This is a genomic window from Pseudomonas sp. SDO5522_S412, assembly GCF_054071215.1.
In genome coordinates, this window is the sequence record NZ_JBSVWQ010000002.1 from 57,672 (window position 1) to 173,014 (window position 115,343).

Genomic DNA, 115,343 nt, shown 5'->3' on the forward strand with positions numbered 1-115,343 from the left:
ACCATTCACTTCCAAGGTGAAGTTGTTAACGCGGCTTGCGCCGTCGATACCGGCTCTGCTGACCAGACTGTACAACTGGGCCAGGTAAGAACCGCAGCACTTAGCGCGGCCGGCCAGACCAGCTCCGCCGTTGGCTTTAATATCCAGCTGAATGACTGCGATACCAAAGTTTCAACTCAAGCCTCCGTCGCCTTCACTGGTGTAACTGACCCTACCAACACCGAAGCACTGGCTCTGGAAAGCTCCGCTGCCGGCGCTGCCACCAACGTCGGCGTTCAGGTGCTGGACCGCGTAGGTACTCCTCTGACGTTCGACGGCGCGACGTTCAGCGAGCCGTTGACCCTGAATGATGGCACCAACACCTTGCCGTTCCAGGCACGTTACATCGCCACAGGCGTAGCCACTGCGGGTACTGCGAACGCCAACGCAAACTTCAAAGTGCAGTACCAGTAACGAGCAACTGACAAGGATGTGCGCAGGCCAGGGAGGCCATCTTCGCACAAGGTTCGTGTTCGCCTACAAGATTGACGTGAAAAAATGATGATGACCGCAAAGACAATTAGAACCGTGCTCGCGTTGGCGGTGGTGCTTCTGGCCAATCGCGTGGAAGCGGGCGTGGCCCTGGGTGCGACGCGCGTTATTTACCCGGCCGATCAGAAACAGACGGCGCTGGGTTTAAGCAATAATAATGACAAAGACACCTATCTTATCCAGTCATGGGTCGAGAACAGTGATGGCAAGAAAGATGGCAGGTTTGTCATTACACCGCCATTGTTTGTGATGCAGGGAAAAAAAGACAATACGCTGCGCATTGTCGATGCCACCAACAATAACCTGGTAAAAGATCGCGAAAGTTTATTCTGGATCAACGTAAAGGCAATCCCTTCTGCAGATAAAGCGCAACAAAAAGACAATACGCTGCAACTGGCGATTACCAGCCGGATAAAACTCCTGTATCGACCACGAGACCTCAGGATCTCCCCGGAAGATGCACCGGCAAAGTTGACGTTCAAGCGCAGCGGAAAATCGCTGCTCATTACTAATCCAACCCCTTACTTCCTGACCATCACAGAACTGAACGCCGGCACACAGGCGCTGGCAAATACCATGGTTCCGCCAATGGGTTTTGTGACCGTCGACCTGCTTGGAAGTACAGCCAGTGCGATTAATTATCGAACTATCAACGATTACGGCGCATTGACTGCAGTGCTGAAGGGAACTCTTCAGTAAACATTGCTGTGCTAATCAAGCCTTGATTATGGACCTTGCATCAGGCGGGTCAATCCAGAGCCTGCACGTTTTTTTGCGCGGGAGGGGCTATGTCGTACCTGGGTTATGGAACTGGCGATAACGCAAAATGAAAAATGGAATCCGGGAATTAGCACTTAACCGATTACTGTTGTCACCCTTGGCATTGCTTCTGGCAGGCCCCGTTTTTTCTGCGCGAGCAGACAACTATTTCAATCCTCGCTTCCTGTCCGATGATCCTGCATCAGTCGCGGATCTGTCCGGCTTTGAAAAAGGCCTGGAGGCGCCTCCCGGCACTTACCGTGTCGACATCTATATGAACGATGGGTACATGGCGACCCGGGATGTTGCCTTTGATAAAAGCGCCGATGGGCAGAAACTGGAACCGTGCCTGACGCGTTCTCAATTGTCTTCTTTTGGCGTCAATACGCTCGCATTGCCCGATGTCGTTGCCATGAAGAGCACCGCCTGTGTTCCATTCACCCGGTTTATCAATGATGCGTCCAGCCGATTTGACGTTGGCCTGCAACGCTTGTACCTCAGCGTTCCCCAGGCATTCATGGGTAGCCAGGCCCGTGGGTATATTTCGCCAGATCTATGGGATGACGGCATTACCGCGGGATTGCTCAATTACAACTACACCGGCAGCGAAGTGCGCAGCGAGCAGGGCGGGGTGTCCAACTATTCATACCTCAGCCTGCAAAGCGGCCTCAACCTGGGCGCCTGGCGATTAAGGGACACCACCACGTGGAGCTACAGCCACGGCGCGGGCGTGACGCAGAACCAGTGGCAACACACCAACACCTATGTGGAGCGGGGCATTTCCTCGTGGCACAGCCGATTGACCCTGGGTGACGGTTTCACCGCTGGCGATATTTTCGATGGTATTAACTACCGGGGCGCTCAAATTGCGTCGGACGACAACATGCTCCCGGACAGTCAGCGAGGCTTTGCGCCCGTTGTGCGCGGTATCGCGCGAAGCACAGCCAAGGTTTCGGTGAAACAGAATGGGTATGAAATCTATCAGGCCACCGTGCCCCCCGGTGCTTTCACCATCAACGACATCTATGCACCAGGCACCAGCGGCGATTTACAGGTCACGGTTGTAGAGGCTAACGGTTCAACGCAATCGTTCACGGTGCCTTATTCATCTGTGCCGATGCTGGAGCGTGAAGGCCAACTGAAGTATTCGCTGACGGGGGGGCAGTATCGCAGCGGCAATGCGCAGCAAGACACGCCGGAGTTTCTCCAAGGCACCGCATTTTGGGGTTTGCCTCATGACTGGACAGTCTTCGGAGGCACGCAGGTCTCGAACAACTATCACGCCCTGGACATTGGCTTGGGCAAGAACCTGGGCGACCTCGGCGCGATATCGGCCGACCTGACCGAGGCCCGTGCGATATTGCCTGACGACACCCAACACCAAGGGCAGTCCCTGCGGTTTCTTTACAATAAGTCCATCAACCAGTGGGGGACCAACCTGCAACTGTTGGGCTACCGCTACTCGACGAAAAATTTCTACACCCTGGCTGACACGGCATGGAGCCACATGAGTGGCTTCACGCTGGTCAGCCAGGATCAATCGGTTCAGATAACGCCGCAGATCACGGATGCCTACAATCTGAACTACAGCAAGCGTGGTCGCTTCCAGGCCACGTTGACACAACAGGTGGGCAAGACGTCTACGGTGTATTTAACCGGTAGCCAACAGAGCTATTGGGGAACGCGGCAGTCGGACGAACAACTCCAGCTCGGGTACAACAGTACAATCGGAGACATTAGTTGGGGGGTGAGCTACAGCCTGACAAAGAGCGCCTGGGCGGACAATAAAGATCAGTTGCTGGCGATCAATCTCAGTATTCCGTTTAGCCACTGGATGCGTTCAGACAGTCACTCATCCTTTAAAAACACCAATGCCAGCTTCAATACATCCAGTGATTTAAAAGGTCGGGACACCAGCACGGCAGGGCTCTATGGCACGCTGCTTGATGATCACAACCTCAGTTACAGCGTACAAACCGGATACGCCGGTGGTGGTGTCGAAGACGCTTCGAAAACCGGCAACACCTCTTTGAACTATCGCGGTCCCTACGGCAATTCCAATATCGGGTACAGCACCAGTGAAGACTACAGCCAGGTGTATTACGGCGTCAGCGGTGGCGTATTGGCGCACGCGGATGGCGTGACCTTCAGTCAGCCGCTGAACGACACCATGGTGCTGATAAAAGTACCGGGGGCAGAGCATGTCGCCGTCGAAAACCAGACCGGCATACGCACCGACTGGAGGGGATATGCGGTGCTCCCGTATGCGACGGATTATCGTGAGAACCGGATAGCCCTGAACACTAACTCGCTGGCCAATAACATTGAATTGGAAGACCCGATATTGAGCGTCGTGCCGACGCGTGGGGCAGTTGTGCGTGCTGATTTTAAAGCCCGCGTCGGGATGAAAGTCCTGATGACGCTGACCCACAACGACAAGCCGGTGCCATTCGGCTCGATCGCCTCATACGGCGAGGGCTTGGGGGGGAGCATTGTTGCCGAAGGTGGCCAAGTCTATCTGACCGGGCTGTCGCCGACAGGGCAAATAAGCGTGAAGTGGGGGGACGGTACGAACGATCGCTGTACCGCAACGTACAGCCTGCCGGCCGACAGCCTGGCGCAGGCCTTGAGTTATGCCTCGGCGACGTGCCAGTAATCAAAACAGGATGCTCCAGCCATGAAAAAGTACCTTTGTATCCTGTGCCTGATGCCGTGCCTCGCGAATCAATCTTATGCAGCGGACACCAGCATTTCTATCACCGGTTACCTTAAAGACAATTCCTGTTCGGTGTCGGTCGACTCCAAAGACTTTACTGTGGACTTGATGAGTAATGCGTCCAAACAACTCAATCATGTGGGGACGACGACTGTTCCTGTTCCCTTCACGATAGTCTTTGATAAGTGCGGTGGCTCAACGACTGGCGTCCGGGTTGGCTACAGTGGCACATCAGACAATGACAATATCGCACTGCTTAAAATTGACGATGGCGTTAATGCCGCCAGCGGTATGGGCATACAGATACTGAACAGTGACAAACAGGCAATCCCTTTAAACACCACTGAACAATCCCTCCGCTGGACGCACCTGATCGCGGGCCAATCAAATACCCTGAATTTTTATGCGTGCCTGATGGCGACCCATTCCCCTGTGACGGCGGGAGTTGTGAATGCGACTGCCAATTTCACGCTCGAGTTTCAATAAAGGAGGCTGGGAATGAACGCTATGAAGACAATCCTGTTGGCAGGATTATTACTGATTGCCGGAATCATCAACGCCCATGCGGAAGACGTGACCATTACGGTCAATGGGCGAGTTGTAGCGCAACCTTGTACGGTCTCAACCCCACCGGCAGCCGTTGCTCTGGGAGACCTGTTTGCCGCCAATTTCAGTCAGGCAGGATCAAGTTCAGGCTGGTACTGGGTGACGCTGGGTTTGACTAACTGCCCGGTGGGAACATCAAGCGTAACAGCGACATTTACAGGCGTTGCCGACGACACCGGCTACTACCAGAATCAGGGCGACGCGCTCAATCTTCAGTTGGAGTTGCAGGATACCCACGGCAACAACTTGAATAATGGCAATTCCACTACCGTCCATGTAGATGGGTCGACGCAGTCAGCGAGCCTGTCGCTGCAGGTGCGTGCATTATCCGTCAATGGCAATGCAAAGCAAGGCAGTATTCAAGCCACGATTAACGTTACGTATACATACTCCTAGTAAAGGTGCGACAAATGAAGATGAAAATCAGCGCCGTGCTAGTGCTGTTGCTAACCTTGGGGCTTTCAACCAGTGCCAATGCTTTTTTGTGCTATGTGAACGGCGTTATTACTGTCGATGGCGGTGGCGGCAATAACGTCTATGTCAACCTCGATCCGTCCGTTCAAATAGGCCAAAACATTGTCGTTCACCTGGGCAACAGTATAAGCTGTGTGAACGAGGACCCGGCTCACTTTCTAGACCCTATAAGGATTATTTCCGGCCAATACACCGGACCGCTCAATAATCTTGCTGGCAGCATAAGCTATTACGGGGCGTCGTATGACTTCCCTATTAACACACCCACGATTACGGTCGACCATACATGGGGCACACCCATGCCATGGAATACCATACTGTATTTAAAAGTTATCGGCAGTGGCGCCTCAGGAATTACGGTCAAATCGGGGCAGTTGCTGGCCATTCTCACGATGGAGAAAGTCAACTCCGTTCCGTACCAACTCATTACCTGGAACATTTATGCCAACAACACCGTTGTTGTTCCCACGGGGGGTTGTGATGTTTCGGCGCGCGATGTCACCGTCACCCTTCCTGATTATCCGGGAACCGCGGCAGTCCCGTTGAATGTCCACTGTGCGGAAAATCAAAACCTTTCCTATTTCCTGACTGGCCCGACGACAGACAGCGCCAACACAATCTTCAGCAATACGGCTTCCATCTCCCCCGCAGCAGGAATTGGTGTGCAGCTATCTAACCCCAATGGCGTGATTGCTACCAACAACAGTATCTCAATGGGTTCAGTAGGGGTCAGTCCCGTGGAACTTGGGATGACGGCCTCCTACGCGAGGACCAGTGGGCAGGTAGTCGCAGGAAATGTGCAGTCCGTTATCGGCGTTACGTTCGTTTATCAGTAGGCGCCTTCTACAGGCAGGGCCGTCGACACCAGGTGTCCAGTCCGACGAATAAAAGCCTTCTGCCATACCCTCGGAAATTTCCGTGCGATATGCAGGAAAACGGCTTTCGTAATTCGTCAATAAAGACGGCAGCATGGCCGCAACGAAAACAAGGCCTGTACCGACATGATTTCTTTAAGAATCCTCGTACTTGAGGATCGCCTGCCACGCCGCAAAGCCATTACTCAGATGTTGGCGGAGCTGGGTGTGCGCGCGGTTTTCCATGCGGCCGAATGTGACAAAGCCCTGGACCTCATCACCCGTGCAGAAGGCGTGGACATTGTCATCTGCGACTTGAGCCACGAGAAACGTGGCTATTTCGATTTCATGATAGCCGCAGGACGGGCACGCCTGGTCAATGCGCTGGTTTTAGGCTCGACGCTTGAGCCTCAGTTTTTGCGCGCGGTGGAGTGTATCAATCAGTTTTCACAGCTCAGGCTGATCGGCGTGATGGGGCCTGACGCGCCCCTGCATGACTTGAGCTCGATTCTGCGTGACTACATCAAGCACAAAACCTTCGCACCGTTGCTGGCCCCGGACTCCTTGAAGTTGCCTACCGAGTCCGAGGTTAGAAAGGGCCTGGAAGCGCGAGAGTTCAAGGCGTGGTTCCAGCCCAAGTTCGACTTGCGCACCGGAGCCCTGTGCGGCGTGGAAGCGTTGGCGCGCTGGGAGCACCCGACCCGTGGCTTGTTACTGCCCGGTGAGTTCCTGCCGGCAGTGCTGGCCTACGACCTGATCGACGAGATGTTCAAGCAGGTTTTCGCCCAGGGGCTTGACCTGCTGGTTGCCCTGCGTGGACGTAATATCACGCTGCAGGTTGCGTTCAACCTCCACGCCTCGCAATTGGCCCGTTTCGATTTGGCACTGCACATCGAAAACGCGTTGATCGAGCACGATCTACCCGGCTGCGCACTGATGTTTGAGTTGGCCGAAAACGGCCTGCTGGATATGTCGGTGGCCACCCAGAAAAGTTTGCTGTGTTTGCGGCTACTGGGATGCGGCTTGTCCATCGACGATTTTGGCACAGGATTTTCCTCGTTGACGCTGCTGTGCCAATTGCCTTTCCAGGAGTTGAAACTCGACAGTTCGGTTGTGCAGGATTTGTCCGACCTGCACAGCAGGGCCATGATGCTCAGCACGATTGCGTTGGCCCGGGCGCTGGATATCAACCTGGTGATCGAGGGTGTCAGCAGCCAGGAAATACGTGACCAGGCCTTCGCCATGGGCGGGACCTTTGCACAAGGTTTTCACTTGGCAAAACCCATGAGTGCACGCCGCTTGAAAGAGTGGCTGGACTGACTCAGTCAATCTGAAAATCACAACGCGCGAAGGGCAAAATAACCTGCATTGTTCAGGTGCGGTTGGACTAGACTTTGCCGGTGTAGTCGCTTGCCTCCCTCTACGCCTTCTCGTTTCGTGATCTGTGTCCAGATAAACAGAATAAGTGAGATAGATATGCGCAAGGCGCTGGTAGTGGACGATCACCCGATAGTTCGGGCGACGGTCAAAATGGTCTTGAAACAGGAAGGTTTCGAAACGGTGGTAGAAGCGGGCGACGGTGCCGACGCCGTGCAACAGGCACGTCAGGAGTTGCCGGACCTGGTGGTGCTGGATATTTCGATGCCCAAGCTCGATGGGCTGGAAGTCATCAGGCGCATCGTCGATCTGAATATCGCCACGCGAATCCTGGTACTGACGTCCCTGGAAGCAGGTTTGTATCTCAAGCGTTGCATGAGTGCCGGTGCTGCCGGTTTCATCTCGAAAATCGACGACCTGGACGACTTGCGTCGCGCTGTGAAAGTGCTGATGTCCGGCTACACGCATTTCCCCAACCTGGCGATCGGTTCGGTTCGTCGCAGTGACGTCGAAATGAATGAAGCGCGGGTGATCGAAAACCTGTCGGATCGCGAACTTGTGATCCTCAAGCACCTTGCCCTGGGGCTCAGCAACAAGGAAATCGGCGACTCCATGCTGCTCAGCAATAAAACCATCAGCACGTACAAGACGCGACTGCTGGAGCGCTTTGAAGTGACATCCGTCGTGTCACTTTCGGAAGTGGCCAAGCGCAACAGTATTATCTGATGAAAGCCGCCAAAACGATTGTTGCCGCGTTGCTGATGGCCGGGCTGCCGTTGCTGGTACGCGCCGAACCGCACATAGCAGGGACTTCCGACTTCGAACTCGACATGGTGTTCCGTACCCAGGGTAAATCCACGCTCTATTGGGGCATGGTGCTTGCGGGGGTGGGTTCCATCATCTGTTGGCACCTTGCGGTGATGCTGTGGCGTCGCAGGGCCGATGACCCGCGCCGGGTCCTGGCAACCTTTGTCGCCAACATGCGCCTGATGCTCGATAACGTCCCGCGGCCGGTGTTCATCCGCGATCATGAGGGCCGGCTGGTCGCGTGTAACGACAGTTACCTGGACTTCCTTTCCATGGACCTGGACCAGGTGATTGGCAAGCCAATTACCGAGTTGCAGTTGATGCCGCTGTCCGAGTCCCGGCAGTACCATGAGCATTACCTGCGGGTCGTGCGCGACGGCATCCCGATGATCGGCAGCGGTAGCCTGGTGGCGCCCTACGGTGAAACGCTGGCGCTTTTCTACTGGATTTTCCCGTGTTTCAACTCGCGGGGGCGAGCGGTCGGGGTGATTGCGGGATGGGTCGATGTCAGCGACCGCGAGCAGTTGATGATTCAGTTGAAGGCTTCGCAAAAAGAAGCGGACGACGCCAACAACGCCAAGACCTTGTTCCTGGCGACCATGAGCCATGAAATCCGTACGCCCATGAACGCGGTGCTGGGCATGCTCGAAATGGCCACCAAACGCGCCGAGCAAGGCATTATCGATCGGGTGTCACTGGACATTGCTTCCAGCTCGGCCAACAGCCTGGTGGATTTGCTGGGAGATATCCTCGACATCGTGCGCATCGAATCAGGCCAACTGACGCTGGCCCCGAAAAGAGCGAATTTGCATGACGAGGTACTCAAGGTCGCGCGCATCTTCGACGGTGTGGCACAGCAAAAATTTCTCGAACTGCAGATTGAACTCGACCCCCAGGCCGACTGCGACGTGCTCGTCGACGCCATGCGCGTCAAGCAGGTGTTGTCGAACCTGCTGAGTAACGCGATCAAATTCACGGTTAAAGGCCAGGTGCGTTTTTTCCTGCGCTGCACACCGGTTGTGGCCGGCTCCGAGCTGGACCTGACGATGAGTGTCATCGACACCGGCATTGGCATCTCGCCGGAGGATCAGGCCCTGTTGTTCAGCCCCTTCACCCAAGTCGGCCAACCAGCGGAAGCCATGCGTACGGGCTCCGGGCTGGGCTTGGCCATTTCCCGCAAGTTGTGCGAGATGATGGGCGGGCAGTTGACGTTGTCCAGTGAGTTGGGGCGCGGTACCCGTATTGATGTTGCGTTGCGCTTGCCAGTCCTTGAGAGCCTTGGTCCGCCGATCGCGGATTCGATAGCACCGGTAGTGCGTGCCAAACGCTTGAGCGTACTGGTGGTCGACGATTACCCGGCGAACCGTTTGCTGCTTTCGCAGCAACTGACTTACCTGGGACATGACGTCAGTGATGCGGAGGACGGTGCACATGGCCTGAGAGCGTGGCGCCAGGGTGCGTATGACGTGGTGATCACCGACAGCCATATGCCCATCATGAATGGCTACGACCTGGCCCGCGCCATCCGTGACGAAGAGCAGCGTCAGGGCTCGAAACCCTGCGTGATCGTAGGCTTGACCGCCAATGCCCAGCCGGAAGAGAAACAGCGGTGCCTGAACGCAGGCATGGACGATTGCCTGTTCAAGCCCATCCGGCTCGGAGAACTGAGTGCCCGATTGACTGTCATCGAGCCACTGATACATCCGAATGAAGCGCCAATGGCGATGGTGGGGCAGGGGATCAACCTCGACCTGACCTCGCTGATTCAATTGGCGCGGGGCGACGAGGAGTCGGTGAACACCATCATCAAGAACCTGGCACTCAGCCTGGAAGAGGACATGGGCGTGTTGATGCAATGCTATGCGAACAAGGACGTCGAAGGGCTGGCAACGCTGGCACACCGGATAAAGGGCGGCGGCCGGATTGTCGGTGCGCAGAACGTGCTGATTCGTTGTGCGCAGCTGGAGGCGGCCTGTGAAGAGGCGACGCCTGCCCAACTGACTGCCGCCACCCTGGCCTTGGAGCAAGCCATGATCTCACTGAAAGCGGCCTTGATTGCCCTGGTGTGAAATGGGGTCACGCCCGGTGGGATGGAGGTTCGGAAATTTCCGAATGAGCAGGAAATTTCCATTGAGCGTGTAGGTTTTTTCCAAAGGCCATTAGGAGCAATCCTAAATACACGGCGGGGGCGGGGCGCAATAATTTACCTGTCCCCATCATCTGTGTAAAAGCCGCCATGTCTTTCCTACCGATACGCGTTCTGGTAATCGAAGAACAGCCTTTCAAACGACTTATCGCCACCCGCGTTTTTCAGGATCTCGGTTGTGAAGACGTGACGGCGGTGGCTGACGGGGCTGCCGCGCTGGAGATGCTGGCACGTACAGGACCGGTGGATATCGTGTTGTGCAGCTTGAAACTGCAATGCACCCAGGGCCTGTCTGTGATCGAGGACCTCAGCCGTGGCGGCTTCCTGAAGGCACTGATCATTTGCAGTGTGTACCCGGCGAACTTGCACGGGGCGTTGGGCCGGATGCTGTCGATGCACGGCGTGAAAGTGTTGGGGTATGTCGATACGCCCGTGCGCGCCAGTGAGTTGGGCCCGATGGTCGGTGCTTTCCTGGAGTCGGTTGCCGTGCGCAGGACCGACGTTTCCAACTCGATCAATTTGAAGTGGTTTACTCAGTCCGAATTGAAAAGAGCGATTCTGGATAACGAGTTCAAGGCGTTTTTTCAACCAAAATTCAATCTGGTCACTGGTGCGGTCGACAGCCTGGAAGCCTTGGCGCGGTGGGACAACCCAAGCTATGGCTTGTTGTCGCCTGGCGACTTTTTGCCGTTGTTAAACAGCTTCTATTTGATGGACGATCTGTTTTTCGCGCTCTTTGAACAGGGCTTGATGGTGTGGCAGGAAGTCCTGGCAACCGGGCGCCAATTGAACCTTGCATTCAATCTGCAGGCAGAGCAGTTCAGCAATCCGCAATTGGTCACCGGCATTAGTCTGTTGATTGAACGCTATCAGGTACCGGCGTCCTGCCTGACCTTTGAAATTACCGAAAGCGGTTTGCTCGAAACTTCCCCGGCGGTGCTGGAGAGCCTGATCCGTTTGCGGATGATGGGCGCCGGATTGTCCATCGACGATTTTGGCGTGGGGTTCTCATCGTTGGAGCGCCTGTGCCAGCTGCCCTTTACCGAGATAAAACTCGACGGCGGTTTCGTTCAGGACCTCGATACCAACGCCGCCAATCGCGCCATTGTCAGCAGCACCCTCGCGCTGGGTGAGGCGCTGAACATGTCGGTGGTGGTGGAGGGTGTCGAAACCGAAAAGCAGCGCCAGTCATTGATCAAGCTGGGCTGTGTGCACGCTCAAGGTTATCTCTGTGCGCGGCCCATGAGCGCCAATCGGGTGCTGTTGTGGCTGGACTCGCAGCGCGCGTCGATCAACAACGTCTGAATACAGGCCATCAATGCGGCTGAATGCTTACTGGGTGTTCAGTTTCTCGTGGGCCAGGAAGGGTGTTTCATGGTGAATCCAAAGTTGCGTGTTTTGTTGGTCGACGAAGAACAATCCAGGCTAGTCAGCATAGAAAAGAACCTGTCGGGCCTTGGCTACAGTCGTGTTGCCCCGCTGACATCATTCCGGGATTTATTGGTGATTCTGGATAACGCGTTATGCCCGTTTGACCTGCTGATTATTCACCAGGTCGTGCTGGAAAACGCAGGCGAAGTGCTTGAGCAGTTAGTACGAAGTTCGCCGGCGATCAAACATTTACTGGTTTACCAGGGCAATACGCTGCAGGTGCTTTCCACTGTTGAGTCGTCATCATCGTCGATGCGCTTTGAGTTGCCTTGTCCGCCGGACCGAGAGGCCATCAAACAAGTAATGGGCTTTATCGACAAGGTCGAGTTGCATGAGGTTTATGGCAAGCAGCGGGTGTCTGTTTAGTTACAGGTGTATCAGGAAAAATACTAACGGTGCTGGAAATGTCATTGCTTCAGTCGGAATTTTCCCTAATTGCAAAGGGACCTTTAACGTTGAAGGGGTTGGCCGGGAAAAACATTATTCACTGCATGCAAGGTGCGCAGTCACAGCGAAGCAGTGAACGGTTCGCCGAGCATTTCGATCAATGATGTTTTAACCTTTCGAGGCAACTTATGACGCGCACATACCGCATCTTCGCGCTCGCAGCGCTGACGTCGACCTTCGTGATACCGGCTGCGCAGGCAGGCGATGGCACCGTTAACTTCAAAGGCCAACTGATTGGGCAGACGTGTACCGTCAGTGTGAACGGTGGCAGCAACATGGGCACCGTCACGCTGCCTACACTGGGCACTATGGCCCTCGGCGCCGTAGGCGCCACCGCGGGTAGAACCCAGTTCACCATTGGGCTGAGTGCATGCGGCACTGGGAGTAACATCCAGGATTTCCTGCAAAACTTAACGGGCAATAGTGTGATTGGCAAGACGGCATCCACTTACTTTGAGAGCGGCCCAGGCGTCGATCCCACCACCCGGAACATTATTAACACCGGTGGTGCCACCGGCGTGCAGCTCCAGTTGCTTGATTCCGGCGGCGATGTGATCAAGGCCGGTGATCCGGGACAACCGCGGACCCCGGCCATTACCAATCTCGCCACCAACGGTGGCGTGATGACTTACGGCGTCCAGTACATCGCCAACGATGTTATTGCGCCGGGCAGCGTCGTGGGCTCGGTTACCTATTCCATCGCCTATAACTAAAGCCCAAAAGGAGTTGAGAGCGATATCGCTGATCAAGTCTTTGATATATCCATTTAAACCAAAAAGCCGTATGACTGCACTTATACGAATTAAAAGTTCAAGCCTTCGGAAGAGTCTTAACTCTGGTAGGAAATTTCCGGAGCTTTTGCAGGACCTTTCAATTTGAAGGGTTTCACCAAAAGAAACATCATTCACTCTGTGCACAACGCACCGCCATATTGCAATTGCGAGTGGCCTGCCAGGCATTTATCCAACTAATGATTTTGAGGAAACTTATGAACCGTACTTACCTCGTTCTTGCAGCGGCGACTTCCGCATTCGTGATGTCTGCTGCACAAGCCTCCGATGGCACTATCAACTTCAGTGGCCAACTGACGGCTCAAACCTGCACCACTTCGGTCAATGGCACGAGCAATGTGGGCACCGTAACGCTTCCGACGTTCTCGATTGCGTCGCTGGCAAGCGCGGGGGCGACTGTTGGTGCCACCAACTTCACCATTAACCTGAGCGGCTGCCAGGGCACTATTGCGACCGCCGCTGCGATATTTGAAGCGGGCGCGGGCGTCGACCCGACCACCCAGAACATCCGCAACACCGGTAATGCGACTGGCGTGCAACTGCAGTTGCTCGACTCCAATGGTGCTGTGATCAAGGCCGGTGATACCAGCCAAACCGCTAACACTGCACGTACCGCTGTGACCGGCGCCACTGCCGTGCTGCCGTACGCCGTTCAGTACGTTGCCAGCGCGGCAACCACCGCCGGTACTGTCGTGGGTTCGGTTACCTACTCGATCAACTATCAGTAAAAGCTGCGCGGTCAGCGCATCTTTCAGGACCTGGAAGATGCGCCGACGATGTTGGGAGAGAGTGATATGCAGCGTAAAAAAGCCTGGTGTCGTTATGTCGTGATGATGGCGGCCCTGCTGGGTTGTTCCCAGGCGATGTCTTCGGTCGTCATCACCGGCACTCGTGTGATTTTTCCGGCGGATAAAAAGGAAGTCACCGTCAAGATTAACAACAACGGCACCAAGCCCGTACTGGTTCAGTCGTGGATTGATAGCGGTGATCCCGCGTCCACGCCAAGCAATTCTTCAGCGCCATTTGTGATTTCGCCACCGGTCTCCCGGGTTGATGCTGACAAGGGGCAGAGCCTGCGCCTGATGTTCACAGGTACTGCGCTGGCTTCAGACAAGGAGTCTGTGTTCTGGCTCAATGTGCTGGAAATTCCGGTCAAGGCCACCAGCGATCAAAACATGCTGCAAATGGCCTTTCGCTCGCGAATCAAAGTGTTTTATCGGCCAGCGAATTTACCTGGCACACCGTCAGCGGCCATCGAGGCGCTGCAGTGGAAGGTTGTTGCGCAACCCAATGGTACCTATGGGCTGCAGGCCTATAACCCAACGGCGTTTTACGTTTCACAAAGTGACCTGGTGCTGGTTAACGGCGGCCAGCGGATACTGAGTGAGGCGGGAATGATTGCGCCCGGTGAGACCCATATCTTTGCCTTGCCCGGCCTGAAGTCGATGCCGGCACCCGGCGCCAAAGTTGAATACAGCGCCATCAATGATTACGGCGCTCTGGTTCCTACCCACGAATCCGTCATGCCTTAGGCCTATCAGGCCTTAATCGTTTTTCACCCTCCGTCGTCCGGGTAATTTATGACTACGCTGTCTCTTCTGCGCGCGCGCCGGAAGGAAATCGCTTGCGCCCACGCCAGCGATTTGCCGGTTTGGGGTCGCCGAACTTTACTGATTGTCAGTGCATTGTTGATGCCTTACGCCGTGGCTGAAGACGTGCAGTTCGATAACTCTTTTCTTCCGGCAGGCTCGAGCGGAATTGACCTGACGCTGTTCCAGAGCGGGAACCCGGTGATGTCGGGTACGTACCGTGCCGACATTCTGGTGAACTCGAACCTGAGCATGCGTCAGGATATCCGTATCGTGTCCGACGCCAAGGGCAGGAACCCCAGGGTCTGTGTCGACACTAGGATGCTGGAACTGATGGGCGTAAACGTAGAAGCCCTGTCGCCGACGGCAACTGCCAAGCTGGCGACTGACCCATGCCCGGTCATCAATGAGCTGATCGATGGTGCCACGGCGCTGTTTTCCACCGACACCCAGCTACTGGACTTCAGCATTCCGCAGGCGGCCTTGCGGCGTAACGCACGAGGTTACGTCAGCCCTGAATTATGGGACCGCGGCGTGACCGCAGGGATGCTCAGCTATGACTTCAACGCCAACCACAACAAATCCCTTTCAGGCACTGACGATTCTGCATATCTCGGCTTGAACGCGGGGCTGAACGTGGGTGACTGGCGGTTGCGGCACAATGGATCGTTCAATTGGGACAGCCTGACTGGCAGCAAATACCAGGAAATCAACACCTTTGCCCAACGCGACCTGACAGGCTTGAAGAGCCAGCTGACGGTAGGCGAAGCTAACACCAGCGGCGAGATCTTCGACACCCTGGCCTACCGTGGCGTCGAGGTGGCGACCGATGACCGCATGCTCCCGGATGCGCTGCGCGGTTATGCGCCCGTGGTGCGCGGTATCGCCCGCACCAATGCTCGAGTGACCATCAGCCAGGGCGGCAATGTATTGCTGCAGACCACGGTGGCGCCCGGCGCCTTTGTCATCGATGACCTGTATGCCACCGGCTATGGCGGCGACCTGCAAGTGAACGTGCTGGAAGCCGACGGCACCCAGCAAAGCTTCATAGTGCCTTACGCCTCGGTCAACCAGTTGTTGCGCCCTGGCACCTCACGTTTCAGCGTGACAGCCGGTGAAACCCGCAATAACTACATCAGTAAACAGGTTGAGCTGCTGCAAGGCACTTACCAGTACGGCCTGGCCAACTCGCTGACCGGTTATACCGGTGGCCAGGCCAGCGATGGTTACCTGTCGGTGCTGGGCGGTATTGCATTCGGCACACCCATCGGCGCCTTCGGGGTCGACGTGACCCATGCCCAGACCGAACTGCGCTCCGGTGACCAGCAGGGGCAGAGCCTGCGCGTGTCCTTCAGTGAGAATGTCCAAAGCACCGGGAGCAACTTCTCCCTGGCGGCTTATCGTTTTTCCACCCGCGGTTACTTCGATTTCAACAACGCCGTGCTGTTCAGGGATGCGGAACAGAACGGTACCGACACCAGCCAGTTTGGCCAACCGCGCAGTCGCCTGACCCTGTCCCTCGACCAAAGCCTGGCCAACTGGGGGCATTTGTCGTTGAGCGGGTTTACCGAGAACTACTGGAACCAGCCGGGCCAGGATATCCAGTACCAGATGGGCTACACCACACAGATCGGGCGGGTAAGCCTGGGCTTCAACCTCAGTCGCAGCCGCTCCGGCCTGGCCGAGATGCAAACCACTGAATTGTTTACCGTGAGTATGCCGATCGGGTTCGGGTCCTCAAGCAATACACCGCAGTTCTCCGGCCGTTTGGCGCGCGACAGCCAGGGAAACTACAGCCAGCAGGCGAGCGTGAGCGGCAGTGCCGGTGAAGATCAGCAATACGGCTACAGCCTGACGGCAGACCGTGATGGCGCGAGCCAGTCGACCGACACTTCGGTCAGCGGCCAATACATGGGCTCCAAAGCCCGGGTCAACGGTTCCCTCAGCGAAGGCGATGGCTACAGCAGCCTGTCCCTGGGCGGTGGCGGCACGATTGTGGTCCATCCAAAAGGTGTGACGTTGACGCCTTACACCGGTGAAACCATGGCGGTGATCAGCGCCCCCGGTGCGGCCGGCGCGAAGGTGGTGGGTTATCCAGGCCTGCGGCTCGATGGCAACGGTTCGGCGGTGATCAACTATCTGCAGCCATATCAGTTGAACGAGGTCGCTATCGACCCGGACGGTATATCCCAGGACGTCGAGCTGAGCGAAACCAGCCAGAAGATCGCCCCCCGGGCGGGTGCCGTGGTAGCGGTGGACTTCGCCACGGTGCACGGCACTGCGTTGCTGTTGAACGTGCGCTTGAAGGACCAGAGTCCGTTGCCGTTCGGTGCCACCGTGGTGGATGACGCAGGTAACCCGGTAGGCACTGTAGGGCAGGGCGGGCAACTGTATGCACGTATCAAGGACGGCACACAAAGCCTGCTGGTCAATTGGGGTAAAGAGAGTGGTCAGACCTGCACGCTGAAAGTGCCGGCCCTTAAAGAGCAGGGTCAGATATTGAAGGGCAACGCGCTGTGCCTGAGTGCTGGGTCATGAGGTACGCGGCGAATGCAGCGGTGCCGTCTTCAGTCAACTATTCGTGCAGAGGTAATTCCATGAAGGTGCTTTATTCCCTGATCGCCGCTCTGCTGTTGTGTGGCCTTGCGCAGTCGGCCCAAGCGATCAATTGTGTCTACATCAATGGTAACAAGGGGTTTGTAGGCACGACCGCATTGCAGATCAGCTCCCTCAGTGTGCCGAGGGATGCGCCAGTAGGCACAGTGCTCTATCAGCAGAACTTCAATCAGAGCGGTGCAGGCGCCGACTTCAAGTGCCTCAGTACTGGCGGGGCGGCAACCTTGAACACTCTTTTGACGCTGAAGAGCACGTTGGCCAATACCGGCTACAGCGCGGGCCCTTACGCCAGCTTCGTCTATCAAACAGGCGTAGCCGGCATTGGTGTCGCCTGGGTTAACGGAACATCCGTGCAAACTGCTGCCGTCAGGGCAGCGATTCCAAATGGCTGCGCATTGTCGGGAAGCGCCGACTGTTTCATATCGGGCCTCAAGATTGCGCCAGCAACCGGGATAGTGCTGATAAAGACCGGACCAGTGGGTACGGGCACCATCAGCGGCAGTTCGCTGGGTACGCTGGAACAGGATTTCTCTGTTCCCAATAGCCCTACCTCTGTCGCCAACAAAGTGGGGCTGACCGGCAGCATCAACATCGTCGCCCTGACCTGCATGACCTCGGACGTTAACGTACCCATGGGCACCAACAAGATTGCGTCGTTCAGCGGGATAGGTTCGGCCAGCACCCCGGTGAACTTCATGATCAGCCTGGCGGGTTGCCCAGGGTTTCCAGGCTATTACGGCAACGCCAGTTCGATCCCGACAAGCTCGCAATCGGCGGTCATCAGTGCGGGCACCCTCGTGCCCAATACCCTCAGCCTGCGGTTGGACCCGGTCGACACACCGATTGATGCCACCCATGGTGTGTTGAGCCTGTCGGCGGGTGCAGACCCGGCGACGGGTGTCGGTCTACAGGTGCTTGATGCTTCAGGCGCGCCTTGGGCGCTGTCCCAGAATCAGTTGCTGAGCCTTCCGCTTGCCGCTGGCACCACGGCGTTGAACATCCCGTTGAGCGCACGTTATTTGCAAACGGCCGCCACGGTGACAGCAGGTTCAGCCAACGCCGTGGCGACTTACACCATTATCTATCAGTAACCACGCCTGGCTCCTCATCCTGGCCAGGGACCGGCCGTTCAACCTCCTGATGGTGGGTGGAGCCAATAAACATATACATCGCCGGCACCATGAACAGCGTCAGCACGGTACCGATCGACAACCCGGCGAAGATCACCAGGCCCATGTCATGCCGTCCCGCAGCCCCGGCACCGGAGGCCCACACCAGCGGCACCACGCCCAGCACCATGGCGGCGGTGGTCATCAGGATCGGCCGCAAACGCACGCCGGCGGCTTCTTCTATGGCCTCACGCTTGCTGTGACCGGCGCGCTGCAACTCGTTGGCAAACTGCACGATCAGGATCCCGTGCTTGGTGATCAACCCCAGCAACGTCACCAGCCCCACCTGGGTGTACACGTTGATCGAGGCAAACCCCATGGTGATAAACGCCAACGCTCCGAAGAGTGCAGGGGGCACCGAGAACAGGATCACCACCGGGTCGCGGAAACTCTCGAACTGAAACGCCAGGGCCAGGTACACGATCAGGATCGAAAACATCAGCAAGCCGAAGAACCCGCCGGATTCCTGCATGAACTGGCGAGATTCGCCGGAGAAGTCCGAGGTGTAACCCGACGGCGCAATATTGGTCAGAATGGTGTTCAGTTTCGCCAGCAGTTCGCCCTGGGCCACGCCGCTGACGCCCGACAGGGTCGCCGAGTTGAGTTGCTGGAAGTGGTTGATGGATTCCGGCTGGGTCGAGGTTTCGATATGCGCCACGGTGCGCGCCTGGATCATGCTGCCGGATGGCGTACGAATGTAATAATCGAGAATCTGGTCCGGGTTGAGGCGATCAACCTGCAACACCTGGGGAATGACTTTGTACGAGCGCCCGGCAGTGGAGAAGTAGTTCACGTAGTTGCCGCCCAGTGCCGCGGACAGCGCCGCACCGACGTCGGCCTGGGTCATGCCCAGTGCGGCGATTTTTTCCCGGTCCACCACCAGCTTGGCTTGTGGCTTGTCGAGTTTCAGGTCCATGTCGGAGAAATAGAACAGCTGTTGTTTCTGGGCCTCGGCCACCACGGCCTGGGCGACTTCGTTGAGGTTTTCCACCGAGTCGGTGGTGGTGATCACGAACTGCACCGGCAAGCCCTGGGCGCCCGGCAGCGACGGCAGCGGGAAGGCCGCAATGGTGGCGCCCGGCACCTGGTTCCATTTCTGCTGGAGTTCCAATATCAGTTGGGCCTGGGAGCGCGAGCGGTCGCCCCAGTTTTTCAGCAGCACACCGCCCAGGCCCTGGTTGAGGATAGGCAACCCGGTCAGCTGGAACATCTGCGCGTATTCCGGCTCTTTGTTGGCGATCTGGAAGGCCTGGTCGGCGATGCGCTCCATCTGCTGCGGCGAGGCGGTGGGCGGGCCCTTGATCTGCATGAACACCAGCCCCTGGTCCTCGGTGGGCGACAGTTCGCTTTTGGCGGTCATGCCGCTGGCGGCCACCAGCAGGAACAGCACAAAACCAAACGTCACCAGCACCGGCCATACGCTCAGGCCGCCCGAGAGTACGCGGTGGTAACGGCCCCGCAACCAGTCAAAGTACTGATCGAGCTTGCGGGCGAAACGACCTTCTTCCTGCCCGGTCTTGAACAGCCGGGACGTCATCATCGGCGAAAGCGTCAACGCCACCACGGCCGACACAGTCACGGCACCCGCCAGCGAGAAACAGAACTCCTTGAACAGCGCACCGGTAAGGCCGCTGCGCAGCCCGATGGGCACGTAGGCGGCGATCAGCACCACGGTCATCGCGATGATCGGCCCACCCAGTTCCCGCGCGGCAACCAGCGCAGCCTCCAGCACGCCTTTGCCTTCTTCCTTGATATGCCGGTCGACGTTTTCCACCACGATAATCGCGTCGTCCACCACCAGGCCGATCGCCAATACCAGGGCAAGCAGGGTCAGCAGGTTTATCGAGTACCCCAGCAGGTACATGATGAAGAAGGTCCCGACCAGCGACAGCGGGATCGCCACCAGCGGCACGATCACCGCGCGGAACGAGCCGAGGAACAGGTAGATCACCACCGACACAATGATCATCGCCTCGACCAGGGTCTTCACCACCTCATAGATCGAGGTGTTGATGAACTCCGTGGAGTCATACACGATCTCGCCGCGTACCCCGGTGGGCAACTGGGATTGCAGCTCGGGGAAGGCCTCGCGCACGCTGTCGGCCACCGTCAGGATATTTGCAGTCGGCGCCGTCTTGATGCCGATGAACACCGAGCGCTTGCCGGAAAACGCCACGCTGCTGTCGTAGCTTTCGGCGCCGAGGGTGACGGTGGCCACGTCCTCCAGGTACACCAGTGCATCGCCTTTCTGCTTGACCACCAGCCGCTTGAATTCATCCACCGTGTGCAAGTCGGTCCCGGCCGTCAGGTCGACCGTCACCGTTTGCCCGCGGGTGGAACCGACGGCAGACAGGTAGTTGTTGTTGGCCAGGGCGGTGGATACGTCCTGGGCGGTCACGTTATGCGCCGCCAGTTTGTTCGGGTCCATCCAGGCACGCAGGGCGAACTGGCGCCCGCCGAGGATTTCGGCGGTTTGCACGCCCTGGATCGAGTCCAGCTTGGGCTTGACCACTCGCACCAGGTAATCGGTGATGTTGTTGGTGGGCAAGGTGTCGCTGTAGAAACCCAGGTACATGGCGTCGGTGGTCTGCCCGACCGCCACCGTCAGCACCGGCTCCTGGGACTGCGCCGGCAGTTGGTTCTTGACCGAGTTGACCTGGGTGTTGATCTCGGTGAGGGCCTTGCTCGCGTCGTAATTCAGCCGCAGCGTGGCGGTAATCGTCGAGACACCGGTGATGCTGGTTGAAGACAGGTAGTCAATGCCCTGGGCCTGGGCGATGGCCGATTCAAGCGGCTGGGTGATAAAGCCGGCAACGGTGGAGGCGTCCGCGCCGTAGTAGGCGGTGGTGATGGTGACCACGGTATTTTCGGTGCGTGGCCATTGGTTCACCGGCAATTCGAAGATCGAGCGCAGCCCCAGGATCAGGATGAACAGCGAGACGACAATCGCCCAGACCGGCCGCTGAATAAAGGTATCGGTAAGCTTCATGGGACACCTTTAGTGTTCTTGGGGAGTCGGCGCAGGATCGTTCAGCGGCGCGGCGCTGTTATCGACCTTCACCGGCGAGCCATTCTTGAGCTTCATCTGGCCGCTGGTGATCAGCAGGTCGCCTTCCTTCACGCCCGACAGGATCGCCACCTGATCGCCCCGGGTCGGTCCGGTCTTGATAAAGGTCTGTTGCGCGGTGAGGACTTCCTCCCCCTTGTCGTTTTTGCTCGATGTGGCAATGAATACCGTGGTGCCGTAAGGGTTGTAGGTCACCGATGTCTGCGGGACGGTGAGGTAGCGCTGCGTCGCACCGGAGTTGACCACGGCGCGGGCAAACATCCCGGGCACCAGGTTCTGTTTGGGGTTGTCGACGGTGGCTTCCACGGTGACATTGCGCGTGGTGGCGTCGAACTGGGTGTCGATGGTGCTGATCTTGCCGGTGAAGGTTTGATTGGACAGGCCGTCGGCCGTTACCGAAACCCCTTGGCCGATGGCGATGGCCTCCATTTGAGTCTGGGGCACCGTGAAGTCGATGTAGATCGGATCGAAGGTTTGCAGCGTGGCGATCTTGTCGCCGGGGTTGAGGTATTGGCCAGGGTTGACGCTGGTGATGCCGATGCGCCCGGCAAACGGTGCGCGGATGGTTTTTTTCGCCACCAGCGCGCGCTGTTGTTCGGCGGCGGCGAGCTTGGCTTTGAGGTCGGCGGTGTCAGTGTCCACTTGTGCCTGGGAGATGGCGTTAACCGCCAGTTGCGCTTTGTCACGCTTGAGGACGATCACCGCCAGGTCGGCCGTGGCCTCAAGGGAATGCAGTTGCGCGATGTCCGAGTCGGCATTCAGTTGGACGAGCAGCGCCTGGGCCGCCACTTCTTGCCCGGGCGTGAAGCCGATGGTGCGCACGATGCCGCCCACTTCAGTGGTCACATCCACCCCCCTGACCGCTTTCATTGAGCCCACGGCGCTGACATTCGGTTGCCAATCACTGAACGGCACCTTCATGGCCGTGACCACGGAGGCGGGCAGGGGCATTTTCGACTGGGCGATCAGCGCCGAAATCTGCACGAACTTCACCCCGGCAATGATCGCCACAATCACCAGCACCACCACGATCATGATGATCATCGGCCGCCACAGTCGGCGCTTGCGCGGTGCGCCGGGCTCGGTGGGCAGGGGAGAGGCGGTTATGACGTCAGCCATGGATGTTCTCGCTGTTTCAAGAGTTCAGTTCAGTTGAACCGTGCCGAATCGGCAGGCGCTGCCTCGTTCCTGGCCGGCATGATCTCGTTCCACGAAGGCAGGCCGAACCGATCAGGCCGGCCCTTGGTGGCAGGGTCCACATCGGTACGGTTCCACCATCCGCCACCCAATGCCTGGAAGAGCGCGGTGGTGTCGCTGTAGCGGGAGGCCTGCGCCCTGACCCGGGCCAGCACGGTGTTCTGGTAGGTTTGCTGGGCCGTGAGCAGGTTGATGTACGCCACGGCACCGAGCTTGAACTGCGCCTGCACCAGGTCCAGGTTGGCTTGGGCAGAGCGCTCGGCCACCACCTGCTGGTTGAGCGCATCGGCATCCGCCTCCAGCGCCCGCAGTGCGTTGGCCACGTCCTGGAACGCGCCGATCACCGTGCCACGGTAGCGGGCTGCCGACTCGTCATAGGCGGCCACGGCAGCGCGTTTGCGATGTTCGAGTGCGCCGGCATCAAAGATCGGTTGGGTGATCGACCCGGCTAGGCTCCAGACCCCACTGCCCGCCGAAAACAATTTGGTCCCGCTGGCCACCGTGGAGCCCACCGACCCGGTAATGCTGAACTGGGGCAACTGATTGGCGACGGCCACGCCGATATTGGCACTGGCCTGATGCAGTTGCGCCTGCGCGGAACGCACATCGGGCCGCTGGCCAACGATGGCCGAAGGCAGGCTGAGCGGCAGTTCTTCGGGCAGGTGCAGGGAGGCGAGGTTGAAGCGCTCGTCCCGGTCCTGGTTGGGAAACCGGCCGAGGTAGGCCATCAACTGGTTGCGGGTCTGGGCGAACTGCTTTTGCAGGGGCGGCAAGGTGGCACGGGTTTGCGCCAGCGCGGTCTGCTGTGTGAGCACGTCGGAGTCGCCGATCGCACCCAGCCGGCGCTGCGCCTGCAGGACGTCGAGCTGATCACTCTGTAGCCGAATGATGGTTTCGGTGGCGGCGATCTGGTCGCGTATAGAGGCGAGGCTGACTGCGGTGTTCACCACATTGGAGGTCAAGGTGAGGTAGGTCGCCTCCAACTGGAAGCGTTCGTACTCGGCCTGGGCCGAGGTGGATTCAATTTGCCGGCGCGTGCCGCCGAATACATCCGGGGCGTAGGACACGCTCAGCGACGCCGAACTCACCGTGAGAATCGGCGACTCCGGCAGGCCCGAGGTGACGCCCGATACTTTCTCGCGGGCCTTCTGCACGTTGGCGCTCACCGAGGGAAACAGCGACGCCTGGTCGGCATAGACCAGCTCGTTGGCCTGGCGCAATGCCGCCTGCGCGGCGGTGACATCCGGGTTGGCGCGCAAGGCTTCCTCCACCAGCGCGTTCAGTTCCGGTGAGCGGAACAGCGTCCACCATTGCCCGGGAATATCCATCCCGGCGATCAACCGCTGCGCCGCACCGCCGGTGTCGATATCGGCCTTGGTGGTGGAGGTGAGTTTTTCTCGTGAATAATCGGCGTTCGCCGGCACCTCAGGGCGCGCGAAATCGGGCCCGACGGTGCATCCGGCGAGGGCGATGCACAGCAGGCTCAAGGGAGCCAGAAGGTGGGGTGGTCGAAAAAGGGCGCGGCTGTGCGCCACTGGTTGCGGTGCCGATGCAAGCTGCCGAGGCTGCTCTTTCATATTTACTCTGATTAATCAGTTGGTTAACTGCTTTATTTGTTGAGCAATGAGTGCGCGGGCATCGGGCCATACGGCTGAAAAAATGGCGCGAGAGTCGCCGAATTCAAATCAGTGTAGGTGGTGCAGGCGGGTACGCAATGTCCGTGCGCGCCGACCACCCACAAAAATGCATTTAACGCATTAATATCGAATTAGGTTATGCGTTATAAGTATTTTACATGCGGCCGTCAGCCCCTCATCGTAGCCCTCCCTACGAACACTGCCGAGACCGCACGCGCGGATCGACTTTCAATGCTTGAGAAGGCATCTGGAGACGAACGTGCGTTACCTGACAAAACTGGCGGCCGGGTTGGCCGCCACGCTGCTGTGCCTGACCGCGAACGCGCAAACGCTGGTGGTCGGAGACCAAAGCTACAACGCCCAGGCCGTGATGGAAGCGGCGGGGGTGCTGGATGATCTGCCCTATACCCTTGAATGGAAGCAATTCACCGCCGGGTCTCCCGTGGCGGAAGCCCTCAATACCAACAGCCTCGACATCGGCCTGCTCGGCGATGCGCCCGTGCTGTTCCTCGGTGCACTCGGCGCACCGATCAAGGTGATTGCCATCAGCCGGCAAAACCTCGAGGGCGTGGCCATTCTGGTGAAAAAGGATTCCTCGATCCACAGCCTTGCGGACCTCAAAGGCAAGCGCGCCGCCATCTGGAAAGGCTCCTGGAGCCAGCAACTGCTGCTGACCGCACTGGATAAGGCGGGCGTGCCGAAAGAGGCCCTGGAGTTGCGCTACCTCAGTGCACTGGATGCTTCCCACGCACTGGAAGGCGGTTCGGTCGACGTCATCGCCACCTGGGAACCCTACGTCACCCAACAGGAACGCCAGGGCGCACGGGTATTGGCGACCGCAGACGGGCTGATCCCGGCCCAGAGTTTCGTCGCCGCCAGCACCAGGGCCGTCGATAACAAGCGTGCGCAAATCAGCGATTTTCTCCAACGCCTGAAGAAAGCCCGTGACTGGACGCGCCAAAGCCCGGCCAACGCCGATGCGTATGCAGATGCCTGGGCCAAGCGCACCCGCGCAGATGCCGACATTGCCCGCGCCTGGTTTGCCCGGGCACGCACGACGGTCGAACCGGTGACAGCCCAGTCGCCTGTAGAAGCACAAAAGACCGTGGACTTTTTCGCAAGCCAGGGACTGGTCAAGTCTTACCCGGCAGCCAAGCTGTTCGACGACTCCTTCGCGGCGTCCTTGCAGCCAGCCGTCGCCAGAACCCAGCCCTGAACGCTTCCAGGAATACGTTGGACATGACCAAAAGACAGCTCAAACTAGGCGCCCTGACCATGGGCTGCGGCGGGCCCGGCCGCCACAATCTGTGGCTCGACCCGCAATTGCCGGCCGATGCCAGCGTCAACGTCGACTGGTACGTCGACATTGCACGCCAGGCCGAGGCGGCATTGTTCGACTTGATGTTCATCGTCGACAGCCAATTCATCACACCGGGTTCGCCATCCCACTACCTGAACCGGCTGGAGCCGCTGACGCTGTTATCGGCACTTGCCGTAAGCACCCGGCACCTGGGCCTGGTCGGTACGCTGACGACCTCTTACAACTCGCCCTATAACGTCGCGCGGCGCCTGGCCTCACTCGACCTGATCAGCAAAGGCCGCGCCGGCTGGAACGTGGTCACCAGCGGCGACGCCGGTACCGCCGGCAACTACAGCCGCGACGAACATTATGACTACGACACCCGCTATGGCCGGGCGGCCGAACACGTCCAGGTCGTGCAGGGCCTGTGGAACTCCTATGAGGAAGAGGCCTTCGTGCGTGACCGCGCCACCGGCCGGTTTCTCGACCCCGCCAAACTCCACAGCCTGAATCACAAGGGCGAGCACTTTTCCGTGGTCGGGCCGCTGAATATCCAGCGCTCACTCCAGGGCCAACCGGTGATCTTCCAGGCTGGCGATTCGGAACAAGGCCGCGACCTCGGCGCGGCCACGGCCGATGTGATCTTTACCCATGCGGCCAGCATCGAGCAGGGCCAGGCTTTTTATCGGGATATCAAGGGCAGGGCGCTGCAACATGGCCGTGACCCGGAGCAATTGCTGGTGATGCCCGGCGCCGAGATTTATGTAGGCGATACCGATGAACAGGCGCGTGAAATCGAGCGGCACTACCATCAGGCCGACCACAGTTTTGAGCTGGCGCTGAAGGAGTTCGGACGCAATTTCGGCTGGCATGATTTCAGCCAGTACGACCTTGATGCGCCGTTCCCGCAGGAGAGCCTGGAGGCGGCACGCAGCAGCTTTTTTACCGCGGCCAAACGCATTGCCGATCAGGCACGGGAGAAAGGTTTTACATTGCGCCAGGCGGTGGAGTTTGGACGGCAACTGCGCCCGGGGGCGTTTGTCGGATCGGCGGATACCGTCGCTCGGAAAATGGCTGACTGGCTTGAAGCCCGCGCGGTGGATGGTTTCAATATCTACATCGGCCATCCGGAGCAGTTCAAGCGCTTCACGCACGAGGTCATCCCGTTGTTGCAGGAGCGCGGCGTGTATCGCACGGCTTATGAAGGTACGACCTTGCGGGAAAGCCTGGGATTGAAGATTCCACGGTTTGCGCGCAACGGCGGCGGTTGACTCAAAAAAACTGTCCAGATGAATAAATTGGTGGGCCGGGGATTTTTTTAGACATACTGAGGGCTCAAGCCACTCATTTGTCCCGAGACTTTCCTGATGCCATCCCATCCTGCACAAGGGCCTTTCAATCAGGACGACCGGTATCGACTGCTCGTCGACGCAGTGGTCGACTATGCCATCTATATGCTTGATACGAACGGCTTGATTCGCAGTTGGAACTCCGGGGCGAGAAAGATCAAGCAGTACGAACAGAGTGAAGTGCTGGGCAGGCATTTTTCGCTGTTCTACACCCCGGAAGACCTGGCCTCGGACTTGCCGGGCCGGGCACTCAAGAGCGCCGAGCAGTCAGGGCGCTTCGAGGGCGAAGGTTGGCGCATCCGCAAGGATGGGACTCGTCTCTGGGCACTGGTGATCATCGACCCGATACGCGCCGACGACGGCACGTTGATTGGCTTCGCCAAGGTCACACGGGACCTGACCGAGCGTAAGGCCGCGGAGCAGGCGCTGCGCCAGAGCGAGCAGCAATTCAGCCTGCTGGTGCAAGGCGTCACCGACTACGCGCTGTATATGCTGGACCCCAACGGCGTGATCACCACCTGGAACGCCGGCGCCCAGCGCATCAAGGGTTATCAGCCGGCAGAAGTCATCGGCAGGCATTACTCCATGTTCTTCCAGCGTGAGGACGTAGACCACAACGTCCCGCAGCGCGCCCTTGAAACGGTGCTCAGGGAAGGTCGTTACGAAGGGCAGGGCTGGCGCCTGCGCAAGGACGGTACGGGATTCCTCGCCCATGTGGTTATCGACCCGATCAAGAATGAACTGGGTGAGCTGGTGGGGTTTGCGAAGATCACCCGGGACGTTACCGAAAGCGTGCAGGCTCAACAGGAGATCAAGGAAACCCGAGAGGCGTTATTCCAATCCCAGAAAATGGAGTCCCTGGGCCAGCTCACCGGCGGCATCGCCCATGACTTCAACAACCTCCTGATGGTGATTCTGGGGAGTCTTGAACTCGCCAAGAAGCGTGTCCCGCAGGACTCGAGAACCTGCGCCTTACTGAATAATGCCATCGCGGGCGCCCAGCGGGGCGCAACGCTGACTCAGCGCATGCTGGCCTTTGCCCGTCGCCAGGAGCTTGATCCTCAGCCTGTGGATGTGGGCGATCTGATCCGCAACATGTCAGACCTGCTGTCCCGCATGTTGGGCGCAGGCATCAACGTCGACACACAGTTCCCCTTGATCCTGCGGCCGGTATTGGTCGACATGAGCCAACTGGAAATGGCCGTCATGAACCTGGTGATCAACGCCCGGGACGCAATGGAAGGTCGGGGCAGGATCCTGATTTCAGCGCGGGAGGATGCGTTTCCCGGCGGGACGAATGACTCGCAAAGGCTGATTTGCATCTCTGTCATCGACACCGGCCCCGGGATGAATGACGCGACCTTGCAACGGGCCATGGAGCCGTTCTTCACCACCAAGGGAGCGGGAAAAGGCACCGGGCTTGGGCTTTCGATGGTGCATGGCCTGGCGGCACAGTCACAGGGCCACTTTGTGCTGAAGAGCCGGGTAGGAGAGGGCACAACCGCAGAGCTCTGGTTACCGGTGGCGGTGACCGACACCACACAGTCTGCGGCGCTGGCATCAACTGCAGATACACCCGATGCAGCCCATCAGCAATGCCTCGAGATTCTGCTGGTAGATGACGACCCGCTGGTGCTGATCAGCACCGGGGCGATGCTTGAAGACCTGGGCCATCATGTTGTGTCGGCAGGAGACGGGCATGCTGCGTTGGCGTTCCTGGCGCAAGGCGCGTGCTTTGACCTGGTCGTGACAGACATGGCAATGCCGGACATGACCGGGATCGAGCTTGCCGGCAACATCGAGTCGTTGTATCCCAACCTTCCCATCATTCTTTCCTCAGGCTTTGCGGAAATCTCCCTGGACCTCAAGACCACATTGACGCGCTTACCCAAGCCATTTGATCAATCTGCACTGGCCAGGGTGATCGCCGAAACCATGCGCAGCCGGACCGACAAGCCGTGTTGAGCCAGGCGGCTGGCCGTCCGTTGTTTGTTTCCATGGATGGCCCCAAGGGTACTGGCAAAACCACATTGCTGGAGGCCGTAACAAAAGCGCTTAGGGCTGACAACAGAATGGTGATCCGGCTTTGCGAGAGAAAAAGCGATCCCTTCAGAAGTGAAACAATGACCCTCGTTAACAGACTCGCCAGGCATCCCGGCCTGGATCTGGAGTGGGAGGTTTGTGAACGCTTCGCTGATAGCCGCGCGTGGATTTCCCGGCACGTGCTGGCTAGACAGCCACCAGGCAGCATCGTCCTGATCGACCGCTGGTACCCGTCTGATGCCGCGTTTCGCCGGGAAGTCCCGCTGGCAGAAATCCTGCAGTTGAACATTGATCGAAACGTGCAAGTGCCGGACCTGCATATCGGGGTCGTCACTGACCCTGATATTTCATGGGCACGGGCCGCGGCACGCCGGCGTGGGCTGAGCAGTACCGTGATCCACACGCTGGCAGAACATGTCGCCTGTACCCAGGCGTTCGAGCGAGCGGTTGCGGATCACGGCTGGGTGTTATGCCGGAATGAAGGAACCATTGAGGGCGCAACACGGCAGGTGGTTGCCGAAATTTATAACGTCCTTGAGTCCTCACAGCGTGATTGACCCCACCTGCACTTGACAGCCTTACGCGGTTCACCGCGATCAGCTTTTGCGCTTCGCGCACCATGCGCCCGCAGCCAGTCATGCTCAACACGTCAATAACCCTCCAGCCGAAGCTGCGCTGCATGGTCAGGCGCAAGAGTAACGCTCACGCCCGTCAGCCGTGACTCACCTTTTAACTTTATACGTTTCTCTTCCGGCACTTTTATTGTTCGTGCCTATATTTTCGGACCACTCCTAAATACGCCCATCTTGCAGGCCTACATAATCGTTACTCGTTCGGCAGCCACAGCTTTTATAGCGCGAGGCTTGTTAGTTCGACCACTGGGCTAACCGTTTGCAACGGCTGGATCGCTGTTTGGCGAACCGTGGCAAGAGAGACGTTTGGCAACGAGGCGTAATAAAAAAATTAGCCCTTCTGGCTTTTTCCAACTGATGTTTTAGATTCTTAAAAGGCAACTTATGAACCGCACCTTACTTGCTTTCGCAGCGCTTACCTCCACGCTCGCCATGTCGGTCGCACAGGCTAACGATGGCACCATCAACTTCACGGGCGAACTGACTGCTCAAACCTGTACCTCGACCATTAACGGCACTGCCAACGCAGCGACCGTTGCCTTGCCTCGACTCAGCATTGCTTCGCTGGCGACTGCCGGTGCTACTGCAGGCGCTACCAACTTCACGATCGAACTGAGTCGTTGCCAGGGCACGATCGCCACGGCCGCTGCATTCTTTGAAGCTGGCGCAGGCGTTGACTCGGTGACGCGTAACGTTAAAAACGCCACCGGTACCGCCACCAACGTGCAATTCCAGTTGCTCGACTCGGCAGGTCGCGTAATCCGCGCCGGCGATAGCACCCAACTCGCCAACACCGCGCGCACGCCGGTTACCGGCGCCGCCGCTGTACTGCCTTACGCCGTTCAATACGTAGCCAGCGGTGCTTCCACCGCCGGCACGGTCGTAGGCTCGGTGACCTACTCGATCAACTATCAGTAAATGCTGAACTGTCGGCGCACGCTGAAACGAGTCAGGTGCGCTGGCAGGATCGGGAGAAAATGTATGCACGGTCAAAAAGCCTGGTGTCGCTATGCAGTCCTGATGGTGGCCTTGTTCGGGTGTTCCCAGGCGATGTCTTCTGTGGTTATCACCGGGACGAGAGTGGTATACCCGGCGGATAAAAAGGAAGTCACGGTAAAGATCAACAACGAAGGCAGCAACCCGGTATTGGTTCAATCCTGGGTTGATCAAGGCGACCCTGCCTCGACACCCAGTAATTCTTCTGCGCCGTTCGTGATTTCGCCACCTGTTTCGCGGGTCGATCCTGGCAAGGGGCAGAGCTTGCGCCTGATGTTTACCGGCGCGCCATTGTCCGGTGACAAAGAGTCAGTGTTCTGGCTCAACGTGTTGGAGATTCCCGCCAAAGTAACAACTCACGAAGACCAGAATGTTTTGCAAATGGCGTTTCGCTCGCGAATTAAAGTTTTTTATCGTCCCGCCAAGTTGCCGGGTACGCCTGCAGCCGCTGTGGATGCCGTGCAGTTTAAAGTTATCGCGCAGTCGAGCGGAACTTACGCCCTGCAAGCATTTAACCCCACTGCGTTTCATGTATCACAAAGTGATTTGAAACTGATTACCGGCAGTCAGACCGTTTTCAGTGAGCCTGGAATGATTGCACCCGGGGAGACGCAGCTCTTTGCGTTGCCTGATCTGAAATCAATGCCCGCTGCCGGGGCGGAAGTTGAATACAGCGCCATCAATGATTACGGCGCGTTGGTCCCGGTTCGAAAGCCTGTCACGCCCTAGCTATACCAGGCCTCAGTTACTTCCCCCTTCTGCTGTTCAGGTAATTTATGAACCCGCTTTTTGATCTGCGCATTTGCCGCAGGGATTTTCCCTGCGCTGACGCCCGCCTTTCCAAAGTTTGGGGGGGGCGAATTACCCTGATCTGTAGCGCATTATTGATGCCCCAGGCGATGGCTGAGGAGGTGCAGTTCAACGATGCCTTTCTACCGGTCGGTTCAAGCGGGATTGACCTGGAGTTATACCAGAGCGGTAATCCGGTCATGTCTGGTGAGTACCGAGCCGATATCCTGGTGAACTCGAGCCTCAGCGGCCGGGAGGATATTCGCATCGTTTCCGACAAGCAGGGCAAGAAGCCCAGAGTGTGTGTGAACACGCGTTTGCTGGAACTGATTGGCGTAAACGTCGAGACGCTGTCTTCAACGGCGCTCGCCGTGCTGGCGGCGCAGGGGCAGTGCCCCGTCATCAATGAAGTGATTGACGGCGCTACGGCGTTTTTCTCCACTGACACCCAGCAGCTGGACTTCAGTATTCCGCAGGTCGCCATGCGGCGTAACGCGCGTGGGTATGTCAGCCCGGAGCTGTGGGATCGTGGTGTCGGTTCGGCGATGCTTGGCTACGACTTCAACGCCAACCGGAACAAAACCCAGTCCGGGCAGTACGATTCGGCTTACATGGGGCTGAATGCCGGGCTAAACGTGGGTGATTGGCGCCTTCGGCACAACGGATCGTTCAGATGGCAAACCCTGGACGGTGGCAAATACCAACAGATCAATACCTTCGCCCAGCGCGACCTGACCGGTTTGAAAAGCCAGCTGACGGTGGGCGAGTCCAATACCAGCGGTGAAATCTTCGACACCCTGGCTTATCGCGGCGTCGAGGTGGCCAGTGACGACCGAATGTTGCCCGATGCACTGCGCGGCTACGCGCCGGTGGTGCGTGGCATCGCGCGCACAAACGCACGGGTATCCATCAGCCAGGGCGGCAATTTGCTGCTGCAAACCACCGTGTCGCCGGGCGCCTTTGCCATCGAGGATTTGTATGCCACGGGGTATGGCGGCGACCTGCAAGTAACGGTGCTTGAGGCCGATGGCAGCGAGCAATGGTTTATTGTGCCGTACGCCTCGGTCAATCAGTTGCTACGCCCAGGCACTACGCGTTTCAGCCTGACGGTGGGCGAAACCCGCAGTAATTACGTCAATGAACAGGCCAGGCTCGCGCAAGGCACTTACCAGCGCGGCCTGGCTAACTCACTGACTGGTTTCACTGGCGCTCAGGTGAGTGAAGGCTACACGGCCCTGCTCGGCGGTGTTGCGTTCGGCACGCCAATCGGAGCGATGGCGGTTGACGTGACCCAGGCCCGCACAGAGCTGGCGGCGGGTGCCGAACAAGGGCAAAGCATGCGCCTGTCCTACAGCAAAAATATCCAAAGTACCGGCAGCAACTTCTCGCTGGCGGCCTATCGATTCTCCACCAGTGGTTACCTGGACTTTAACAACGCGATGCTTTTTCGGGATGCCGACAAGACCGGCATCGACACGACCACCTTTGGCCGTCCGCGCAATCGTCTCACGTTGTCCGTCGACCAGAGCCTCGACGGCTGGGGTCATTTGTCCCTGAGTGGCTTTACCCAGAACTACTGGAACCAGCCGGGGCGAGACGTGCAATACCAGATGGGTTACAGCAAGCACTTCGGGTACGTCAATTATGGCGTAAACCTCAGCCGCAGCCGCGCCGGTTTCGGTGATATGGAAAACACCCTGTTGTTCACGGTGAGCATGCCGCTGGAGTTTGGCTCGTCTGCCAACGTGCCGCAGCTATCCGCTCGGATGGGACGTGACAGCCAGGGTCACTACAACCAACAGGCAACCGTGAGTGGCAGTGCCGGCGAAGACCGTGAGTACGGTTATAGCCTGACCGCAGGCCGCGAAGGCATGAGCCGCTCCACCAGCACCTCGGTTAACGGCCAATACCAAGGTTCGAAAATGCGCGTCAACGGTAGCCTCAGCCAGGGTGATGGCTACAGCAGTGCCTCGGTGGGCGGCGGCGGCGCCATTGTCGCTCACCCCAACGGGGTGACCTTGACGCCCTTCAGCGGTGAAACCATGGCGGTAATCAACGCGCCCGGTGCGGCCGGTGCAAAGGTGGTGGGGTATCCAGGGTTGCGGCTCGATGGCAAAGGTACGGCGGTCGTCAGTTATTTACAGCCTTATCAACGTAATGAAATCGCGATCGACCCTGAGGGCATTGACGAAGGAGTGGAGTTGAGCGAGACCAGCCAACAGATAGCGCCACGTGCCGGTGCCGTCGTGTCGGTGGATTTCGCTACGGTCAGGGGCGATGCGCTGTTGTTGAGCGTGCGACTGAAGGACCAGAGTCCTTTGCCGTTTGGCGCCAAAGTGATCGATGACGCCGGCAATTCCGCAGGAACCGTGGGGCAGGGTGGGCAGTTGTATGCGCGGGTCAAGGAAGGCACTCAACGCCTGCACGTCAGTTGGGGCGGGCAGGACGATCAGGCTTGCACGCTGAAAGTGCCCGAGGTTAAAGCGCAGGGCCAGTTGTTCAAGGCCAATGCGATGTGCCTGGACGACACGCGACTGACCGAGGTCGATGAGAGCAGCACTCACAAGAGTGCCGGGCGATGAAGTCTGCGGATAAAAAACCGATCAACTTTCTGTTTAGCGTTATCACTGAGGCAAGGTTATGAACATGGCAACTCCATCTGGTGTGTTAGCTGCGGGGTTGCTCCTGTGGGGCTGTAGCCAAACCGCCAGCGCGGCGACAAGCTGCGGGTATGCGACTGCAGTGCGCCCGTTCAACGGCACGATGGCGCTTAACATTGGTAGCTTGTCCGTCCCCAGAGACGCTGCCATCGGTACACGGCTTTATATACAAGAGTTTCACCAAGCGGGCGAAGGGGTCACCTTTTCTTGTACGACTGACCGTACGTCACCGGTGACCACCTACAACGTATTCAGCGTTAATGGTTTGGGCAGTAAAGTTGATTTCAACACTGGAGGCTACGCAGGTAAGGTCTACGCAACTTCAGTGCCCGGTATCGGCGTTTCCTGGTGGTCCGGACAAACTGTCCCCGGAGCGGCGGGGGCAGGTAACAATACATTGCAGATTGTTCCAAGTGGTTGTACGGGGACCGGCAACAGCTGCAAGACCTTACCATTGAAGTTGGGCCCTTTAGCTGCACTGGTCTTGATCAAGACAGGTCCCGTAGGCACCGGTACTATCCGCGCAAGTGATTTCGGCAGGCTGGTGTATTCCACTGTGGTTGAAACCAGTACGGCGTTCTCGATTTCTGAAGTCGGCGTTACTGGCAGCATCAATGTGGTCGCCATGACCTGTAACACACCCAACGTCAACGTACCAATGGGTAGCTATAAAACGTCTGAGTTCAAAGGCGTAGGCTCAGGCACACAGCAGGTGAACTTTAAAATTGACGTCACCAATTGCCCGGGGTTTCCCGGCTATTACGGTAACCCCAGTGCGGGTGCAATACCGGCAGCTTCGCAATCGGCAGTGACCAATATCGGGACGCGGGTTCCCAACACCGTGAGCTTCCGGGTAGACCCGGTGTACACGGCGATTGATGCTGCCAACGGTGTCTTGAGTTTGACGCCCGTTACAGGCGTGGCGACGGGCGTTGGTGTCCAGCTATTCAGCGGCGTATCCGGAGCAGTGCAGCCACTGTCACAGAACCGCGTCCTCAATATTTCACCTGCTGCGGGCACAACCGGGTTCTCGGTCAACCTCTCCGCTCGTTATTTGCAAACCGCCAACACCGTGACGGCCGGTAGCGCAAATGCCGTGGCGAACTACACGCTTATTTATCAGTAGCGAGGTAAGCATTGCCTATTGCTGACGTATGCCCCATCACGACAGGCCGACTCCTAGGCAATAGTCACGGTGACAGCACCTAAAACAGCCAGGGGCGTTTGCTTTTAGTCCCAGTCCTATGTCGGCCGTTTTCTGCGTTCATTAAGGTAGCGCAGTGTCTAACTCCTGGAAAAATGTCGTGAATTCAATCGTTGCCTGCGGGCCCTGTGAACTTGAGCGCCTGCACGTCATAGTGGTGGAGTCTGATATTCCACGGGCAGCGCGTTTATTATCAATATTGCGTTCTTTGGGCATCCATCATCTGAGTGTCGTGTCAGGGCTTCAGGATCTCAGCCTGCAGCTAAGCCAAACGCAGGTGGATGTGTTGGTGACCGAGATTCGTGCGACCAGCAACGATGGGCTGATGTTACCCAGCGCGTTAAAGCAGCACTATGGCTCAGCGTGCAGTTTGCAGGCCCCGCGCATTCTCTGGTTGGCAGACGCCGAACCGTTACTGCCGTTCACCGCGTTGGCGGAACATCACGCGGGTGCAACGTCTGTTCGGGGGCAGGGTATATCCATCAAGGCGCTCGATGCTCACGCTCAGCTGGCATGCGCCGCCGGTTTCGTCGCAACAACCCTGTATTCCTTCAGTGCCAAGGCGATGAGTGATGCGCTGCACGGGCTTTTTGCGATGCCGAAGATAGCTCATCGGCCATTACCCGCCAGAAATGATGTACCGAGTGAAGACGACGTGATTATTGCGCTCGCTACGGGGGAAGGGCTGCGCGTGGTATTCCAGCCGCAGCATGATTTGCGCACGGGAGAGATCGTGGCTGCTGAGGCGCTGGTACGCTGGCGCCACCCTGAGCATGGGGATATTTCACCTGTGGTACTGATCCCTTTGGTGAACAAACTGGGCTTGCATTTGCTGTTGTTCAGTTTTGTAAAGGCTAGGGTGCTTGAGGTGTTGTGTTCCTTGCAAAGCATGCGCCTGGAGATCCCGATCTCAGTCAATGCTTCGGTCGATACCCTTTGCACCACGGGGTTTTCAGCACGCCTGGCCGATCGGATGATGCGCGCGGGCTTGCCCAATCACTTGCTGAAGATTGAACTCACCGAGGACATCCCGGTGATGGACGAACTATGCCTGTCGGCGGCGATTAACGCGCTCAAGGTTCGAGGCTTCGGGGTGTCACTTGACGATTTTGGTTCCGGCTCGGCGACGCTCCGCCAAATTGCCAGCATGCCATTCGATGAAGTAAAGATAGACGGCGCGCTGATCCGCGACCTGGACAACAAGTCCACGGCACGTCGTGTGATAGCGACCACGCTAGCATTGGCGCGACGCTTGAACATGACGGTGGTTGCCGAAGGTATCGAAACAGACTCATGCCGAATATTGTTGCGCAGGCTTGGGTGCACGAACGGGCAAGGTTTCGTACTTTCCAGACCAATGGAGGTGCAAGATTTCTTGAGCAGGTTGACGATGGAGAAACACGCGAGCGCACGACTGCTACCTTTGAGCCCTGCACCCGGCGCGCAGAGAAATACCTGATGCACCCGCTTTGGCCACTTTTGATCCGGACCTCGCGAAAACCCGTACGCGCGGCCTAAAAACTGACTAATCTGCTTCCAGTCACACCCGGCAGTCATGCTGTCTCGCGAGCTTGGTATACCCAAATTATGAAACGCCTTCGCATTGCCCTCCTGGACGACCACGCGATTATCCGCCATGGTCTTTCTGCCCACCTCAGTGAAGAGCCACTGTTTGAATTGGTCGGCAACTACGGCTCTACTCGCGAGCTGATGGCTGGAATGCCTAATGCCCCGGCGGACCTCTTGCTGCTTGATTATGGCTTGGGTCCGGATGAGCTGGACGGGGTGTCATTGATTCGAGCGGTCCGTACAAAATTCCCTGACTGCCGTATTTTGGTTTTGTCCGCACACCATGATCCCTCCACCGTTGCGCTTGCATTGCGGGTGGGCGCGCGCGGTTTTGTCGGCAAGGGTGAGGATCTGTCGGCTCTCGTTCGCGCCATTCACGCCGTTGCATCCGGCACGGTCTATTTAAACGCCGAGATGTCGTACAGCGTTGCCGAAGCGACCACGCAAAGCAGTGTCCAACCCACCGATGAGTCGTTTGATGCGTTACAAGCGGCCTCGCTGTCTGCGCGGGAGCAGGAGGTTATTCGCTGTTACCTGGCGGGGATGACGGTCTCGGAAATTGCGGAAAAATTCAACCGCAGTATCAAGACGATCAGCACCCAGAAGACCGCTGCATTTCGCAAGCTGGGTGTGACTTCAAATAACGGCCTGTTCAAGCTCAAAGAAACCCTTGGCTCGCCATGAAGCGTGTTTGGCTCGCAATGTTTGTACTGGCCTTTACCTTGTCTGGCACAGGCGCACAGGCAGATGAGTCGGACACAACACTCCAACTGACCGATGCCGAACGTGCCTGGATTGCCCAGCATCCGACGCTGCGCGTTGCAGTCCTGGAAGGTTTTGGTGCGCTGGAGTACATGCAGGACGCCAAGCTCTCGGGACTGTCGGCCGAATACCTCAATGCGATCTCAAACAAGCTGGGCATTACGTTCAGTTATGTACTGACAGAGGGTGGCAGTACGCGAATCACTCTTTTGCAACAGGGCAAAGTGGACCTGATCTCCACAATGCGGAGCATCGGCCCGACATTGCAGATTCCTGGCCTCGCAATGACTGATCCGTACCACTCCAGTCCTGCCGTCGTGATCTCACGGGCTAAAACACCGTTGATATTTGACCTGGCCCAACTGGAAGGCAAGCGAGTAGCGATCGCAGCCAAGGGGCCGTTTGAGTCCATTCTTGAGGGTACCCTCAAGAACGTCAGCATCATAAAAAGCAATTCAGCGCTGGAAGCCTTGAGGTTGGTTAAAGAGGGGGACGCTGACGCAGTACTCGGTACCGAGACTTACCTGATTCCGTACTTCGACTCGAGGTTCGAGGGTGTGCTGCAGCTGTCCGGAGTGATTGCTTCGATGAATTCCGAGATCCGCATGGCGGTACGTGATGACCAGACGATGCTGCTTTCAATACTGCAAAAGACGTTGGGATCGATATCGTCAGAGAGCGCCTACCATATGCACCAGCATTGGCTGCTCGCCTCGGGATATGGTGCAACGACGAGCTCTAAGTCAATCCTTGAAGACTATTTGCACGAAGTAATCCTCGCAGGCTTGATGCTGGCGATATTACTGGGCCTGGTGCATCAAACCCACCGGCAACGTCGTCGGGCAGTGCGCAGTGAGCGTGAGAAGGCAAAGTTCCTGGCGGTAATGAGCCACGAAATCCGATCGCCTATGAACGCGGTCCTGGCGGCCGTGGAACTGCTGTCCCTGACACGCCTGAATCACGAACAGCGTCATCTCTCCTCATTGGCCAGCAGCGGCGCCAATACACTGCTGACGCTCCTCGATGATGTGCTGGATTTGTCACGGCTCGACGCCGAGCAAATGCTCCTGGAACTGGAGGCTGTAGATCCTGCCGCGCTGGCGAGAGAGGCGGTTGCGCTCTACGGGCTCCGTGCCCAGACCAAGGGTATCGATCTCACCCTGGAAGCGCCCGAGACGATTGGGTACCTGATGCTGGACGAGGGGCGGGTAACGCAGATATTGCATAACCTGATTTCGAATGCGATTAAGTTCACTGAATACGGTTCGGTGCAGGTCAAGGTGGTGGTAAGCGCTACCGACGTCTCTGAGCTGAAGAAGCTCGATATTGTGGTAGTGGATACGGGTATCGGTATTTCTGCACACCTCCAGGAACGCCTGTTCACGCCGTATTCACAGGCGAAACATTCGTACAAACGGTCCGGAGGCACCGGACTTGGCCTGGTGATATGCCGCGAACTGGTTGAGCTGATGGGGGGCACCCTGTCGCTCACCAGCAAGCTGGGGGAGGGCACGATCATGGCGCTTTCCATACTCTCGCAATCAGCGACAGCGCAGATTAACGAGCATGCCGCAGGCGTACAACTCACCCCGGCGCTCTTCACTTCAGCAGAGGTTAACGAGCCGGAGGCGGGCCACGGTTCGCCTGCAATTCTGCGCATACTGTTGGTGGAGGATGCCCGTGCCAACCAGGAAGTGTTGCTGGCACAGCTCCATCAGTTTGGATTCGACGCGGCACTCGCACCCAATGCGGCCCAGGCCGTTTTGCAATTTAAAGAGCAGGTGTTTGACCTGGTATTGCTGGATTGCGACTTGCCCGACAAGGATGGCTACACCGTGGCCACTGAACTGCGGGCCCTTGAGGTTAGCCAGGAACGTGCGCGTTGCCCGATCATTGCGATCTCTGCGTCCACCGGGCATGACCATCTCGAGCGCTGCTTTGAGGTAGATATGGATGGCGTGCTCAGCAAGCCCATTCAGTTGGCCAAGTTGAAGTCCACTATTGAGTCGTGGTGTGACGTTTGCGTTGTGCAAAAGCAGCCTGAGCCAGACAGCCTGGTCAGCCTTGGTCTCAACCAGATCCGAGTGTTGATGCTCGAAGACTTACTTCACTTGCTGGAAGCGGTGATCCAACGTAACTCGGAACTTGCCTTGCACAGAGCCCATCGCCTGCACGGTGCAGCACTTTCAATGGGGTGGATCGACATCGCATTGGCCTTACAAAAGTTTGAAAGCCTGCTGCGCACCAAATCACCGATGGACGAATCACATTGCCGTGCGCACTTGCGAGAGATCATGCAGCAGTGGCGTCAACTTGATCAGGAACTCTCGGCATCCGACTATGAAAGATAAACACTCGGCGGCACTTTGGATGTTCGCGCTACTCGGCCTGTCGTGCCTGTTGGTGTCGGTGGACCGGCGTATTTTTTGGGTGCTGGCCAGCGGTATTCGCCACGACCTCGGGCTGACACAGCGCCAAGTACAAATGGCATCGGAAGCCATCCAGTTCGGCTTGGGGGCAGCGAGTTTCGGCGCTGGTTACCTGTTACGAGTCGTCAACCGTAAGGGATTAGCGGTAGCGGGGCTGTTGATAGCCTCATTGGCAACGGTGTGGACTGCGTATGCCGTGGGATTCCAAGGCATGTTCGCTACGCGGTTAATTGTGGGAGTGGGGATCGCGTTTCATATCCTGGCCATTCTGACAATTGGCATCAATTACTTCCCGCGTCACCGATCCAATGTGGTCGCGGCGGTGTTTTTTTCCATGGGGGCAGGCGCTTTAATTGCTGTGAATTTGGGAACTATTATCGGCGAAGCAACGGACTGGCATGAGACCCTGGTCGCGTTCGGTTTGGCTGGCCTGCCGATTGCGATAGCGATATTTGTGTTTGCAAAACCCTGGTTCAGTGAGGCAGCCGGGCACCTGCGACTGGACAGCTACCAAGTACAACAACCACCGGGCAGCTCAATATGGTCTGGTCGCATTATGTTACTGGGAGTGATGACCGTGTTGTTAAGCCTATGCATTTCCAGCTTTCGCGATAACTACCTTTACCACATCCGTGAAGAGAGTGGCTTTACCTGGCAATTCGGGCAGTTGGCAGTCAGCGCGTACGCTTTTGGAAATCTGTTCGCCTTCTATGGCGCATCAGTATTTAGAAGATATGGCGCGCGCCGAGTACTGATCACCTCGTTTGCGCTGACGGGCATGCTGTCGTTCTTCATCTTTACCATTAGTTGGCAGTACGCATTCGTCCACGTCATGCTTTCAATTCTGCTGGGGGTCTTCCTGGGAGGTATCGCGACGGTTTCGTTGCTGTCAGAGATGATTGATTCCGTTGTTATTGCCCAGCGAGCCCCTGTCATGGGATTCTTTTTCTGCTGCCTGATCACACCTAACGTTTTTTCCAATGGCTTGTGCCAGATAGCAGAGGCTGCAATGGGCTACGCGTTGGCGGGGTTACTTTTAATGTCAGGCAGCGCGTTGATTGCTGCGGTACTCGCAACACGGTTACCAGCGCTGCACAGGAAGCATCGTAGAATTTGAATGAGGTTCGAACGAGGTGTCGAACAATTCAATATTCATCGCTGCAGGCGAGTCGCCAGTCATGCGTGGTGCGACGAAAGTCTTCGGGGGCAGGCACCAAACGGGCCATAAACTGCTCAAGCACCGTGTACTCCGGCAGGCCGTATTTGTAACAAATCGCTCCTCTTACCGAGCACCGCGCCGCGGGACCATTTGAAGGGCAGCTATAGGCGAAAAGGTTACTGATTTCAAACTGTTCGGACGCTGCCAGCTGGCGCTGTCTTAACAAGGGTTCAGCGGCCAACAGTAAATCAAATCTTTTTAACCCGGCAAAACTCAACTTGACGCACTCATCGACTGAAGAACTTGTGGCAATACAGAAGTACCCCATTGTATTTAGCATCTTTTCCAGCTGCATAGATTGCGCGTGAATGCTATCTAGAACCAATATTCGCAAATGTTTATTTATCACGGCTGTCTGCCTCTCAGCGTTGATTCAATAATGAGTCGCTGCCGAGCCTACCGACTAAGTTTTTCGCCGTATTTAGGAGTGCTCTGAAAATAACATCCGGTCTTTGAAACGTTTTATATTATCGAGCTAGTGCGGCTTTCAACTGATGCACCGACCTCCAGGCTTGGCGTTCTTACTGTTATAAGCAAACCTGAAGGATAGGGTGGATATGCTGGGTCATACAGCCTGGCGGTGTTGATCAGGTATGAAGACGAGCGTGATCGCCCCAAGAATCAATGCCTGTGGCCCGCCGGTTGCTTCACCGCTGCGACGCAACCCCGTTGAACATGCTGACCAGGCTATAGGGTGCATCGTCACCAAACAGCAACTCGTGCAGTTCATTCCCCTCGGCAGCCATTTGCGCGCTGCGCGGGAACATGGCCTGTTCGTATTCGCCCAGGGCGGCTTCGACGTCATCAGGGTATGAGGCGATGGCCTTGCCGAGTTCGGCACCATCGTACATGGCCAGGTTGGCACCTTCGCCATTCGGGGCCGCAAGGTGTGCGGCATCACCGATCAGCGTTACGCCCGGCACCCGCTCCCAGCGGTGCTCAACCGGCAGCATAAAGAGCGGGCGCCATACCAGTTCGGTGTCGCTGTCGGTGATCAATGCCGTGAGGGCAGGGGACCAGCCTGCGAATTCCTGCGCGATCCGTGCCGCCGCCGTTGGCGTGTCGGTGAAATCGATGGCGGCAAACCAGCTTTGGGATTCGGTGAGCACTACGTAGGTGTGCAGCGTGGCGCCCGTCTCACGGTGCGCCTGGATCCCTTTTCCCGGTTGAAGTGCGAACATCGCACCGCCACCTACCGCCCTGGAGGTGGCCGGGTGCCGGGCGTCGCTGTCATACAGGTAGGTTTCGATCAACGAGCGGCCCATGTACTCGGGGGCAGCGTCGCTGAGCAGCGGCCGGACCTTTGACCAGGCTCCGTCCGCGCCAACCAGTAGGTGGGTGGCAACGCAAGTACCGTCGGCGAAGGTCACTTCGTGGCGACCCTCGCCGAGGGCGCGCACGCTCTTGACCTTGTGGCCCCAGCGCACAGTACCGGCGGGCAGTGAATCGAGGAGCATCTTGCGCAGCTCGCCACGCATGACCTCGGGACGGCCGCCTGTGCCGTCGTCGGGTTGATCCAACAGAGTGGCACCCTGCCAATCAAGCACCCGAGTCGCCTCGCGACCTTTCAGGATAAGCGCGCGGAACTCGTCCGTCAGGCCCGCTGCCTGCAAGGCCAGTTGGCCGTTGTAGTCGTGGATATCGAGCATCCCGCCTTGGGCGCGTGCGGTTGCCGACGGCTCTGCTTCATAGACGGTGGCGGCAATGCCGTGGACGTACAGCACGCGAGCCAGGATGAGACCGCCCAGGCCAGCACCGATGATTGTGACGGGGGTGTGCATAGGGTACCTGTTGAATGTGAGAAATCTTCCGGACTGTTTTTACGCTATTTTGTGGAAAAAATGGCCTGGTTCAAGGGGTTTACTTTCCGCAGGCGATTGAATATAAAGTTTGCTTCGGCGCACAACCGTTGTTGCGCCCCATGATGTTGACAGGAGGAAGCTATGTCACCGTTAAACGTGATGAAGTTCTAAACGATCAAACCGTCACCCCCTCGCTTGAAAACCTCGAAACACGCTGGTCTCAGCATTGGCAGCTCGAAGGCACGTATGCCTTTGACCACAGCGCCCAACGCGACGCTGTATTCTCCATCGACACGCCGCCACCGACAGCCTCAGGTTCGTTGCACGTTGGCCATGTCTTCAGCTACACCCACACCGATATCATCGCCCGGTTCCAGCGGATGCGCGGCAAGGCTGTGTTCTACCCCATGGGTTGGGACGACAATGGCTTGCCGACCGAACGCAGGGTCGAGAATTTCTACGGCGTACGTTGCGACTCGTTGGCCGCTTACCAGCCTGGCTTCAAACCCTCCGAGTCAATTCCATTAAAACGGGCTGACTTTGACGTCATCAGTCGGCGCAACTTTATCGAGTTGTGCCATGAGCTGACGGCCATCGATGAGCAAGCGTTCCGTGCACTGTTCGTGCAACTGGGCTTGTCCGTTGATTGGAGTCTTTCATACGCCACCATTGATGAACGCTCCCAACGAGCCAGTCAGCGCGCGTTACTGCGTAACTACCAGCGTGGCGAACTTTATAGCCAGGAGGCTCCGTGTCTCTGGGATGTGACGTTCCAGACGGCCGTAGCCCAGGCAGAGCTTGAGGAGCGCGAGGTTGCGGGTGCGTATCACGAGCTCGGCTTCGACGCGGCTGATGGTGCCGAACTGAAGATTGCTACGACTCGACCTGAGTTGCTGATGGCATGCGTGGCGCTGGTGGCTCACCCGGACGACGCTCGTTATCAGGCGAGGTTCGGGCAGACCGTGCGTGCACCGATTTTTGACCTGGACGTTCCGCTGCTGGCCCACCCTTTGGGTGACCCCGGCAAGGGCACCGGGTTGGCGATGGTCTGCACCTTTGGCGATCTAACCGATGTGATTTGGTGGCGGGAGTTGCAGCTGCCCACACGGTCAGTCCTGGGAAAGGACGGGCGCCTGTTACTTGAGACGCCCTCCTGGTTGACGACTCCGCGCAGCCAACAGGCCTACGCAGGCCTGGCCGGCCGTACCCTGTCCCAGGTTCGTACGCAGCTCGTTTCGATGTTGCGTGACTGCGGCGCCATGCGAGATGAACCACGACCGATTAACCACGCGGTAAAGTTCTTCGAGAAAGGCGACCGGCCTTTGGAAATTCTCGCGACGCGGCAATGGTACTTGCGCAATGGCGGACGCGACGCGAACCTGAGGGACGTGTTGCTCGACGCTGGCCAGGCGTTGGACTGGCATCCGCCGCACATGCTCAGGCGTTACGAGCATTGGGTAGGGGGGTTGAATGGAGACTGGCTAATTAGTCGCCAACGTACGTTCGGCGTGCCGATTCCGTTCTGGTATCGCCTGGACGCACAAGGCGAAGCCGAGCATGGCGCTCCGATTATCGCCAGTGAGGCAAGCCTGCCTGTTGATCCGGGCCTGGATACACCGCCTGGGTATCGACCCGAGCAGCGTGGTCAACCCAACGGGTTTATCGGTGAACAAGACATCATGGACACCTGGGCCACCAGTTCCCTGACGCCTCAGATTGCCGGCGGCTGGGGAGAGGACGATGGGTTGTTTGCCAAAATATACCCGATGGACCTCAGGCCCCAAGGTCACGACATAATCCGAACCTGGCTGTTCTCGACACTGGTACGCAGCCATTTTGAACACGGTTGCGCGCCATGGCGCAACGTCGCGCTTTCCGGGTGGATCCTTGATCCTGATCGCAAGAAAATGTCCAAGTCCAAGGGGAATGTGGTCACCCCTCAAGCCTTGCTCGACCAGTATGGAAGTGACGGCGTGCGCTATTGGGCTGCCTCGGCGCGGCTCGGCAGTGACACAGCCTTTGAAGAGCAGCAGATGAAAATCGGCCGCCGCCTGGCCGTCAAGCTGTTCAATCTTTCGAGGTTGGTTCAAGGCTTTGCGAAGGATGACACCGGGGATATCGACCAACCGCTGGATCAAGCCATGCTTGAACGTTTGGGTGGCGTAGTCCAGGACGCTACCGTCGCGCTGGAGGCCTATGACTACAGCGGGGCGTTGTCGCGTATCGAAGGATTCTTCTGGTGGTTTTGCGATGACTACGTCGAATTGGTCAAGCGTCGTGCCTATCGACCCGACGGCTACTCGGCGCGTAATGCATTGGCACATGCGCTGAGCGTGCAGCAGCGACTGTTTGCGCCATTTCTGCCCTTTGTGTGTGAGGAGATCTGGCAATCCTGGAATTGCGGCTCAGTGCACAAGGCGCCCTGGCCGCAAGGGGGCGCTTGCCCTGACGCGGCTGTTGAACAGTTATTGATGAGCCTGAGCAGCGTGCTGTCTGCGATTCGCAAAGCAAAGTCTGACGCCAGCCAATCCATGAAGGCTCCGGTAGCACGTGTTGAGCTGGTCGACAGCGCCGCGCAGCTTGAATTGATAAAAGGCGTCAGCCAAGACCTGATAGAGGCGGGGCAGGTCGAGGCCTTGGTGTTTATAGAGGGCGCGGAGCGGCAGGTCGATGTCTGGCTGACGTAACGTGGAGTGGTGCCGACCGCCTCAGTGACACCCACTGGGGCGGGCCGGACCATGCATCAGCCTGCGTCAATCGAGCCACATCGGGACAATTGAGCGTATGAGCAGAAGCAAATAGGAATAGGCAAGCCTCATAGATGATCCGGCATAGGTCGCCAGCGGTGGCTTGGCTACCATTAGCACTCAGTAACCGAGAGGAATTTCCATGAGCACTCGCAAAACCCTGTTCATCACCGGCATCAGCAGCGGCTTTGGCAAGGCCCTCGCGACCGAGGCACTGGCTGCAGGCCACCGTGTCATTGGTACCGTTCGCAACGAAGCCGCGCTGCAAACGTTCGAGGCATTATCAGCGGAGCGTGCTCATGGCGTGATCCTGGATGTCACCGACTTTGAGCGGATCGACAGCGTCGTTGCCGAGATCGAGACCCGCTACGGCCCGGTGGATGTGCTGGTGAACAACGCAGGTTACGGCCATGAGGGCATTTTCGAAGAGTCGCCGCTGGAAGAAATGCGTCGTCAGTTCGACGTCAACGTGTTCGGCGCCGTTGCCGTGACCAAGGCGTTCGTGCCGTACTTCCGCCAGCGCCGCAGCGGGCACATCATCAACATCACGTCCATGGGCGGCACCATCACGATGCCGGGTATCGCCTACTACTGCGCCAGCAAGTTCGCGCTGGAAGGCATCTCCGACACCCTGAGCAAAGAACTCAAGCCATTCAACATTTTTGTCACCGCCGTGGCGCCAGGCTCATTTCGCACCGATTGGGCCGGCCGCTCGATGCAGCGTACGCCCCGCAGCATTGCCGACTACGATGCCAGCTTTGATCCGGTACGCCAGGCGCGCGAAGCGAAAAGCGGCCACCAACTGGGAGACCCGCAAAAAGCCGCGCAAGCCATGCTGCAGTTGATCGCCAGCGACAACCCACCGGCCCACCTGCTGCTCGGCAGCGATGCCATAGGCTTTGTGCGCGAAAAGCTGACGCAATCCCTGCGTGACATCGACCAATGGGAAGCACTGACACGCTCTACGGATGGTCACGCTTCGTGAAACCGCAAGAGGGGCCTATGAATCATTTTGCCGCGCGAACCCGGCGCATGGTCCAACTGATGGAGCAGTTGGCCCCCCTGGAGGGCTACAACCTGAGCGCACTGGAAGACATACGCTTTCTGCGCTCCAATCGCCCGCTGACCCGCACGCCAGTGCTCTACGAGCCTGGCATCGTCATCCTGTGCCAGGGGCGCAAGCTCGGCTATCTGGGCGACGAGGTCTACCTTTACGACGCCCAGCACTACCTGGTGGTGTCTGTGCCAGTGCCTTTCACCATGGAAACCGACGCCAGCGAAGAGGAACCGATGCTGGCGGTATACATGCGCCTGGATTTCAAACTCGCTGGCGAACTGATCCTGGAAATTGACGAAAAATCCGGTCCGACCCACGAACGTCCCAAAGGCATGTATTCCTCGCCGATGGACGAGATGTTGCGCGAGTCCACACTGCGCTTTCTCGAAGCGATGAGCCATCCGGTCGATGGCCCGATCCTCGGCCCCTCGCTGGTGCGCGAGATTTACTACCGGATCATCGCAGGTGAACAAGGAGGGTCCATGCGGGCGGCCCTTGGCAAGCAAGGCCATTTCGCAAAGGTGACCCGCGCCATTCGCAAGATACACAGCTGTTACCAGGAGCGGCTGGACGTCGAGTGCCTGGCCCAGGAGGCGAGTATGAGCGTACCCAGCTTTCATCTGCACTTTCGAACAGTCACCGACTCCTCACCCATGCAGTACCTGAAATCGACTCGTCTGCACCAGGCAAGGTTGTTGATGCTCCGCGACGACATGTCGGCCTCATCTGCGGCTTTTAACGTGGGCTATGAAAGCGCATCGCAGTTCAGCCGAGAGTTCAAGCGCTACTTCGGCCGCACACCCCATGCTGAAGTCGAATGGATGAAAGCAACCTATTCGCTGCCAGCGCCGGTGCAGCCTTCTGTCTATGTGTCTTCGCACTGACCTGACAGCCAGGGCGCTGCCCCGTATCTGATTTTTCTGCATATGCCAATTTGACAGGCTGCTGTTATTTTTTATTCTTTCCTAACCTATGCTCCCCTCATGCAAAGTCCGCCTCCAGCGATGGCTTTCCATTGCTCATCAACCGCCAGGCTGAATGGCCTTTATTCGCATGGAGCATGCAATGGGTGTGAATCAGAACCCACATTTCGGTCTGATTGGGCAGATGTTCAAAAGTGACTACAGTTGGCTTTGCACGCGGGTAAGCCGGGCCATGGGGTGCGCCCATGGGGCTCAGGACATTGCATCGGAGACCTTCCTGCGGGTACTGGCATTGCCCGACCCTTCGCAAATCCGCGAGCCGCGGGCGTTGCTGACCACCATCGCGCGGCGCCTGATTTATGAGGGCTGGCGTCGCCAGGACCTGGAACGTGCCTACCTGGAAGCATTGGCCCAGGCGCCGATGATGGTGCACCCGTCGCCCGAGGAGCGTTTGCTGTTGATCGAGACGCTGCTGGAAGTCGACCGCTTGCTCGACGGTTTGTCGGCCAAGGCCAAGGCGGCGTTTTTGTATCACCAGCTGGACGGTTTGACCTATGCGCAGATCGCCGAGCGCCTGCAGGTCTCGGTCAGCCGGGTTCAGCAGTACATGGCCGATGCGTTCAAGCGCTGCTACCTGGCGATGACACAGCCATGAGCCACAGCGCGCCGGATGAGGCGATCATCGACGAGGCAGCACAGTGGATGGCGTTGCTGCAATCCGGGCACGCCAGTGCTCAGGAGCACCAGGCGTTCCGTCGCTGGAGTGAGGGCGACCCACGGCGTGCCGAAATCTTCAACATGATGGGCGGCGTTCCGGCCGTGCTGAACAATGACGAACTGCGCCGCATGCCCCGCGACAGCCTGTTGCACACCCTCAACGCACCGTCGGGCCGCCGGCGCTTCTTGCGCAATACCCTGGCGCTGGTTGGCGTTGTGTCGTTTGGAAGTCTGATCACGCGGCTGTCCGACAGCTGGTTGCCGTTGGGCGCTTTGCGCACCGGTACGGGCGAGCGCCTGAACCTCACGCTGGAGGATGGCAGTGCATTGACCCTGGATGCGCGCAGCAAGGTGCTGACGCATTTCGATGCTCGGCAACGGCTGTTGCAGTTGCTCGACGGCAAGCTGTTGGTCGACGTTTTCAAGGACAGTCTCAGACCGTTTATCGTCGAGACCGAACACGGCCGCATGCGCGCCTTGGGTACGCGGTTTCTGGTACAGCAGGGCGAGGATCGTACCCAAATCACGATGCTGCATTCCCAGGTGGAAATCACCACGCGCGACGGCACTGTGCAGGTGATCAGTGCCGGCCAGAAAGCCACGTTCAATGCCCACGGCATCCTCGATCTGGAAACCGCCAGCGGCGGCGAGGCCTCGTGGACCCAAGGCTTGCTGGAAGTGCGTGACCGCTCATTGGGTGAAGTGGTGCAAGCCCTGCGTGACTACCGGCGCGGCATCATCCGCGTCAGCCCCGAGGCGGCGAGCCTGAGGCTGAGCGGGATTTTCCCGCTGGACGACAGCCAGGGCGCCCTGCAATTACTGGCCAAATCCTTGCCGGTGCAGATCGATTATCACAGCCCTTATTGGGTCAGTATCGAGCGCCGATAAAAATAATTTCCCCAGCCCTATAAAACCCCCGCCACTGTTGCACAACCCAATACAGGCCAGGGTGTATCTGCCTGGGAGTGTTGTTTCGGGCCGTTATAAACCCATGCTTTTTTAGCCTAACGGCCGCCTATAAAAAAACCCGATCTGTTGTTCAACCCATCAACGGCATATCAATGATGGGAACCTCAACCATGCAACGCAAACCTCTCAGTCGCGCATCTCTGGCGGCACTGTCTCTGACGATTGGCCTGACCTTGGCGGGACATGGCACGGCGGTGCTGGCACAGCCGCTGTCTGCGATATCGACCGCCCAGACTTTTGATTTTGATATCGCCAGCGGCCCCCTCGACCAAGCGCTGTTGACCCTGTCGCGCAGCAGCGGGCAGATCATTTCCTTCCAGCAAGACCTTGTGCAAGGCCTGACCAGCGCGCCGGTGCGGGGCACCTTCACCACCGAGCAAGCGCTGCGACAGGCACTGCGCGGTGCAGCCCTCGACGCCGTACCCAGTGGCGACGGCGGTTGGACCCTGCGCCGGGCGGCCAAGCCACCTGCAGCGGCGGTCAAGGCTGCGCCCACGGCGGCGAAAGTCCCGGGCGATGTAGCGTTGGAAAAGGTCGTGGTCACGGGGTCACGCATTGCCCGTGCCCAGGTTGAAGGGCCGTCGCCGGTCACGGTCATCACCGCTGACGAAGTCACCCGCAGGGGCTACAAAAACGTCTACGACGCCATCGCCTCGCAAACCCAGAACACCGGCATGACCCAGGGCGAAGACTACGGCAACACCTTCCAGCCGGCCGCCAGTGCCCTCAACCTGCGAGGGCTGGGGCCGAACCACACACTGGTGCTGATCAACGGCAGGCGCGTGGCCGACTACCCCACGGCGTACGACGGCGCGGTCAACTTCACCAACCTTGCGAACATCCCGGCGGTGATGATCGAGCGTATCGAGATCCTCAGCAGCGGCGCCTCGGCGGTGTATGGCTCCGACGCGATTGCCGGGGTGGTGAACATCATCCTCAAAGACAAGATCAGCGGCGTGGACGTCAATCTGCGTGGTGGCGCCGCCGAGCGTGGCGGCGGCGACAACCAGCGCCTGCAGATCAGCGGCGGCGACACCTGGGGCGATTTTGACGGGGTATTCGGCCTGGAGCTGACCCAGCGCCAACCGATCTGGGCCAACCAGCGCGGCTTTATGAGCGACGGCCCGGCCAAGGATGTGGGCTACCGCCGTAACCTCGACAGCGGCGCCTACCTCGGCCCCGGCTGCGGTGCCTACGGCGGTATCTACAACGGCAAGCTCGGTGGCAGCAGCACCCGCTGCACCACCAACCAGTACTACAACGACTACTGGACCTTGCAGGCGCAAAAGGAAAACTATGACGGCTACACGCGCGGCACCTGGCACTTCAGCGACACCGGCAAAGTGTTCGCCGACTTGATGTTTGGCTTTGATCACACGCAGAACAACACGCGCGGCCCAAGCTTCACCTCGCCGGACTTTATCAACCGCAACACCGGTAACCTGGAGCGCTGGTCACGCAACTTTTCCAGCGAGGAAATCGGTGGCAAGACCAGCAACAACAGCAAATGGCGCGAAGTGTCCTGGACCGGCACCCTGGGCCTGGAAGACAAGTTCACCAACAGTGATTGGGGTTATCAGATTGCGGCGAACCGCTCCGAGTACACCAGCGACCGCACCACCCGCTACACGCCTTTGAGCGGCATCCGCGATTACTACCTCGGGCCGCAACTGGGCACACAGGACGGGCACCCGGTCTTCGCGCCAGACCCTTCGCGGCTGGACCAGCCGCTGACTCCGGAGCAGTGGGATCAGTTTCGCGGCAACCTGGTGCAGAAGAGTAAATCGGTTTCCCAAACCTTCAGCGCCAACATCAACGGCGACCTGTTCGAGCTGCCCGCCGGGCCGGTGGGCTTTGCCGGTGTGACCGAAGTGGGGCGGCAATCCTACAGCGTCGATGTCGACGACCAACTCAATGACGGCACGTTTTACAACACCACGCCGGCCTCCAATTCAGGCGGTTCGCGTGACCGCTACGCCGCGGGTGGCGAGCTGAGCATTCCCGTTACCGACACCTTGCTCGCCTCGGCGGCCGGGCGCTGGGACCAATACAAATTCAGTGGCCGCACCGAGCAACAAAAAACCTACAACCTGGGCCTGGAATGGCGCCCGGTGACCAGCCTGCTGTTTCGTGGTAGCTACGGCACCAGCTTTCGCGCACCCGACCTCAACTACCTCTACCAGGCCGCGACCAATGGCTACACGCCTGACCAGATCGACTATTACGGTTGCAGCAAGGGCGTAGAGGGGGCGTGTGACCGAGGCCGCGTGGATTACACCCAGACCGGTAATTCGGACCTCGCCTCCGAGCGTGGCAAGTCCTGGACGTACGGCTTTGTCTGGTCGCCTTCGCATCAGTTTGATTTCTCCGCCGACTTCTGGCGCGTCGAAATCAAGGACCTGTTGACCACCGTCGACATCAACCGCTTGCTGCAACAGGAAAACCAGTGCCGCAACGGCCAGCTTGATGCGACCACTTGCGCCGACGTCCTGGCACGCATCCAGCGCAATGCCAGCACGGCGGCAGTGGACCCGAACGTGCTGCAACGGGTGCAGGTCAATGCGATCAACGCCGCCAGCGAGCGGGTCAGCGGCCTGGACCTCAAGAGTAATATTCGCTGGGGCGCAGGCCAGTACGGCGCGTTCAGTTCGGCGATTGGCTACAGCCTGGTGCTGTCCCACTACCTCAAGGAATCGGACGATGCGCAAACCCAGAACCTGCGCTCCAGCACCGACAACCACGACTGGCGCAGCAAGGTCAACGCGAGCCTGACCTGGGACTACCAGCACCTCACCACCACGCTGACCGGCATTCGCTACGGCAGCGTGACCAATGGCGCCGGCGATGGGCGCCTGTCGCCCTGGACCACCTTCAACGCCAGCGCCCGTTACCAGGTGAACGAGCAGGCGAGTGTCGGCCTGACCGTCAACAACCTGCTCAATCAGGTCAAGCACGATGACTCCGCCGGCTGGCCGTATTACCCCAGCGGCAACTACGACCCCTATGGGCGCCAGGTCTGGCTGGACGTGAGTTACCACTTCGGCAAGTAGCGCATAAGCCCATGCGCTAACGGTCTAACCGGTGCTCTATAAAAACCCTGGCGTCGACGCACAACCCTGCATAAGTGAGCCTTCAGTGTTTTTGGAAAAGGAGTTGAGTTTGTGAGCCTGTTTCGCTTCATGGTGTGGGCACTGCTGACGGGCCTTTGGGCGCCGTCACTGCTCGCTCAACCGACGCACGCTTTGACGGTATACGGCGAAGCGCCCAAGTACCCGGCCAACTTCAAACACCTGGATTACGTCAACCCGAACGCGCCCAAGGGCGGCAGTTTTCGTCGTTCGTCCATGGAAGGCGGGGCGTTTGATCACCTGATCCCGTATGTCGACAAAGGCACCGGCATCACCCAGATCCAGGGTTGGCTCTACAGCCCGTTGGCGTACCGTTCGCAGGATGAGCCGTACACCGTGTACGGGTTGGTCGCGCAAGGCATGGAGCTGGCAGATGACCATTCATGGCTGCGTTTCTACCTCAACCCCAAGGCGCGGTTTGCCGATGGCACGCCCATCACCGCGCAGGACGTGGCCTACACCTTCAAGCTGTTCACCACCGAAGGCAGCCTGGCGTATCGCCAAAGCTTTGCCGATGTGGACCAGGTGCTGGTGGAATCGCCGACCCAAGTGCGGTTCACCTTCAAAAGCGCCGACAATCGCACCTTGCCTCTGGACCTCGCTTCACTGCCGGTGCTGCCGGAACATTGGTGGCAGGGGCGCAATTTCGCCAACGGCGGCGGCTTTGAACCGCCGGTGGGCAGCGGCCCGTACCGTATCAGCAGCGTGGACAACGGCCGCAGTGTCACCTTCGAACGGGTCAAGGACTGGTGGGGGCGAGACCTGCCGGTGACGCAGGGGCAGTACAACTTCGACACCCTGCGGCTTGAGTTTTTTGCCGACGGCGACGTGTCGCGCCAGATCCTGCAAGCCCAGGGTTACGACTTCAATCGCGAATTTTCCGCCACCAGTTATTCGGTGGGCTACGACGGCGAGGCTTTGCGCGACGGTCGTCTGCAACGTGAACAACTGGCACCGAATGCCGTGCAGGGCACCCAGGGTTTTGTGTTCAACCTGCAAAAACCGCAGTTCCAGGACCGCCGCGTGCGCGAGGCGCTGAGCCTGTTGTGGGATTTCGACTGGAGCAACCGGCAGATGATGCACAGCCTGTACCTGCGCCAGCGCAGCTTCTTTTCCCGCAGCGCATTGGCGGCCACCCAGCTGCCGGATGCCCAGGAGCTGGCCATTCTGGAACCCTGGCGCGGGCAAGTGCCGGAGGAGGTGTTCACCCAGGTCTACCAGCCGCCGCGCACCGATGGCAGCGGGCGCATTCGGCCGCAGCAGGCGCAAGCGCTGAAGTTACTGGCCGAGGCGGGCTGGACCCCGCGCGGCGACCAGTTGGTTAACGCCGAGGGCACGCCGTTGCAGTTCACCTTCCTGAATGCCCAGAAAGGCTTCGAGCGTTTGCTGCTGCCCTACAAACGCAACCTGGCGCAGATCGGCATCGGCTTCACGATCCGCATGATCGACTCGGCCCAATACGCCAACCGCGTGCGCGCACGGGACTACGACATGATCGTCAACGGCTACCCGGTCAGCCCATCGCCGGGCCGCGAGCTGACCAACTACTTCGGTTCCGAGAGTGCCGATGACCCTGGCTCCAACAATTACATGGCACTGCGCAACCCGGCGGTGGACGCCTTGATCGATGGCCTTGTCCGCGCCAACGACCGCCCGACCATGGTGCGCTACGCCCATGCCCTCGACCGCGTGTTGCAGTGGGGCTTCTACTGGATTCCCAACTATTACCCGCCGGGCTCGTCCTCGCTGTGGTGGAACCGTTTTGGTCGGCCCCGCACAGCGCCGCTTAATGACGTGGGCATCGACACCTGGTGGGAAGTGAGCCCGACACCGCTGACCACCGCACAGATGCGTCAACTGACTGAGGCTTCCCAACATGCTGGCCTATAGCGCGCGCCGTTTATTGCTGATCGTACCAACGCTGGTGTGCATCCTGCTGGTCAACTTTTTTATCGTGCAAGCCGCCCCGGGTGGCCCGGTTGAGCAAGCCATCGCGCGCTTGCAAGGCATCGGCAGCCAAGCGTCGGTGGCCGGCACACGGGTGGAAACCGGCAGCACTGAATCGCGCACAACTCGTGGCCTGGACCCCGCGCTGGTGGCTGATATCGAGCGCCAATACGGCTTCGACAAGCCCCTTGGCGCGCGCCTGTGGTTAATGCTCAGCAGCTACGCGCGGCTGGATTTTGGCGATAGCTTCTTTCGCGGTGCCAAGGTCACCGACCTGATCCTGCAAAAACTGCCGGTGACTTTGTCCCTGGGCTTCTGGGCCACGCTGATCAGTTACCTGGTGTCGATCCCGCTGGGCATCCGCAAGGCCGTGCGCCATGGCAGCCGCTTCGATGTGTGGAGCAGTGCGGCGGTCATTATCGGCCACGCCATGCCGGCGTTCCTGTTCGCCTTGCTGCTGATCGTGGTATTCGGCGGCGGTAGCCTGTTGAACTGGTTTCCGGTGCGCGGCCTGGTCTCGGAGAACTTTGCCAGCCTGTCATGGGCGGGCAAGGTCGTGGACTACTTCTGGCACCTTGTCTTGCCGGTATCGGCGCTGGTGATTGGCGGCTTTGCCACACTGACCATCCTCACCAAAAACAGCTTCCTCGACGAGATCAGCCGCCAGTACGTAGTGACCGCGCGGGCCAAGGGTTTCAGCGAAAAACAGGTGCTGTACAAACACGTGTTTCGCAACGCCATGCTGCTGATCGTGGTTGGCCTGCCCCAGGCGCTCACCGCGATGTTGTTCGGCGGCTCGTTGCTGATTGAAGTGATTTTCTCCCTCGACGGCCTCGGTCGCCTGAGCTACGAAGCGGCAGTGGCACGGGACTATCCCGTGGTCTTCGGCACGCTGTTTATCTTTACCCTGGTCGGGTTGGTCATCAAGTTGCTGGGCGACCTGTGCTACCGCCTGCTGGACCCCCGGCTGGATTTTTCCGCGAGGTCGCATTGATGCCGGTTTTTACTCCGATTACTCGTCGCCGCTGGCTGCACTTCAAGCGCAATCGCCGCGGCTGGTGGTCGCTGTGGATGTTCCTGGCGCTGTTCGCCGTATGTCTGGGTGCCGAACTGCTGGCCAACGACAAGCCACTGGTGATGGCGTACCAGGGCTCACTGTATTTCCCGGCCTTCGAGCGCTACACCGAGCAGGATTTCGGCGGCACGTTGCCGTTTCAGCCGGATTACCGTGACCCTTACGTGCATGAACTGATTGAAGGGCAGGGCGGCTGGATGCTGTTTGCGCCTATTCCGTTCAGCTACGACACGGTCAACTACGACCTCACGACCCCTTCGCCGGCGCCGCCCAGCGCGAGCAACTGGCTGGGCACCGATGATCAAGCCCGGGATGTATTGGCGCGGGTGATTTTCGGCACCCGGGTATCGCTGTTATTTGCCTTGGCGCTGACCGTGGTGAGCACTTTGATCGGGGTCGCCGCCGGCGCGCTGCAAGGCTATTACGCCGGTTGGGTCGACCTGTTGGGGCAGCGCCTGATCGAGATCTGGTCGGGGCTACCGGTCCTGTACTTGCTGATCATCTTGTCCGGGTTTGTCGAACCGGGTTTCTGGTGGCTGCTGGGGATCATGGCGCTGTTTTCCTGGCTGACCCTGGTGGATGTGGTGCGCGCCGAGTTCCTGCGCGGGCGCAACCTGGAGTACGTGAAGGCCGCGCGAGCCCTGGGTGTGGGCGATGTTCAGGTGATGTTGCGGCACATTCTGCCCAACGCGCTGACTGCCACCTTGACCTACTTGCCGTTCATTTTGACCGGGGCCATTTCGACCCTCACCGCCCTGGATTTTCTTGGCTTCGGCATGCCCACGGGCAGTGCGTCCCTGGGTGAATTGATCGGCCAGGGGAAAAACAACCTGCAAGCCCCGTGGCTGGCGCTGACCGCGTTTTTTGCGTTGGCGTTGATCCTGTCCCTGTTGGTGTTTATCGGCGAAGCCTGCCGCGACGCCTTCGACCCCCGATCCTGATAAGCGAGCTGTGCCGTGACTGACGCGTTGATTGAAATTCGTAACCTGAAAGTGGCGTTCGACGGGCACAAAGCGGTGCGTGGCATCGACCTGGATATTCACCCGGGCGAGTGCCTGGCGCTGGTGGGCGAGTCGGGCTCCGGCAAATCGGTGACCGCCCACTCGATCCTGCAATTGCTGCCGCCCCACACCACGCGTACCCAGGGCAGTATTCGCTACCAGGGCGAAGAGCTGCTCGGCGCGCGGCCGGAGCGTTTAAGGCAGATTCGCGGCGATCGCATCGCGATGATCTTTCAGGAGCCGATGACCTCGCTCAACCCGCTGTACAGCGTGGAACGGCAGCTGTCCGAAACCCTGCTGCTGCACAAAGGCCTGGGCGGTGCGGCGGCGCGTGAGCGCGTGTTGGAGTTGCTCGAACTGGTGGGCATCCAGCAGCCGCGCCAGCGCCTTGCGGCTTACCCGCATCAGCTCTCCGGCGGGCAGCGCCAGCGGGTGATGATCGCCATGGCCCTGGCTTGCGAACCGCTGCTGTTGATCGCCGACGAGCCCACCACGGCCCTGGACGTGACCGTGCAGCGACGCATTCTTGCGCTGCTCAAAGACCTGCAGCAACGCCTGGGCATGGCGCTGCTGTTGATCAGCCACGACCTCAACGTGGTGCGCAGCATCGCCCAGCGCGTGGCGGTGATGCGCGCCGGCCAGATCGTCGAACAGGCCGACTGCCAGGCACTGTTTGCCGCGCCGCAGCACGCCTACAGCCGGCAGTTGCTCGAAGCCGAGCCAGAGGGCAGGGCAGTGATGCGTGAAACGGCGGGCAACCTGCTGGAAGTGGACAACCTCAAGGTCTGGTTCCCGCAAGGCGGCCTGCTGCGGCGCAAACCGCCGATCAAGGCGGTGGACGGCATCGACCTGCGCCTGCAACGTGGCAAAACCTTGGGCATTGTTGGCGAATCCGGCTCGGGCAAATCCACCCTTGGCCAGGCGATCCTGCGGTTGATCGACGCCCAAGGCAGCATTCGCTTCGATGGCCAGGCCCTCGACGCACTCAAAGGCAAGGCCCTGCGTCCCTGGCGGCGCAAACTACAGGTGGTGTTTCAAGACCCGTTCGGCAGCCTCAGTCCGCGCATGAGCGTGCAGCAAATCATCGAAGAAGGCCTGCGCGTACACACGGACCTCAATGCTTGCGCGCGCGAAGCTCAAGTGATTGCCGTGTTGCGCGACGTCGGACTCGACCCCGATACTCGCCATCGCTTCCCCCATGAATTCTCCGGCGGCCAGCGCCAACGCATCGCAATCGCCCGCGCACTGGTGATCAAGCCGGATTTGATATTGCTCGACGAACCCACCTCAGCTCTCGACCGCACTGTGCAAAAGCAGGTGGTGAGTTTGCTGCGCAGTTTGCAGGAGGAGCATGGGCTGACCTACTTGTTTATCAGCCACGACCTGGCGGTGGTAAGGGCGTTGGCTCACGACTTGATCGTGGTGAAGGATGGCGTGGTCGTGGAGGCGGGGAGTACCGAGCAATTGTTCGACGCGCCGGAGCATGCCTATACGCGGGATTTGCTGGTAGCGTCGTCGTTGAGGAATCGCGAGTAGTACAGCCTAGTGGGTGCTGATCTCACGCTTTACCGTCTGCAGTGCTTCTGCCAACAACCAGTCCCGGAACGTCGTCAGTTTGGGCAGGCTGGCGCACTCAGGCCGATAAATGACGTAGTAGGCCAGCTCCGAGTGTTCGGCGTAATGGCGGTCGGGTTTTTTTCGTCGGGTGGGTTGCTGTCGGCTTATGGCTGGAACACAGTGCTGTAGGTTTCGTTTTTACCGCTGGTGTTGGCTGTCGTCGCGCTGGCACTGACTGTCCCCAAGTACATGGCCGGTCGGTTTGATCTGAAAGGGCAAGGTGCGTTAGCCACTCGAGCGCATTTCCTGCTCAAGCAAATCCCGGGCGCTATACGTCATTTAACAAGTGGGCGATGTCAGATGTTCATAAGCAGCTCTTGAGCCTGAGATTACTGGCTAACTGCTCTAGAAATTAACGCGCCTGTTCATCGATTGATGTTCATACACTGGTGAGAACGGGGCAGGGAAGAGCAGCGTGCTCCGAACCTTCGTCCATCGTCACCCTGAGTTCGTCTACGCGTTTGTTTCGCTGGCAACATTCGGCAAGGACACTGAAATCTCTGGGCGTATGAGCCTGTCACTGAGACCAACGGGGCGGGGACATTATCCTCCGAATGTCCGCGCCCATCGGAGTCCCCAGCCTAGGCAGGGGACCGACGTACTCAGCAAACGCCCCCCAATGAGAGAAGCCCATTTCAGCCATGTTTTTCGCAAGGCTTTTGGTGTCGCGTCGAATACGCTTTTGCGTCGAAGTTGAGGTGGTCCATGCCCAGAAAGCTGGCGACTAAACTCGGTGTTCGCTGGCAGTCTCCCGGAACAACCGGGGTGACATGCCAAATGTCGATTTGAAGTGCCGGCTGAAATGTGAACTGCTGCCATAGCCCCAGGCATAGGCAATCTCGGTGAGTGAGCGATGCGCCTGTTCGCGGTTACGCAGGTCCTCGGCGCAACGGGACAACCGACGCTGCCAGATATAGTCGCTGACGCTGCAGCCCAATTCATCCTGAAAGGCCCGGTGCAAGCTGCGCACCGAGCACTGTTCGGCATTGGCGATGCGCTCGATGCTAAGGTCGCGGTCGGCCAGGTGACGCTCGATATAGGCCTTGAGGCGATTCTGTTTGAAGAAACGGAAGTCGTGGTCTAGTTGCTTTTCATCTTGCTTGTTCTTCAAGGCATTGTTCAGCAACCCGGCGATGCTGTCGCCGATTAGCCCGGCCGACTGGCTGTTGAGCAAGGGGTATTGATGGTAGGCGTCGCTGATCAGGTGCATCAGCATGCGCCCCAGCCCGTTGCGGCCACTCAAATGCATGTCGCCGGTCTGCGTCAGTTGCCCGGCAGCGCCCTGGAACAGCAAGATAAAGTGTTCGCAACCCTGGGTACTGGTGACGCTGAATGGCTTGCCACAATCGACCAGGAGCATGTCGTCCGGTGCGACGGTACTGCTTTGCTGGCCTTGCTCGAAGTGACTGACACCGGCGACTTGCAGGATCAACATGCGCGGCGTGTCGACGACATCGAGCGCTTTGCTCAAGTGGCGTGAATAGCGATGGGCACTGGCGGTCATGCGGCAGAAACGCAGCTGGCCCAGGTCGCCGTATTCCAGCCGCCCCTGGAAGTTACCGTTGTGCAACGGGTCGATGTTAGTGGCTTCCAGGCGCTTTATATACTCCGGCGTGCGGCCCAGGTGGTCGCTCATGAACTCTTTCCACTTCATCAGCCGGTCAGAGCGAACGACCTGTTCGGTGGACACACAGGCTAGGTTATTCATTAGTTTCGCCTTCTGTCTTTTTGTTATGGCTGAAGGGGCAAGGAGGGCGCCTTGCCCGATTCTGGCATGCGATCAGAACGGGTAGCGATGGCTCCCGGCTTGCCAGGTGACCCAATGGGCCCGGGTAAATTCATCCAGGGCATAGTGACCGTTAAACCGCCCGAGGCCGGAGTTCTTCTCGCCACCGAACGGTGCATTGGGTTGGTCATCGACGGTGATGTCGTTGATATGGGTCATGCCCGCCACGATGCCACGCGCAAAACCGAGGCCGCGTGCCATGTCGCGGGTGAACACGGCACTGGACAGACCGTATTCGCTTGCGTTGGCCAATTCCAGGGCGTGGGCCTGATTGTGTGCAATCATCAATGGCAATAACGGGCCGAAGGTTTCATCGCGGGCCAATGCCTGGTCGGGGCCCACATCGCCGAAGACATGGGCGGGCAGCACCAGCCCTTGCGCCTGGCCGCCACACAGTTGCTTGAGGCCGGCACGCTCGGCAGCGTCGATCTTCCCCAGCAGGCCATCGAGCTGGCTCTGGTTGACCACCGGCCCGATCACCGTATCGGCCTTGGCCGGGTCACCTGTCTTGAGGTTGCGCACGCGCTCGACCACCAGCGCGGCGAAGTCGGCATACAGCGAACGATCGACAATGACGCGGTTGACGCTCATGCATATCTGGCCCTGGTGCAGGAACCGCCCGACCACGGCGGCATGCGCCGCGATCTCGATGTCCGCATCGTCTAAGACCACCAGCGGTGCGTTGCCGCCCAGTTCCAGCGCCACGCGCTTGATGTGCTTGCCACCGGTGGCGATGCGTCCGACGTTGCGGCCCACGTCGGTGGAGCCGGTGAAGGAGATCAGGCTGGGTATCGGGTGTTCGACGAATGCATCGCCAATCTCCGAGCCCGCGCCGACCACCACATTCAGCGAACCTGCGGGGAACCCGGCCTCTTCGAACAAATGGGCAATCAGCAGGCCGCCGGTGACCGCCGTGTCACTGGCGGGCTTGAGCACCACGGTATTGCCCAGCGCCAGGGCCGGTACCACCGAGCGCATGCTCAGATACAGCGGGAAGTTCCAGGGGCTGATGACACCGACCACTCCCAGCGGCTCGCGAAACACGAAGCTCTGTTCGCCAGGCTTGTAGCTGCTCAGAATCCGCCCCTCAACCTGCATTGGCAGCGTTGCGCACTCGCGAACCAGGTTGAGGGTGAACTGCCATTCCATCCCCGCCTTGATACGGGTACTGCCGGACTCACGGATCAGCCAATCAATGATTTCTTCGCTGCGGTCCTGGATGACCTGGGCGAGTTTTTCCAACTGCGCACCGCGCTGTGTCGGGTGCAGTGCTGCCCAGTCGATCTGTGCGCGCTGGGCAGACTGGTACGCGTCTTCCAGGTCGGCCACCGAGGCCAGGGGCATCTCCAGCAAGCGTTCGCCGTTGAACGGGTTACGGTCATCGAGGCGTCGTGTCGAACGACCTGTGCGCCAGGTGCCATTGATATATTGGTCGCCGCTGATGGCGTAGGTCGCGAAGGTTGGAATTGTCATTGTCTTACCTTGGGCAGGTAGCCGCGTTGATTGAGGGTAGGTGAGGGCAGACCCTCTGGAATGTGTCTTTTCAGCTGCGGATCCAGGCGCGCCCCCAGGAGTTGAGGGTGTATTCCTCTTGGGGCCAGACGCCTGGCGCGCGGCTGGCTTCGGTGATTTCCAGCTCTGCCGAGAACTCCAGGCGGTTGCGATCGGCATCGACCACCATGAAGAACAGGTTATTGCCCGGACCGTGGCGACCCGGGCCAAAGAACAACGTAATCCGCTCCTTGGCGAAGCGGTCGCCCCAGTCACGAATGTCATTCCACTCGTTGGTTTCGTAACAGTGATGATCCCATTCGTTTTTCGAACCGCGGAAAAACGCCAGCGAGTGGTGCTCGTCGTCTGAACGCAGGAAGCAGGTCGTGAGCTGGCCGCTCTGCTCATCGACGACATTGTCCGAGACCGTGAACCCTACCGTGTTGACGTAAAAGTCGATCATCGCTTCCAGCTCGGTGGTCTGGAATACCACATGCTGCAGGCGACCCGGCATACCTTTGCGGTCGGTGGTGACGGCGCCATGAGACACACCAAACACGGTCTGCCGGCCCTGGGGGTCACGGATTTGAAAGGCGCCAGCTTCCAGCAGCGGCGAGTCGAGCGCTTCGACGTTACAACCCTTGCCCGCCAGATGCGTGCGCAGTTCGCTCAAGCGCGCTTGGCTGCCCAGGTCGTACGCGGCCGCGAGCAGGCCGCTGTGATCGGCGGGCGAGATCAGAATGGCCCGTAGCGGCCCTTGGAGCAGCCAGCTGCCGTCTGCCTGCGCCAGGCCCTCCATGTCCAGCAGGCGCCGATAGAAGTCAACTTGCTGGTGGGGCGCTTTGCTCGCCAGGTGTAAGTAGCACAGGCGTGCGGGGGTAGAAGTCTGCAAGGTTTGCATAAACACCTCTGGGGCTGAAGGTTCAGGGGTAGACGGGGGCCATGGCCGGCTGATCCGCACAGGCGCTTGTCGGGGGGATGCCGAACAGCGCCTGCAATGCGTCAGCGGCCTGGTCTTGTGTGGCCAGGTCGAAAATGGCGGCCACATAGCGATCCGGGCGCAGCAGCACAAACGTGTGGCTGTCGCCGAGCAGGTCCTTGAGCGCATCCTCGCGGTCGTGCAGCACGGTGCAGCCGGGCAGCGATGGCAGGGCCTGCACGTGCGCGGGCAGGATCAGGATGCGCTTGGCCTCCAGGTGGTTCCAAAGGCCGTGGCGCAGTTCATCCAGGCGCTGGCGAGTGGGGTCGCCATATTGGATCAGGGCAAAACCTGCACCGATGGTCGTGTCCAGCAGTTGTGTGTGGCCTTGGGCATCGGTCAGCAATGGCTGAGGAAACATTTGCCCGCAGGCCAGCTTCCCGGCCTTGCCTTCGGGCAATACCAGGCCTTTGGTAAAACGCGGTTTGGGCTTGAAGCGCATTTGCAGGAAGTAATCGCGCAGCGGCGGCACCAGGCCTATTAACGCGAATGCCGTGCTGATCAGGCGAGCTCGCAGCGCGGTGGCCGGCGCCATGACCACGCCAAGGTTCAGGGCCAGCTTGATCAAGGCCCAGGCATGGTCGCGCCGCTCGCTTTCGTAGGACAGCAGGGCGGTCGCGGCCATTTGGCCCTTGAGCACAGCGATCAGCTTCCAGCCCAGATTGTGCGCATCGCGAACGCCGCTGTTCATCCCTTGCCCAGCGTAGGGCGGGGTCAAGTGCGCGGCATCGCCGGCAAGAAATACGCGGCCGACCTGCCAACGCTCGGCGACGCGGGCATGAAAGGTGTAGACCGTCTTGCGCACGATGGACACCGGGGCATCGCCCTTGAACGGACGAAGCAGCGTGTGCAGGCATTCGGGGCTGAGCACCTGCGCATCAGTTTCGCCCGACTTGAGCTGGAACTCAAAGCGCCGAGTATGGTGCGGGCCGGGCACTTCCACCACCGGGCGCCGAGCATCGCAATACACGCGGGTCTGCCAGAAGGGGTCGTCATCCCGGTCGGTATCGACCACCAGCCAGCGTGAGGAGAAGCTCGACCCTACCATCTCTATCCCCAGTTGCTTGCGCACCGGGCTGCGACCGCCGTCGCAGGCGATCAGGTAGCTGGCCTTGACGTCGAGCAGGTGGCCATCGGCGTCCTTTATCAAGGCACGCACGCCGTGCGGGTCTTGAGTGAACTCCAGCAGCTCATGATTGAAGCGTGCAGTCACGCTCGCAAAGCGTTCAAGACCGGTCTTCAGCGTGTGTTCGAACAGCGGCTGGCGAAAGGCATTGCGTTTGGGAAACCCATACACCTTGCCGGTGGGCTCGACCTTGCCAAAGCAACGCCCGCCCGCGCGGGTGAAGTAATGCACGCCGTAGCCGGGCACCACATCGCGTAGCACGGCGTCGTCCAGCCCGATCGCCTGCATGGTGCGCAGGGATTCATCGTCGATCGAGACCGCGCGGGGTTCGGTCACGGTACCGGCTTTGCGGTCGATGATCAGGGTATCCACATGGGCCTGGCCAAGCAGGTTGGCCAGGGTCAGTCCGGTGGGGCCGGCGCCGATGATCAGGACTTGAGTGCTGAAGCTGTTGAGGGTTGTCATTGTTATTCCCTTCCAAAGGTTTCAGTCCGGCTGCGCGGGGCGGTGAGTCAGGGCCGCCATGCGTTGCGAGAGTGTCTGCGCGAGGGCCTGCATCTGTTCCCCTTGTTGCGCTTCCTGGGCGTTGTCGCGCTCCTCGATCGGGCGTACGCAACTGATGCTGCCCAGCACCTTGCCGTCGCTGTCGAAAATCGGTGCCGCCAGGCCGTAGACGCCGGGATCGATTTCCGCCGCACTGGCGACATAGCCCTGGCGACGCAGTTGCTGCAGCGCGCGACGGAACTGTTCCCAGGTCTGGCCCAAGTGGCTGGCGCGCACTTCATCAGGGTTTTCCAAGAACAGTTGGTTGTGCTGGCGCGAGGTCATGTTGGCGAGAATCGCCTTCGACGTCGCGCCGAGGAAAAGCGGCCTGGGTGAACCCCGGGAGTAGCTGACCTCACTGAACAACTCGCCATGCTGGTGGATACACACCACCTGGTCCTTGAACAGCCGGCAGATCAGCCAGACCTGTTGCTCGCTCCAGCGTGGCAGGTCGTGTTCCAGCGACTGTGCCGCGCGCACCAGGGGGTCGCTCAGCCGCAGTTGGCGGTCCCAGGTGATAATCCGCGCGCCGAGTGCGTAGCGTCCGGCTTCGACCTGAAACAACAGGCTCGCCTCGGCCAGTTCGCGCACATAGCGGTAGATGGTCGAGCGGGTATAGCCGAGTGCGGCGCCCATTTCGTCGACCGCCCAGATCGGGCTGGCTTCGGTGAATAAATCCAGCACCCGCAGCATGCGTTCCAGGCTCGAACCTTTGCTATCGGCGTCCTGCTCGGTCAGCTGTTCTGCTTCAGACAATGGCTGCATGGCTTACTGCTCGTCGGCGATGTTGTTGCGCAGAATGCCGATGCCGGCTATCTCGACTTCGACGGTATCGCCGGGCTTCATCCAGACCGGTGGTGCGCGGAAGGCGCCGACGCCGCCGGTGGTGCCGCTGACAATCACATCGCCGGGCGCCAGTTCGGTGAAGGTGGAGCAGTACTCGATCAACTGGCTCACACTAAAAATCATGTCGCTGGTGCAGGTGTGTTGCATCACTTCGCCGTTCAGGCGCGTGGTTAATTCCAAGTTCTGCGGGTCGCCGATCTCATCGCGGGTTACCAGCCAGGGACCGAAGCCGCCGGTGTTGGGGAAATTCTTACCCGGCACGAACTGAATGGTGTGCTTCTGCCAGTCGCGGACGCTGCCATCGTTGTAGCAGGCATAACCGGCCACATAGTCCAGTGCATCCGCTGCCTTGACGTGCCGCGCGGTTTTGCCGATGACCACCGCGAGCTCGCCTTCGAAGTCCAGTTTGTGCGAAGCCTTCGGACGAATGATCGGCTGCAGGTGCGCCACCTGGCTGTCGGCGAAGCGCGTGAAAATCATCGGATGGGTTGGCATGTCACGCCCGGTTTCACGCACGTGGGTGGCGTAGTTGATGCCGATGCACAGCACTTTGCCTGGGTTTGCGATCACCGGCAGGAACGTCACGTCCGCCATTGCGACGCGGGGCAATGACGCCAGCACGGCTGGGGTCAGTTCCCCCAGGCGATGGGCGATGATGGCTTGCTTTAGGTCAGCGCCAAAGGTGGGTTTGACCGATTCCAGGTCTATCAGTTGATCACCGTCGACCACACCGTAGGTTGTGCGACCTTGAACACTGAAGCTTGCGAGTTTCATGAAATGTCCTCTCGAAAAGGATGCGGGAGATGGCGGCAATGGGTTCAATCTAGCCCTGCGCATTAATCCTGTAAAGTGGGATTTATGCATAAATCCCGCAATACGAAATAAATGCGATCTTACTGTTCGATCATCGGATCCAGCCCGGCAATCGGGCAACCCGCGTCCTTCCAGCAAGTGGATGGTCACGGGCGTTTTGTTTGGAGGAGAGGGAGGGTGCGACTTAGCGCGGTGCCCAGCAGCCGTGCAGTGACATGCGCATGCGGAACGGGATCTTGATGCGTGCGAGGGGGCCGGCGGCCATGTCCGTGGCGTCCAGCACCACCAGTTCGCTGCGGCCTTCGGCAATCAGGTTGAGCAGGCAGACCACATAGCCATCGCCTTCTGCGGCCTGCGCGGAGCGCGGAATGAAAATGGGTTCCTGGAAACAGCCGCTGTCGCCGGGAAACCAGGCATCGGTGACACCGGTCGTGAGGTTGAGGTGAACCAGAAGGTTGAAAAACTGGAACGGCATCGGCCCGTTCGACGGGTTGTATGGGCGCTCTGGATCGAAGGCGAGGAGGAACCCATGTTCATATTTGCGCCCAATGTAGCGGTCATCACAGCGGGGAAACTCGCAGGGATAGTCCGTCAGCGCCTGGGGTTGCAGTTCATCTTGCGCACTGTTGAGGTCAAACACCCAGCGCATCAGGCTGGCGGCCAGGGTCTCCGGTGGCGGTACGAAACCGTCCGCCTGGGGGAAGAAATAGAATATGTTGCCGCCGGTAACCGGCATGTCCACATAGACTTTGCCGTCTTCATCGAACGCATTCAGGGTATGGCCCTGGAAGCCGTCCTTGGGCCCTTTGAACCAGCGCACGTCGCGCGCATGGCCGTGACGGGGCACCACGGCAAACAGCTGGGGCAACTCGGGCTGCCACTGAAAATGCTGGCCGCCTTTTTTCATGCGCTCGACGTCCACCGTCAACGGGATCAGCGGGAACACCACATACCTTTCCGTGACCGCGAAGTCGTGGACCATCGCGGCGTAGGGCGCCTGGAACCAGATTTCATGCAGCAGCTTGCCCTCCGGCGATATCTCGAAATAGGCCATGTCGGGTGTGCCGTCGCCTTTGGCTTCGTAACTGAAGGCCAGCAGGTTGCCGGTGATGGGGTCGAGCTTGGGGTGGGCCGTGAACGTTGCAGAGTTGATCTGCCCGTCGAAATTCCACTCGCCGAGGGTTTCCAACGTCTGTGGGTCCAGGGCCCAGGGCATGGCATCTTCCTTGAGCGCCAGCAGGACATTGTTGTGCGGGATCACCGAGGTGTTGGCGGTGGTGTTGTTTTTTGCCGCGAGTGGGTCGTTGGTGTAGACGTTGCGGTACACGCCGTTGAGCGAACGCCCTTCACGGCGTTGAGCGACCAGACGATCAGTCAACACATAGCGTCGACGCAGCGAGACGTTGCCGCCTTCAAAGTAAAAACCGCTGAGCAGGGCATCGCCGTTGAAGAAAATATCGCTGCCGAGCATGGGCGGGTACTGCGGGTCCGGTGACACCTGATAAAAAGCGCCACGGATCGCCTTGGGGACGGCGCCTTCGATCTCAAGGTCATACACTTCACCCTCGACGCGGCTGGGTGCATACAGCGACCCGGAAAATTCGGGGGTATTGGGGAATGGCGTATTCATCGCGTTATCTCATTGATCGATTTGGTTGACGTCGTTCAGGCGGATTGGGTTGACAGGGCCTGCCCACAAGGCTTCACGCCTCGACGGAAACGGGCCACCACCAGGCACGAGATGATCAAGGCCAGCATATATGCGCAGGCGGCGAGCCAACCCACCGCGCGAAAGTGCCCTTCGCCGACTACTAGCGCGGCGCCAAAGGGGCCAAGGCCCTGACCGACGAAAATCGCGGCATTGCCAAGGCCGGCCAATCGACCGGTGGGGTCGAGTTCGGCGGCCATGGACAGCAGGTACGGCAAGCTGAAAAACCACACCATATGAATTAGGCAAGCCGTGGTGGCGAACGCCACGGTGCTGTCGCCGTAGACCATGATCAGGGTTGCCAGTAATGCGGTGCCGAAGCTCAACAGTTGCGGGAACAACAGCCCCAGACGCCGCCCGATCAGCCCGGAAAGGCCGGCACCCAGGGCGCCCGCCAGAATGCTGCCGCCGAGGATGGCACCGATCTGCTGGGGCTCCAGGCCCAGGCTTTTACCGATGCGTTCCTGATACACCCACAGGGCGGAGTGCCCGAAGAACAGCAGCGCGAACAGCGCGATCAGCAGCATCGACGTCAGCCCGAACGGGCGGGCTGCGCCATGGGCGATGCGTTGGACGTCCGGGTAGTGCCTGGGTATTCTCCAGCAGCCGAATGCGGCGAGCAGACTGGTGATGGCCAGCAAGCCAAAGGCGCCCCGTACGCCAAACAACTGCAGCAGCAGCGGCATCGAGGTCACCAGCAGCATGCCCCATAACAGGTTGCCGATATTGATCACCGCAAATGTCGCATCTTTGGACCTGCGCAGTGCCGCGGTCGCATACACCACCGCCATGACCGCGCCACCGCTGGCGCCGCAGATGATCCGGAGCAGCACCAGCCACGTCTGGCTGTGAAGCTGGGTGCTGACCAGGTTGCCGGCAGCCAATATCAATAAGGCCACCAGGGCAAAGCGGCGGCGGTCGACACGGGCCATGAGCAGGGCGCATACGCCGCAGGCGATGGCCATCGCGATCAGTTCGGCGGCGAAAATCACACCGATGGCATTGAGCGGCACACCCAGTTGATCAATCAACGCGCCGCCCAGAATCGGCTGGATCTGTAGCGTTCCCAGAGAAATGACCATCATCAGGCAAATAGCTCCCAGTGATTGCTTGCTGTCGATGGAGTCGAGCGCATTCATCACACATCACCTCAGTCAGAACTTATGGACGTAGCGAACTTGCACTGCGTAATCGGTCTTGCTGCGGTTCTCTACCCCGGTTTCTTTATAGGTATTGACCCAGAACGCCTTGTCTTCGGTAATTTTCCAGAACAGGCCGGGGCCAATGCCCAGTACTTTTTCGCGAGAATTACTCAGGCGGTCGCCGTTGACCTGGTCATCCGAAATCTGCCTGAAGTAATAGCCGTTGATCCCGACTGAAACCTTCGGGAACACCTCATACGAAGCCGTAAAGTTGGCCCAGGCCGATTGCCCCGATTGGGTGTCGCGCACCGGCCGTCCTTCAAAAACCTGCGTCGAACTGCTTGCCGGGTCGTTGTTCTTGAAGTTGTACAAGTAATTCAGGCGCCAGCTCACTTCCCAGCGCGGTGCCGGCATCAAGGTCGCGGCCCAGTAGGGGTTGAAAGAGAAGTAGTTGGAGCCGGTATTCAAGTCCTTGTGTTTGTCGAACTTGCCGGTGGGCAGGATCGTATCGAAGGCCACGCGCTGAACAAACACCGGCCGGCCTTCGGCATTGACGATCGGATCGAACTGGATCTGCGGGCCGACAGTGACGTCGCCCAGGCCAACGCCGTTGTCCTTGAGTTTGGCGCCGTTGTCGCCAAAGTCGCCGTCCAGCGAGATCACGGGTACCAACAGGCTCCAGCCCAGGTGCGCGCCGCCGCCGATGGTGTCGGGTGAGTAATAGCTGAATTGGTTGATCAAGCTAATGACATTGATCTTCGGGTTATCGAAGTTGCGGTTGTCCTTGCCGCCATTGTCACGAATGCTGCTGGCCGTACTGAATTTCAGATAGGTCTGATGCGTCAGCCCGGGAGGCCCGGCAAACCCGTCGTAGAAGCTGGTGCCGCCCAGGTTGATACCGCTGGGTTGGCTGACGGAGGGCGGAGGAGGGCCCTCTGCAGCATAGGCGGCAAGTGATACGAAGCTCAGAGCCAGGCACGCTGGCAAGGATGGTGTCAGTCTCATTGACGTCGCTCTATTATTGGAGTTGTGAGCTGGGGTTGCTTCCCCTGGCACTTCAACTTTAATTCTTGAGCTTTCCTGTTGCTTGAACCCAACGGTCAGAGTTGACTGACAGCGCCATATCGAAGGATCGATCTACCACAGGCCGGCAAAACCTAAAATAATCTGTGGACGTGGGTTTGTTTGCCTTGTTTCACGCGTGTGCCGAGTTCGCCAACTAGAACCGCGACTTGCGCCCGGTGCGCGGTGACTTCAGCACGGCGCTTTCAGGTCAGCACAATCCGTTTATCGGCAGCATCCATGGCCAGGATGTCTTTGGCCTGGAGTTGGCACATACGATGATATTGATCAGTGGTACGACATAGCCTTGGGCAAGGCGCCCGGGTTTATTTACAGCCGAATGAGCAATTTCACGGTTTTAGATAATTAGTAGTCGTATTTTTGGTATTTAGTTCGGTGCGCTCTTAGGCAGCTCATGAGCATTTCTAACATAGCACCTGGTTTAACATAATATACATTATGCGTAAGGCGAGCATGTTCGTGTGTGTTGCGTTACTCAGGAAATTACCTAGGCTCAACTGCAACGCTTCCTACCATAAGGAGCAGCTTCAGCTGTTGCGCTTATGCCTGTTGTTCATTTGAAAGACATTTCCGTGCCCTCCGGACTCGTTGGTTGGTTGTTGACCGATGACCGTGGACGACCACGCTATTGGTCGACAGTCTGGTCTGCACTGGACGGTGCGAGCTTGGCGCCGTCCACACTACGAACCCAATTGTCCGTGATCGAACAGCTGTACCAGTCAGCCAGACGGCTGTACCAGGCTGACTGCCTTGATTGCTTGATTGCGGAGCTCAAATTCGATGAGCTTGAAGCCTGTCTTGAGACGTTTTTCATCACGGCCAGAAATCATGGTGCCCAGACTGCCGCCAACTACCATCCCAACTGGCGTGTGGCCTACGTTTTCGTCAAAAGTTGTGTTCAGCGTCTGGTGAAAAGTCATGCCGATCCTGACATGCTTTGGCTGCTGAGCATGCGCCTGGAGCGTCTGGAGAAGCTGTTTGACTCGCTGGGTATGGCGCCCGCGCCGCCGGCAGAAATTGTCCGAGCGTTGCCAAGCCCAGTGCTGGATGAGTTTTACCAGATCATTGATCCGTACTCGGTTCGTAATCCCTTTAGAAACAGTACGTTACGCTGGCGTAATTACGTATTGTGCCTACTCATGTTGCATCTTGGATTACGCCGCGGTGAAACCCTCGTGCTGCCTATGGATGCATTAAAAAGCGAAAAACGCTTCACCCCGACCGTAGAAACTGTCAACTGGCTGAACGTCGGCGACAATCAGTATCAGCGTGATCCGCGCCAAGAACAGCCCAGCCTAAAAAACAACAATGCCGCCCGGCAGCTGCCTGTGCCGCCAGCGTTGGCCAGCCTCATCAGGACCTTTGTCGAGAGCTACCGACCTTCGACCCGACACAGCTACTTATTTTCCTCGCTGGAAGGCAATCCACTATCATTACGCCAGGTCAATGGTATTTTTGTCACCATCACAGGTGAGCTCACCACTGAAGCGCGCTAAACACTTCAGCGGTATCGCGGGGCCGGCCGCATTACACCGCACGATATGAGGCATACGTGTGCGACTGTCAGGCTTCATCAATTTGTAGAAAATGGCGACGACCTCGAGATGGCAATCCAGAGACTGCGAGCTTTTTTTGGCTGGGCCCGCACCTCGGATATGCCACGACGGTACGCACGAGCTTTTTTTGAGGATCGCTTAGCCACCGTTTGGAACCATGCATTTGACGTCCATGTCAGCCATCTGCGCTCCTGAAAGGGACAGATGAAGGAGCAACGCATGCAGCAGAGTCAGTCGGGCTTTCTTGGTAACGCAAAACTGCTAGAGGCGTTGGCTCCCCTGCCTCCCCTGCCCTCTGTAATCCGTTATTGGGATGATTTTGCAGACTGCTGGAAAACCATAAGAAATCCCGAGGAAAACGCATGGTCCTTTGAGGTTAATGGTGAGTTCCTAGAGTTTGATTTCAGTTCCTTTGACGGAGAATTGATACACCTAATGAAGTTGTGGCTTGCTCGTTCCGTCTCTGAATTGGCAGGCGCAACCATCAAAATGTATTTCCAGGCACTTCAGAAGCTCGATAATAGCCTTATATATACGACGCTAGACCTCTCACTAACCCTGCCTCTGAGTGTCGATGCTAAGTGGCGAGGCGAAATAGTTACGGCGTGTAATAACCATCAACTATGCGCGCTAAAGTCGCTACTGTTATTTTGCTGTAGTCAATCCGTGGGTGTTCTGAACAACGATTCCAGACCCCGAATTGCGTCACTTCGTCAACACCCCGTGGATAGGTACGCCAGTGTCCGGAGCGGTGACGTATTTTTTGATTCGTATGAAGACCGGAAAGTTATTGATTTTCTGGATTCGATCAATGACCTTTCAAAGCATGACTTGGGAAATGTCAAAATATCCCTTTTAATCAGCGCCTGTATTTTATGTATTTGCTATCAGCTTGCAATGCGCCCCAAGCAGATTGCAAAACTTAGAATCGAACATTTAAATATATTTAATTTTGAAAAATCCCACAGTGTGCAGTTGCGATTTTTTCGAGGAAAACAACGCAAGGGCACGCCACCTATCCCGATGTTACGAAAAATAAAGCGCGAGTGGGCGAATATATTTGTAGTGTTGCATCGCCGGCGAACCACGGACCAAGCGTACCCTCAAACACCCGGCGCTCTAACCGATTCCTTGTTTGGCCTGACGCCATCAGGCGTCGGCGCATCGCTAGCAAGACTCACCGCAGAACTTGGGTTGGATGGACGTAGTAGCACCGATTTCAGACATAGTGCTGCGCAACGTATGGTGGACGCTGGTGCCACCCAGGAAGAACTAGCTGAATACATGGGGCACAGCTGGTCAATGACAGGGCTGGTTTATTTTGAATCATCACCGACGCAGGCCGAACGAGTGAATCGGGCACTCGCTATTTCTCCGATATATAGCAAAATTGAACGTATTGCGAAAAACCGAACGATCAGTGCTGAGGATTTATCGAACGCACTACCCGTGCACCAAATAGGAGGCATGCCACACGGAATACCGATAGCGGGAATAGGCATGTGCACCCTTGGACAGGGACTTTGTGCAAAAAATCCGATATTGTCATGTTATGGCTGTGATCGTTTCTTAGCTGTCAAGAACGCGAAAATTCATGAAGAGGTTCTTGAGGGGCTGCGACCCGTTGTACTGCAATTTTACAATGCATCCAGAGGCGAGAACTATTCCCCCGCTTATTCACAGCTGCAAGGTGTTTTAGAACGGGTGGAAAGGATTATTGATGAGTTAAACGGTTCCGTCGATAATGAATAATAATTTTAGGAATTTTATTGAGGCAAACAAAATCCTTGCAATGTCTAAAGACGTCAACTGGGACATTCCGACCGCACCTGATGGAACCGTAAAAAAAGGTGAGGGATGGCCCCTATTCCATATGGCAGATAATCCCCGAGTCCCTTATTGGCTTGCGGACTTTGGGACCGACATAAAATGCCTGGCGTTGATCAACGAGGAGCGAAGCGCACAAGGAGTACCCGCAATCGCAAGGGCAAAGCTTACGAACTCGTGGCAGGACTTAATCAAAGCGTGCGCAATTCACTACATTTATGTGAAAGGTGTGTCCGCAGCGCATGCGAGCCAATACATTGTCCGAACCATTCGTATCATTGCATCTTGTTGTGGCAAAGCTGAGCCGTGGGAATTGAGTGTTGATCACATTGCGACTGCTCTTAAATACGCATCACTGTTACAGCCTTCCGGTCAACTGGCCAGAGGAATTAGAAATTCGGTACAGCATATATTTGACTTTCATTGTCTGGTTGATCGCACTCCTTTGTTGTCTGCAGTTAACGTCAAACGCCGTAACAGTCGCGAGGATACGTCTAATTTTCGACAAAACCTTTCGGAGCGCAAACGCACAGAGCGCCTTCCAGATTACAATGCATTCTGGGAACTGATCCGAATTGTTTTTACCGAAGATCCACAGACATTTTATGATGAGTTGCGGTTTGCGCAAGCTAAAATTCTGGTGCTCTGTGGGTTGCGAATGGGCGAAACACCACTTATACCAGTCGATTGGTGCCAGGAGTTCTCTCATCTGAGTAAAAAGGGCATTCCCGCAGGCGAGTTCGGCGGTATTTCGTCATCGATTGCTCTTAGATATTTTGTTGAAAAAAGAAGTATTTCGGATAAAGATGGGAAACTCTTATATCCGGATATACAGCACATTCCCGAGATGTTCAGGGAGATTATTATTGATTTTCTGAATCGGGTGCTCTTGCTCACCCAGCCGCTCCGCGCCACTCTTGAGAAACAGTATCAATCCAATCGGATTTTGGCTGACTTTCAACCGGACGAATTGGTGGCCGCAGCAGATCTATATCCGTATTTGACTGGCAATCCATTTGTATTTGAAGATGACGACGAAGTTCGATTAACTGCGCAGTATAGAAAAAATTATGACATTGGCGTACTGGACGAAATTGAGAGTCGACAGTTGTCATTAAAAGAACATGGAGGAAAAGTGAAGAATGTCGTGCGGCAGTATTTCGCCGTGCTGCGTAGAGGGTATGAATCGCTCACTCCTTTCCGCACAGTGTCCGGGGTGCCTTGTAAGGTAAATTTCAGAAAGGGGTACTTTAAGGTATCGGAGTTAGAGCAATTGGTGAGATTAAGAATGCCATCCAAGCTCTCACCTCTAAAGCCGTTGCGCACCGCTGCGGGCTCGATACCTCCCCATAATATGTTATTTCTTGCGCCCATACGCGCGCTATCAGAAGGAAGAAATGATGGGCTATGCGATATTCGAAAATACTGCTTTGTTGGAATCCTCGATACGGTCGATTTACGAAGCCACTATTACAAAAGTCAAACTTCAAACACCACTTTTTTTCAGCGGTATGGGCGCAATAAAGAAACCCAAAGCCTTACAATAAATAGTCATTCTTTTCGTCACGTTCAAAATAGTGAGCTCTTTAGGATGGGCGTAGCTGACACGATTATAACTAAGCGTTACGGCCGTCGCAGTGTTGAGCAGTCGTACCGGTACGATCACCGCAGCTTATTAGAAGAACTTGCTTCAATGGAACTACCGCACACGGCACTTGATATTATGCCAACAGGTAGTTCGCAAGTGCTAGAGATGATCCTAAGTGGCAAGGTATCCGGTCCGATTGTTGAAGAGTTTCGAGAGATTCAGGCGACAATGGGCGATGAGGCGGCATTTCTCTTTCTGGCGGGAGAAGCTGATGGGTTTCACGTTACGCCTTATGGATTTTGCATTAACAGTTTTATGACCAATCCTTGTCCAAAGCATTTAGAGTGTTACGGCGGCTGCCGTCATCTTTGCGTTACAGATCTGAAAAGTCATCAGCAAAATCTATTTGGGCTTCGTGAAAAAATCGCCTTAGCCGTTAATAAAATAGAGGCTCGATTCAGTGATAGTATCGGAAGAGCAAATCAATTGGATCATGCAAAAAAAACGTTAGAAAATATTGATAAAGCATTGGCATGTCGACCAGGTGAAAACCCTTTCCCAGATGGTCCGGATTTGTCGGTGCAGGTCCATCAAGTAGACTTATTTGAAGGCTAGCCGCTTTTGCGCTAAGCCCTGTTACGTGCCTAGCGGAGTCAATATGCCAGCACCGAGCAAGCCAGTACGCCGCACCGTAAATGCGGTTGATCTTGATGACAATCTACTTTGCGTTCTTGAGTCCATGCTGGAAAACGATGAGAGAATAACTGCCCATGCCATTGTGCGTAGAATGGAGAATCTAGGCGCCGTTTCCACTCTCACGCGGGACACATTTCGCAGAGACCTAATTGCTCACTATCAACAATTGCAAACGACCCGAAACCAATGGGTAGAACGAGCGAAAAAGAACTCTCAAAAACGGCTAATAGCCAGTCTTGCAATGAAAGACGAACGTATAGAAGATTTAGAGCGGCAAGTAGCTCTGCTCACGGCCTCTCACAAGGCTATTATCCTAGCTGTGGGCGAGTTGGGTGGTGTACGTGCATGGCAGCGATTTTTTCCTCATTACGATGAAGATACGCTGATGGTCCTGCCCAGCCTCAACGTGCATAGGCCTGACTAGACGCCGCTCTCCCCTCCCCTGATCGTCGCGACAAATTAGCTGAGCAGCCCCTTCCTTCTGTAATCAGTGCCTCGAGCCGGACAGGATGTAACCCTCCCCGGTAGTTGCTACTGGCAACACACGTTCAGGGCGATGGCTTCCCTTCTGCGTTGAGGCGACTTTTGGCGCGTGCAACAACGGCCATTGCTTCAGCAATGAAAGCGGCGTCACCTGTGTCGTGAGCATCAGCCAAAAAGACAGCTACGGCTTCTGAGTCCACGAGCAAGTCTGCTGGGTCATAATCATAAATTGGCTCTGTCATCTGATCACCTGGAGAGAATAATGAACCCGAAACCCAAAGCTAAAAATACGAGCTGGAATGTCAAACGCCAGTAGGCAGCTGATGCCACTGGCGATTTAATCATACCCCTGACTCACGATCTCCTATCGGCCATCAAGTTGGCCAGCGGCGACACACTCGACCAGGGAGTAAAACATAACGGCACGATAATCCTGACTGCTGTAGTTTCGTAAGATGAGCGACCCGCGTTACCCCAAAGAAATTTAAGATCCAATCGGTCAATTAAGTGAGCTATGCGAAGTTGCAATCCACTTGACCAAGCGTTTGCAATGGATCTGACCACCGATTCCATCGGATCTTACCAGCATGTTTAGTCAACATGATCGGCGGAGAGCTGCTCATTGCTGCCGGTGGCGACAGGCGGTCATCGACCCATAGCTGCCGGTGACGATAGTCAAAAACTCGAGGAGCACCGTCGCTTGGGGGCGCGTTACTGCAATCTGGCGAAAACTTGTGCAGCAATGGTCCCAGTGGTTTGCTGGCAGCGGTGCCTAAGTCATTACTTTTCGTACAGTGCTTAATGACCCGCGAGCGTCAAGAAGTCAGGCTTTTACACGCCAGGATTAGGTTGACGCTGACCAAATCCAGCGATCGCCGAAACCCCTCCTTCAACGGATCCAGCTCTAGTGCGTCCTCAATAGCTTGATCATTCATTGCGGCGCTGACACATGCACCAAGCCCCAAATCAGCGGCAGAAAGCGAGAGTGTCTGCAGTATCGTCATAACCTCGCCAATCAATCGTTGACGAACAAAATGACTCAATCTATTGGATCAACGTACAAATGGGTGCGCTAACGGCAAGCGGCCTCCCCAAGAAACCATATCCCGGCTGAGGTGAAGGGGCCTTTTTAAATAAGCCGCGAAATAATTCTGCAGGTTACTCCCTCGGTGCGCGCTCGGCTCGACCGATTGCGTCTGCCACTTCCTCAGCTAGTTCAGCACCTGCGGCAAATACCGCCTCCAGCGTTTGCTGCGCCTCATTGTGCAATCGCTGAATCTCCAGGGGCGTCGTCTGGACGGTATCAGCGTTGGCTAGCGCCGAAACGGCGGCATCCCAGGCTTGGCGGGCTACTTGATAGGCATTACTGGAATGCTTAAGGGATTTACTGTCAATCATAGGCAAAGTCGTGGCTCCTTTCACGCGCTGTTGAAGTCCATAGATAGCTGCGTTTCCAACGCGGCTTCCATTCCAGCCTATCAAAATAAATTCTCCCATACTTTAGGAACATTCCTAAAAAATAACCGTTGATTCGGCGAAATCTACGTGAATCAGCGGCCAAGCTTTTCGATGAGGAAACAGATGACCTCCGCGGAGACCGATTACGCAGGAAAACTTACACAGGCACCCCGCGAGCGTTTCCTGATCGAGACGGATTTCGCAGCTCATAAACGGTTATTTGGACGACAGAGCCCTTATATTGCATCAAGGGTGCAGTTATCGATACGATAATAATTTATGCGCAGAGTCCGAGCAACAATAGAGAGGGCAAACGCCATTGCAAGATGCACCAGAGGAAGAAGGGAAATGTGTATTATATTAGGGTCAAAGCGCACATTGACGTAGATGCCGAGTCGGGTTTAGTCCATAGCACTGTACGGTAAGACAGCGGACATTTTGCAGGTCGATCAGTTGCTGCTCGTCGAGAAAACTTACGTTTCTGGCAATGCGGGTCACACCTGAGCGGGCAATCGTCCTGAGCAACAGAATCGCTAATTGATGTGGTCAACTAGCGCGCGTATAAAAGGCACGGCAACGGTAGCTTGATCGCTCTGGCGCGTCCTCAAACCGAATACGCAAAAGCCCAGATGTGAACCAGGCTCACCGAACACACAGAAGCTATACTGGAATCGCCCATGCACCTTTCACACAGAGAAACTGGCATGTTTGCTAGAAGACCGATCAAAATCATGCTTTTAGACGACCATCCAGTCATGCTGTACGCCATGGAGTCGTACTTGGCGAACGTGTCCGATATTCTCATTGTTGGAAGCTATAGCAGCGCCCAAGCACTCCAAGCAGCACTCCACTCCGAACCTGTTGAAGTCATCGTACTTGACTATTCTCTGAGCCCCGATGAAGTGGATGGCCTAAGCCTCATCCGCGCATTAAAAATAAGCTTCCCCACCATTCGATTACTTATAATTTCAGCGTCGCACAATCCGGCCACTGTTGCCATGACCATACGTGGCGGCGCGGACGGGTTTATTGGGAAGGATGCGGACCTATCTCAGCTACCGATCGCTATACGCCTCGTGGCCACTGGAAAACGTTACTTGGCTGCAGACATGCTCAAGCGACTCCACGAAAATGAAACTTCGCTCGGTGACAATAAAAGCCAGCACCTCTCCGAAGGCGCAAGCACCATCGCTGCACTAATTAACAATTCAAAGCTGACCGCTCGAGAGCACGAAGTCCTTCGCTGCTTCCTGGACGGACTATCCGTCTCACAAATTGCACAAAAATTCTCACGAAGCGTCAAAACAATCAGTACTCAGAAGCAATCAGCCTTCCGAAAGCTAGGACTGAATAACGATAGCGAGCTCTACAAAGTACGTGATCAATTGGATGCACGCTAAAATGTTACGTATAATAGTATTAGCAATTTTGCTTATAGTCAGTAGCGCTATTTTCGCTGAGCCAGAAAAAATAAACTTAACTCAAGCCGAGCAACAATGGATCGAAAACCACCCAATAGTGCGTTACACCAGTGCAGCCAGCTTTATATCGGACAACAGATCATTCTACATTAATCAAATAGCCCTACTGAGTGGAATTCAATTTAAAAGAATAGACACTAACAGTTGGAGCGAAGCCAAAAAGCTTGTAAGCCTCGGAAAGCTTGATGTAATAACAGCCGTTACCATTAACCAGCTCGATCATGATTTTTTTAATACCCTCTTAAAATCAGATAATTACTATTTAACTTCAACAGTAGCTGTCACGCGCAAAAACGAGGTTTCTGACGTGGCGCCACTAAAGCTTGACGGCAAAACAGTGGCGCTCGTCGGAGGCAAAGTAATTAACGACTATCTTCGCCGCAACTACAAAAAAATCACTCTTCTAACGTATAACAACCCTACCCTCGCGCTTCAGGCATTGGCCGGCAAGCAAGTAGACGTTGTTATAGGATTAACTTTAGAGCTTGAGCCGATTATTAAAGATCATTTTTATGGTGTTTTTGAGTGGGCAGGGGTATTTCCCGGGATACCGGTCTCCTACGTAATGGGTATCAACGCATCGTCTCCAGAGCTAGCCTCGATTATCAGTAAGTCAATAAATTCTATCATTGCCTACCACGCCGAACGTACATTCGATCGGTTGTTGTTTGAAAGTAGCATGACTGCCCCTAGTTTGAATTCAGTCATAAGACACTATTCCATCGAGCTTATTACAGCCATCCTTGCCACTCTCGTCGTCGTGGCATTGGCGGTATACTCGAGGCGTGCTCAAAAAGCAGCGCAAAAAAGCGACGCAGATAAATCAGCATTTTTAGCGATGATGAGCCATGAGATTCGCTCTCCAATGAATGGAGTAATGTCTTCTATCGAACTCTTGCATACGACAAAACTAACTACCCAACAGAAAGATCTTTTAACATTGGCCATGAGCTCAGCCTCCAATTTGCTTGCACTATTGGACGACGTGCTGGACATATCAAAGCTTGAGGCCGGCATCATCACACCTGAATACTTGCCTACGAACATAAACAAACTAGCCCACAACCTCGTGAGTACATATAGAATCGCTGCCCTAAAACATCACACATCATTAAGCTTAAATACAAGCAACCTTACCAACATACTGATCGTCACCAGCTCGACTAGGCTCCAGCAGGTTTTATCTAATCTACTTTCCAACGCAATAAAATTCACACGGCATGGTAGTATAACGTTATCTATTGATTTTGACATCGCAACCCCAGGCTCGGGCCACTTAAAGATCAGAGTATCCGACACTGGGATTGGTATTGATAAATCGCATCAAGGAAAACTGTTTCAAGCGTTTGTTCAAGTTGACAGCTCCATTACTCGCCGATATGGCGGTAGCGGATTAGGTCTTTCTATTTGCAAACAGCTAGTAGAATTGATGGGTGGCCAAATAGGCTTAGACAGCGAACTAGGAAAGGGTACACAGGTGAGCATTACCCTTCCTGTCGAGTTCAAGCACAAAACTGAAGCAGCAGTAACCTCCCACTTGATACAACCACAACCAAAAACTTTCCCTCTTCCTGTGACTCAACTCCAAATATTAGTTGTTGAGGATAACCCCGTGAACCAGAGGACTATTGATTTACAGCTCACAGAACTCGGCTATAGTGCGCTGATAGTCGAAAACGGCTTAGAGGCACTCAACGTTTTAGAGCGTAAGCGCGATAAAATTGCAATTGTCCTTTTGGACTGCCACCTGCCTGATATGGACGGTTATGAGGTGGCACGTCGCATGCGACAACAAAGGTCACTCGGCTTTACCCACCTTCCCATTATCGCCATTTCTGCCTCAACCAATACAGAACATCAAAAAAAATGCATGGATAGCGGCATAGACGACAGCCTTCCAAAACCATTAAGCCTACCAAAGCTTAGAAAACTTATAGAACTTTGGGCGCCGCCACCCGAGGCTGCGCGAAGCGCTGCATCTATGACTGCACGCTCTGAATCTTTAAATACTTTATTCATCAGGACAAGCCTAGAAGATATCGTCAACTTACGAGAGGCTTTAGAAACCAAAGACTTAGCTCGGGCGCGCTATTATGCGCACAGACTGCATGGCTCAGCCCTCGCAACTAACACCCAAACAATTGCAAAGGCAGCTAAAAAACTAGAAGATATACTTGATAACCCCGAATCAACCAGCGACGGTCTGCTGAATCGCGTAGATTTCATCGAGAAATCCCTTCGCCGCATAATCTCAACAGATTAACGTAGGTCCTCCGCCCAAGGAGGTGATCAAACTGCCATAATTCCATAGGGAAACCAACCAACGTTACCGCAGCGGACTTTATAGGTCATACCTAGCATCATAAAGCACCCTTCTTCAACCAGGAGCAATAATCTTTCTGAACTGTCCGTGCAGCACATCTTCCTAAAAACGTTGCTGAGGTTACGGGATCCATCTAAATATAAATGGGCACCATTCTTAGCTATATAAGCGGATGCACATGACGCAACAAATTCATTCTTCTTCCAAACTCTTTAAGGCCCAAGTTATTGCCGAATGTGCTCGGACCAACAACTCGACAGCTCACGTCGCCTTGACCCATAACCTCAATACTAACTTCGCCCATAAATGGATTCAGGTGCATGCTCAGAAAAACCTAGCACTGCAGACTGTCTTAATTCCGGTCAAACCCGCGTCGTTGATAACGACGTATCAAGTTCCTCCGGCTACGGTCCTAATCGAAGTGCCGTATTCAAAAGGTGTATTAGTTGTGCGTGAGCCGGCAAAAATGCAGGGGTCGGCGATCGTCAAACCTCGGATTACAGCCTCAAGCGCTTGATAGCGCTGACGCGCTATCTCGGAGAAGGGGCAATGCCCATCGGTCTCAACTGGTGTAAGAATCAAACCCGACCATTGGCCCTTGGACGCTCGAATTGGCTGTTCGTTTGCTCTTTGCGCAGTGGCAAACGTGCGGCGGCAATCATGATTTTGATCCAGTCGGCGCGGCTCACTGGCGGTGTCGCTCATGAACCGCGCAGGTTAATCAAGTCAAGGGCAGTAATTAGAGTGATCAAAGTCGCAAGCGCTGTCACGGCTTATTGGTGAGCAAAGGGCGTGATATCTATAACCTTTGGCACTGTTGTGGCTAATATCGGGTGTAGTCGTTTTGAATTATTCCGAGGTGTAGCACTTATTTAATCAGACACGGCCAGCAGCTCAGGAAATCACGTCAACTAACTGCGTAAATAGTTAGGTAGGCATCGCATAGCCGAGCTTTTGGAAGTTCTTCTTTATGTCCTGGTAGCACGATGGAAGACTTTAAAGATCCTTCTAAGGAGGTCGTGCTTTCAGCAATTTAGATTTGAGAATCCCAAACCACCGTTACATTACCAGAATAGCGGCTGCCTGCGAACTCGCTCATTTTTTTTACGCTGTCCTGATTGACCTGAAAATGGAGTTCTGCACGTGCGTTGTCTACATAAAAGACTGGATGAAAGATCGTAGCGCCATTATTACTAAGTAGGTGACGATTAACGGGGCTGTGGTTTTTTTCAACTATGCCTGCAGGGAGGGTTACACGGGTTTCAACCGGCACGCGGTGGCCTGCGTCATTCTGGATGCCGCACCCGTCGTTAACAGCGTACTGGCATCGTAATAGCATCTTGAATCGCGGCGAGGACCATACTTGAAAAGTTTGGTTGGCAGACAGATTTTCTGGGCGGCGCCCCCGGTGTACCCACTGTTGCCAGCCACCGTCGGGATTTAACGAAAGTCGCTCTGCGCCAGGGGGAAATTTAACTTTTAGAACGTGTTGAACTTCGATTTTAAAATTTATCTGTATTAAGGAGGTCGTTGGCTTCATGACGTCGCCAAAATCAATGTCCTGCCGTGGACCAACAGTTAAGCTGGTTACACCTTGGTAGGTACCTGACTCCATCGACAAAGGATCAGGAGTCTCTAACTGATAAGCGATATTTACTGTATTCATCCGAAAGTTTTGAATGTACGTTTTGGATCTCTTTGCGCATTGTTGGCTGGACGGTGTCTTCCAAAAAAATTCATATGTATAACCTGATAATTTATTTCCAAGTGCAGAAAGACATGGAGCAGGAGCATTATTCCAATCCCCCCCTTCCCAATGTTGACCGGTATTACTCACGACATGCCTTGCACCTAAACCGGTGATTCTCATTTTGACGATCTTATAATCTCCAGATTGGGAGGTAACACGAATTTCCCTCCATGATGCAGGTACTCTGATCATTCCTCCTTTTCGTGGATCGGTATGATTTGCGTAAACATCCTGAGCTCTAAATGTTACGGGCAACTTTACGCTAAACCAATTGGAATTCTTACAATCAGCGGACCTCTGTACACAGTAACCCCAATTAGGAGTCGTATTTATTATTTTATTAAGCTGCGGATTCCTTGGGTCAGGAGAGTACTTCGCTGTTAGGTTGATTTGTGACGCTAACACTTGATTCGAGGCGATTGCTGCGATAGCTATAAAGACTACCTTTATGAATAAAGTTAGACCGGTAGTGTGCTCGATTTTGGACTTCATCATTTTTCAATCACCATGGTTTTTTTAGAGGCGCCCTCTATCAATTCATAGCTATAAATACGGCCTGCTACTTTCGTAAAACTGAAGGTTCTCCCGGGCAGCACATGATGCTTGCTTGTCGCCTGACAAGCGCTTTCTTTTTTAATTGAACAATCCTTGAATTCATCTAATTCTATCGTGCTGTTACCGGCGTTTTTCACATAGTATTCGACAGAACTATTTTGAATTATCGTATCGAAGCGGGTGTGCTTAGGGCGCACAAAAAATATAGCGCCATAACCGGTCATGATATTGACCCCTGCAGACATAGACTGCTTATATACCTCACGCTCTGTTTCGGTCACATTGAACTGGTCTTCCTTTTCCGGAACTACGGGTACAAAGCGCACGCGGTAGTAACGTTCTTGATCACGATCACCAACGTACAGTAGACGAGTGGCCTGCATCCCCTTCGCCGGCACGATCAGTCGGGCGGGGCTGGCAATCAGCCCCTTACGTTGCGCAGTGTCGGTAGCTAAGTCGTGCAACGGCGACTCTGTGGCGTTACCTTTTGCGTCGAAGTTCATTTCAAAAATATTAACCCGAACAAAAGCAGTGCTATCACCTCCATTGTAAACACGTTTGAGGTAAGTACTTTTTTCTGCGTCCATATAATCGTAAACGTTGCCTATATTGATACTTGGACCTGCCTGGATAGCGGTTGCGCAAAAGCTCAACAGCAATGCGGATACCAACTTTTTCATAGGGGGAAGCCTCTTTAACTAAAATTCTGGTTTTCGCTTTTCTACGCCAAGATACTGCTAATAGCAGAAGTACTTGTAGAGTTCGCACGACGCTGTACTTAAAACATGCTCCATGTGATTACGTTCAGGAATACGGGAGACACCAGACGAGGTTGTCTCCAGTACACCCTTGATTTACTCCAGTTTATCCTTTAGCCAGCTGACTAGAGTTGCTGCCTTCGACACAGCGCAGATCACCAGCCATCAACACATCGCCTTCACTAGGGAGGGTTTCAGGATCAAGGGCAAACTGGCACATAACTCGTTCATTACGGATAACTTCTAAAGTTGGAGTGTTGGCACTCATCTCCATGGAGAAGAAACCGTCGACCTCGGTCACGCCGCGGCTGGCATGGTTGATCACATGGTGTCCCTTCAAGGGCAATCCTTGATCGTCTACAAGGCGCCCCAATACGGTGAGCGTTTTCATCACGCGGATCCGCTGGTACGCCACACCACCTTTGTTCAGGTGGTAATTAGTGCGGGACGGTTGGATGGTCGCCGCAGGAGCATCTGTACCCTGGAAGTCGAACTGTATAGTGCTGCCCTTGTAGGCTGTGACGGATACCACGTTACGTCCAGGCTTAAGCACCGCACCGCTGCCGCTTAAATCGTCGGCGCGTAGCTCGATTTCATCGACGTCCGACTCCACATCGATGATCATCCCCGCTTGATTGCCCATGTATTGCCCGGTCAAGACCATTTTGTTAGATCCCACCATCAGATTGCTATCCAGATTCAAGCTTCCGGACAGCGCTTGGTTATAAGATGATCGCTGCATTTGTATATTGCCGGAGGCTAGCCCTGTTTGGAGCTGCGCGGAGCCAGTCAGCCCAGTACCGTAAGTATCGCTCTGCACCGTGCCATGGATACTGCGTATCGGTCCGAGTTTTATGTCCTGCTGGTAACCTAGGCTGGCATTACGATCGGTTTTTCCCGAACGCGATGCCCGCGAGCCAACACTCGCGCTAATATGCTTGCCATCACCACCTAGAGCTAAGTTAAGGCTCAGATCAACCCCGCGGTTACGTTGATTGCCCGTGCTGGTGGACCCTGGGCGATCAAAGATTGAAAAACCCCAGTTGGCAATATACCCAAATAGCTTCGCATCACGCTGCCATCCTAGTTCAAGTCCCAGGCCTTCGACTTGTCCTTCACTATGGGATAAGCGAGCATTCAAATTGTCATGCCTTCCCAATCGGTGACCAATATTTATTGACGAATTGCTGACGTTTCCGTTGTAGGTGTTTCGCCGCCGCAGACGACTACCATCAGATTGGATTTCCCAAGTGTTCCGGTTGTCTAACCAACTACGGTTATGACTGAGAATAATGTTGCCTGAGCCGTAGTCGTGCAGCGCTTGCACATCCATCCCAACGCCACGATCCTGAGCCTGGTAAACGCTAGTATAAAGGCTTGAACTCTCGCTTATACCTAGATCTAAAGAGGTACCTAGCTGATCTTGTCCCTTAACTTGGCGTGCCGACATTCCGACCACTGCACGCGGGTGCAACAGGTAGTTGACTGCTGCACCGACGGTAAGACCACCGTCGTCTCGGGTATCCCAACTATTGAGCAGTTTACTTTCACGACCGAAGAAAATATTGTAACGCCAGCGCTGATCCAGATCGCTCCAGTTGTTCGGTTTGTATACCAACTCGTCGCTGCGCGAAGTAACGACACCGTCTTCTATTAGACGCACCTCAATGTTGTATATTCCGCTCGGAAAGGTGCGGGTATCTAGAGATTGCAGGCCGGGTTGGACCTGCTGACTATTAATCAGTGCGCCATTACGATAAATCTCAACTGTGGCGTCGCGATTGGCTGTGACGTAAAGCGGGTACGCCGACGGCTTAGGACTATCCTTCGCCAGACTGTCGGAGCTGCCTAGCATTAGCCCCAGCGCGGTATCGGGACCGTTGCCATAGGAACGTGGTTGCCGACTTAACCCAATGGAGTCTGGCGTAAAATAGCCAATGCGCAGAAAGTTTTTCTGCCACTCTTTCTGCGCATGCAGTTCGTATACTGAATGCTGAATCTTATGTTGCTGCCCCCCGTCTTTAGTCAGCTGACCATTGAAAGTTTGCGTCCAAGTGCCCAAGCTGGAGATGGCTTGCAGGTCATATCTGCCGGAGAGTTCCTGTTCTTGTCCGCCGGAAAGATTCAGTTGATTGCGCAACATAAGTCCACTGCTTCCGTTTTCTGGTAGCACATAATGATCGCTGATTGTAGCGTCGCGTTCAGCATTGTTACTGAGGAGTGATAGCTCTGAGTTTTCCAGGCTGTAATGTACGGCTAGCAGCCCTTCGTCGCATTCGGTCTGGCACTCTCCAAGCGCCACACCTTTCTGTAGTATTGCCTGCCATTTCTCGCGTTCAGCAGTGTCTATATCGCTGTCACGTGTATCGTTGAAATCAAGTAACGTTACATGTTCGTCCTGTGACAATACGACCATTGCTTCGCCTAGCACCTTGCGATTAAGCATTACCCTTACTGCCAAAGGGACGTCGAAAAAGTGCTCATGGAACTCCTTAGGCAGCCCCTCGGCCTGGGCCATTAAGCTTAGATGGCGCGAAGTTGCCCCGGATGAATGGAGAGGCGCCCCTAGAAGTATAGCCAATGCAATTATAGTGAGTGGGTATGAGGAACGAAACATAGCAGGTAGCCGAATTTTAGATAAGGGGATACCCCCAGTAGACGAGGGCATCCACCAACAGGCGCGTGCAAGCCAGTCCGAATATTTCTATTGGCGGAGGCTAAGAGCTTGAGCGGAAGATATAAAAATAGGCGAACTTAATTTTTTAATTTAAAGTCCGCCGGCGTTGACAACCGCATCAAACGAAAGGTTCACATTCCCCGCATACTTACCTGCGACGTAGCCATCGCTTGGTTTGGTTGGAATAATTTCCAAGTTTGCAGTACTGTGGCTTTTAGCTTGTGCAGCCGAGATAACTTCTGTAGGGTTGGTATTCACTTCAATATTATTAAACTTAACAGTGAGTGGGATATTGTCAGACGAGCTCGCCAAAATCGCTGACGAGGTCAGTTGCGCTGTAATAGAACCAGCTATATGTTTGACATCGAACGATTTTCTTAAATTCCCCAGCTCCTCAGTGATTACATTGTAACCAAGTTCCTGACGAGTCCCGATCCAGTCTTTATCTGACGGCACAACATAAAACTCGCTAGTGGGAACGGTAGCCTGCAGCATAATGGTGTGCTCGATTGGATCCGCAGCCTGTACAGAAGCTGCCACGGCCACAAACGAGAAAGGTACAAAAAAGGTTTTTTTCAAGATTGCCATTAAATGACTCCGATTAGTTAAACTTAGATCGAGGCTTCCACCTCTATTAATCGCACTCGTAATTACTCTGCTGAGCAGCTTGAGCAGCGAAGGCGTGCATATTAACCGCGAGGGAAGCGCAATCAAATCGGAAACGTCCTAAATTTCAGCTCTAGTTTTATTTAGCGTAACCTTTTGTCGCTAGTTGAAAACCGGCCCCTTCTATTGAATTTAACTAAGCGCGGATCGTTAATTCTTCATCAATCAATTATGGAAAAACTTATCGGCATTATCCCGTTAACATAGGTACTCTCGCTACGCTACCCAGCATTGTGGTTGCGGGGCCCGCTCTTTTAGCCAAAACGGGAACTCCGCGCCAAGTGCGCTAACTTGAGTCCTTGCCGTGCATTACTACTGAGCGCATTGAAGGGTTAGCTCTGGTTGTTCTCGACGCCACAGGCGAAATCTCGTGAAGGTATCTGTGAGTAGTCGCTATCGTGTCAACAGCGGGGAGATGCGTTGGCCTCGGCAAGGCATCGGTTTCGCGATAGTGGCAGCCTATCCATGCCAGGAAGATCTTGCCGCGGCCCGATTGCGGGAAGTCTCGCTGGACCTGCGCCGCTGCCATTGCTTGACACGTACAGCTACCGGCATTCCGTGACTGCGCGGGTTCGGGCGTTTCTGGAATTTAGACAGCTGCGGTTGGAACGAGCTGGGACCGGCTCAAGAAGAAAGTAGAAATGAGGGCGGCGATCGCACAGCCTAGGTCCTGCCCCAGGTCGTTTCATGCCTTTATGCGCCTTACGAGCTATAGCGCTGACGAAACGCTGTACCAGGACTGCCGCTTCCTGCAGGGTGATGACCGAGACCAGGCGGGCTTGGCCGTGAACTGAGTTATCGATTACTCCAATGTTTAACGAGGCGTATCAGCCCACCTATTACATATAGCGGCTCTGCGTACGCCCGCATCGGTCAGTTTATCCAGGAAGACGAGAAGACCTGGATGCTCAACTACACCTACAACTTCGCCGCCGTCGGCGTGCCCGGTTTGACCTTCCTCCCGCGCTTTTTAAGCGGCAACGGCACCTCAAGTACCACTTTTGACCTTACTCCAGATCCGCGTACGCACCCGCTCCAACTTCAGTGGCAACGGTTCCAAAGGAAACAGCGTATCCAGCACCACTTTCGAAGGGTAGACACCGGGATTCTCCCTGACCTTTTCATCCACCAAACTGCGGGCATCCTTATTGGCGTTGGCGTAACTGAGGTAGTTGGAAGACTGTGCGATCACTTCCGGACGCAACATATAGTCGATGAAGGCGAGCCCTTGCTGAGGGTTCGGCGCATCGCTGAGCAGCACCAGGCTTTCGACCCAGACCGGCGCGCCTTCTTTGGGGATGCTGTACTGAATCTTCCGGCCACTGCCGGCGGCGTCGGCAGCTTTCTTGGCGTCCATCACCCCGCCGGCCCAGCCCACTACGGCGCAGATGTTGCCGTTGGCCAGATCGGTAATAAACCGTGAAGAATCGAAATAGCGAATGTGCGGGCGCAGCTTGAGCAGCAACGCCTGGGCTTTCACATAGTCATCGGGGTTTTGGCTGTTGTAAGGCAAGCCCAGGTAATGCAAGGCGATGGGGATGATCTCGCCTGGCGCATCGAGCATGGCCACACCGCATTCGCTTAATTTGGCAAGGTTCTCTTCCTTGAAAATCAAATCCCAGGAGTTGACCGGTGCCTCGGCGCCCAGAATCGCCTGGACTTTGTCCACGTCATAACCGATTCCCGTGGTGCCCCACAGGTAAGGCACGGCGTAGCGATTACCGGGGTCGTTAGTCTGCACCTTCGCCAGAATATCCGGATCAAGGTGGGACAGGTTGGCCAGCTGCGTGCGGTCCAGCTCCTTGAGCACACCGGCTTTGATCAGGTTCGGCAACAGGTCGCCGGTGGCCACTACCACGTCATAACCGCTGCGCCCGGCCATGAGTTTGCTCTGCATGACCTCGCTGTTATCGAACACGTCATACGCAACCTGGGTGCCGGTCTGCGCCTGGAAGTTCTTCAGCGTGTCCGTGGCAATAAAGTCGTACCAGTTGTAAATATTGACCTTCGGTTCGGCGGCCTGAGTACACAGCACCACGCTGCTGAAAAACACAGCCAGACTCCATTGCATGCATCGAATGACGATCATGAGAACTCCCGATTATTGTTATGAGGGGGTAAAGCGCGATCAGTGAATCAGCCATTCACGGCGGCCGTCGGCATGTTCCACGGTCTCACCGGGGAGCGTCAGGCGGCGGTCATTGAGGTAGTGATAATCCATGCGGGCGGCGTGGACGTGCGTCAAGTCCAGGCTGATGGTTTGCCGTGTTTCCTCGCGCCCGGCCTCGAACAGCACACGGCCGAACGGGTCGATCACGGCGCTGCCGCCGGCAAACACCAAGCCGTCATCGCCCTGCCCCACGCGATTGACCATCACCGCAAACACCTGGTTTTCCTGGGCCCGCGCCATGATCGCAGTGCGGTGCACCGAGCCGTAAGGGTCCATGTTGCCGTTGGTGACGATGATCAACTCGGCGCCCAATTGGGCGAGTGCGCGTGCGGTTTCCGGCAGTTCGATGTCGTAGCAAATCAGAATGCCGATACGCACACCTTTGAAAACGACAGTGCCGAAACGGTCGCCAGGCGTGATGTCGCCCCGCTCTGAAGGCCACAGGTGGGTCTTGCGGTAAGCCAATGAAAGCCCATCAGGTGTGATCAATACTGAAGTGTTGTAGAAGACGCCCGCGTCGTTCTCGACCAGGCCGATGACCACCGCAACATTGCGTTCTCGTACTGCCTGTTGCACCGCTTGCAGCGACGGGCCTTCAAGGGTTTCTGCAACCTGCGCCAACTGCTCGCCGGCGACGAAGCCCATCAAATGGGTTTCAGGGAAAAGCAGCAGGTCGGTGTCTGCGTCGCAGTGGGCGATGGCTTCTAAGGCGCGCCTCAAGTTATAAGCGGTATCGCCATCGCGACCGGCTAACTGCATGAGTTCAATCTTCATGGCTGATCCTTGCGTATAGTTGAGGCCGTGCTGACACCGTGTGTACGCAGGCCTGAAACGAGTATGGGCTGTACCCAGGTGGCAAAAAAACACTTCGATGGGGTACCCCCGAATGGGTAGTGAGATGAATCTGACGCTGCAGGATGTGGCTTGGCATGACGCGGTCGGCCGGTTGATCGAGACCCTGGACCGCCCTCATTTCTGGCGATCAATGGCCCGCCTGCTCGGCCGATATGTGCCGATGGACAACTGGGTGGTGCTGATTTTAGGCGCCGGCAGGCCCCAGGTGCTGGCTGAATCCCAAGATGAGGATGGCGGCAGCGATTCGCTGTTCCAGGACTACCTCAAGGGGCTCTACCTGCTTGATCCCTTTTACCTGGCCAATCGGGAGTCACCCAAAAGTGGCCTGTTCCAACTCGATGATGTCGCCCCCGAATGTTTTGAGCAGACCGATTATTACCAACGCTACTTTCGCCTGAACGTGGTAGCCGACGAGATCCATATAAACGTACAACTGGATCCTGATCGGACCTTGAGCCTTTCACTGGGCAGCCACTGCCGCTTCAGCCAGGAACAAATCGCCTTATTGCGGCTGATCCAGCCATGGGTGGCCGGGTTGATGCGCCAGCGTTGCGTGTTTGAACAGGAAATCAAGCGCACACCGGAGCCAGCACCGGACTGGCAGGAGCGCCTGCAGTCACCCGCGCTGCAAATCAGCGCCGCGTTGTCGACCCGCGAAGCAGAGGTCGCTCAGTTGATGCTCAGTGGCTGCTCGAATAAAGAGATCGCACGCAAACTGGCGATCTCGGCCGAGACCGTGAAGGTGCATCGCCGGCACCTGTACAACAAGCTGGGGATCAAGTCTCAGTCTGAGCTGTTCCTGTTGTTTCTTCAGGCTCAGGACTAGGCCCTCAAGGCTGGGGTGCCCAACCGACTTTCGCCATCGCCGCCAACAACTGGTCGGGCTTGAGAGCCAGGGCTTTTCTGCCGCGACCTTGCACGTCGTTGGCGGCCAACATCGCGTTGAGGATCGCTTCTTCGACAGCATCTGCGGCGGCCACGAACAAGGTCGTCATGTAGTCGTTGTTGACCATTTTCAATGGCGTCGTCGCGGGGCCCGGATGCCCCAAGTTGGCAACCGGCAGGCCGCTATTGCCGACCGAAAACGCAATGAAAATATCCCCACTGTCGTCTTCCGTGCCGCCGCCGACCCGCGCCAATCCGATGCTCGCTCGCTGGGCCAGGCGTGTGCACTGGTGAGGCAGCAACGGTGCATCAGTAGCAATGGTGATCACGATGGACCCCATGCCGGGCACACCGACGTTCACCGGGCCGTCGTAAGGCGAAGGAATGTCTTTCAACACACTTCCCACGGAGTAACCCGCAACGCGTAAAGCATCGCGTACACCATAGTTGGCTTGCACCAGTGCGCCGACGGTCCAACCGCCCTCCTCGCTGCTCAATACCCGCGATGAGGTGCCAATGCCGCCTTTGAACTCATGGCAGATCATGCCTGTGCCGCCACCGACGCAACCTTCCTGCACCGGGCCGCTGCGGGCATCGGCCAAGGCGGCCTGAACGTGTTCGGCGCTGACGTGTTGGTCCCAGATATCGCTGAGGATGCCGTCGTAGGTTTCGAGCACCACCGGCATGCACCAGTAGGTGTGCTGCTTGCCCATCTCACGCTCGGCGGCCACCAACGCATCACGCACCACGCCGACACTGTGAGTGTTGGTGTAGGCGATCGGCGTGGTCAGCAACCCCGCCTCGCGAATCCATTCCAGGCCGGTGGCGTCACCGTTACCGTTCAGCACGTGGACGCCTGCAAAACACGGCGCCAAATGCGCCGCAACCGGGCGCGGCTCGATAATGGTCACACCGGTATGCATCGAGCCATCAGCGCTTTCAGCATTGAGGGTGTGGTGGCCGACGCGTACGCCAGGCACGTCGGTGATGGCATTGAACGCCCCAGGTGTGCCTGAACCGATTGCGATGCCAAGGTCTCGTAAGCGCATGTTTTAACTCTCAATAGTCGAGTGAAGAACGTGCAGGGAGTCTAGGCTGGAGGCTGGGCGCTGGCGATAACCCCCTGTTGTTACCCCAGGGACGTTATCCAGCCATCGCTGCGACGATGGCGAGTGGATCACGGTGCCTGATGCCGCTGTAGGGTAAAGCTCATATTCAAGCGTGAAACCTGGATGATCTATGTTATAAAATGCCGCTTACTTTATTTTCCGTCCAGTCAGGTGATGCATGGATCCTCTGTCCGACGTCCTCTCATTGTTGAGAGTCCGTAATTACCACTCCGCCACACTCTCCTTGGGCGGCGATTGGGCCTTCACCTTTCCCGAGCGCGAAGGCATCAAGTTCACGGCGGTGGTCAAGGGCAACTGCTGGCTGCAAGTGGAGGGCGAACAGCAGCCGCAGCGCCTGCAACAGGGCGATTGTTTTCTCATGACCCGCGGCATGCCTTTTTCTCTGTACAGCGATATGTCCCAATCGGTGATGGACTCCGACGGTCACTTTCAAACCCTGGCGGCGGACGAATTGGCCCTGCATTACGGCGGCGACGACATCCAGTTGGTCGGTGGCCGCTTTGACTTCAGTGGTGTCCCCACCCAGTTGTTGCTCAGCAGCCTGCCCTCACTGGTTCACGTGCAGGCCAATGATCCGCAGGCATCGCTCCTGCGCTGGGCGCTGGAGCGGTTCACTTCGGAGCTGCAACAGAAGCGCCCCGGTAGGTCGCTGATGAATGAGCACTTGGCGCACCTGATGCTGGTCGAAGTCCTGCGGACCCACCTGGCGACCCTGGACAGCACTGGCATCGGTTGGTTTTACGGCTTGGCCGACCGCAACCTCAGCGTCGCCCTGAGCGCAATCCATGCTGACCCGGCCCATCGCTGGAGCGTCCAGGAACTGGCGCAGCTGACAAGCATGTCGCGCTCGGCATTCGCGCTGCGCTTCAAGCAGGTGGTCGGTGCGGCACCGATGGAGTACCTGACGCACTGGCGCATGTTGCTGGCCAGCGACCGGTTGAAAAACTCCGATGACGCCGTGTCCACCATCGCGTTTTCATTGGGCTATGAGTCCGAGAGTGCATTCAGCACAGCGTTCAAACGCGTTATGTCGCAGTCGCCCCGCCATTATGTGCGCGAGCACACCGCCTAGGCTTAATGCAGGCCGCCGCCGATTATCAGGGTTTCACCGGTAATCCAGCTCGCATCCGACGACGCCAGGAACGCGACGGCGGGTGCAATATCCTCGGGCTGACCGATGCGACCCAGCGGCGTAATGGCTTCGATCTTCTGGCGGAATGCGTCTTCGAAGAAACCGCTGGCATGCACGCCCTCGGTGACCACCAACCCTGGGTTGACCGAGTTGACCCGGATATTCCTGGGCCCCAACTCATTGGCCAGGGTGCGGGTAATAGCGTCCACCGCCGCCTTGGAGGCGGTGTACACCGTCGAGTTGGCAGGTGTGAACGAGGTAACGCTGGAGCTGATATTGACGATGCTGCCGCCTTCCAAATTGAAGACCTCGACCGCGGCCTGAGTACATTGGATCAGCCCCAGGACATTGAGGTTGAATTGGCGGTGAAACTCCTCCTGCGTAATGTCAGCCAACGGGTTGGTCGAATAGACGCCAGCATTGTTGACCAGGATGTCGAGGTGGCCATGCTCATGCACAATGGTTTTGAACAGCGCCTTAAGGTCGGCGCTGTTAGAAACATCGGCCTGCACTGCGTAGGCCCTGGCGCCGGTCTGCAGAATCTGCTCGACCACGCGGTCGGCATCCTCACGGCTGCTGGCATAGTTAACGATCACGGTGGCGCCATCCTGGGCCAATTGCTTGGCAATGGCCGCGCCAATGCCCTTGGAGGCGCCGGTCACCAGCGCGACTTTCTTGTGCAGCTTTTTCATGTTCATACCCTTCTGTTACTGGCTGAAAATCAGTGAATCCAGCTTAAGAGCAACCCCCAGGCGGGTTAATAGCCAGTGCTCCAAAAAAGCTTCGTGATCGTCCAGCCGACAACGTACAGATTGCCTCCCCCGTTCATTTCGCTTGAGCCGCTTAGCCCCATCCTTGGACGATGACGAATAAAGCCTGGGGTTTCGGGCATGGTGCCAATCGCCCCGGTCCGTATCATTTGCCAATGGGCCAAGCCCTCTGACACCCATCCACATCCCTCTTGCAAACATTCACTCGGCAAAAGCCCTGAGCGCTGGGCTGGGAGACTCATGTCCGTCGATATCACTAAACACGGCTCCAAAGGCCTGTTGTTTTTTCTTGCGCTGTCGCTGACCGCAGCGCTCATGAACAGCAGCGTACCCACGCCGCTGTACCCGTTTTACCAGGAACACCTGCAGATCAATGCGGTGGACCTGACGTTTATATTCGGCGCCTATGGTGCCGGTGTTCTGCTGGCTTTGATGACCCTGGCGCGCATCGCCGGCCATGTCAAAGACCAGCGTTTTCTGCTGGTTGCGGCCATTGTGCTGGTGCTGATCGGCGCCTGGCTGTGCGCTGCATGTGATTCGCTGTGGGCCCTGTGTGCCGCCCGTGCCATTTCCGGGCTTGGCGCGGGGATCATGACCACCGCTGTGAACGTGTCGCTGGTCAGGTTCGGCCCGCTGGACAACGGCAAACTGGCGGCGACGTTGGCGACGTTAGCGATGATAATCGGACTGGCCCTCGGCCCGGTGGTCAGCGGCGCCGCGTTGCAACTGAATCTGTACCCGGCCAGCCTGCCCTTCTGGTTGATCATGGCATTGGTGGCTGTCGCCGCCGTCGGCGCATTGATGCTCTGGCCGCGCAACGCGATCCAGGCGGACACGCGGGTGCGCCACGAACAGTCGTCGTTACGTGAAGGCTTGCGCGGCATAGGTCGGCCTTTTCACTTCTGTGCGTGGTCGGTGTTTTTCAGCTGGTCGTTCACGGCCTGCGTCTTCGTGATCGGCCCCAGCGCTGCCGAACAGCAACTGGGCCTGAGTGATCGCGGGGTGTTTGGCTACAGCATGGCGGTGTACCTGCTGATTGCCGGGGCCAGCCAGCTGTATTGCAAACGCCTGGATGCAGCGCGTGCGTTGCGGTCTGGATTGGTTGCCCAATGTGCAGCCTTCCTGCTTCTGCTGACGGCCTTCTCGATCCATTCGCTGACGCTCGCTGCGCTGGCCCTGGTGATCGGCGGCTATGCCTATGGCGCCATTTTTGTCGGTAGTGCGCGGCTGATCAATCAACTGGCAGCGGCCAACTGCCACGCCAAGTTGGTGGCGTATTTCTATATGACGATCTACCTGTTCAACGCGGTGCCCATTCCGCTTGGGCTGCTGGTGGACGCGATCGGGCTTGCCCCGAGCGTCCTCGCCGCCTTGATCTTTTTTCTGGGGCTCGGTGCCTCCATAACCTTGTTGAATGCTCGCCACCGTTGAGCCCTTCGGGCTCTTAATTTGTTGTCTTACGTTAGTACCGGAATCATGAATAAAAAACTTACAGTGTGCGTCACGGTTGCCGCAGTGCTCGTCATTGGCGGCGCCGTCAGCTTGTACCGGCAGTCCACCCCCGCTCGCCCCTCCGATGCGGCGAATACAGCACCGATGCCTGCGATCCAGGTGGCCGTCGCCACCGCAACGCAAGCCGATATGCCCACCACCGTGGCAGGTATCGGTGAACTTGAAGCCACCCGCCAAGTCATGGTCACCGCCGAAAGCGGCGGTCTGGTACGTGCCATTGCGTTTCAACCGGGCGAGCGGGTGAAAACCGGGCAAACCCTGGTGCAACTCAACGATGCCCCGGAACAGGGCGAACTGGCCCGGCTCCAGGCCCAAGCCGCCAACGCCAAAGCCCAGTTGCAACGGACCCGGCGTTTGCTGCCTCAACAGGCGGCGACGCAAGAGGAACTGGACCAGACGCAGTCCGCCTACGCCCAGGTGTTGGCCGATATCGTAAGGGTCCAGGCGCTGATCGATCAGAAACGCATCAAGGCGCCCTTCACCGGCGTGCTGGGTGTACGCAAGGTCAACCTGGGCCAGTTCGTGCAGGCCGGCGACGCCATGGTGTCACTGACCGACGCGCAGACGCTGTACGCCAACATCACCTTGCCCGAGCGCGCGCTGGCGCAGTTGAAAACCGGGCAGGAAATGAGCATCCGCGTAGATGCCTACCCGCAGCGCCCGTTCAAGGGCCGGGTCAGCACCCTCGAACCGCGCATCGACCCGGGCACCCGCACGGTGCTGGTCCAGGCCACGGTGCCGAACCCGGACAACCTGCTGACGCCAGGCATGTACGCACAGGGCGAAGTGCATTTGCCAGCCAAAAAAGACGTGATCAGCGTGCCCGAAACGGCCGTGAGCTACAGCGCCTATGGCGACTTTGTCTACGTGGTCGAGGGCGCTGATACGCAGCTGACCAACAGGGTACGCCAGGTCTACGTGAAGACCGGTGAACGCTCGGAAGGCCGGGTTGTGTTGCTTGACGGCGTAAAGGCTGGTGATCGCGTGGTGACCTCCGGCCAGTTGCGCTTGAGCAGCGGCGCCTCGGTACGCATCGCGCTAAAGGACACCGTCGGGCTCGATCAAACCTCGAGCCGCTGAGACACCAAGGATCTAAACATGAAATTTACCGACCTGTTCGTACGGCGCCCGGTGTTGGCGCTGGTGGTCAGCACCCTGATTCTACTGATGGGGCTGCTGGCCATAAACAACCTGCCGATTCGTCAGTACCCCCTGACGGAAAGCTCGACGCTGACGATCACCACTCAATACCCCGGTGCTTCGCCGCAACTGATGCAAGGCTTCGTCACCCAGGCCATCGCGCAATCTGTCGCCACGGTGGAAGACGTCGACTACATGAGCTCGACGTCGACCCAGGGCAAAAGCGTAATCACCGTGCGCATGAAGCTCAATGCCGACTCCAACAAGGCCATGACCCAGGTGATGGCCAAGGTCAGCGAGGTCAAATACCGCTTGCCGGAGCAAGCCTACGACCCCGTCATCGTGAAATCCTCCGGCGAAGCCACGGCGGTGGCCTACGTCGGTTTTTCCAGCCCAACCCTGTCAACGGCGGCCCTCTCGGACTACTTGCAGCGGGTGGTTCAACCGCAGTTGTCGTCCATTGAAGGGGTTGGCAGCATCGACCTCAACGGCGGGCAGAAAATGGCTATGCGCATCTGGCTGGATGCCAATCGCATGGCCGCCCATGGCATTTCCGGCAGCGACGTGGCCCAGGCACTGTTGAACAACAACGTGCAGGCTGCGCCAGGCCAGGCCAAGGGTTTGTATGTGGTATCGGATATCCAGATCAACACCGATCTGGTGGATGTCGCCGAGTTTCGGCAGTTGGTGGTCAAGTCCACTGCTGCCGGTGTGGTGCACCTGAGCGATATCGCCACCGTGGAACTGGGCGCGGCGTCCACCGACACCAGCGCCACCATGGACGGCGTGCAGGCGGTGTTTTTTGGACTGAATGCCGCGCCCAATGCCAACCCGCTGGTGATCGTCAAGAGGCTCAACGAACTGCTGCCGGGGATCCGCACCAACCTGCCGCCGGACGTAAAAGTCGCCGTGCCGTTTGAGCTGGCGCGGTTTATCAGTGCATCGATCGATGAAGTGGTTGGCACGCTGGGCGAAGCCATCGCCATCGTGGTGCTGGTGATTTTCTTGAGCCTGGGTTCGGCGCGGGCGGTGATTATTCCGGTGGTGACCATTCCCCTGTCGATGCTGGGCGCGGCCGCGTTCATGTCGATGTTCGGGTTCAGCATCAACTTGCTGACCCTGTTGGCCATGGTATTGGCCATCGGCTTGGTGGTAGATGACGCGATCATTGTGGTGGAGAACGTCCACCGTCATATCGAAGAAGGCAAGTCACCCACCCACGCGGCGCTATTGGGTGCGCGCGAAGTGGCGGCGCCCGTGATTGCGATGACCCTGACACTGGCTGCGGTGTATGCGCCCATCGGCCTGATGGGCGGGCTGACCGGGTCGCTGTTCAAGGAGTTCGCCTTTACCCTGGCCGGCTCGGTGGTGGTCTCCGGCATTATCGCGCTGACGCTGTCGCCGGTCATGAGCTCACTGCTGCTCAACAGCCAGATGAACGAAGGCTGGATGGCGCGCAAGGCCGAGAGCTTCTTCCATCGCCTGGGCAGCGCTTATGGCCGCGTGTTGGATCTGTCGCTGCATCACCGTTGGGTCACGTTCACGATTGCGATCATCGTACTGATCAGCGTGCCGTGGCTGTACAGCCGCGCCCAGACCGAACTGGCGCCGACGGAAGACCAGTCCACCGTCCTGACGGCCATCAAGTCACCACAGAACGCCAACATCGACTACGTCGAGAAGTTCGGCAAGCAATGGAACGACGTCATGGTGACCTTGCCGGAACAGAGCAACCTGTGGCTAATCAATGGCAGCAATGGCGTATCCAACAGCATCGGTGGGGTCAATTTCGTCGACTGGGAACAGCGCAAGCGCAATGCCGATCAGATTCAGGGCGACATGCAAAACCGCGCCAACACCATCGAGGGCAGCAACGTATTTGCCTTCCAGCTGCCGTCTTTGCCCGGATCTACCGGAGGCTTGCCGGTGCAGATGGTGATCAAAAGCGCTGGTGACTACAGCGTAGTCTATGAAGCGATGGAAGCACTCAAGCACGCCGCACGTGAAAGCGGCCTGTTCATGGTGGTGGACAGCGACCTGGACTACAACAACTCGGTGATCAAGATCAAAGTCGACCGTACCAAGGCCAACAGCCTGGGCGTGACCATGAAGGATCTGGGTGACACCCTGGCGGTGCTGGTGGGCGAAAACTACGTCAACCGCTTTGCCATGGACGGCCGCTCCTACGATGTAATCCCGCAGAGCCTGCGCGGCGAGCGGCTGACGCCCGAAGCGCTGTCACGCTTTTATGTGACCAGCGCCACAGGCGGGCAAGTACCGCTTTCCAACCTGGTCAGCGTCTCGACCGGCGTCGAGCCCAATCAACTGACCCAGTTCGACCAGCTCAACTCGGCGATCTTCCAGGCGATTCCTGCTCCGGGCGTGGCCATGGGCGACGCGGTGAAGTTCCTCGAGACGCAAGCCAAACTACTGCCGCCGGGTTTCACCTACGACTGGCTCTCGGATGCACGTCAATATCATCAGGAAAGCGGCGCGCTGGTCATGGCGTTCCTGTTCGCGATCATCGTGATCTACCTGGTACTCGCCGCGCAGTATGAAAGCCTGCGTGACCCGTTGATCATTCTGATCAGCGTGCCAATGTCGATTTGCGGTGCCTTGATTCCGTTGGCCCTGGGCATGGCGACTATCAATATCTACACGCAGATCGGCCTGGTGACCCTGATTGGCCTGATCAGCAAGCACGGCATCCTGATGGTGGAGTTCGCCAATGAAATGCAGGTCAAGCAGGGCCTGGATCGTCGCGAGGCGATTCTGCACTCGGCAAAGATGCGCCTGCGGCCGATCCTGATGACCACGGCAGCAATGGTGGCAGGCTTGATTCCCTTGCTGTTCGCTTCCGGTGCTGGCGCTCATAGCCGTTATGACCTGGGCCTGGTGATCGTCGTGGGCATGTTGGTGGGCACGCTGTTCACCTTGCTGGTTTTGCCGACCATGTATTCGTTCATTGCCGTCGACCATCGTATGGCGGCGACCACACCCCGCGCCCGTGCACTGGCCGCTGCCGATGCAGCCGACGCCGCCACGGCCCACCCGGTGTAAGGAGACACACATGCATCCTATCAATACCTTCGTGCTTCGCCCGCTGGCGCTGCTGGCCTGCTTGGCCTGGATAAGCGGCTGCACCGTCGGCCCGGACTACCGGGCCAGCAACGAGCCTGCGGTACAACTGACTCAAAGCCCCGACGCGGCGTTGTATAGCAACACACGCCTGCAACAGGACTGGTGGCGACAATTCCAAGACCCACAACTGGATGCGTTGATCGATCAAGCGCTGGCGCGCAACCATGACCTGCGCATCGCCCAGGCCCGGTTGCTGGAGGCGCGTGCGGTGCTGGACCAGCGACAGCTGGACCAACTGCCCACGGTGACTGCCAGCGGAGCTTATTCCCGTAGTCTGTCCCAGGCCAACCCCGGCCCGAGCGGTGAACGCAACCTTGCCAAGACCTATCAGGCCGGCCTGGATGCGCAGTGGGAACTGGACTTGTTCGGCAGGCTGCAGCGCTTGTCGGAATCGTCTTCGGCACGCGCCGAGGCCGTCGCGGCAGACTTGGCACAAACCCGCATCATAGTCACCGCCGACATCGCGCGTCACTACTTCGAACTGCGCGGTGCGCAACGCCAGCTGGCAGTAGCCAGCACCAACCTGTGCAATCAGGAGAAAACCGTCGAATTGGTCCAGGGCCGAGTAGATGCCGGACGCGGTACCGCCGACGAACTGGCCAGCGCCCTGGCCGAGCGCGCACGGGTGCGAGCCACGTTACCCAGCCTGGAAACCCGTCAAGCGCTTAGCCGTTATCGACTCGCCGTATTGACCGGATCGCGGCCCAACGACCTACAAGCGTTGACCGAACTTAAAACCTTGCCGGCTCTGGTCACACGCTTGCCGATTGGCCAGATCAGCGACTTGCTGCGCCAACGTCCCGATGTTGCCAGTGCCGAACGCACACTGGCGGCCTCGAACGCCGACATTGGTGCAGTGACGGCCGAGCTTTACCCAAGGATCGACTTGGGCGGTTTTCTCGGCTTCGTGGCCTTGCGCGGTGGGAATCTGGGCGAGAGTGGCAGCCGCGCGTTCAGCGTAATGCCCTCGGTCAGTTGGCCCGCACTGCACCTGGCCAGCGTCAAGGCTCGGCAGCGTGAAGCGCAGGCGCGTGAAGTGGGTAGCCGAGCGCGCTATGAGCAAGTGATGCTGAATGCGATCGAGGAAACAGAGAGCGCACTGACGACCTATAGCCTGTCGCAGCAACGGGTGCGTAGCCTTGCCGAAGCTGCAGCGCAAAGTGAGCGTGCTGCCCGGCTCGCGCATGCGCGTTTTGAAGCGGGCAGCGCGGCGTATCTGGCAGAGCTGGATGCTCAACGTACTCAGTTGAATGCTGAGGATGCGCTGGCACAGGCTGAAACCTCGTCGTATCTCAATGTAGTGCTGCTTTACAAAGCACTGGGTGGCGGCTGGAGTGCGCCTGAGCCGCTCGTCTCGAAGTGACCCATTGCCGCCCTGAACAGGGCGGCGTTTCAAGTTTACAACCGGCAATTGCGCGTTCCACAATTTCATCGACATCGCTTACTTGTGAAGCGCAGTTGGGAGCCTCAACCACCGCGGAATCAAGCGCACTGCGCAAACATAGATAAAGCCTCTGGATGTCCATCGGCTTAGATAACCAACTGTTCATGCCCATGCGAATGGAATGCTCGCCCTTGTCGCGCAGCGCATTGTCGGTGACGTCGATAGTCAGGATATTCACATCGCACTGACCCAGAGTATCGGCTGGTTAATACCCATCCATGAGCGGCATATCTACATCGGTCAGCAGCACGTCATAACCCTTGAGTTCCAATAGCCAAACCCAATCTAGGCTTCGCCCACTCCCTGTTTTGTGTTGTGCTGCTGCGCGTTACCACGCCGAGAGAAAGTGGCCGATGCACACATCGCCAGGGCATCAGCACATGCGCAACGAATGTCGATACACGTGCATCAAACATTCATATAGATTTCGTGCAAATGAAACGGTAGCAGGCGAGTCTCAATCAACCCGACTAGCAACATAAGCTACGGATATCGCAACGTCGGTGCCGTGTTGGATAGGGCTTTTTGTTGCTATAGGAATTTGAGGCAGAGCAACAACATAGGTTACCGCTGCTACGGCAACAGAAATTTTCTAAATCTCAGATATCTATCTGATTTTTATTAAAATAAAAACGCAACAGCGAGCGGACATGCCTGTTTTCACCAATCATATGATCCGTTATCAGGGTCAGTGCCAGCCAGATTTCAACCAGTGCACCACGCTCCTCATCGACCAAACCCAGCCTGTCTCGATTTGGTCGATGAGCCTGGATCACACCTGAGCGAAACCGCCATCCACGAACATCTCGCTGCCCGTCATGAAGCTGCTCTCATCCGATGCCAGGAACAATGCCGCATTCGCCACTTCATCTGGCTGCCCCATACGACCCAGCGGTACACGCGTAACCATCGAATCGACAATCGCATCCTTCTGGCCGGTACCTGATAGCGCTCTGTCCAAACCTGGTGTCGTTGTCGGCCCAGGTGATAGCACGTTCACGCGAATACCTGTGCCTTGCAGATCCAGCGCCCAGCTTCTCGCGAAGTTTCGCAGTGCGCCTTTCGACGCGCTGTAGACGCTGAACGCTGCGGTGCCCATCGAGGCCGTCGTCGAACCTGTCAGCACAATCGAGCCACCGGCGCTCATCAATGGCAACGCGTTCTGTACGGTGAACAACGTGCCTTTCACGTTCACGCCAAAGGTGCGATCAAACGATTCCTCCGTGATCGCACCAATGGGCTCCAGATCCCCAAGGCCCGCATTGGCGAACAACACATCAACACGACCTTTGTCAGCCTTGATCTGTGCGAATACCCGCTCAAGATCACGCAGGTTTGAAATGTCGCCCTGGATCGCGATCGCGTCATGCCCGATCAGGACCAAGGCTTTGTCCAGTTCATCCTGGCGGCGTCCCACGATAACGACCTGTGCACCTTCGGCCGCAAAGCGTATGGCGCTGGCCAAGCCGATCCCGCTGTTGCCACCGGTGACGACGGCGATTTTCCCGTTGAGCCTGTTCATGAGTGTTTCCTTCAAATGTTGAGGCCCAAGCGTAGATCTGCGCTATTGTTTTGAATAGTATGCACCTTTTGGTAAGTACCCAGCCTGAGGGCAAAAACATGTCAAACAGCACCTTTAACTGCGGGCTCGACGCCGCCCTGGCGGTGATTGGCGGGAAATGGAAACCGTTGGTCCTGTACCACCTGGCCCATGAAGTTCACCGTTATGGCGAACTGCGGCGCGCCGTTGGCGGCGTGACGGACAAGGTGCTGATCCAGCAATTGAAGGAGCTGGAACGCGATGAGATCATCGCGCGCATCGACTACAAGGAGATACCGCCAAAGGTCGAATACTCCCTGACTCCCTTCGGACGCTCGCTGGCCCAGGCATTGGGGCCGCTTTGCCAATGGGGCACCGACCATATGCTGGCGGTTGAACGCATCAGTGAGCGCCGAACGACCGCCCTCGCCCAGCCTTAAATTCGCGAAATATCCAACTCGACTAAATGGATATTTAGTTGAGTTAAATTAATACTTTACGTCTATCTCCCGTATCCATTGCCTATTCACGACACCCTGCCGCTGGTGACTATGTAGCGAGTCTGTAAACACCGGCTTGTATGCGCCGAGGGCGATCACTAAGCTGGCCCCTCTTTTTTACCGCCGCCCGGAACCACCATGTCTCGAAGTATCGCCCAGCTCGCCCTGCTGCTGGGGTTGATCACCGCCGTCGGCCCGTTTGCCATCGACAGCTACCTGCCGGCGTTGCCGACACTCGGCGCCAGCCTGCATGCCTCGCCTGCCGCGGTGCAGATGAGCCTGACGGTGTTCTTCATGATCATCGGTGTGTGCCAGCTGTTCTACGGCCCGATCAGCGATGTGTTCGGGCGCAAGCCGCCAATTTATGCCGGCCTGGCGATTTTCATCGTGGCCAGCATTGGTTGCGCCCTCGCCCCCTCCATCGAGGTGCTGATCGGCTTCCGGGCGTTGCAGGCCTTTGGCGCCTGCGCCGGGATGGTGATTCCGCGGGCGATTGTGCGTGACTTGTACACCGGCCATGAAGCCGCGCGCTTGATGGCGTTGCTGATGCTGGTGGTGAGCATTTCACCGATTCTCGCGCCGCTGGCCGGCAGCGTGATCATTGCCGTGTGGAGCTGGCGCGAAGTGTTTTGGGTACTGGGTGTGGCTGCAGTGCTGTGCCTGATCATGACCGCCGTACAATTGCCGGAAACCCACCCCGCCGAACGCCGTCTGGGCAAGACCCTGGGCAATGCGTTCGGCAGCTACGGCGCGTTGCTGCGTGATCCGGTGTTTACCGGGTTGTCGGTAGTGGGCGGTTTTGGCCTTGCGACGTTCTTCGTGTTCATCGGCAGCGCGCCATTCGTCTACATCGAATACTACGGGCTCACGCCAACGCAATTCAGCCTGTGCTTTGCCCTCAACGCGGCGTCGTTTTTTGCCCTGAGCCAGTTGACCGCGCGCTTGAGTGCACGCTTCGGCCTCGCGCCGTTGATTCGCTGGTCGGTGGCGGGCGTGGCGACCGTCATGACCTTGCTGGCACTTACCACACTGTGGGGCAACAGCCTGCCGTTAATGATGGCACTGCTGTTTATTGGCTTTGGTTTTCTCGGCTTGCTGTTGCCGGCGGCCGGCGTGTTGTCCCTGGAAGATCACGGTGCCGTGGCCGGTTCGGCCTCGGCGCTGTTGGGCGCGATCCAGATGATCACCGCCGCCGTAGCCATGTCCCTGGCCGGCCTGTTCGCAGACCACACACCGGCGCCGATGTTGATCGGCATCGCCCTCAGCGCCGTGGCAGCGATGCTGACGGTGTGGTGGACGCTGCGCCGCCTGCCGGCACACCTGCAACCTCAGTCGCGCACCTGACCAGCGGAGATTGGCGCCCCGGTCTGGAGCCCCATTGCTGCCAAATAAGCCCACGGGTAAATCCCCCGCTGGTGCCCATCGCTGAAAATCAACTGCACGCCATACCCCTGGGGATGGACCTCCAGCACCCGGACACGGTCCGACACCAGCGGCGGCATGCCTCTCAACCGAAAGGCCCGGCACTGCGAGCACGGGCATTCACGGCGCAGGCGAGCGTGGTCGATCCATTGCACGCCGTCGCGCCATTCCAGCCTCAAGCGCCCATCATCATCTCGGCCAATGCCGTTCGGTGCACTGTTCATTGCAGTTGTGCCAGGGCAATGCGCACCGCCTTGCGTACTTCCGGGTCGCCATCGTCGGCCGCATCACGCAGCGGGCCAAGGGCCTGTCGGTCGCCCAACTCGCCCAGCGCCAGGGCGGCTTCCTTGCGCAGGTTGCTGATGCTGTGGCCCAACGTCAGGAGCAGCGCCGACAACGCCGGTGCATACCGCAGGCGCCCAAGGCTGCGGGTAGCGCGCAGGCGGACTTGCCAGTAGTCATCGGCCAGCGCCGTGATCAAGGCGTCGCCCGCGCGGGTGCTACCGACTTTGCCCAAGGTGGTCGCGGCCTCTTCCCGTACTTGCCAGGTGGCGTCCTGCAACGCTTCATACAGCGCCGGCAGTACCCGCTCATCACTGGCCAGGCCGAGGGCGCCGGTGGCGGCACGCCGGACTTCGGTGTCCGGATCGCTGCTGGCCAACCTCGCCAGGGCGTCCAATGCCGGCAGGTGCTTGAGCCAGCCGAGTACACCGACCGCTTCGCGGCGCACCCCCGCATCGGTATCGTTCAGCGCCAGCATTGCCGACGGCGCCGCCGCTTCAAGGCGCAACTCGCGCAGGGCACGGAAGATTGCCGTGCGCACGCTGACGTCGGCGTGGGTGGCCCATGGCAATAACAGCCGGCCCGCCTGCGTCGTCTTGAGTACGCTCAAGCTCTGGGCGGCGGCATCACGTACCGACGCTTCAGTGTCGGTCAGCGCCTGGCACAGCGCCTTGACCACTGCGTCTTCTTCCCACGCCTCCAGCAGGCTGGCAGCCTGGGCGCGCACGTCGGTGGCCGGGTCGTGGCGCAGGCTGTCCACCAGCCACACCAGGCCGTCGGGGTCTTCCAGGTCAGCCAGGTCAATCAGGGCGATCCGGCGCATGCCGGCATCCGGCGCTTGCAGCCGCGGGCGCAGGGCTTGGATGTCGGGGTTTTCGGTTTCATAGGTCATATGGCAAATCGCGGTCTTGGGTGATCGTTGGGTAGCCCGAGCGGGTTCAGCCGTGGTAACTGGCGACCATCTTCGTGGTGCAGCAGCTCCAGGCAATGGCGCTTGAGGTGGGTAAATTCCGGCGAGGTCATCAGTTCGGTGCTGCGCGGCCTTGGGAAAGTCAGCTGGAAATCCTCGATGATGCGCCCGGGGCGCGGGCTCATCACCAGGATGCGGTCGGCCAGGAACAGCGCTTCGTCGATGTCATGGGTGACAAACACCACGGTGGTGCGGATGCGCGTCCAGATGTCCAGCAGCAAGGCCTGCATCTTCATGCGGGTCAGGGCATCCAGCGCGCCGAACGGTTCATCCATCAACAGCAGGCCGGGACGATTGATCAATACCCGGGCAATTTCCACCCGCTGCTGCATGCCACCCGACAGCTGGTTGGGCCAGCGCTCGGCAAAACCTTCCAGGCCCACCAGGTGAAGGATCTCATCGGCGGCGGCCAGGCGCTCGGCCTTGCCTACGCCGCGCATCTTCAGGCCGAAGGCAACGTTTTCGCGCACCGTACGCCAAGGGAACAGTGTGTGTTGCTGAAACACCATGCCCCGTTGCTGGGACGGCCCGGCAACCGGCTGGCCATCCATTTCCAGCGTGCCCTGGCTTGGCGTGAGATGCCCGGCCAGCGCGCCGAGCAAGGTCGATTTGCCACACCCGGACGGGCCGAGGATGCATACGAACTGCCCCGGCTCGATCCTGCAATCCAGGGCTTTCACCGCCTCGAATGCCTGCTGCTGTTCGCCCAATACAATGGATAAGCCGCGTATGTCGACACGGCCCTCAAGATGACTCATCAGGCTTTACCTCGTGGTCGATGCCAGGGAGTGAACAGTGCGCCGAGACGCTTGACCAACAGGCTGCTGCCCATGCCCAGCACGCCGATCAACAGCATGCCAACGACAATGTCGGCATAGTTCTGGATGGTGTAGGACTCCCAGGTGTAATAGCCGATACCGTACTGGCCGGAGATCATTTCCGCCGTCACCAGGCAGAACCACGAAGTGCCCATGCCAATCGCCAGGCCGGTGATGATGCTCGGCGCGGCGCCCGGCAAAATCACCTCCAGCAGGATCGCCCGGCGCCCTGCCCCCAGGCTGCGCGCCGAGGCGATCAGCCGAGGGTCGACGCCTTCCACGCCATGCACCGTATTGAGCAGCACCGGAAACAGCGCGCCGGTGAAGGTGATGAAGATCATCGACAGCTCCGACGACGGGAACATCAGGATCGCCAGCGGGATCCAGGCTACCGCCGGGATCGGCCGGATCACCTCCAGCGGCGGCAACAGCAGGTCTTCCGCCCACTTCCAGCGGCCAATCGCGATGCCCAGGCCGATCCCCACCAGCGCGGCCGCCAGGTAGCCCTCGAACACCCGGGTCAGGCTTGCGCTCAAGTGCCGCACAAGCTTGCCCGAGTCCGCCAGCCCCAGGGCCGCCTGCACCACGGAGCCCGGCGTGGGCACATTGGCAAACGTCACCAGCCACAGGTTCCAGTGCTGGCTGGCCGCCAACTGCCAGAACAGCAGGCACAACAGCAAGGAAGCGGCCTTGGGCAGCCAGCGCCATGGGGTGCTTGTCATGAACACGCTCCCTCAGCGACCGGCAACGGCCTGCGCGCCGGCGTCGGTGAAATTGAACACCTTGCCGCCCTGGGCCTGGGCAAATTGCTGCGCCTGGCCCTTGAGCAGGAATGCACTGAGTTGGCCGTGCTGGTCGGTGGCAAACCAGGCCTGGCTCGCCAGCAGCTTGATGCCGCTGTCTTCGGCCTGGGCATACACGGCGCGCACCGCCTTGCCCTGTTTGTTCAGGCTGTCCAGCGCGGTGAACGCCGCCTCGGCCGACGCGTAATCACGCACCTTGGGCTCACCCTTGACCCAGATTTGCGCGACGTGCTTCCAGTCAGTGATCGGCGCGCCGCTCAGGGCGTCGTTGGCCTTCAGCGGGGCCTGGGCGTAGTTGCCCAATTGCGCCGCATAGTCCAGGCCCGAGGCCTTGAACGCGGCACGGATGTACTGGTCATCGATAAAGGTATTGAGGTCCAGGCCACGGTCGGCCTTTTTCAGCAGCTTGAGGGTGTCGATCGCGGTGCCCACGGCCTGGCGGTATTCGGGTTTCCAGCTCAAGTCACGGGTCTGCACGCCCAGCGGGCCATGGAACAGGTAGTTGACCTCGGCTTCGACGCCGGTGACTTTTTCGATCAGCTCGCTGTACTTCTCCGGCTCTGCGGCCAGCAACTGATTGGCCTCGATACTCGCGCGCAGGTAGGCGACGACCACTTCCGGGTACTGTTTGGCATAACTTTCGTCCACCAGCGCGCCGTGGAACGTCGGGGTGTTGGATTGCGAGCCGTCGTAGATCTTGCGGGCGAAACCACGGTTGGGGAACAGTTCGCCGAACGGCACAAAGTCGGCATGGGCGTCGATCTTGTTGGCCTGCAACGCCGAGCCTGCCACTTCGGGCGCCTGGGCAATAATGTTGACGTCCTTGAGCGGGTCCCAGCCCTGGGCCGCGACAGCACGCAGCAACATGCCATGGGCCGTGGAGGCGAACGGCACGGAAATCGTCTTGCCTTTGAGGTCCGCCAGGGACTGGGCGCTGGAAGCGACCGGCACCACAATGCCGTTGCCGCTGCCCTTGATGTTGCCCGACAACACGCTGATGAACAGGCTGTGCTTGCCCGCCGCCTCGAACGCTACGCCGTTGAAGGCACCGGGGAAGTCGGCCATTGCGCCAAAGTCCAGTTTGCCGGCGACCATTTCATTGGTCAGCGGCGCGCCACTGGTGAAGTTTTTCCACTGCACGTCGTAGGTCGCGTCCTTGTACTTGCCGTCGTGCGGCAGGTATTTGTCCAGCAGCCCCAGCTCGCGGATCAGCAAGCCGCCCGCGGCACAGTTGATGGTGGTGTCCTGGGTGCCGATGGCCACCCGGATCGTTTGTGCCTGGGCCGACAGGCTCAAGCAAGCCAGCACCAGGCCGGCCAGGGTTGCGCGCAATAACATTGGGTAGTTCCCCTCGAATCATGGTTGAAGGAATCGTCTCCGCCACGGTCTGGCGCGGTGGGAAACGAGGGGGTGTGGCTAGGGCTGCGTCCGGGGTTGGCGGATGGCGTTTGCGGCAGGTCTCAGCGCAACAGGTACGGAATCTCGACCTTGACTGCGCCGGTGGGGCAATCTTTTTCACAGGGCATGCAGTACCAGCATTCATCGAACGCCATGTACGCCTTCTGCGTTGCCGGGTTGATCGCCAACAGGTCCATCGGGCACACGTCGACGCAGACCGTGCAGCCTTTTTCGGCGATGCACTTGTCCTCGTCCACCGTTACCGGGGCGTTGGAGCGGAAGAATATTTCCTGGGGCTGATAGGCCATTTCACGGTGTCCTGTGGTGAGCGAGCTTGGGGGGCACATTCAGGCGGCGTCAGCCCCTACGCGCAGGCGGTCGTAAGCCTGCATCTCTTCGGCATCCAGCGGGATCACATAGGGCTCGACGGGTTTCTTGAAGCTGACCATCTGCCCGTCCTCGCCCTTTTTCAGGTGGCAATGGCAGAACCAGTCGGCGTCGTTGCGTTGCGGGTGGTCGACCCGGTAGTGGTACAGGCCCCAGCGGCTTTCGGCGCGGTACAGCGAGGCGCGGGCAGCCATTTCGGCGCAGTCGCGGATCACGCTGGTTTCCATGGCGCGCATCAATTCATGGGGGTTGTGCGCCTTCATCTGGTCCAGGTCGCGCTCGATATCGGCGAAGCGTTGCAAGCCGATTTCCATCTTGCGGGTGACCTTGGGCGGCTGCAGGTAATCGTTGACGAAGCGCCGCAGCTTGTACTCGACCTGGGCCGGCGGCAGACCGGTTTCGCGGTCCAGTGGCGCATAGACCCGAGCCTGCTCGGCGGCCACTTGCCGGGCATCCACCGCGCTGAATTCGCGCCCGGCCACAAAGCTTGCCGCGTTGGTGCCGGCAAACCAGCCATAGGTGAACGCGCCGAGCATGTAGTTATGTGGCACCGCCGCCATGTCGCCCGCTGAATACAGGCCCTTGACCGAGGTTTCCGCGCGCTCGTTGACCCACACGCCCGACGCCGAATGCCCGCTGCAAAAGCCGATCTCGGAGATATGCATCTCGACCATCTGGCTGCGGTAGTCGGTGCCCCGGTTGGCGTGGAACTGGCCACGGCTGGGGCGCTCGTTGCTGTGCAGGATCTGCTCGATGTTCTGGATGGTTTCCTCCGCCAGGTGATCGAGCTTGAGGAACACCGGGCCGTTGCCGCTTTCCAGTTCCTGGTGGAACTCCCACATCATCTGCCCGCTCCAGTAGTCGCACTCGATGAAGCGTTCACCCTTGTTGTTGGCGGTGTAGCCGCCCAAGGGGCCGGTGACATAGGCGCACGCCGGGCCGTTGTAATCCTTGATCAGCGGGTTGATCTGGAAGCACTCCAGGTTCGCCAGTTCGGCTCCGGCGTGGTAGGCCATGGCGTAGCCGTCGCCGGCATTGGTCGGGTTTTCATAGGTGCCCATCAGGTAACCCGAGGACGGCAAGCCCAGGCGGCCGGCCGCGCCGCAGCAGAGGATCACCGCCTTGGCCTTGATCACCTGGAAGTCCGCAGTGCGGCAGTCAAAACCCATCACGCCATTCACCGCGCCTTCGCTGTCGGTCAGCAAGCGGGTGCACACCAGGCGGTTGGTGATGCTGACCCGGGCGCGCTTGAGCTGGCGATACAGCACCTTCTTGATGTCGTGCCCTTCAGGCATCGGCAACACGTAGGCGCCCATGTGATGGACTTTTTTCACCGCGTAATCGCCGGTTTCGTCCTTCTCGAACTTCACGCCCCAGCGGTCCAACTGCTCGATGGTTTCAAAACTGTGGGTCGCGTAGGCGTACACCGCCGCCTGATTGACGATGCCGTCGTTGGCAATCGTGATTTCCTTGGTGTACTGCTCCGGCGTGGAGTGGCCGGGAATGATCGCGTTGTTGAGGCCGTCCATGCCCATGCTGATGGCGCCGCTGCGCTTGACGTTGGCCTTGTCGATCAGCAATACGCGCAGATCGCGGTTGGCCTCCTTGGCCTTGATCGCCGCCATGGGGCCGGCTGTACCGCCGCCGATCACCACGATGTCGTATTCCAGTTCCAGGGTTTGGCGGCTCACGGGCGGCTACCTCGCTGACGGTCGATGCGCAGGCGATACTGAAACGCGTCGCCACGGTAATACAGGTGTTCGAAGTCCACGGGCTGACCGTCTGCGGTGTGGGTCAGGCGTTCGATGCGCATGATCGGCGAGCCGGCCTCGACGTTCAGCGCCTGGGTCAGCTCGCTGTCGGCGAGTACCGCGTCTATTGCCACGTCGGCGTGACCCAGTTGCAAGCCGCAGTCGTTCTCCAGGATCAGGAAGATGTCGCGGGTCACCAGGTCGGCGTTTTCCAGGCGTTCGCCCAGGGCCTGGCTGAGGTAGGTGATTTCCAGCGACACCGGTTCGCGGTTGATCAGCCGTACCCGCTTGATCTGCGCGACAGTGCTGCCCTCCTCCACACCCAGGCGCTCGGCCACCAGCTTGTCGGCGGGCACGAAGCGGTAGCTGCGCAGGCGGTTGATCACTTCATAGCCGCGCTCGGTCATGGACTCGCCCAACCCCTGCAGGGTGCTGACGTTCTGATAAGCCTTGGGTTTGGAAACAAAGGTGCCTTTGCCGTGGATCTTGTAGATCAGGCCTTCCTTTTGCAGATCACCCAGGGCCTGGCGCACGGTGATGCGGCTGACTTTGAAACGCGTGCCCAGCTCGCTCTCGGAAGGCATCTGGGTGTTCGGTGCGTATTCACCATCGAGGATGCGGCTGCGCAGCAGGTCCCGCAGTTGGGCATGCAGCGGAACGCTGGACAGAGGGGATAAGGCGACGGTTGATTCGTTCATCAGGACCACTTGTCATAACGAGTTATGACGTGATCATAAGGAGTCTTATGAAAAGCCTGGAAATACCGTTTTGGAATAAGGTTATGGACAGGCGAAAACCCGCTGCACCTGCGAGGCAGGCGCAGCGGATCCGTCGGCTTTATAGCGCAGTGTCTGAAGCGGATGAACAATCAGAAGTTATAGCTGACTCGGGTATAGAGGATGCGGCCAAACGGGTCGGCGTATTTCGGGTCGTACCCGCTCTGGAACGCATAGGTCTGGTTGCTGAACGGCGGCGCGCGGTCAAACAGGTTTTTCGCGCCCAGCGTGACGGCCAGGGACTTGCTCCAGTTGTAGGTACCCGCCAGGTCCCAGACGTTGTAGGAGCCTACGGAGTCGTGGGTGTCGGGGTCCGAGTCGTGATAGCCACTGGTGTAGCGGTTGGTCAGGCTGACGCCCAGCGGTCCGCGGGCCCAGGTGCCGGTCAGGCTGTGGCGCCAGCGTGCAACGGCGCCCGCGGTGGAGAACTCGCCGCCACGAAAATCACCGAGTTTGTCGATGTAGTCGCCCTTGAGCTCCTGCTGGTATTTGTATTCGTTGACGTAGGTGCCTTGCAGGCCGATGCCGAAGTCACCGATGGCGGTGCTCGGGAAGCGGTAGTCGAAACTCACATCCACGCCGTTGGTCTTGGTCTTACCCAGGTTGGCAAGGCCGGTAACGATGTGATCGATGGAGCCATCCGCCTTGCGGATCAAGCGGTCGCCGTAGGCATCCGGGTCATCGAATACCGACGACTCAGGAAATTCGGCAATCTGGTTGGCGATGGTGATCCACCAGAAATCCAGGCCGGCACTGAGGCGCTCGATCGGTTGGAACACGAAACCAAAGGTCACGTTACGTGCGGTTTCCGGGCTCAAGCTGCCGTTGCCCCCGCTTTGCCGGCGGAACTGCTGGGCGCAGTCGCGGTTGCCGATCCCGCCATTGGCCGGGGTGCCGCCCGGGCACAGGCGCGGGTCGTTGTAGTTGGCCACGGTGTAGCTGGTGTAGGTCGGGTTGTACAACTCGTACAGCGACGGCGCACGGAAGCCTTCACTGTAGGCACCGCGCACCACCAGTTCCTTGAACGGCTGGAAGCGGAACGAGTATTTCGGGTTGGTGGTGCTGCCAAAGTCGCTGTATTTGTCATGACGCACGGCGGCAGACAGTTCCAGGCTTTCGAGCACCGGCACGTTGACCTCGGCGTACTCGGCCGACACGCTGCGATTGCCGCGCACCGCGCCATTGGGGTCTACGCCCAGGCTCTGCACGGTCTCGGCAAACTGGGCGAAATCCTGGTGGAAATCCTCCTTGCGATATTCACCGCCCAGCGCCAGGCCCGTCGGCCCCGCACCGAACCAGTCGCCGATTTCACGGCTTACGCGCCCGTCGATACTCTTCACTCGGCCCACGGCAGTGGCGTAATCGCCATCGACGCGGCTGGAGGCGAGCAACGCCCTGCCCGCTTCACTCTGCGGCCCGAACGGGTTGATCACACCGCTGGCAATCCCCTGGCTGATGGTCTGGTCGTTTACATAGCCGTCAAGAATGGTTTGCACCACTTTGTTCTGGTTGTAGGACGCGCCGACGTTGTAGTCCCAGTTCGCCACATTGCCTTCAAAGCTCAGCAGCAGCCGCTGGCTGGTGTTGTCATCTTCGTGCTTGCGCGCGCCGGCATCGGTTTCACGCCAGTTCACGTCTACCGGCTGTGTCGGGTCCAGGGCGAAACCCGTGGGGCCCGGGGTGATGCCGTTGCCCGGATAGAAAGGCGTACCCGGATTGACCTGGGCGCCCATCAGGGTGCCTGGGCCAATCTGCGTACGGTTTTCGTTGCGCGCCCAGAAGTATTCGAGGCTGACGGTATGGTCATCGGCCAGCTTGCCGGTGGCTTTGGCAAAGGCCGAGGTTTTTTCGGTTTCCGGCACCAGGTCCAGGTAACTCCACAGGCTTTGGCGGCAGATGCCATTGCGTGACAGCAGCCCGGGGGAATTGCAACCGGAGCCGGCCAGCGGGTTGGTCGCGTTGCTGCCCTGGCTCCAGTTGGCCGGCGCGGCGGTGCCGGAGGTGAAATCCAGGCCGCGACCTGGCTGGTAGTTGTAGGTGAAGTCACGGTCCTTGGCCGCCAGGCGCGTCTGCTTGTCGTAGCTGACCACGCCGAACACGTTGAAGCGGTCCTCTTCAAGGTCGCCGAAACCGTAGCTGCCACTGAAGTTATGGCTGTCGCCGCCGCCGGAGCGTGTGGGCGAATCGTAGTTGGTGGAAAGTTGCCCACCGGTGAGGCTGGTCTTGGTAATGAAGTTGATCACCCCGCCAATCGCGTCGGTGCCATACAGCGCCGAGGCGCCATCGCGCAGGACTTCCACGCGGTCGATGGCGGCGAACGGGATGGTGTTCAAGTCCACCCCGGAACCGTTGGTGGTGTTGACGGCGTTGTTGCTCAGGCGCCGGCCATTGAGCAGCACCAGGGTTTTGTTCGCGCCAATCCCGCGCAAGTCGGCATACGCCGCACCGCCGCTGCTGGAACCCACCGAACGCCCGGAGCCAACGGCAGACTGGTTGGCCGAAATGCGGTTGATCAACTCCTCGGTGGTGCTCACACCCTGCTCGCGCAATTGCTCGACCCGCAGGATGGTCACCGGCACTGCCGTTTCCGCGTCCACCCGGCGAATCGCCGAGCCGGTCACCGTGACTTTTTCCAGGCGGTAATCAGTACTTTTGCCCTCGGCCGGTGCGACGCTGGTGGACGTCACGGGTGCTGGATGCACCGTCAGCCCCTGTTCGCTGTCGCTCACTTGCAGGCCGCTGCCCTGCAACGCCTTGTCCACCGCTTGCAGGCTGCCCAAATCGCCGCGGATGGCGGCACTGCGCTTGCCCTGCACCCACTGTTGATTGAACGAAATCATCACCCCGGTCTGCCGGGAGATATCCAGCAGCACCGTATCAAGCGGGCCGCCAGCGATATCGAAGGTGAACACCTGGCCGGCCGCTTCCTGGGCCATCACCGATGTCGTGCACACTCCCATCGCCAGCGCCGCCGCCAGCGTCAGCCTTGGTAGTTGTTGTTTGAATAAAAACATCGAGGAGCTCCCTGTTGTA

At 57.7% G+C, this 115,343-nt stretch carries 88 protein-coding genes and 3 pseudogenes (1 of these 91 only partly in view); 56 read left to right on the forward strand and 35 right to left on the reverse strand.

The annotated features are described in order from the left end of the window. The 16 genes from fimA to ACW9I6_RS01035 all read left to right on the forward strand — a co-directional run. Nucleotides 1–453, forward strand: partial view of a type 1 fimbrial major subunit FimA gene (gene fimA, locus ACW9I6_RS00960; protein WP_023658841.1) — the 3' portion only. 93 nt of this gene lie to the left of the window's left edge; 453 of the gene's 546 nt are visible here — the last part of the coding sequence; its start codon lies beyond the left edge, outside the window; it ends in the stop codon at nucleotides 451–453. A gap of 84 nt (nucleotides 454–537) precedes the next feature. Beyond that, nucleotides 538–1,230, forward strand: coding sequence for a fimbria/pilus periplasmic chaperone (locus ACW9I6_RS00965; protein WP_003217755.1), 693 nt, complete (start codon nucleotides 538–540; stop codon nucleotides 1,228–1,230). Between the two features lie 127 nt (nucleotides 1,231–1,357). Then, complete coding sequence (locus ACW9I6_RS00970) at nucleotides 1,358–3,946, forward strand: fimbrial biogenesis usher protein (RefSeq protein WP_457338716.1); 2,589 nt, start codon at nucleotides 1,358–1,360, stop codon at nucleotides 3,944–3,946. A gap of 21 nt (nucleotides 3,947–3,967) precedes the next feature. Then, a complete protein-coding gene (fimF, locus tag ACW9I6_RS00975) occupies nucleotides 3,968–4,492 on the forward strand; it encodes a type 1 fimbrial adaptor subunit FimF (RefSeq protein WP_457338717.1) in 525 nt (174 codons plus the stop codon). A 12-nt stretch (nucleotides 4,493–4,504) separates the two neighbouring features. After that, nucleotides 4,505–5,008 carry a type 1 fimbrial minor subunit FimG gene (fimG, locus tag ACW9I6_RS00980; RefSeq protein ID WP_003217749.1) on the forward strand — a complete coding sequence of 168 codons (504 nt, stop codon included), beginning with the start codon at nucleotides 4,505–4,507 and terminating at the stop codon, nucleotides 5,006–5,008. 14 nt (nucleotides 5,009–5,022) lie between these two features. After that, complete coding sequence (locus ACW9I6_RS00985; protein ID WP_301051134.1) at nucleotides 5,023–5,922, forward strand: fimbrial protein; 900 nt, start codon at nucleotides 5,023–5,025, stop codon at nucleotides 5,920–5,922. Nucleotides 5,923–6,087: 165 nt separating this feature from the next. After that, complete coding sequence (locus ACW9I6_RS00990) at nucleotides 6,088–7,260, forward strand: EAL domain-containing response regulator (RefSeq protein WP_023658838.1); 1,173 nt, start codon at nucleotides 6,088–6,090, stop codon at nucleotides 7,258–7,260. Nucleotides 7,261–7,416: 156 nt separating this feature from the next. Further along, nucleotides 7,417–8,043: a response regulator transcription factor gene (locus ACW9I6_RS00995; protein WP_003217743.1), complete on the forward strand. Its 627-nt coding sequence runs from the start codon at nucleotides 7,417–7,419 to the stop codon at nucleotides 8,041–8,043. Beyond that, nucleotides 8,043–10,193 (forward strand): ATP-binding protein, encoded by a 2,151-nt coding sequence (locus ACW9I6_RS01000; protein WP_003217742.1) that lies wholly within the window; start codon nucleotides 8,043–8,045, stop codon nucleotides 10,191–10,193. The genes ACW9I6_RS00995 and ACW9I6_RS01000 overlap by 1 nt, the downstream gene beginning before the upstream one ends. Before the next feature lie 167 nt (nucleotides 10,194–10,360). After that, complete coding sequence (locus tag ACW9I6_RS01005) at nucleotides 10,361–11,575, forward strand: EAL domain-containing response regulator (protein ID WP_023658837.1); 1,215 nt, start codon at nucleotides 10,361–10,363, stop codon at nucleotides 11,573–11,575. A gap of 69 nt (nucleotides 11,576–11,644) precedes the next feature. Continuing rightward, the gene (locus ACW9I6_RS01010; protein ID WP_003217737.1) at nucleotides 11,645–12,067 is read left to right on the forward strand and encodes a hypothetical protein; all 423 of its coding nucleotides are present in this window, start codon (nucleotides 11,645–11,647) and stop codon (nucleotides 12,065–12,067) included. Nucleotides 12,068–12,276: 209 nt separating this feature from the next. Beyond that, the gene (locus tag ACW9I6_RS01015) at nucleotides 12,277–12,861 is read left to right on the forward strand and encodes a fimbrial protein (protein WP_457338718.1); all 585 of its coding nucleotides are present in this window, start codon (nucleotides 12,277–12,279) and stop codon (nucleotides 12,859–12,861) included. Nucleotides 12,862–13,136: 275 nt separating this feature from the next. Further along, a complete protein-coding gene (locus ACW9I6_RS01020) occupies nucleotides 13,137–13,667 on the forward strand; it encodes a fimbrial protein (protein ID WP_063030192.1) in 531 nt (176 codons plus the stop codon). 66 nt (nucleotides 13,668–13,733) lie between these two features. Then, on the forward strand, nucleotides 13,734–14,471 hold the full coding sequence (locus ACW9I6_RS01025) for a fimbrial biogenesis chaperone (RefSeq protein WP_003217732.1): 738 nt from the start codon (nucleotides 13,734–13,736) through the stop codon (nucleotides 14,469–14,471). Nucleotides 14,472–14,630: 159 nt separating this feature from the next. Then, nucleotides 14,631–17,066 carry a fimbria/pilus outer membrane usher protein gene (locus ACW9I6_RS01030; RefSeq protein WP_003217730.1) on the forward strand — a complete coding sequence of 812 codons (2,436 nt, stop codon included), beginning with the start codon at nucleotides 14,631–14,633 and terminating at the stop codon, nucleotides 17,064–17,066. A 59-nt stretch (nucleotides 17,067–17,125) separates the two neighbouring features. After that, nucleotides 17,126–18,235 (forward strand): fimbrial protein, encoded by a 1,110-nt coding sequence (locus ACW9I6_RS01035; protein WP_457338719.1) that lies wholly within the window; start codon nucleotides 17,126–17,128, stop codon nucleotides 18,233–18,235. Here the strand turns inward: ACW9I6_RS01035 and ACW9I6_RS01040 are convergent. From ACW9I6_RS01040 to ACW9I6_RS01050, 3 genes are all read right to left on the reverse strand, one after another. Then, nucleotides 18,222–21,302, reverse strand: a complete 3,081-nt coding sequence (locus ACW9I6_RS01040) for an efflux RND transporter permease subunit (RefSeq protein ID WP_457338720.1) — start codon at nucleotides 21,300–21,302, stop codon at nucleotides 18,222–18,224. The genes ACW9I6_RS01035 and ACW9I6_RS01040 overlap by 14 nt on opposite strands. Nucleotides 21,303–21,311: 9 nt before the next feature. Further along, nucleotides 21,312–22,424, reverse strand: a complete 1,113-nt coding sequence (locus tag ACW9I6_RS01045) for an efflux RND transporter periplasmic adaptor subunit (RefSeq protein ID WP_008433355.1) — start codon at nucleotides 22,422–22,424, stop codon at nucleotides 21,312–21,314. 104 nt (nucleotides 22,425–22,528) lie between these two features. After that, nucleotides 22,529–24,064 (reverse strand): efflux transporter outer membrane subunit, encoded by a 1,536-nt coding sequence (locus tag ACW9I6_RS01050; RefSeq protein WP_256346961.1) that lies wholly within the window; start codon nucleotides 24,062–24,064, stop codon nucleotides 22,529–22,531. A 409-nt stretch (nucleotides 24,065–24,473) separates the two neighbouring features. Here ACW9I6_RS01050 and ACW9I6_RS01055 point away from each other — a divergent pair, with 409 nt between their 5' ends. The 12 genes from ACW9I6_RS01055 to ACW9I6_RS01110 all read left to right on the forward strand — a co-directional run bounded on the left by ACW9I6_RS01055 (nucleotide 24,474) and on the right by ACW9I6_RS01110 (nucleotide 41,064). Further along, nucleotides 24,474–25,430 carry an ABC transporter substrate-binding protein gene (locus tag ACW9I6_RS01055; protein ID WP_177029045.1) on the forward strand — a complete coding sequence of 319 codons (957 nt, stop codon included), beginning with the start codon at nucleotides 24,474–24,476 and terminating at the stop codon, nucleotides 25,428–25,430. A 23-nt stretch (nucleotides 25,431–25,453) separates the two neighbouring features. Next, nucleotides 25,454–26,785, forward strand: coding sequence for an LLM class flavin-dependent oxidoreductase (locus tag ACW9I6_RS01060; protein WP_457338721.1), 1,332 nt, complete (start codon nucleotides 25,454–25,456; stop codon nucleotides 26,783–26,785). A 96-nt stretch (nucleotides 26,786–26,881) separates the two neighbouring features. Beyond that, nucleotides 26,882–28,828, forward strand: coding sequence for a PAS domain S-box protein (locus ACW9I6_RS01065; protein WP_457338722.1), 1,947 nt, complete (start codon nucleotides 26,882–26,884; stop codon nucleotides 28,826–28,828). A 32-nt stretch (nucleotides 28,829–28,860) separates the two neighbouring features. Further along, on the forward strand, nucleotides 28,861–29,463 hold the full coding sequence (locus ACW9I6_RS01070) for a dTMP kinase (RefSeq protein WP_043224595.1): 603 nt from the start codon (nucleotides 28,861–28,863) through the stop codon (nucleotides 29,461–29,463). A gap of 459 nt (nucleotides 29,464–29,922) precedes the next feature. Continuing rightward, nucleotides 29,923–30,456, forward strand: coding sequence for a fimbrial protein (locus tag ACW9I6_RS01075; RefSeq protein WP_003217709.1), 534 nt, complete (start codon nucleotides 29,923–29,925; stop codon nucleotides 30,454–30,456). A 63-nt stretch (nucleotides 30,457–30,519) separates the two neighbouring features. Beyond that, nucleotides 30,520–31,263, forward strand: coding sequence for a fimbrial biogenesis chaperone (locus ACW9I6_RS01080; RefSeq protein ID WP_003217707.1), 744 nt, complete (start codon nucleotides 30,520–30,522; stop codon nucleotides 31,261–31,263). Nucleotides 31,264–31,421: 158 nt separating this feature from the next. Then, nucleotides 31,422–33,905 (forward strand): fimbria/pilus outer membrane usher protein, encoded by a 2,484-nt coding sequence (locus ACW9I6_RS01085; protein WP_457338723.1) that lies wholly within the window; start codon nucleotides 31,422–31,424, stop codon nucleotides 33,903–33,905. 64 nt (nucleotides 33,906–33,969) lie between these two features. Next, nucleotides 33,970–35,109, forward strand: coding sequence for a fimbrial protein (locus ACW9I6_RS01090; RefSeq protein WP_043224613.1), 1,140 nt, complete (start codon nucleotides 33,970–33,972; stop codon nucleotides 35,107–35,109). Between the two features lie 178 nt (nucleotides 35,110–35,287). Next, a complete protein-coding gene (locus tag ACW9I6_RS01095; RefSeq protein ID WP_301051142.1) occupies nucleotides 35,288–36,646 on the forward strand; it encodes an EAL domain-containing response regulator in 1,359 nt (452 codons plus the stop codon). A 128-nt stretch (nucleotides 36,647–36,774) separates the two neighbouring features. Next, nucleotides 36,775–37,440: a response regulator transcription factor gene (locus ACW9I6_RS01100; protein WP_003217698.1), complete on the forward strand. Its 666-nt coding sequence runs from the start codon at nucleotides 36,775–36,777 to the stop codon at nucleotides 37,438–37,440. Then, a complete protein-coding gene (locus tag ACW9I6_RS01105) occupies nucleotides 37,437–39,869 on the forward strand; it encodes an ATP-binding protein (RefSeq protein ID WP_177067759.1) in 2,433 nt (810 codons plus the stop codon). The genes ACW9I6_RS01100 and ACW9I6_RS01105 overlap by 4 nt, the downstream gene beginning before the upstream one ends. Then, on the forward strand, nucleotides 39,859–41,064 hold the full coding sequence (locus tag ACW9I6_RS01110; protein ID WP_003217693.1) for an MFS transporter: 1,206 nt from the start codon (nucleotides 39,859–39,861) through the stop codon (nucleotides 41,062–41,064). The genes ACW9I6_RS01105 and ACW9I6_RS01110 overlap by 11 nt, the downstream gene beginning before the upstream one ends. A 28-nt stretch (nucleotides 41,065–41,092) precedes the next feature. Here ACW9I6_RS01110 and ACW9I6_RS01115 read toward each other — a convergent pair whose 3' ends face one another. Then, nucleotides 41,093–41,461, reverse strand: coding sequence for a hypothetical protein (locus tag ACW9I6_RS01115; protein WP_052024243.1), 369 nt, complete (start codon nucleotides 41,459–41,461; stop codon nucleotides 41,093–41,095). 352 nt (nucleotides 41,462–41,813) lie between these two features. Further along, nucleotides 41,814–42,947 (reverse strand): FAD-dependent oxidoreductase, encoded by a 1,134-nt coding sequence (locus ACW9I6_RS01120; protein ID WP_457338724.1) that lies wholly within the window; start codon nucleotides 42,945–42,947, stop codon nucleotides 41,814–41,816. A 140-nt stretch (nucleotides 42,948–43,087) separates the two neighbouring features. On the opposite strand from ACW9I6_RS01120, the gene valS reads away from it, so the two are divergent. The 11 genes and pseudogenes from valS to ACW9I6_RS01175 form a co-directional block, all read left to right on the forward strand. After that, nucleotides 43,088–45,655 carry a valine--tRNA ligase gene (gene valS, locus ACW9I6_RS01125; RefSeq protein WP_457338725.1) on the forward strand — a complete coding sequence of 856 codons (2,568 nt, stop codon included), beginning with the start codon at nucleotides 43,088–43,090 and terminating at the stop codon, nucleotides 45,653–45,655. 202 nt (nucleotides 45,656–45,857) lie between these two features. Continuing rightward, nucleotides 45,858–46,700 carry an oxidoreductase gene (locus ACW9I6_RS01130; protein WP_003217687.1) on the forward strand — a complete coding sequence of 281 codons (843 nt, stop codon included), beginning with the start codon at nucleotides 45,858–45,860 and terminating at the stop codon, nucleotides 46,698–46,700. A 17-nt stretch (nucleotides 46,701–46,717) separates the two neighbouring features. Beyond that, nucleotides 46,718–47,656 carry an AraC family transcriptional regulator gene (locus tag ACW9I6_RS01135; RefSeq protein ID WP_087693824.1) on the forward strand — a complete coding sequence of 313 codons (939 nt, stop codon included), beginning with the start codon at nucleotides 46,718–46,720 and terminating at the stop codon, nucleotides 47,654–47,656. Nucleotides 47,657–47,837: 181 nt separating this feature from the next. Continuing rightward, complete coding sequence (locus ACW9I6_RS01140; RefSeq protein WP_457338726.1) at nucleotides 47,838–48,350, forward strand: sigma-70 family RNA polymerase sigma factor; 513 nt, start codon at nucleotides 47,838–47,840, stop codon at nucleotides 48,348–48,350. Continuing rightward, nucleotides 48,347–49,300, forward strand: a complete 954-nt coding sequence (locus tag ACW9I6_RS01145; protein ID WP_178903475.1) for a FecR domain-containing protein — start codon at nucleotides 48,347–48,349, stop codon at nucleotides 49,298–49,300. Before ACW9I6_RS01140 ends, ACW9I6_RS01145 begins: the two co-directional genes overlap by 4 nt. Before the next feature lie 191 nt (nucleotides 49,301–49,491). Continuing rightward, nucleotides 49,492–52,431, forward strand: coding sequence for a TonB-dependent receptor (locus tag ACW9I6_RS01150; protein WP_177081845.1), 2,940 nt, complete (start codon nucleotides 49,492–49,494; stop codon nucleotides 52,429–52,431). Nucleotides 52,432–52,560: 129 nt separating this feature from the next. Then, nucleotides 52,561–54,399 (forward strand): extracellular solute-binding protein, encoded by a 1,839-nt coding sequence (locus ACW9I6_RS01155; RefSeq protein WP_177052054.1) that lies wholly within the window; start codon nucleotides 52,561–52,563, stop codon nucleotides 54,397–54,399. After that, nucleotides 54,386–55,450, forward strand: coding sequence for a microcin C ABC transporter permease YejB (locus ACW9I6_RS01160; protein ID WP_003217676.1), 1,065 nt, complete (start codon nucleotides 54,386–54,388; stop codon nucleotides 55,448–55,450). Before ACW9I6_RS01155 ends, ACW9I6_RS01160 begins: the two co-directional genes overlap by 14 nt. Next, entirely contained in the window at nucleotides 55,450–56,472 is a 1,023-nt protein-coding gene (locus ACW9I6_RS01165) for an ABC transporter permease (RefSeq protein ID WP_173883025.1), read from the forward strand. Before ACW9I6_RS01160 ends, ACW9I6_RS01165 begins: the two co-directional genes overlap by 1 nt. Nucleotides 56,473–56,487: 15 nt before the next feature. Then, the gene (locus ACW9I6_RS01170; RefSeq protein ID WP_457338727.1) at nucleotides 56,488–58,068 is read left to right on the forward strand and encodes an ABC transporter ATP-binding protein; all 1,581 of its coding nucleotides are present in this window, start codon (nucleotides 56,488–56,490) and stop codon (nucleotides 58,066–58,068) included. Nucleotides 58,069–58,534: 466 nt separating this feature from the next. Then, nucleotides 58,535–58,643: pseudogene (locus tag ACW9I6_RS01175) on the forward strand (YobI family P-loop NTPase); the annotation flags it as partial. A gap of 230 nt (nucleotides 58,644–58,873) precedes the next feature. Here the strand turns inward: ACW9I6_RS01175 and ACW9I6_RS01180 are convergent. The 9 genes from ACW9I6_RS01180 to ACW9I6_RS01220 form a co-directional block, all read right to left on the reverse strand. After that, on the reverse strand, nucleotides 58,874–59,857 hold the full coding sequence (locus ACW9I6_RS01180; RefSeq protein WP_457338728.1) for a helix-turn-helix domain-containing protein: 984 nt from the start codon (nucleotides 59,855–59,857) through the stop codon (nucleotides 58,874–58,876). Nucleotides 59,858–59,929: 72 nt separating this feature from the next. Then, on the reverse strand, nucleotides 59,930–61,408 hold the full coding sequence (locus ACW9I6_RS01185) for an aldehyde dehydrogenase family protein (RefSeq protein WP_457338729.1): 1,479 nt from the start codon (nucleotides 61,406–61,408) through the stop codon (nucleotides 59,930–59,932). A gap of 70 nt (nucleotides 61,409–61,478) precedes the next feature. Continuing rightward, nucleotides 61,479–62,327 carry a VOC family protein gene (locus ACW9I6_RS01190; protein WP_457338730.1) on the reverse strand — a complete coding sequence of 283 codons (849 nt, stop codon included), beginning with the start codon at nucleotides 62,325–62,327 and terminating at the stop codon, nucleotides 61,479–61,481. Nucleotides 62,328–62,349: 22 nt separating this feature from the next. Further along, nucleotides 62,350–63,996, reverse strand: coding sequence for a bifunctional 3-(3-hydroxy-phenyl)propionate/3-hydroxycinnamic acid hydroxylase (locus ACW9I6_RS01195; protein ID WP_457338731.1), 1,647 nt, complete (start codon nucleotides 63,994–63,996; stop codon nucleotides 62,350–62,352). 21 nt (nucleotides 63,997–64,017) lie between these two features. Continuing rightward, the gene (locus ACW9I6_RS01200) at nucleotides 64,018–64,839 is read right to left on the reverse strand and encodes an IclR family transcriptional regulator (RefSeq protein WP_457338732.1); all 822 of its coding nucleotides are present in this window, start codon (nucleotides 64,837–64,839) and stop codon (nucleotides 64,018–64,020) included. Between the two features lie 3 nt (nucleotides 64,840–64,842). Continuing rightward, entirely contained in the window at nucleotides 64,843–65,694 is an 852-nt protein-coding gene (locus tag ACW9I6_RS01205) for a fumarylacetoacetate hydrolase family protein (RefSeq protein ID WP_457338733.1), read from the reverse strand. Nucleotides 65,695–65,917: 223 nt separating this feature from the next. Continuing rightward, nucleotides 65,918–67,363: a carotenoid oxygenase family protein gene (locus ACW9I6_RS01210; RefSeq protein ID WP_457338734.1), complete on the reverse strand. Its 1,446-nt coding sequence runs from the start codon at nucleotides 67,361–67,363 to the stop codon at nucleotides 65,918–65,920. 35 nt (nucleotides 67,364–67,398) lie between these two features. Continuing rightward, nucleotides 67,399–68,580, reverse strand: a complete 1,182-nt coding sequence (locus ACW9I6_RS01215; RefSeq protein WP_457338735.1) for an MFS transporter — start codon at nucleotides 68,578–68,580, stop codon at nucleotides 67,399–67,401. A gap of 15 nt (nucleotides 68,581–68,595) precedes the next feature. After that, nucleotides 68,596–69,588 carry a SphA family protein gene (locus ACW9I6_RS01220; protein WP_457338736.1) on the reverse strand — a complete coding sequence of 331 codons (993 nt, stop codon included), beginning with the start codon at nucleotides 69,586–69,588 and terminating at the stop codon, nucleotides 68,596–68,598. 770 nt (nucleotides 69,589–70,358) lie between these two features. Here ACW9I6_RS01220 and ACW9I6_RS01225 point away from each other — a divergent pair. From ACW9I6_RS01225 to ACW9I6_RS01240, 4 genes are all read left to right on the forward strand, one after another. After that, the gene (locus ACW9I6_RS01225) at nucleotides 70,359–71,162 is read left to right on the forward strand and encodes a hypothetical protein (protein ID WP_457338737.1); all 804 of its coding nucleotides are present in this window, start codon (nucleotides 70,359–70,361) and stop codon (nucleotides 71,160–71,162) included. Between the two features lie 279 nt (nucleotides 71,163–71,441). Continuing rightward, a complete protein-coding gene (locus ACW9I6_RS01230) occupies nucleotides 71,442–72,974 on the forward strand; it encodes a tyrosine-type recombinase/integrase (RefSeq protein WP_457338738.1) in 1,533 nt (510 codons plus the stop codon). Then, nucleotides 72,967–75,252, forward strand: a complete 2,286-nt coding sequence (locus ACW9I6_RS01235) for a hypothetical protein (RefSeq protein WP_457338739.1) — start codon at nucleotides 72,967–72,969, stop codon at nucleotides 75,250–75,252. Before ACW9I6_RS01230 ends, ACW9I6_RS01235 begins: the two co-directional genes overlap by 8 nt. A gap of 43 nt (nucleotides 75,253–75,295) precedes the next feature. Then, nucleotides 75,296–75,757, forward strand: coding sequence for a hypothetical protein (locus tag ACW9I6_RS01240; protein WP_457338740.1), 462 nt, complete (start codon nucleotides 75,296–75,298; stop codon nucleotides 75,755–75,757). A gap of 124 nt (nucleotides 75,758–75,881) precedes the next feature. On the opposite strand, the gene ACW9I6_RS01245 is transcribed toward ACW9I6_RS01240, so the two are convergent. The 3 genes from ACW9I6_RS01245 to ACW9I6_RS01255 form a co-directional block, all read right to left on the reverse strand. Continuing rightward, the gene (locus tag ACW9I6_RS01245; RefSeq protein ID WP_457338741.1) at nucleotides 75,882–76,058 is read right to left on the reverse strand and encodes a hypothetical protein; all 177 of its coding nucleotides are present in this window, start codon (nucleotides 76,056–76,058) and stop codon (nucleotides 75,882–75,884) included. Nucleotides 76,059–76,631: 573 nt separating this feature from the next. Further along, entirely contained in the window at nucleotides 76,632–76,859 is a 228-nt protein-coding gene (locus ACW9I6_RS01250; RefSeq protein WP_457338742.1) for a nitroreductase family protein, read from the reverse strand. A 115-nt stretch (nucleotides 76,860–76,974) separates the two neighbouring features. Further along, entirely contained in the window at nucleotides 76,975–77,214 is a 240-nt protein-coding gene (locus ACW9I6_RS01255; protein ID WP_457338743.1) for a hypothetical protein, read from the reverse strand. 737 nt (nucleotides 77,215–77,951) lie between these two features. On the opposite strand from ACW9I6_RS01255, the gene ACW9I6_RS01260 reads away from it, so the two are divergent. From ACW9I6_RS01260 to ACW9I6_RS01275, 4 genes and pseudogenes are all read left to right on the forward strand, one after another. After that, nucleotides 77,952–78,674: a response regulator gene (locus tag ACW9I6_RS01260; RefSeq protein WP_457338744.1), complete on the forward strand. Its 723-nt coding sequence runs from the start codon at nucleotides 77,952–77,954 to the stop codon at nucleotides 78,672–78,674. Nucleotide 78,675: 1 nt separating this feature from the next. After that, nucleotides 78,676–81,018, forward strand: a complete 2,343-nt coding sequence (locus tag ACW9I6_RS01265) for an ATP-binding protein (protein WP_457338745.1) — start codon at nucleotides 78,676–78,678, stop codon at nucleotides 81,016–81,018. 238 nt (nucleotides 81,019–81,256) lie between these two features. Further along, nucleotides 81,257–81,595, forward strand: coding sequence for an IS66-like element accessory protein TnpA (locus ACW9I6_RS01270; protein WP_457338746.1), 339 nt, complete (start codon nucleotides 81,257–81,259; stop codon nucleotides 81,593–81,595). Further along, nucleotides 81,574–81,804 (forward strand): annotated as a pseudogene (locus ACW9I6_RS01275) (IS66 family transposase); the annotation flags it as partial. The gene ACW9I6_RS01270 and the pseudogene ACW9I6_RS01275, both read left to right, overlap by 22 nt. Nucleotides 81,805–82,111: 307 nt before the next feature. Here ACW9I6_RS01275 and ACW9I6_RS01280 read toward each other — a convergent pair. The 4 genes from ACW9I6_RS01280 to ACW9I6_RS01295 form a co-directional block, all read right to left on the reverse strand. Beyond that, nucleotides 82,112–83,020, reverse strand: a complete 909-nt coding sequence (locus tag ACW9I6_RS01280; RefSeq protein ID WP_457338747.1) for a hypothetical protein — start codon at nucleotides 83,018–83,020, stop codon at nucleotides 82,112–82,114. Between the two features lie 299 nt (nucleotides 83,021–83,319). Continuing rightward, nucleotides 83,320–84,063, reverse strand: coding sequence for a molecular chaperone (locus tag ACW9I6_RS01285; RefSeq protein ID WP_457338748.1), 744 nt, complete (start codon nucleotides 84,061–84,063; stop codon nucleotides 83,320–83,322). Between the two features lie 184 nt (nucleotides 84,064–84,247). Continuing rightward, complete coding sequence (locus ACW9I6_RS01290) at nucleotides 84,248–86,758, reverse strand: TcfC E-set like domain-containing protein (protein ID WP_457338749.1); 2,511 nt, start codon at nucleotides 86,756–86,758, stop codon at nucleotides 84,248–84,250. Between the two features lie 150 nt (nucleotides 86,759–86,908). Beyond that, a complete protein-coding gene (locus ACW9I6_RS01295; RefSeq protein WP_457338750.1) occupies nucleotides 86,909–87,406 on the reverse strand; it encodes a CS1 type fimbrial major subunit in 498 nt (165 codons plus the stop codon). A gap of 946 nt (nucleotides 87,407–88,352) precedes the next feature. Between ACW9I6_RS01295 and ACW9I6_RS01300 the strand changes: the two are divergent. Beyond that, nucleotides 88,353–88,484, forward strand: a pseudogene (locus tag ACW9I6_RS01300) (OprD family outer membrane porin); the annotation flags it as partial. Here ACW9I6_RS01300 and ACW9I6_RS01305 read toward each other — a convergent pair. After that, nucleotides 88,473–89,573 (reverse strand): polyamine ABC transporter substrate-binding protein, encoded by a 1,101-nt coding sequence (locus ACW9I6_RS01305; RefSeq protein ID WP_457338751.1) that lies wholly within the window; start codon nucleotides 89,571–89,573, stop codon nucleotides 88,473–88,475. The pseudogene ACW9I6_RS01300 and the gene ACW9I6_RS01305 sit on opposite strands and share 12 nt — an antisense overlap. Nucleotides 89,574–89,612: 39 nt before the next feature. After that, nucleotides 89,613–90,428 carry a carbon-nitrogen hydrolase family protein gene (locus tag ACW9I6_RS01310; protein ID WP_457338752.1) on the reverse strand — a complete coding sequence of 272 codons (816 nt, stop codon included), beginning with the start codon at nucleotides 90,426–90,428 and terminating at the stop codon, nucleotides 89,613–89,615. Nucleotides 90,429–90,552: 124 nt separating this feature from the next. Between ACW9I6_RS01310 and ACW9I6_RS01315 the strand changes: the two genes are divergently transcribed. After that, nucleotides 90,553–91,335: a response regulator transcription factor gene (locus tag ACW9I6_RS01315; protein ID WP_457338753.1), complete on the forward strand. Its 783-nt coding sequence runs from the start codon at nucleotides 90,553–90,555 to the stop codon at nucleotides 91,333–91,335. Between the two features lie 4 nt (nucleotides 91,336–91,339). On the opposite strand, the gene ACW9I6_RS01320 is transcribed toward ACW9I6_RS01315, so the two are convergent. Further along, nucleotides 91,340–92,443, reverse strand: coding sequence for a DmpA family aminopeptidase (locus ACW9I6_RS01320; RefSeq protein WP_457338754.1), 1,104 nt, complete (start codon nucleotides 92,441–92,443; stop codon nucleotides 91,340–91,342). 238 nt (nucleotides 92,444–92,681) lie between these two features. Here ACW9I6_RS01320 and ACW9I6_RS01325 point away from each other — a divergent pair, with 238 nt between their 5' ends. Continuing rightward, nucleotides 92,682–93,596 carry an AraC family transcriptional regulator gene (locus tag ACW9I6_RS01325; protein WP_457338755.1) on the forward strand — a complete coding sequence of 305 codons (915 nt, stop codon included), beginning with the start codon at nucleotides 92,682–92,684 and terminating at the stop codon, nucleotides 93,594–93,596. Between the two features lie 2 nt (nucleotides 93,597–93,598). Here the strand turns inward: ACW9I6_RS01325 and ACW9I6_RS01330 are convergent, their stop codons facing one another. Further along, nucleotides 93,599–94,348: an SDR family NAD(P)-dependent oxidoreductase gene (locus tag ACW9I6_RS01330; RefSeq protein ID WP_457338756.1), complete on the reverse strand. Its 750-nt coding sequence runs from the start codon at nucleotides 94,346–94,348 to the stop codon at nucleotides 93,599–93,601. A 318-nt stretch (nucleotides 94,349–94,666) separates the two neighbouring features. On the opposite strand from ACW9I6_RS01330, the gene ACW9I6_RS01335 reads away from it, so the two are divergent. The 4 genes from ACW9I6_RS01335 to ACW9I6_RS01350 are packed head-to-tail and all read left to right on the forward strand — an operon-like array spanning nucleotide 94,667 to nucleotide 101,582. Beyond that, nucleotides 94,667–95,857, forward strand: coding sequence for an MFS transporter (locus tag ACW9I6_RS01335; protein WP_457338757.1), 1,191 nt, complete (start codon nucleotides 94,667–94,669; stop codon nucleotides 95,855–95,857). 45 nt (nucleotides 95,858–95,902) lie between these two features. Continuing rightward, nucleotides 95,903–97,018 (forward strand): efflux RND transporter periplasmic adaptor subunit, encoded by a 1,116-nt coding sequence (locus tag ACW9I6_RS01340; protein WP_457338758.1) that lies wholly within the window; start codon nucleotides 95,903–95,905, stop codon nucleotides 97,016–97,018. Between the two features lie 18 nt (nucleotides 97,019–97,036). Next, nucleotides 97,037–100,138, forward strand: a complete 3,102-nt coding sequence (locus ACW9I6_RS01345) for a MexW/MexI family multidrug efflux RND transporter permease subunit (RefSeq protein WP_457338759.1) — start codon at nucleotides 97,037–97,039, stop codon at nucleotides 100,136–100,138. Nucleotides 100,139–100,148: 10 nt separating this feature from the next. Then, the gene (locus ACW9I6_RS01350) at nucleotides 100,149–101,582 is read left to right on the forward strand and encodes an efflux transporter outer membrane subunit (protein ID WP_457338760.1); all 1,434 of its coding nucleotides are present in this window, start codon (nucleotides 100,149–100,151) and stop codon (nucleotides 101,580–101,582) included. Nucleotides 101,583–102,435: 853 nt separating this feature from the next. Here ACW9I6_RS01350 and ACW9I6_RS01355 read toward each other — a convergent pair. Beyond that, a complete protein-coding gene (locus tag ACW9I6_RS01355) occupies nucleotides 102,436–103,185 on the reverse strand; it encodes an SDR family NAD(P)-dependent oxidoreductase (RefSeq protein ID WP_087692989.1) in 750 nt (249 codons plus the stop codon). 98 nt (nucleotides 103,186–103,283) lie between these two features. Here ACW9I6_RS01355 and ACW9I6_RS01360 point away from each other — a divergent pair, with 98 nt between their 5' ends. Beyond that, nucleotides 103,284–103,643 carry a winged helix-turn-helix transcriptional regulator gene (locus ACW9I6_RS01360; RefSeq protein ID WP_177021099.1) on the forward strand — a complete coding sequence of 120 codons (360 nt, stop codon included), beginning with the start codon at nucleotides 103,284–103,286 and terminating at the stop codon, nucleotides 103,641–103,643. Between the two features lie 198 nt (nucleotides 103,644–103,841). After that, a complete protein-coding gene (locus ACW9I6_RS01365) occupies nucleotides 103,842–105,047 on the forward strand; it encodes a multidrug effflux MFS transporter (protein WP_457338761.1) in 1,206 nt (401 codons plus the stop codon). Here the strand turns inward: ACW9I6_RS01365 and ACW9I6_RS01370 are convergent. From ACW9I6_RS01370 to ACW9I6_RS01410, 9 genes are all read right to left on the reverse strand, one after another. Next, nucleotides 105,032–105,349, reverse strand: coding sequence for a DUF971 domain-containing protein (locus ACW9I6_RS01370; protein ID WP_008433404.1), 318 nt, complete (start codon nucleotides 105,347–105,349; stop codon nucleotides 105,032–105,034). The two genes, ACW9I6_RS01365 and ACW9I6_RS01370, sit on opposite strands and share 16 nt — an antisense overlap. Next, nucleotides 105,346–106,299, reverse strand: a complete 954-nt coding sequence (locus ACW9I6_RS01375; protein ID WP_457338762.1) for a HEAT repeat domain-containing protein — start codon at nucleotides 106,297–106,299, stop codon at nucleotides 105,346–105,348. Before ACW9I6_RS01375 ends, ACW9I6_RS01370 begins: the two co-directional genes overlap by 4 nt. Further along, complete coding sequence (locus ACW9I6_RS01380) at nucleotides 106,296–107,135, reverse strand: ABC transporter ATP-binding protein (RefSeq protein WP_087692992.1); 840 nt, start codon at nucleotides 107,133–107,135, stop codon at nucleotides 106,296–106,298. The genes ACW9I6_RS01375 and ACW9I6_RS01380 overlap by 4 nt, the downstream gene beginning before the upstream one ends. Further along, the gene (locus ACW9I6_RS01385; RefSeq protein WP_003217654.1) at nucleotides 107,135–107,917 is read right to left on the reverse strand and encodes an ABC transporter permease; all 783 of its coding nucleotides are present in this window, start codon (nucleotides 107,915–107,917) and stop codon (nucleotides 107,135–107,137) included. The genes ACW9I6_RS01380 and ACW9I6_RS01385 overlap by 1 nt, the downstream gene beginning before the upstream one ends. Before the next feature lie 12 nt (nucleotides 107,918–107,929). Then, nucleotides 107,930–109,336 carry an ABC transporter substrate-binding protein gene (locus ACW9I6_RS01390; protein ID WP_457338763.1) on the reverse strand — a complete coding sequence of 469 codons (1,407 nt, stop codon included), beginning with the start codon at nucleotides 109,334–109,336 and terminating at the stop codon, nucleotides 107,930–107,932. Nucleotides 109,337–109,458: 122 nt separating this feature from the next. Continuing rightward, entirely contained in the window at nucleotides 109,459–109,704 is a 246-nt protein-coding gene (locus ACW9I6_RS01395; RefSeq protein WP_003217650.1) for a 4Fe-4S dicluster domain-containing protein, read from the reverse strand. A 39-nt stretch (nucleotides 109,705–109,743) separates the two neighbouring features. Further along, nucleotides 109,744–111,474 carry a fumarate reductase/succinate dehydrogenase flavoprotein subunit gene (locus ACW9I6_RS01400; RefSeq protein WP_003217648.1) on the reverse strand — a complete coding sequence of 577 codons (1,731 nt, stop codon included), beginning with the start codon at nucleotides 111,472–111,474 and terminating at the stop codon, nucleotides 109,744–109,746. Beyond that, the gene (locus ACW9I6_RS01405) at nucleotides 111,471–112,232 is read right to left on the reverse strand and encodes a GntR family transcriptional regulator (protein ID WP_008433419.1); all 762 of its coding nucleotides are present in this window, start codon (nucleotides 112,230–112,232) and stop codon (nucleotides 111,471–111,473) included. The genes ACW9I6_RS01400 and ACW9I6_RS01405 overlap by 4 nt, the downstream gene beginning before the upstream one ends. A 170-nt stretch (nucleotides 112,233–112,402) precedes the next feature. Then, nucleotides 112,403–115,324 carry a TonB-dependent receptor gene (locus ACW9I6_RS01410; RefSeq protein WP_457338764.1) on the reverse strand — a complete coding sequence of 974 codons (2,922 nt, stop codon included), beginning with the start codon at nucleotides 115,322–115,324 and terminating at the stop codon, nucleotides 112,403–112,405. Between the last annotated feature and the right edge of the window lie 19 nt (nucleotides 115,325–115,343).

What these genes read in the sequence shown, in the direction of transcription:
- ACW9I6_RS00965 (WP_003217755.1), top strand. Translation starts at nt 538, where the DNA reads ATGATGATGACCGCAAAGACAATTAGAACCGTGCTCGCGTTGGCGGTG.
- ACW9I6_RS00970 (WP_457338716.1), top strand. Translation starts at nt 1,358, where the DNA reads ATGAAAAATGGAATCCGGGAATTAGCACTTAACCGATTACTGTTGTCA.
- fimF (WP_457338717.1), top strand. Translation starts at nt 3,968, where the DNA reads ATGAAAAAGTACCTTTGTATCCTGTGCCTGATGCCGTGCCTCGCGAAT.
- fimG (WP_003217749.1), top strand. Translation starts at nt 4,505, where the DNA reads ATGAACGCTATGAAGACAATCCTGTTGGCAGGATTATTACTGATTGCC.
- ACW9I6_RS00985 (WP_301051134.1), top strand. Translation starts at nt 5,023, where the DNA reads ATGAAGATGAAAATCAGCGCCGTGCTAGTGCTGTTGCTAACCTTGGGG.
- ACW9I6_RS00990 (WP_023658838.1), top strand. Translation starts at nt 6,088, where the DNA reads ATGATTTCTTTAAGAATCCTCGTACTTGAGGATCGCCTGCCACGCCGC.
- ACW9I6_RS00995 (WP_003217743.1), top strand. Translation starts at nt 7,417, where the DNA reads ATGCGCAAGGCGCTGGTAGTGGACGATCACCCGATAGTTCGGGCGACG.
- ACW9I6_RS01000 (WP_003217742.1), top strand. Translation starts at nt 8,043, where the DNA reads ATGAAAGCCGCCAAAACGATTGTTGCCGCGTTGCTGATGGCCGGGCTG.
- ACW9I6_RS01005 (WP_023658837.1), top strand. Translation starts at nt 10,361, where the DNA reads ATGTCTTTCCTACCGATACGCGTTCTGGTAATCGAAGAACAGCCTTTC.
- ACW9I6_RS01010 (WP_003217737.1), top strand. Translation starts at nt 11,645, where the DNA reads ATGGTGAATCCAAAGTTGCGTGTTTTGTTGGTCGACGAAGAACAATCC.
- ACW9I6_RS01015 (WP_457338718.1), top strand. Translation starts at nt 12,277, where the DNA reads ATGACGCGCACATACCGCATCTTCGCGCTCGCAGCGCTGACGTCGACC.
- ACW9I6_RS01020 (WP_063030192.1), top strand. Translation starts at nt 13,137, where the DNA reads ATGAACCGTACTTACCTCGTTCTTGCAGCGGCGACTTCCGCATTCGTG.
- ACW9I6_RS01025 (WP_003217732.1), top strand. Translation starts at nt 13,734, where the DNA reads ATGCAGCGTAAAAAAGCCTGGTGTCGTTATGTCGTGATGATGGCGGCC.
- ACW9I6_RS01030 (WP_003217730.1), top strand. Translation starts at nt 14,631, where the DNA reads ATGCCTTACGCCGTGGCTGAAGACGTGCAGTTCGATAACTCTTTTCTT.
- ACW9I6_RS01035 (WP_457338719.1), top strand. Translation starts at nt 17,126, where the DNA reads ATGAAGGTGCTTTATTCCCTGATCGCCGCTCTGCTGTTGTGTGGCCTT.
- ACW9I6_RS01040 (WP_457338720.1), bottom strand. Translation starts at nt 21,302, where the DNA reads ATGAAGCTTACCGATACCTTTATTCAGCGGCCGGTCTGGGCGATTGTC.
- ACW9I6_RS01045 (WP_008433355.1), bottom strand. Translation starts at nt 22,424, where the DNA reads ATGATCATCATGATCGTGGTGGTGCTGGTGATTGTGGCGATCATTGCC.
- ACW9I6_RS01060 (WP_457338721.1), top strand. Translation starts at nt 25,454, where the DNA reads ATGACCAAAAGACAGCTCAAACTAGGCGCCCTGACCATGGGCTGCGGC.
- ACW9I6_RS01065 (WP_457338722.1), top strand. Translation starts at nt 26,882, where the DNA reads ATGCCATCCCATCCTGCACAAGGGCCTTTCAATCAGGACGACCGGTAT.
- ACW9I6_RS01070 (WP_043224595.1), top strand. Translation starts at nt 28,861, where the DNA reads ATGGATGGCCCCAAGGGTACTGGCAAAACCACATTGCTGGAGGCCGTA.
- ACW9I6_RS01075 (WP_003217709.1), top strand. Translation starts at nt 29,923, where the DNA reads ATGAACCGCACCTTACTTGCTTTCGCAGCGCTTACCTCCACGCTCGCC.
- ACW9I6_RS01080 (WP_003217707.1), top strand. Translation starts at nt 30,520, where the DNA reads ATGCACGGTCAAAAAGCCTGGTGTCGCTATGCAGTCCTGATGGTGGCC.
- ACW9I6_RS01085 (WP_457338723.1), top strand. Translation starts at nt 31,422, where the DNA reads ATGCCCCAGGCGATGGCTGAGGAGGTGCAGTTCAACGATGCCTTTCTA.
- ACW9I6_RS01090 (WP_043224613.1), top strand. Translation starts at nt 33,970, where the DNA reads ATGGCAACTCCATCTGGTGTGTTAGCTGCGGGGTTGCTCCTGTGGGGC.
- ACW9I6_RS01100 (WP_003217698.1), top strand. Translation starts at nt 36,775, where the DNA reads ATGAAACGCCTTCGCATTGCCCTCCTGGACGACCACGCGATTATCCGC.
- ACW9I6_RS01105 (WP_177067759.1), top strand. Translation starts at nt 37,437, where the DNA reads ATGAAGCGTGTTTGGCTCGCAATGTTTGTACTGGCCTTTACCTTGTCT.
- ACW9I6_RS01110 (WP_003217693.1), top strand. Translation starts at nt 39,859, where the DNA reads ATGAAAGATAAACACTCGGCGGCACTTTGGATGTTCGCGCTACTCGGC.
- ACW9I6_RS01115 (WP_052024243.1), bottom strand. Translation starts at nt 41,461, where the DNA reads ATGCAGCTGGAAAAGATGCTAAATACAATGGGGTACTTCTGTATTGCC.
- ACW9I6_RS01120 (WP_457338724.1), bottom strand. Translation starts at nt 42,947, where the DNA reads ATGCACACCCCCGTCACAATCATCGGTGCTGGCCTGGGCGGTCTCATC.
- valS (WP_457338725.1), top strand. Translation starts at nt 43,088, where the DNA reads ATGATGTTGACAGGAGGAAGCTATGTCACCGTTAAACGTGATGAAGTT.
- ACW9I6_RS01130 (WP_003217687.1), top strand. Translation starts at nt 45,858, where the DNA reads ATGAGCACTCGCAAAACCCTGTTCATCACCGGCATCAGCAGCGGCTTT.
- ACW9I6_RS01135 (WP_087693824.1), top strand. Translation starts at nt 46,718, where the DNA reads ATGAATCATTTTGCCGCGCGAACCCGGCGCATGGTCCAACTGATGGAG.
- ACW9I6_RS01140 (WP_457338726.1), top strand. Translation starts at nt 47,838, where the DNA reads ATGGGTGTGAATCAGAACCCACATTTCGGTCTGATTGGGCAGATGTTC.
- ACW9I6_RS01145 (WP_178903475.1), top strand. Translation starts at nt 48,347, where the DNA reads ATGAGCCACAGCGCGCCGGATGAGGCGATCATCGACGAGGCAGCACAG.
- ACW9I6_RS01150 (WP_177081845.1), top strand. Translation starts at nt 49,492, where the DNA reads ATGCAACGCAAACCTCTCAGTCGCGCATCTCTGGCGGCACTGTCTCTG.
- ACW9I6_RS01155 (WP_177052054.1), top strand. Translation starts at nt 52,561, where the DNA reads ATGGTGTGGGCACTGCTGACGGGCCTTTGGGCGCCGTCACTGCTCGCT.
- ACW9I6_RS01160 (WP_003217676.1), top strand. Translation starts at nt 54,386, where the DNA reads ATGCTGGCCTATAGCGCGCGCCGTTTATTGCTGATCGTACCAACGCTG.
- ACW9I6_RS01165 (WP_173883025.1), top strand. Translation starts at nt 55,450, where the DNA reads ATGCCGGTTTTTACTCCGATTACTCGTCGCCGCTGGCTGCACTTCAAG.
- ACW9I6_RS01180 (WP_457338728.1), bottom strand. Translation starts at nt 59,857, where the DNA reads ATGAATAACCTAGCCTGTGTGTCCACCGAACAGGTCGTTCGCTCTGAC.
- ACW9I6_RS01185 (WP_457338729.1), bottom strand. Translation starts at nt 61,408, where the DNA reads ATGACAATTCCAACCTTCGCGACCTACGCCATCAGCGGCGACCAATAT.
- ACW9I6_RS01190 (WP_457338730.1), bottom strand. Translation starts at nt 62,327, where the DNA reads ATGCAAACCTTGCAGACTTCTACCCCCGCACGCCTGTGCTACTTACAC.
- ACW9I6_RS01195 (WP_457338731.1), bottom strand. Translation starts at nt 63,996, where the DNA reads ATGACAACCCTCAACAGCTTCAGCACTCAAGTCCTGATCATCGGCGCC.
- ACW9I6_RS01200 (WP_457338732.1), bottom strand. Translation starts at nt 64,839, where the DNA reads ATGCAGCCATTGTCTGAAGCAGAACAGCTGACCGAGCAGGACGCCGAT.
- ACW9I6_RS01205 (WP_457338733.1), bottom strand. Translation starts at nt 65,694, where the DNA reads ATGAAACTCGCAAGCTTCAGTGTTCAAGGTCGCACAACCTACGGTGTG.
- ACW9I6_RS01210 (WP_457338734.1), bottom strand. Translation starts at nt 67,363, where the DNA reads ATGAATACGCCATTCCCCAATACCCCCGAATTTTCCGGGTCGCTGTAT.
- ACW9I6_RS01215 (WP_457338735.1), bottom strand. Translation starts at nt 68,580, where the DNA reads ATGAATGCGCTCGACTCCATCGACAGCAAGCAATCACTGGGAGCTATT.
- ACW9I6_RS01220 (WP_457338736.1), bottom strand. Translation starts at nt 69,588, where the DNA reads ATGAGACTGACACCATCCTTGCCAGCGTGCCTGGCTCTGAGCTTCGTA.
- ACW9I6_RS01230 (WP_457338738.1), top strand. Translation starts at nt 71,442, where the DNA reads ATGCAGCAGAGTCAGTCGGGCTTTCTTGGTAACGCAAAACTGCTAGAG.
- ACW9I6_RS01235 (WP_457338739.1), top strand. Translation starts at nt 72,967, where the DNA reads ATGAATAATAATTTTAGGAATTTTATTGAGGCAAACAAAATCCTTGCA.
- ACW9I6_RS01240 (WP_457338740.1), top strand. Translation starts at nt 75,296, where the DNA reads ATGCCAGCACCGAGCAAGCCAGTACGCCGCACCGTAAATGCGGTTGAT.
- ACW9I6_RS01245 (WP_457338741.1), bottom strand. Translation starts at nt 76,058, where the DNA reads ATGACAGAGCCAATTTATGATTATGACCCAGCAGACTTGCTCGTGGAC.
- ACW9I6_RS01255 (WP_457338743.1), bottom strand. Translation starts at nt 77,214, where the DNA reads ATGATTGACAGTAAATCCCTTAAGCATTCCAGTAATGCCTATCAAGTA.
- ACW9I6_RS01260 (WP_457338744.1), top strand. Translation starts at nt 77,952, where the DNA reads ATGCACCTTTCACACAGAGAAACTGGCATGTTTGCTAGAAGACCGATC.
- ACW9I6_RS01265 (WP_457338745.1), top strand. Translation starts at nt 78,676, where the DNA reads ATGTTACGTATAATAGTATTAGCAATTTTGCTTATAGTCAGTAGCGCT.
- ACW9I6_RS01270 (WP_457338746.1), top strand. Translation starts at nt 81,257, where the DNA reads ATGACGCAACAAATTCATTCTTCTTCCAAACTCTTTAAGGCCCAAGTT.
- ACW9I6_RS01280 (WP_457338747.1), bottom strand. Translation starts at nt 83,020, where the DNA reads ATGATCAGAGTACCTGCATCATGGAGGGAAATTCGTGTTACCTCCCAA.
- ACW9I6_RS01285 (WP_457338748.1), bottom strand. Translation starts at nt 84,063, where the DNA reads ATGAAAAAGTTGGTATCCGCATTGCTGTTGAGCTTTTGCGCAACCGCT.
- ACW9I6_RS01290 (WP_457338749.1), bottom strand. Translation starts at nt 86,758, where the DNA reads ATGTTTCGTTCCTCATACCCACTCACTATAATTGCATTGGCTATACTT.
- ACW9I6_RS01295 (WP_457338750.1), bottom strand. Translation starts at nt 87,406, where the DNA reads ATGGCAATCTTGAAAAAAACCTTTTTTGTACCTTTCTCGTTTGTGGCC.
- ACW9I6_RS01305 (WP_457338751.1), bottom strand. Translation starts at nt 89,573, where the DNA reads ATGATCGTCATTCGATGCATGCAATGGAGTCTGGCTGTGTTTTTCAGC.
- ACW9I6_RS01310 (WP_457338752.1), bottom strand. Translation starts at nt 90,428, where the DNA reads ATGAAGATTGAACTCATGCAGTTAGCCGGTCGCGATGGCGATACCGCT.
- ACW9I6_RS01315 (WP_457338753.1), top strand. Translation starts at nt 90,553, where the DNA reads ATGAATCTGACGCTGCAGGATGTGGCTTGGCATGACGCGGTCGGCCGG.
- ACW9I6_RS01320 (WP_457338754.1), bottom strand. Translation starts at nt 92,443, where the DNA reads ATGCGCTTACGAGACCTTGGCATCGCAATCGGTTCAGGCACACCTGGG.
- ACW9I6_RS01325 (WP_457338755.1), top strand. Translation starts at nt 92,682, where the DNA reads ATGGATCCTCTGTCCGACGTCCTCTCATTGTTGAGAGTCCGTAATTAC.
- ACW9I6_RS01330 (WP_457338756.1), bottom strand. Translation starts at nt 94,348, where the DNA reads ATGAAAAAGCTGCACAAGAAAGTCGCGCTGGTGACCGGCGCCTCCAAG.
- ACW9I6_RS01335 (WP_457338757.1), top strand. Translation starts at nt 94,667, where the DNA reads ATGTCCGTCGATATCACTAAACACGGCTCCAAAGGCCTGTTGTTTTTT.
- ACW9I6_RS01340 (WP_457338758.1), top strand. Translation starts at nt 95,903, where the DNA reads ATGAATAAAAAACTTACAGTGTGCGTCACGGTTGCCGCAGTGCTCGTC.
- ACW9I6_RS01345 (WP_457338759.1), top strand. Translation starts at nt 97,037, where the DNA reads ATGAAATTTACCGACCTGTTCGTACGGCGCCCGGTGTTGGCGCTGGTG.
- ACW9I6_RS01350 (WP_457338760.1), top strand. Translation starts at nt 100,149, where the DNA reads ATGCATCCTATCAATACCTTCGTGCTTCGCCCGCTGGCGCTGCTGGCC.
- ACW9I6_RS01355 (WP_087692989.1), bottom strand. Translation starts at nt 103,185, where the DNA reads ATGAACAGGCTCAACGGGAAAATCGCCGTCGTCACCGGTGGCAACAGC.
- ACW9I6_RS01360 (WP_177021099.1), top strand. Translation starts at nt 103,284, where the DNA reads ATGTCAAACAGCACCTTTAACTGCGGGCTCGACGCCGCCCTGGCGGTG.
- ACW9I6_RS01365 (WP_457338761.1), top strand. Translation starts at nt 103,842, where the DNA reads ATGTCTCGAAGTATCGCCCAGCTCGCCCTGCTGCTGGGGTTGATCACC.
- ACW9I6_RS01370 (WP_008433404.1), bottom strand. Translation starts at nt 105,349, where the DNA reads ATGAACAGTGCACCGAACGGCATTGGCCGAGATGATGATGGGCGCTTG.
- ACW9I6_RS01375 (WP_457338762.1), bottom strand. Translation starts at nt 106,299, where the DNA reads ATGACCTATGAAACCGAAAACCCCGACATCCAAGCCCTGCGCCCGCGG.
- ACW9I6_RS01380 (WP_087692992.1), bottom strand. Translation starts at nt 107,135, where the DNA reads ATGAGTCATCTTGAGGGCCGTGTCGACATACGCGGCTTATCCATTGTA.
- ACW9I6_RS01385 (WP_003217654.1), bottom strand. Translation starts at nt 107,917, where the DNA reads ATGACAAGCACCCCATGGCGCTGGCTGCCCAAGGCCGCTTCCTTGCTG.
- ACW9I6_RS01390 (WP_457338763.1), bottom strand. Translation starts at nt 109,336, where the DNA reads ATGTTATTGCGCGCAACCCTGGCCGGCCTGGTGCTGGCTTGCTTGAGC.
- ACW9I6_RS01395 (WP_003217650.1), bottom strand. Translation starts at nt 109,704, where the DNA reads ATGGCCTATCAGCCCCAGGAAATATTCTTCCGCTCCAACGCCCCGGTA.
- ACW9I6_RS01405 (WP_008433419.1), bottom strand. Translation starts at nt 112,232, where the DNA reads ATGAACGAATCAACCGTCGCCTTATCCCCTCTGTCCAGCGTTCCGCTG.
- ACW9I6_RS01410 (WP_457338764.1), bottom strand. Translation starts at nt 115,324, where the DNA reads ATGTTTTTATTCAAACAACAACTACCAAGGCTGACGCTGGCGGCGGCG.